Below are 113,244 nucleotides of genomic sequence, written 5' to 3' on the forward strand. Positions count from 1 at the left end.
TGTGTTCCTCGCGCGCCAGGATCTGGCGCAGGCGCAGGTCGACCAGCTTGCCCAGACCGCGACCGAGATCGTCGAGTCGCTGGGCGGCAAGATCGTCAAGACGGAGACCTGGGGTCTCCGCAGCCTCGCCTATCGCATCGCGAAGAACCGCAAGGCGCATTATGTGCTCCTCGAGATCGACGGCCCCGCTGCCGCCATCGCCGAGCTGGAGCGCCAGATCGCGATCAACGAGGACGTGATCCGCTACATGACCGTGCGCGTCGATGCGCATGAGCAGGGCCCGTCGGCGATGATGCGCCGCAACGAGCGCGACCGCCGCGGCCGCCGCGAGCGTGACGATGCGGAGCGCCCCGAGCGCGCCGACCGTCCCGAGCGCGCCGCCTGAGCCCTGAGGAGAGACAAGAATGGCCCGCCCCTTCTTCCGCCGCCGCAAGAGCTGCCCCTTCTCCGCGAAGGACGCGCCGCGGATCGATTACAAGGATGTCCGTCTGCTGCAGGGCTTCGTGTCCGAGCGCGGCAAGATCGTGCCCAGCCGCATCACCGCGGTGTCGGCCAAGAAGCAGCGTGAGCTTGCCCGCGAGATCAAGCGCGCGCGGCATCTCGGCCTGCTCCCCTATGTCGTGAAGTAAGGAGACGCCCCGATGGAAGTGATCCTGCTGGAGCGCGTCGAGAAGCTCGGCGGCATCGGCGATGTCGTCACGGTGAAGAACGGCTATGCCCGTAACTTCCTGCTGCCGAACAACAAGGCGCTGCGTGCCAACGAAGCCAACCGCAAGGTGTTCGAGGCCAATCGCGCCGTGATCGAGGCCGACAACGCCAAGAAGCGCGCCACCGCCGAGACCGAGGCGAAGGAGATCGACGGCAAGACCGTGACGCTCATCCGCCAGGCCTCCAACACCGGCCAGCTTTATGGTTCGGTGTCGGCCCGCGATCTCGCCGAGCTGCTGGCCGCCGACGGCGCCCATGTCAGCAAGTCGCAGATCGTGCTCGACCGCGCGATCAAGTCGATCGGCCTGCACGAGGTGCGCGTCGTGCTGCACCCCGAAGTGTCGACGATGATCAAGGTCAACGTCGCCCGCTCGCCCGAGGAAGCCGATCTCCAGGCCCAGGGCGTGGATGTCATGGCCGAGATGTTCGAGCGTGACGAAGCCGGCTTCACCGAGGACTATGATCCCAACGCCGAGCCGGGCGCCACCGCCGACGCCGAGCGCGAGGAGCCGGCGGAGGGCTAAGCCCGCCGCCGCCTGCTTCGGCGCACAGAAAAGGCCGCCCGCAGCGCTTGCGGGCGGCCTTTTTCATGGGCGCCTGCCCGGGCGGCCGCCGCGCGGCCCCGCCCGGGCGGGGGCGGCTCAGTCGGCGAAGGGATCGCGCACCAGGATCGTGTCCTCGCGCTCCGGGCTGGTGGAGACCAGCGCCACCGGGCAGCGGATCAGCTCCTCGACGCGGCGGATATATTTGATCGCGGCGGCGGGCAGATCCGCCCAGCTGCGCGCGCCCTGGGTCGATTCGCTCCAGCCCGGCACGCGCTCGTAGATCGGCTCGGCCGCCATCTGGTCGCTGGCATGGGGCGGCAGATAATCCACCACCGTGCCGCCGAGCCGATAGCCGGTGCAGATGAGGATCTCGTCCAGCCCGTCGAGCACGTCGAGCTTGGTCAGCGCGATGCCGGTGATGCCCGAGACCGCCGCCGCCTGCCGCACCAGCACCGCGTCGAACCAGCCGCAGCGCCGCTTGCGGCCGGTGACGGTGCCGAACTCGTGGCCGCGCGTGCCCAGCCGCTCGCCGATCGCATTGTCCTGCTCGGTCGGAAAGGGCCCGGAGCCGACCCGCGTGGTATAGGCCTTGACGATGCCGAGCACATAGCCCGCCGCCGCCGGCCCCAGCCCCGATCCGCCCGCCGCCGTGCCGGCGATGGTGTTGGACGAGGTGACGAACGGATAGGTGCCGTGGTCCACGTCCAGCAGCACGCCCTGCGCGCCCTCGAACAGGATGCGGCGGCCCTGGCGCTTGGCGTCGTCGAGCGTGCGCCAGACGGGCGCGGCGAAGGGCAGCACCAAGGGCGCGATCTCGCGCAGATCGGCCAGCAGCCGCGCGCGATCGATCGGCGGCTCGCCGAAACCGGCGCGCAGCGCGTCATGATGGGCGGTAAGCCGCGCGATCTGCGGCTCGAGGCTGTCGAGATGGGCGAGATCGCACACGCGGATCGCGCGCCGGCCCACCTTGTCCTCATAGGCCGGCCCGATGCCGCGCCGGGTCGTGCCGATCTTGCCGGCGCCGCTCGCATCCTCGCGCAGACCGTCGAGATCGCGGTGGAAGGGCAGGATTAGCGGACAGGTCTCGGCGATGCGCAGCGTATCGGGCGTGATGGTGACACCCTGCGCGGTGAGCTTGGCGATCTCGTCGCGCAGATGCCACGGATCGAGCACCACGCCATTGCCGATCACCGACAGGGTGCCGCGCACGATGCCCGAGGGCAGCAGGCTGAGCTTGTACACGCTCTCGCCCACCACCAGCGTGTGGCCGGCATTATGGCCGCCCTGGAAGCGCACCACCACCTCGGCGCGCTCGGCGAGCCAATCGACGATCTTGCCCTTGCCCTCGTCGCCCCACTGGGCGCCGACTACGGTGACATTGGCCATTATCTGCCTTCCGTTACGGGAGAAAGGGCGCCATTCGCCCAAATGAAGGCGCAGCCGAGCCGCGCCGCATCGTCCTGGGCGGAGAGCGCCGCCACCGTCGCATAGCCCTGGCCGTGCAGCCTGTCCGCCGCCGCCGCGTCATAGCCCTCGGCAAGGAACACCTTGGGCCGGGCGGACGGGGCGAGGCCGGCGGCCACCAGCGGATCGAGATAGAGGGAGAAGCCGGTCGCCGGCTCCTCATGCCCATCGGGATGCAGGATCGTGTAGCTGCCGCCGCGCCCGATCTCGCCGCGCGCGCCCTCCACGAACAGCGAGAAGCCGATCCAGCTCTGATATTCGAAGCCGTGCCGCTCGGTCGGATCCAGCGTGATGCGGGCGCGATCGCCGATGGCGGCGACGATCGCGCGCACGCCGGCCAGCCGCGAGGCGAGCACCGCGCCGCGATCGAGCCCTGCCAGCCGCGCCAGCGCCGCGTCCACCGGGCCGGCCGCCTCGATCAGCGGGAGATAGGCCTCGGCGCCCAGCGCGGCGAGCGCGCCGGCATCCTTGCCGTCCAGCTCGGCGATCACCGCGTCCAGCCGCTCGGCCGGGAGCGGCAAGGGCCCGGCCGCGAGCGTCGGCACCAGATCGGGCAGCGTGATATCGACCGTGAAGCCGCCCGCGCCCGCCAGAGTGAGCGCATCGAGCGCGACGCGGATCGCCTCGATCGCGGCCGCGACGCTGTCGCTGCCCACCAGCTCGCATCCGGCCTGGCACATTTCCCGCTCGGGCCGCAGCTGCGTGCCGCGCACCTTGAGCACCTGGCCGGCATAGCAGAGGCGCAGCGGACGCGGCGCATGCGCCAGCCGGGTGGCGGCGATGCGCCCGACCTGGGCGGTGATATCCGGCCGCAGCGCCAGCGTGCGCTGCGAGATCGGATCCATCATCCGCAGCAGATCGGTCGGCCGCGAGGATTTCAGGCCGCGCGCGATGGTCGTCTCGAACTCGGCGAGCGGCGGCTCGACCCGGGCATAGCCGTTCATCTCCGCCGCCCACAGCACGGCGCCGCGGACACGGCCAAGGGCCTCGGCCTCGGGCGGCAGGCGGTCGCGCAGGCCTTCCGGCAAAAGGGCGGGATTTGTCATGACCGTGGCGTCTTAGCGGCTAATCCTCGGGACGCCAGTGGCGCCGTGCGGCGACCGCCCCGAACCCGCTTGGGTGCGGGGCGGCCGACCCGCCCGCTCAGCCGAAGCGGAGCGCGTGCACGGTGCGCACGCCCGGAAGCGCGCGCAGATCGGCGAGCAGCGCCTCGTCCACCGCCGTATCCACCGAGAGCAGCAGCACCGCCTCGCCCCCGGCGGCGCGGCGGCCGAGATGGAAGGTGCCGATATTCACCCCGGCCTGGCCCAGCGTGGTGCCGAGCCGCCCGATAAAGCCGGGCGCGTCCTCGTTGACGATATAGAGCATCGGACCGGCGAGATCGGCTTCCACCTTGATGCCGAAAATCTCGACCAGCCGCGGCGCGCCGTTGCCGAACAGCGTGCCGGCGACGCTGCGCGGCCCCTCGGCCGTCTCGGCGCTCACGCGCACCAAAGTGTGGTAATCGCCTTCGCGGTCATGGCGCACCTCGCGCACGTCGAGCCCGCGCTCGCGCGCCAGCGTCGGCGCGTTCACCATGTTCACCGTATCGGAATAGACGCGCATCAGCCCGGCCAGCACCGCGCCGGTGATCGGCTTCTGGTTGAGCTCGGCGGCGGCGCCTTCCACCTCGATCGCCACGCCGCGGATCGCGTCGCCCGCCAGCTGGCCCAGCAGCGAGCCGAGCCGCTCCGCCAGCGCCATATAGGGCTTCAGCTTGGGCGCTTCCTCGGCCGAGAGGCTGGGCATGTTGAGCGCGTTGGTGACGCCCCCCGCGATCAGGAAATCGGCCATCTGCTCGGCGACCTGGATCGCGACATTGACCTGCGCCTCGGTGGTGGAGGCGCCCAGATGCGGGGTGGAGATGAAGTTGGGCGTGCCGAACAGCGGCGAGGCCTTGGCCGGCTCCTCGACGAACACGTCGAGCGCGGCGCCGCCGATATGGCCGGAGTCCAGCCCCTCCTTGAGCGCCACCTCGTCCACCAGCCCGCCGCGCGCGCAATTGATGATGCGCACGCCCTTCTTGGCCTTGGCCAGCGCCTCGCGGCTGAGGATGTTGCGCGTCTGGTCGGTCAGCGGCGTGTGCAGCGTGATGAAATCGGCGCGGGCGAGCAGCTGGTCCAGCTCCACCTTCTCCACGCCCAGCTCCAGCGCGCGCTCGGCGGTGAGGAAAGGATCATAGGCGATCACCTTCATCTTCAGGCCCAGCGCGCGATCGGCCACGATCGAGCCGATATTGCCCGCGCCGATCAGGCCCAGCGTCTTGGCGGTCAGCTCCACGCCCATGAAGCGGTTCTTCTCCCACTTGCCGGCCTGGGTGGAGGCATCGGCCTCGGGCAGCTGGCGGGCGAGCGCGAACATCAGCGCGATGGCATGCTCGGCGGTGGTGATGGAGTTGCCGAAGGGCGTGTTCATCACCACGACGCCGGCGGCCGAGGCGGCCGGGATATCGACATTGTCGACGCCGATGCCGGCGCGCCCCACCACCTTGAGATTGGTCGCGGCGGCGAGCACCTCCTTGGTCACCTTGGTGGCCGAGCGGATGGCGAGGCCATCATAGCCGCCGATGATGGCGATCAGCTCGTCCTTGGTCTTGCCGGTAATCTCATCGACCTCGATCCCGCGTTCGCGGAAGATCTGCGCGGCCTTGGGATCCATCTTATCGGAAATCAGCACCTTGGGCATGATCATTCTCTCATTCTGCGTCGCGCCCGCCGCCCGCCCCACAGGGCGCGGCGCGGCGGCGCGGTGATCGGCAAAGGGGGGGCGGCGCGCGACCGGGCTCAGCCGGCGCGCGCCTGCTCGAAGGCCCAGTCGAGCCAGGGGCCGAGCGCCTCGATATCGGCGGTCTCCACCGTCGCGCCGCACCAGATGCGCAGCCCGGCCGGGGCATCGCGGTAGGAGCCGAGATCATAGGCGGCCTCTTCCGCCTCCAGCGCCGCCACCATCTTCTTTTCGAGCGCGGCGAGCGCGGCATCATCGAGCCCGGCCACCGCCTCGCCCGCGAATTTGAGGCAGACGCTAGTGTTGGACCGCACCGCCGGATCGGCGACGAGATGATCGAGCCAGGGCCGCTCCGCGACGAGCGCGTCGAGCGCGGCGGCGTTGGCGTCGGCGCGCGCGATCAGCGCGGAGAGGCCGCCAAGCTGCAGCGCCCATTCGAGCGACCAGATATAATCCTCGACCGCGAGCATGGACGGCGTGTTGATCGTCTCGCCCTTGAAAATGCCCTCGGACAGCTTGCCCTTGGCGGTGAGGCGGAAGATCTTGGGCAGCGGCCAGGCCGGCGTATAGCTTTCGAGCCGCTCGACCGCGCGCGGGCCGAGGATGATGACGCCGTGCGCGCCCTCCGAGCCGAGCGCCTTCTGCCAGGAGAAGGTGACGACATCGAGCTTTTCGATCGGCACCGCCTGGGCGAAGCAGGCCGAGGTCGCGTCGCACAGCAGCAGGCCCTGGCGATCCTCGCGGATCCACGCATCATCGGGCACGCGCACGCCGGAAGTGGTGCCGTTCCAGGTGAAGACCACGTCCTGATCCTGATCGACCTGCGCCAGATCGGGCAGCGCGCCATAGGGCGCCCGGATCACCGTGGGATCGAGCTTGAGCTGCTTGACCGCGTCGGTCACCCAGCCCTCGCCGAAGCTTTCCCAGGCGAGCGTGGTGACCGGCCGCGCGCCAAGCAGCGACCACATCGCCATTTCGAAGGCGCCGGTGTCGGAGCCGGGCACGATCCCGATCCGGTGCGTGTCGGGCACCTGCAGGATCTTGCGGGTCAGCTCGATGGCATGGGCGAGCCGGCTCTTGCCGAGCTTGGAGCGATGCGAGCGGCCGAGCGAGGCATGGGGCAGCTGCCCCGCCTCCCAGCCCGGCGGCTTGGCACAGGGGCCGGAGGAAAAATGCGGGCGCGCCGGCTTGGGCGCGGCGGGACGGGTAGCGGACGCAGTGGTGGCGTCGGGACGCAACAGATCAGTCATGCAAACTCTCCTCGCAGAGAGCACGCGCCGCGTTGGGACGGCGTGGCCCGCCGACGGCTTTAAAGCGCGCCGGCGGCGAGTCAAGCGTCCCTCAGCCGAGCGCCTCGGCCTGTTCGGCAAGCTCGAGCCAGCGCAGCTCGGCCGCCTCCTTGCGCGTCCGCGCCGCTTCGATCGCCTGCATCAGCTGATCGAACTTCTTCGGATTGCGGGTGAAGAGATCGGGATCCGCGAGCGCCGCCTCATCCCGCGCGATCGCCGCCGCCAACGCCTCGATCTCGGCCGGGAGCAGATCCAGATCGCGCTGGTCCTTGTAGCTGAGCTTCGCCTTTTTGGGCGGCGGCGGCGCCTGCTCGCCCCGTGGCGCGGCGGCCTTGCGCGCCTCGGGCCGGGCGGCGCGGCGCTTGGCCCAATCGTCATAGCCGCCCGCGACGATATCCACCGCGCCCGACCCGTCGAGGCCGAGCGTCACCGTGACGGTGCGATCCAGGAAATCGCGATCATGGCTGACGAGCAGCACCGTGCCGTCATAAGCGGCGATCACCTCCTGCAGCAGGTCCAGCGTCTCCATGTCGAGATCGTTGGTCGGCTCGTCGAGCACCAGCAGGTTGGAGGCGCGGGCGAACTCGCGCGCCAGCAACAGGCGCGACCGCTCCCCGCCCGAGAGCGCGTCCACCCGCGCCTCGGCCACCGCCGGATCGAAGAGGAATTCCTTCAGATAGCCGGCGACATGCTTCTTGGTGCCGAGCACGTCGATCCAGTCGCCGCCATCGGCGAGGATCTCGCGGACGGTCCGCCCCGGCGCCAGCAATTTGCGCTGCTGATCGATGACGATGCCGTTCAGCGTTTTGGCGAGCCGCACCTTGCCCTCGTCGGGCGCGATCTCGCCCGTGAGCAGCCGCAGCAGCGTCGTCTTGCCCGCGCCATTGGCGCCGACGATGCCGATCCGGTCGCCGCGCTGGATGCGCAGCGTGAAATCGCGGATCACCGTGCGCGCGCCATAGCGTTTGGCGACATGCTCGGCCTCGATCACCGTCTTGGAGCGCACCTCGTCGGTGGCGATGGCGAGCTTGGCGCCGCCCTGCGGCCCGATCATCGCCGCGCGCTGCGCGCGCATCTCGACGAGCTTGGCGAGCCGGCCCTGGTTGCGGCGGCGGCGCGCGGTGACGCCGCGCTGCAGCCAATGCTCCTCGAGCTTGAGCTTGGCATCGAGCCGCTGCGCGTTGCGCTCCTCCTCGGCATAGACCTGCTCGGTCCAGGCCTCGAAGCCGCCATAGCCGATCTCGGCGCGGCGGATCCCACCCCGGTCCAGCCACAGCGTCTGGCGGGTAAGCCGCGTCAGGAAGGTGCGGTCGTGGCTGATCACCACAAAGGCGCCGGCGAAGCGGTTGAGCCAGCCTTCCAGCCAGTCGATTGCGGCGAGATCGAGATGGTTGGTGGGCTCGTCGAGCAGCAGCACCTGCGGCTCCTGCGCCAGCGCGCGGGCGATCGCGGCGCGACGCCGCTCGCCGCCGCTCGCCGTGGCCGATTCGCGCGAGAGATCGAGCCCGATCTGGTCGGCGATCGCCTCCACCGCATGGCGCGGCGGCGCCTCCGCGCCGGCCAGCGCCCACTCGATCAGCGTGGCGTGTCCGGTGAGATCGGGCTCCTGCTCGAGCAGCACCACCCGCGTGCCGGGCACGATGGTGCGGCGCCCCTCGTCCGCCTCGATATGCCCGGCCAGCGCCTTGAGCAGCGTCGTCTTGCCGGCGCCGTTGCGCCCGATCAGCGCGAGCCGGTCGCGTTCGCCGACGCGCACGTCGAGATGACGGAACAGCCAGCCCGATCCTTGGATCAGGCCGAGATCTTCGAAAGCAAGGATAGGCGCGGCCATAACGGCGCGGAGCTAGGCCATGTGCCGCGCTTTGGGTAGCCCCCGCGCGCGCGCCTTTCGGCACGGGCCGGCTAGTGCGGCGGCGCCACACCGCCCCCGCAAAGCGCCGCACAGCGCCATTCACGGCCTGTTCAAAGCCGGAACGCTATGCCACGCAGAGTGACGATGAAGCCAGCTATCGCTTTGATTATAGGGCTTATGATCGCGGCGCCGGTGGAGGCTGGCCCGCGCCGGCCCTTCGATCAGGACCGCGCGCGCGAGGATGTGCGCGCGGGCGGCCGGCCGCTGCGCGAAATCCAGAACGAGTGGCGGCAGAGCATGCCGGGCTATGATTTCCTCGGCTCGGACTATGATCCCGATGCCGGCCGCTACCGGCTGAAGTTCATGCGCGGCAACGCGGTCGATTGGGTCGATGTCGATGGCCGCACCGGCCGCGAGGTCGGGCGCGCGCCGCGCCGCTGATCGTTTCGCCGGCGCAGCGCCGCCCGCAACCCTGTCGTATCTTGCCCGTTCATCTCCGCCGCGCCACATGAGGGCGAACAGGAAGGAAGAACGCGATGCGCATTCTCGTCGTCGAGGACGAACCCACGCTCGGCCGCCAGCTGCGCGCCACGCTGGAGGGCGCGGGCTATGCGGTGGATCTCGCCACCGATGGCGAGGATGGCCATTATCTCGGCGCCAACGAAAGCTATGACGCGGTCATTCTCGACCTCGGCCTGCCCGAGATCGACGGGCTCACCGTGCTCGACCGCTGGCGCAAGGACGGGCGCGACATGCCCGTGCTGGTGCTGACCGCGCGCGACAGCTGGTCCGACAAGGTGGCGGGCCTGGATGCCGGGGCCGACGATTATCTCGCCAAGCCCTTCCAGACCGAGGAACTGATCGCGCGGCTGCGCGCGCTGATCCGGCGCGCCTCGGGCAATGCCTCGTCCGAGCTTATCGCCGGCGATGTGCGGCTCGATACCCGCTCGGGCAAGGTGACACGCGCGGGCGAGCCGGTGAAGCTGACTGCGCAGGAATATAAGCTGCTTTCCTATCTGATGCACCACAAGGGCAAGGTGGTAAGCCGGACCGAGCTGATCGAGCATATCTACGATCAGGATTTCGATCGCGACTCCAACACGATCGAGGTTTTCGTCACGCGCATCCGCAAGAAGCTCGGCGCCGATATCATCACCACCGTGCGCGGCCTGGGCTATAGCCTTGAAGAGCCCGACACCGTCGCCTGAGCGGCTCGTCGCCGCCGAGGCGCGGCGCGATCCCTGGTTCCGCGTGCCGCTCAACATTCTGCGCACGCTTTTCTTCCTGCGTCCGCGCGGGGTGGAATGGTCGGACGAGGCCCGCACCAAGACGACCGGCTCGCTCACCCGCCGCATGATCGGCATCGCCGGGCTGTGGATCGCGCTGCTGCTCGCCGGCGGCGGCTTCGCGCTCGATCGCGTGCTGACCAACGCGATCACCAACAATTTCGACGCCTCGCTGGATTATGTGCTGCGCGCCATGATCGTCCAGTCCGAGATCGGTCCGGATGGCGAGGTTCGGTTCAACCGGCCGCTCGCCGACCAGCGCTTCCTGGAGCCCTATTCCGGCGTCTATTGGCAGATCACGGGCAAGGGCCATGATCCCTTCCCGTCGCGCTCGCTCTGGGACCAGACGCTCGCCGTCGACCAGACGCACAGCTATCCCGATGTCCACGCCTATGACAGCCACCAGTTCAAGGGCGAGCCGCTGCGCGTGCTGGAGCGTGACATCACCCTGCCCGGCTCGCGCACCGTCTGGCGCTTCCAGGTGGCGGCGACGCGCAGCACGCTCGACGCGCAGATCGCGGTGCTGCGCAAGACGATGATCCGCAGCTTCGCGATCCTCGCCTTGGGGCTGATGCTGATGTCGGCCCTGCAGACCATCTATGGCCTGTGGCCGCTGCGGCGCGTGCGGCTGGCGATGGCGGCGGTGCGGTCGGGCCGCGCGGCGCGGGTGGATGTGAAGGTGCCGCTGGAGATCCGCCCGCTGGTGGAGGAGCTCAACGATCTGCTCGCGCACAATGAGCGCCAGGCCGAGGAGGCGCGCACCCATGCCGGCAACCTCGCCCATGCGCTCAAAACGCCTTTGACGGTGATGATGAACGAGGTGACGGCGGGCAGCCCCGACCTGCCCGCGACCGTGATCCGCGAGGCGCGTGCGATGCGGCGCCATGTCGATCACCATCTCGCGCGCGCCCGCGCCGTCGGCCGGCGCGGCTCGGCGCAGAGCCGCGCGCCGGTCTGGCCGTCGCTCGAGGCGGTGAGCCATGCGGTCGACCGGCTCTTCCCCGAAGCGGTGATCGATCTGGATGGCGAGCGCGCGGCGGTGGTCCGCGTGGAACGCCAGGATCTCGACGAGATGCTCGGCAATTTGCTGGAAAATGCCGCCAAATATGGCGGCGGCCGGATCTTCGTCACGGTCGCGCGGCGCGACGACTGGGTCGATGTGCTGATCGAGGATGACGGCCGCGGCATTCCGGAGGCGGCGCGGGAGAAAATCTTCGAGCGGGGCGCGCGGCTGGATACGGGCAAGCCCGGCACCGGGCTCGGCCTCGCCATCGTGCGCGACGTCGCCGAAATCTATGGCGGCACCGTCACGCTGGAGGAGAGCGAGGATCTGGGCGGCCTGCTGGTGCGGCTCAGCCTGCCCGCCGCCGCGTGAAAAAGGGGCCCGGCCTCGCGCCGGGCCCCGCCTCACTCAGCGGTGATGGCCGTAATAGCCGTGGTAGCGATTGTCGCGATGGTGCCGCCAGGCGCGCTGACGCTCCCAGCGGGCGCGCGCATAACCGCGATGATGGCCGCGATGATCGTCCCGCCAGCCATGATGATGGCCGCGATCCCACCGCTCCGCCGAGGCCGGCGCGGCAAGGCCGATCAGACTGGCGGCGGCGCCGGCGACGATGAGGCTCAATTTGGCAATACGCATGATCCACTCCTGACCCAAACCCCGGGATGACTGGGGTTATGGTCCCAACGCCCTGAACTTGATCTGAGTCGCTTGTTCACCTCGAGGAAAGCGCAGCGGCTTGGATAAAAAAAAACCGGGCGGTGTCGCCACCGCCCGGCTCCGATCCTGCTGGCTGTCGCGCTCAGCGCCAGCCATGGTGCCAGCCATGATAGCCCCAGCCCGGCCGGCCATAATAATAATGGGGCCGATAATAGGGCCGCCCATAATAGCCGCCGACCACCACCGGCGGCGGCGCGTAATAGCCGCCATAATAGGCCGGGTAATAGCCATAGGCGGGATAGGCCGGATAGGCATAGCCGGGCGTGCCGATCCCGACGGACACGAAGGTCCGGGCGGATGCGGGGCTCGCGACCAGCGCCGATCCGGCGAGGGCGGCGGCGCCGGCGAGGGCGACAAGGGCGAAACGACTCATGGCCACCTCCTGCGAAACTGTTGCTATGTGGCTGCTTCTAGGGCCTTTCTGCTGAACGGAGGCTGAGGGCGCCGTTCACCGGGCGGCAAGCGCTGGCGCGGCTTTTTCGGTCACGCGCCAGATCGCGCCGCCCGCATCGTCGGCCACCAGCAGGCCGCCCCCGCGATCCACCGCCACCCCCACCGGACGGCCCCGCGCCTCGCCATCGGGCGTCAGGAAGCCGGTGAGCAGGTCGACCGGCGTCTCGGCGGCGGGCCGGGCGCCGTCGAAGCGGACGAAGACGACGCGATAGCCGGATGGCGGGTTGCGGTTCCACGAGCCGTGCTGGCCGATGATCATGCCATGGGCGAAACGCGGCCCGAGCCGCGCCCCATCGGCGGCGACGAGGCCGAGCGAGGCGGTGTGCGCGCCAAGCGCATAATCGGGCGCGATCGCGCCGGCGGCCTCGGGCGGGGCCGGCGCCTTGACGCGCCGATCGACATGGCTGGCCCAGAAGCGCCAGGGCCAGCCATAAAAGCCGCCGTCGCGCACCGAAGTGAGATAATCGGGCACGATATCGCCGCCCAGCTCGTCCCGCTCGTTCACCACGGTCCAGAGCCGCCCATCGGGGCCGAACGCCATGCCACTGGGGTTGCGCAGCCCGCTGGCGAACAGGCGATGGCGGCCGGTGCGCCAGTCGATCGCCCAGATCGCCGCACGCCCGGCCTCCGCCGCCATGCCGCGCTCGGCGATGTTGGAATTGGAGCCGACGGTGGCGAACAGCGTGCGGCCGTCGGGCGCGAACAGGATGGTCTTGGTCCAGTGATGGTTGATCCGCCCCGCCGGCAACACGACGATGCGCTGCCCCGGCGCGGCGATGCGCGTGTCGCCGGCCCGATAGGGAAAGGCGCGGATCGCATCGGTATCGGCGACATAGAGCCGGCCGTCCGGCCCCAGCGCCATGCCGAAGGGGCTGTTGAGCCCGGTGAGCAGCACATGGCGTGTTTCCGCCACGCCATCGCCGTCCGCGTCGCGCAGGAGGGTGATGCGATTGGCGCTGGGCGAGGCGCCGCCCGCGCGCTTCATGAAGAGCTTCTGGAAAAAGCCGCGCAGGCCGGGCGAATCGTCCGGCTTGGGCGGCGCGTTGCTCTCGGCCGCGAGCACATCGCCATTGGGCAGCACCAGCAGCCAGCGCGGATGATCGAGGCCGCGCGCGAAGGCGGTGACGGCAAGCCCCGGCGCGGGCGTGGGCGCGCCATCGCGGCCCCAGCCGACGATCCTGGCCACCTTCACCGTGGGCAGGAGCCCCTCATGCTCGTCCGGCAGCGCCGGCGCGGGCCCCTGGCCGGCGGTGATATCCAGCCGCGCATTGCGCCCGCACCCGGCGAGCAGCAGCACCAGGCACAGGGCATAGGCTCGCGTGCGCATCATTCACCTCCGCCCCCGGAAAGCGGCCGAGGATCGGACCGGTTCCGCCCCTCGCGCGCTGGCGACTCGGGCCTCACCCATATTTGTGGTGAAACTGGTCGTCATCCATCAGCAGATAGAAAATGCCCTCGATCAGCGCCGCGCCAAGCGGCACCAAAGTCCAGCACAGCAGCAGATAGGCCAGCCCCCAGCCGACGCGGCGCAGATAGAATTTGTGCGCGCCAAGCCCGCCCAGGGTGAAGGCCAGCGCCACGGCCAGGGCGCGGCTACGGGGGAGCGGCGAGTCGGGCGCGGCCTGTGTCCAGGGCCCGGCCGCAGCAAAGAAGCGACAGAGGCCGGAGGGCCATGGCGTTTTGCGCGTTGTTCCACGCGGAAACGGACTATCGCTCATCGCTCGACCCCCGCAGATCGGGAGAGGGCATGCCGGCTCAGCCCGTCTTTACTGGTTCTTGTCGATCCAGGCGGGCGTGTTCATTACACCCGCGTGACATGAACCTGCCCCTCGTCCCGCAACAAGAGTGGCGGCCGACGGCGGAAGGATCAATTGCGCGGAGCGAAGCGGCGCGCGGTCAGCCGCGGCGTTCCAGTTCGTCCATCTCGTCCTGGGGCGGGTGGAGGCGCAGCCGCGTGACGCGCCGCTGATCGCCGTCGGTCACCTCGAGCCGCCACCCGCTCTCGTGCGCCAGCACATCGCCCACCTGGGGAATCCTCTCGGCGATCAGCGCGGCGAGGCCGCCCAGCGTGTCGACCGGCTCGTCGGTCTCGGCGAGGCGCGGGTCGATCTGCTCGGCCACGTCCTCCAGCTCGGCGCGGGCGTCGGCGTCCCACTGGCCGTCCTCGAGCGGCACCAGCAGCCGCGCGGGCGCCTCGTCATGCTCGTCCTCGATGTCGCCGACGATCTCCTCGACCAGATCCTCGATCGTCACCAGCCCGTCGGTGCCCGAATATTCGTCGACGACGATGGCGAGATGGGTGCGCGTCGCGCGCATCTCGGCGAGCAGATCGAGCACGCCCATCGCATCGGGCACGTAGCGCGGCTGGCGGATCAGCGCCGTGATCGAGTCCGGGCGCGGCGCGGTGCCGGCCAGAATGGCGAACACATCCTTGATGTGGATCATGCCCGTCACGGTGTCGAGCGTCTCGCGATAGACGGGCAACCGCGAATGGCCCGCCTCGGCGAACAGCGCGACCAGCGCCTCGAAGCTGGCGCCCTCCTCGATGGCGATGATGTCGCCGCGCGGCACCGCCACGTCCCGCACCCGGCGATCGCCGAAATCGAGGAGATTCTGGAGCATGATCCGCTCCACCGGCGAAAGGTCGCGGGCGTTGGCGGGATCGTCCTGATGCTCCTCGATCGCCTCGAAGATCTGGTCGCGCAGCGTCGGTTCGGCATCCTCGCCGAACAGAAGGTGGCGCAAGCCCGACCACAGGCCCCCGCTCTGCGCGGGGCTTCTACTGGAATCGTCAGGCATGACGGTGGTTAACAGGCCCTTGTGTTTGCATGATCCATGTAGCGGGGGAGGCCCCGCCGAGTCGAGCGCGATCAGCCCTCGTCGATCGGATAGGGATCGGCGATGCCCAGGGCCGCGAGCGCCTCGCGCTCCGCCTGCTCCATCTCCTCCGCATCGGCGTCGGTCATATGGTCGTAGCCGAGCAGATGGAAGGTGCCGTGCACGACGAGATGCGTCGCATGAGCGGCGATGCTGACGCCCTTTTCGGCGGCCTCGGCGGCGCACACGCCCTGAGCGAGCACGATATCGCCGAGCAGCAATTCGCCATCGTCGCTATTCTCGTCCACCACGTCGAGCAGGTCTTCCTGCACCATCGGGAAGGACAGGACGTTGGTAGGCTTGTCCTTGTCCCGATACGCCCGGTTGAGCGCGTGCACCTCGGCGTCGGACGTGAACTTCACCGACACCTCGACGCGCATCGGCCGGGTGAGCAGCGCCGCCTCGGGCGAATGGCCGATCGCCGCGCGCACCGCGCGATCCGCCAGCGCCGCCCAATCCTCCGCGTCGCCCCAGCCGTCCATGTCCGTTTCCACCACGATCATGCGCGCGACCCCCTATTCATCCTTGCCCTCATAGGCCTCGACGATGCGGCCCACCACCGGGTGGCGGACGACATCGGCGGCGCCGAAGCGCACCATCGATATGCCCTTCACCCCCTCCAGCCGCGTCACGGCATCGGCGAGGCCCGATTTGCCGATATCGGGCAGATCGATCTGGCGGGGATCGCCGCACACCACCATGCGGCTGTTCATGCCGAACCGGGTGAGGAACATCTTCATCTGCGCGGGCGTGGTATTCTGCGCCTCGTCGAGGATGATGAAGGCATCGGAGAGGGTGCGGCCGCGCATGAAGGCGATCGGCGCGATCTCGATCTCGCCGCTGGTGATGCGCCGCTCGACCTGCTCGGTGGGCAGCATGTCGTACAAGGCGTCGTAGAGCGGCCGGAGATAGGGATCGACCTTCTCCTTCATGTCGCCCGGCAGAAAGCCCAGCCGCTCGCCCGCCTCGACCGCCGGACGCGAGAGGATCAGGCGATCCACCGAGCCCTGGATCAGCTGCTGCACCGCCTGCGCCACCGCCAGATAGGTCTTGCCCGTGCCCGCCGGTCCGAGCGCGAAGACGATATCGTCGCGGCCCAGCGCCTCCATATAGCGGATCTGCGTGGCGGAGCGGGGAACGATCGTCTTCTTGCGGGTGCGGATCATCACCGCCGGCGGCTGGCTCATATCGGCGCGGACGATGCCGTCGAGCGTCGGCTGGTCCGACATGGCGATCACCGCGTCGACCGCGCCGCTGTCGATATCCTGGCCCTGCACGATGCGGTTGTAGAGGCCGGTCAGGACATCGCGGGCGCGCGCGGTCGCCTCGGCCTGGCCCTCGATGATCAGCCGGTTCCCCCGCGCCGATATATAGACGCCGAGCCGGCTCTCGATCGAGATCAGGTTGCGGTCATATTCGCCGAACAAACGGCCGAGCAGCTGGGGCTTGTCGAACAGCACCTCGAGGCGGGCGCGGTCGCCGGCCTGCGCGGGAACGGGCTTACGGCTCATTCGAACCTTTCTGGGCCAGAGTCTGGAACACCAAGGTGGGACGGGACGCGATCAAAAGCTAGTCGCCTCGTGGAGAAAGCGCGTTGCCGCAGGCCGGATCAGCGATGCGCCAGGAGAATTGTTGCGGCGCCCGCCAGACAGAGCGCGGCGCCGGCGCCGTCCCAGCGGTCCGGCCGCACGCCGTCCGCCAGCCACAGCCAGGCGAGCGCGACGATGATGTAGATCCCGCCATAGGCGGCGAAGGCGCGCCCCGCCGCCGCCGTGTCGATGCGCGTCAGCAGCCAGGCGAACAGCAGCAGCGCGGCCAGGCCGGGCACCAGCCACAGCGGCGAGCGGCCCTGCCGCGCCCAGGCCCACATCGCCGAACAGCCTGCGATCTCCGCGATCGCGGCCAGTGCGTAGATGAGCAGGCTCAGGCGTCGGCCCCGGCGGCGAAGGTGTCGCAGCGGGCGGGATCGCCGGTGTCGAGCCCCTTCTTCAGCCACGCCATGCGCTGCGCCGCGCTGCCATGGGTGAAGCTGTCCGGCACCACCCGGCCCTGCGCCTGTTGCTGCAGCACATCGTCGCCGATCGCATGCGCCGCGCGCAGCCCCTCCTCGACATCGCCCGGCTCGATCCGATCGCGGTTGTTCGCCGCCCACACGCCGGCATAGCAATCCGCCTGCAGCTCCACCCGCACCTGCAGCGCATTGGCGGCCTTGGCGTCGAGCTGCTGCTGCTGCGCCGTCACGCGCGGCAGCAGGCCGAGCAGATCCTGCACATGATGGCCCACTTCGTGCGCCACCACATAGGCCTGGGCGAAATCGCCCGGCGCGCCGAAGCGGGTCTTGAGCTCGTCATAGAAGCTGGTGTCGAGATACACGCTCTTGTCGGTGGGGCAGTAGAAGGGCCCCATCGCCGATTGCGCCGCGCCGCAGCCCGACGAATCGCTGTTGCGATAGAAGACGAGCGTCGTCGGCCGATAGCTTTGGCCCTGCGCCGCGAACAGCTTGCCCCATGTATCCTCGGTCGAGGCGAGCACCTGGCAGGAGAAACGCTGCGCCGGGCCCGCCGCGCAGGCCTGCGCCGCGCCTTGGCGCGTGGCGGGCCGATCCGGCAGCGCCTGCTGGCCGCCGCCCATCAGCGCGAGCGGATTGCCGCCGAACAGGATCGCGGCGCCCACCACGAGCAGCACGCCGACCAGGCCGAAGCGCGAGCCGACCAGGCTGAGCAGCAGGCCGAACATGCCGCCGCCACCACCGCCCAGCCCGACGCCGCCGCCGCTGCCCTCGCCATCGTCGCGCACATTGTCGCTGCTGCGGTAATCGTCGAGGCGCATCGCGATCGTCTCCCTTGGCCGAGACGAGAATGCGCCGATCGATGCGCGGTTGCAAAGCATGTCGTCCAGGCGCCATGGATCGCGGCGCGACTCGCACGATCCAAGGAGGGCTGCATGTTCCTGAAAGGCAAGACCGCGCTGGTGACGGGGTCGACCTCGGGCATCGGCCTTGCCGTGGCCGGCGCGCTCGCCGATGCCGGCGCGGCGGTGATGATCAACGGCTTCGGCGAGGACGGGGCAATCGCTCAAGCCTGCGCCGATCTTGCCCGCCGCTCGGGCGCCGGCGCGCTGCACGACGGCGCCGACATGGCCGATGCCGCGGCGATCGAGGCGATGGTGGCGCGCTGCGCCGATACGCTCGGCGCGCCCGATATCGTCGTCGCCAATGCCGGCATCCAGCATGTCGCCCCGGTCGATGCCTTTCCGCCCGACATGTGGGACAAGGTGATCGCGATCAATCTCAGCGCGCCCTTCCACCTGATGCGCGCCGCGCTGCCGGCGATGAAGGCGCGTGGCTGGGGGCGGATCATCTCCACCGCGTCCGCCCATTCGCTCGTCGCCTCGCCTTACAAATCGGCCTATGTCGCCGCCAAGCACGGCCTGGCCGGGCTCACCAAGACCGCCGCGCTGGAAACCGCGCGGCACGGCGTCACGGTCAACTGCATCTCGCCCGGCTATGTCTGGACGCCGCTCGTCGAAAAGCAGATCCCCGATACGATGGCGGCGCGCGGCCTCACCCGCGAGCAGGTGATGCAGGATGTGCTGCTCGCCAGCCAGCCCACCAAGGCCTTTGTCACGGTCGAGCAGGTCGCCGCGATCGCGCTCTTCCTGTGCCGCGACGAGGCGGCGCAGGTGACCGGCGCCAATTGGTCGGTGGATGGCGGCTGGACCGCCGCCTGAGGCGCCCTATGATGATCGCCCCCGCCCAGGAGACCCGATGCGCCGTGCACTTCTGACGAGCCTGGCGCTGATCGCGCTGACCGGCGGCTGCGCGCGCAGCAAGATCTGCGCGCCCGTGGTCGCCGCGCCGGATCGCGCCGCCACGCTCGCCCCCGGCGCCGCCGTGCCCGACTGGCGCGACGCCATCACCGATCCCGATCACATCAAGCTGCGCGGGCTGCGCAGCAGCTTCCTGGCGGGCCTGCAACAGGCGCGCGCCAGCGGCGCTTCGGCCGCGCTGGATGCGGATACCGCGCTGTTCGATCCGGATCAGAGCCAGGACAGCGACGGCATCCGGCCGGGCGCCTATCGCTGCACCACGATCAGCCTGGGCAGCCGCCTGTCCGGCCGCCCCGCCTATGTCGCCGATGCGCCCCGCGCCTGCACCATCACCGCCGAAGGCGCGCTGCTGCGGCTCAGCGAGGGCGAGGGCCGGCAGCGGCTGACCGGGCGCCTCTATCCCGATGCGCCCTCCCGCGATGTGTTTCTCGGCACGCTGGCGCTCGAGGATGAGGCGAGCGCGCCGCGTTATGGCCGCGATGCGGACCGGAACGCGATCGGCGCGCTGGAGCGGATCGGCCCCGATCGCTGGCGGCTGGCGCTGCCCCGGCCGGGCTGGGAAGCGGTGATCCTGCTGATCGAGATCCGCCCGGCCTGAACGAGGCGCGGGCGCGCCTTCAGGCGGCGCCGCTCAGATGCTGGTAGAGGATCGCCGCGCCGATCGCGATCAGCGCCACCCCGCCCAGCACCTCGGCCCAGCGGCCCAGCCACACGCCCATGGTTCGGCCCACCAGCACCCCCGCCGTGGCCACCACCGTCGTCACGCCGCCGATCACCAGGCAGGCGGTGAGGATATCGATGTGCAGCACCGCCAGGCTGACACCCACCGCCATGGCATCGATGCTGGTGGCGAGCGCGGTGAGCGCGAGCCGCACGGGGCTGTTCGCCCGCCCGGCCGGCTCGGCCTCCGCCTCGGCGGGCGCGTTGCGCAGCGCGGCGAGCAGCATGTGCGCGCCCACGGCGGCGAGCAGCCCGAACGCCACCCAATGATCCACCGCGGCGATCCAGCCGGCGAGCAGCAGCCCCAGCGCCCAGCCGATCGCCGGGGTGAGGGCCTCGAAAAAGCCGAACACCGCGCCGACGCGCACCGCCGTGGCGAAGCGCCGGCCCGCGCCGTCCGCGCCGCGACACACGGCGGCCGCGAACGCATCCACCGACAGGCCGAGGCCGAGCGCGCCCAGCGTCACCAATCCCACCATGTTCAAAAACCCCCGGGGCCGCACGAACGAACGACGCCACCGCTCTGGCCACGGGGAACGGCGCGTCGTCGGTCTTGCGCGGGCGGATCGATCCGCCGCCTTCGCCACGGCCGCGGGGGCCGAGCATGTTGACGAAGGCCCCGCACGATCGGTGCGCGGGTGGCTACTCCCCAAGGACGAGGGGCCTATAGCGCCGCCGCCGGCGCCGATCAACCGCCGCTATTTGGCGATCTTGTCGATCTTGTCCTGAAGGCTGGCGAGCTGGGCCTTGAGCTTCTCGAGTTCATCGTCCTTGGCGGGAACGGGCGCGGGCGCCGCCGCCTCGCCCGGCTTGCCGGCCTTGAACGCACCCGCCGCCGCCTCGAACATTTCCATGTTCCGGCGCGCCAGCTCGGCGAAGGGGCCGCCGGCGAAGGCGCCTTCCATGGCCGATCGGAATTGCTGCTGGTTGCGGCGGAAGGCCTCCATCGAGGCTTCCAGATATTGCGGCACCATCGACTGCATGGAATCGCCGTAGAGCGCGATCAGCTGGCGCAGGAAGCTTACCGGCAGCATCGTCTGCCCGCGCGTTTCCTCGTCCATGATGATCTGCGTCAGCACCGCATGCGTGATATCGTCGTCGCTCCGAGCGTCGAGCACCTTGAACTCGCGGCCCTCGCGCGTCATCGCGGCGAGGTGATCGAGCGTGATGTAGCTCGAAGTCTCGGTATTATAGAGCCGCCTGTTGGCGTACTTCTTGATGATGACGACGTCGGATGCGGAACCAGCCTTCGCCATGACAACCCCTCTCTCTCCGCCTTATCCGGCGTCCCTCCGCTCGAGCCTAGCACCAGAGCATGATGCACCGCAACACAAGCCAAGGCCGCTCCCGCTTTTTCTCGATTTGCTGCGCAGCGAGACCGAGGGCGATCCGGCGCGGCGCGCGGCGGCGCTGGCGGGGCTGGCCGCCTATCAGCGTGCCCCCCGCCCGGAGCGGCCCCCGCCGCCGCCGACCCTGGCGCGCCACGGACGCGCCCGGCTGCTCGATTATGGCGGCGACGGGCCGCCGCTGCTGATCGTGCCCTCGCTCATCAACGGGCCGGAGATCCTCGATCTCCTGCCCGATCTCTCGATGCTCCGCTGGCTGGCCGGCCAGGGCGTGCGGCCGCTGCTGCTGGATTGGGGAAGCCCGAGCGCCGACGAGCGGGGGCTCGGCATCGCCGGCCATGTCGAGACGCTGCTGCTGCCTTTGCTGCGCGGTCTCGGCGAGCCGGTGCTGCTTGCCGGCTATTGCTTGGGAGGCACCATGGCGCTCGCCGCCGCCTGCCGTCACCCGGTGCGCGCGCTCGCGCTGATCGCGGCGCCATGGCGTTTCGCGGGCTTTCCCGAGGTCGCGCGGACCGGGATCGCCGAGCTGTGGAGCCAGGCCGGGCCGCTGGTCGAGCGGCTCGGCCTGCTCCCGCTCGAGGTGCTGCAGAGCGGCTTCTGGCGGCTCGATTCGCGCCGCACCATCGCCAAGTTCGAAGCGTTCGGCGCGGCCCCGCCCGATGGCCTACGCACCGCGCGCTTCGTGGCGATGGAGGATTGGGCCAATGGCGGCCCGCCGCTGACCGAGGCCGCCGGTCGCGATCTCGCCGAAACCCTGTTCGCCGCCGATGCGCCCGGTCACGGCGCGTGGATGGTGGGCGGCGCGCCGGTGACGCCCGCCACGCTCGCCTGCCCCGTGCTCGACATCGTGTCCACGACCGATCGGATCGTGCCCGCCGCCAGCGCCGCCGGCCTCGGCACGCGCATTACGCTCGATCTCGGCCATGTCGGGATGATCGTGGGCGGCCAGGCGCGCGCGCGGCTGTGGCAGCCGCTCGCGCGCTGGCTGGTCGATCAGGCCCAGAGCAGCGCGCGGTAGCGATCGAAGCAGCGCGCCCCGCAGCGCAGGCGGATCAGCGCGCCTTCGGCCATGGCGACGGCGCGGCGCGGGTCCTCCGCCACCGCCGGGCGGATCGCCTCGCGGTTCCAATCCTCGCTATGCTTCACGTCGAGCACGGCGTGGAGATCGAAATAGCGACGCTCCTTCTCGCTCAGGCCGATCCGCTTGAGCCCCTTGGCCACCAGCGCCGAGCGGCCCGGCGCGGTCAGCTCGATCACGCCGAGCGCGCCGACCGAGTGCCACGCATAGCGCCGGCTGGTGGCCATGGCGGTCATGGCGTTGGCGAGCGCCAGGCTCTCCCATACCGTGGTGTCGATCGCCGGCGTCACCGCCAGCGTCTCGACCAGCGCATCCAGCATCGGGCCGTGCATGCCGCGCGGATTGCCGCGCCCCATCTCGTCCCAATAATTGCGCGCCAATTCGAGCTTGGGCCCGGTCGGCAGCTTGACCTGGGTCATCGCCACCAGATCGTCAAAGCCCGCCTCGCCGGCGGCCTCCTGCTCGAAGAACCAGCGCAGCTGGTCGCGATCGGCCTGCTCGGCCAGCCAGGGGAAGAGCGGATCGCCCTGGCCGGGGCCATTCTGCTTCAGCGCTTCGAACCAGGCGATGAAGCCCTCGGCATCGGTCGGCACGGCGGCGGCCTCCGCCGCCACCTCGGCGCGCAGCTCCTCCAGAAAGCCGCCCTCGAGCCGCAGCATGCGCTGGTCGCGGTCGAGCGTCTGCCGCCAATCGGCTTCGCCAAGGCCCGGCTCCAGCCGCTCCCGGTTCCAATGGGCGAGGCCGCGCTGGAAACTGTCCGTCAAGAATTGCGAGCGCGTGGACGTGGCCACGCCATGCTCGAGCCTGGTCGCCATGGGATCCTGTCCGTAGATTGTTCAGGCCCCGTCAACGGCAGGCGAAAGAGTCGGGTTCCTCGGCGACTGATATGGATCAATCCGGATGCTTAACGGATCGGCCCCTCGGCGCGCCCGTTAACAAACTGATCTACATAGGGATTACCGCTGTCGTAGAGGCGGTCCCGCGGGCCGTGCCAGACGATCCGGCCATTGTAGAGCATGGCCACGCGGTTCGCGATCTTGCGCGCGGACACCATGTCGTGCGTGATCGTCAGCGCGGTGATGCCCAGATCCTGGGTGAGGCTGACGATCAGATCGTTGATCACGTCGGAGCGGATGGGATCGAGCCCGGTGGTCGGCTCGTCGAAGAAGATGATCTCGGGGCGCGGCGCGATCGCGCGCGCCAGCGCCACGCGCTTCTGCATGCCGCCCGACAGTTCGTTCGGCCTGAGATCGAGGATATCGGCGCCGAGCCCCACCCGCTCCAGCGTCGCCGCCGCCAGCCGGCGCATGCGTTGCGGCTCGCGGCGCTTCCCCTGGGTCAGGCCGAAGGTGACGTTGCGCCACACCGGCAGCGAATCGAACAGCGCGCCGCCCTGGAAGAGCATGCCGAACTTGGCGCGCACCTTCTCGATCTCGCGCGGGCGCGCGCCCACAATCTCCTGGCCATCGACCTCGATCGAGCCGCTGTCGGGCCGCATCAGGCCGAGGATGCACTTGAGCGTCACCGATTTGCCCGTGCCCGATCCGCCGATGATGGCGACCGATTCCCCCGGCTCGATGGAGAGGTTGACGCCGTCGAGCACGCGCTTCTCGCCGAACGCCTTGCGGACCTCGCAGAGCTTGATCTTCGGCCCCGTCATCCGCCGAACGCCGCGAGCGTGATGAGGAGATCGGTGAACAGGATGAGGATGAAGGCCGATACCACCGCGTCGGTGGTGGCGCGGCCGACCCCGGCGGCGCCGCCGCCCGTGCGCAGGCCATTGTAGCAGCCCATCAGCGCGATGATGAAGCCGAACGTCGCCGCCTTCACCACGGACATGATGATGTCCTGCGCTTCCAGATATTTGCGCGTGGTATCCAGATAGGAGCCGGCGTTGAAATCGAGCTTGTAGATGGCGAGCAGATAGCCGCCCATGATGCCGATGGCATTGGCCACCAGCACCATCAGCGGCAGCGCCAGCGTGGCGGCGAACAGCCGCGGCGCGATCAGGTAGCGGAAGCGGTCGGTCCGCAGCGTCGCCATCGCGTCGAGCTGCTCGGTCACGCACATGGTGCCAAGCTCGGCCGCCATCGCCGAGGAGACGCGCCCCGCCACCATCAGCCCCACCAGCACCGGCCCCAATTCGCGGACGATGCCGAACACCACCACCGCCGGCACCGTGGATTCGGCATCGAAGCGCGAGCCGCCGGTATAGATTTGCTGCGCCAGCGCCGAGCCGGTGAAGATCGCGGTGAGCCCCACCACCGGCAGCGAATACCAGCCGATCGCCAGCAGCTGGGCGATGAACTGTGCCGGATAATAAGGCGGGGTCAGCGCGCGCAGCACGGTGGTGACGGCGAAGCGGGTGACCCGGCCGACCATGGCCAGCAGAGCCAATATCAGGCGGCCAATCGCGGCGAAGGCGACGAGGATCGAGGCGAGGAGGCCGGATTGCATGTCTGCCGGCCGCTTTAGCGGGGCGCGGGGCGAAACAGCAATCCCTATTGCGCATCAGATCCTAGGGGCGTCCTCGTCGAGATCGACGCCGCGCGTCTCGGGCAGGAACAGGATGGTGACGATCAGCGCCATCAGCACCACCGCCATGGTGTACCAGAGGCCGGCATAGGGCGTGCCGGCGCGCGCCACGATATATTGGCTGATGAACGGCAGAAAGCCGCCGAAATAGCCGGTTCCGACATGATAGGGGATGGAGGCCGAGGTGTAGCGCACGCGCGCCGGGAACAGCTCGGGCAGCAGCGCCGCGACGGGGCCATAGGTCATGCCCGAGAGCATGCCGAGCAGCACGATGCCGAGCAGCATCACCGCCGCCGATTTCAGGCTGGGCCGCACCTTGGCGATCGACCAGCCGCCCCGGGTGAGCGCCGCGTCAAGGCCGGCCGCGCTGCGGTCCGCCACCGGCACCCCGCCCACCGTCACCGCCACGCCCGGGGTGCGGGCCTTGGTGTACATCACGCCGCGCCCGGCGAGATGATCCAGGATGCGCGCGCATTCGGTCGGCTGGCCGCGCAGCGCGAAGGGATGATAGTGGCAGTTGGGGCCGGACACGATCACCGGCGCGCGCCGCGCCGCCTCCTTCATCGCCGGGTTCGCCGCCGAGGCCATCATGTGGAAGAGCGGGAAGAGCAGCAGCAGCGTCAGCCCATAGCCCGCTACCAGAAAGGGCTTGCGGCCGTAGCGATCGGACAGGCGGCCGAACAGCAGGAACCAGCCCAGGCTGATCACCGCGCCGATCCCCACCAGCCCGCGCGCCCAGCCATCGTCCAGCCGCTGCGCGCTCTGGAGGAAATAGAGCGCCCCGAACTGGCTGGTGTACCAGACGACGGTGAGCCCGGCGGCGACGCCGAACAGCACCACCAGCATCCGGCGCACATTGGCGCCATCGGCGAAGCTATCGCGCAGCGGATTGTGCGACACCCGGCCGCTCGCGCGCATCGCGCGGAAGATCGGCGTCTCCTGCATCCGCAGCCGCATCCACAGCGACACCGCGAGCAGCAGCAGCGAAAGCAGGAAGGGCAGGCGCCAGCCCCATTGCTCCCAGGCACCCGCCGGAACCGCCGCCTGCACCGCCAGCGTCACCACCAGGCTCAGCAGAAAGCCGCCGATCACGCTCGTCTGGATGAAGCTGGTGTAGAAGCCGCGCCGGTCGGCCGGGGCATGTTCCGCCACATACAGCGCCGCGCCGCCATATTCGCCGCCGATCGCCAGCCCCTGGATGACGCGCAGCAGCACCAGCAGCGCCGGCGCGGCATTGCCCAACTCGGCGAAGGTGGGCACCAGCCCGACCGCCGCCGTCGCCAGCCCCATCATCGTCACGGTGAAGAGGAAGGTATATTTGCGGCCCAGCCGATCGCCGAAATAGCCGAACAGCACCGCGCCCAGCGGCCGCATGCCGAAGCCGACTCCGAACGAGGCCAGCACCAGCAGGAACTGCGCCGTCTCGCTGCCGCCGGGGAAGAACAGCCGGCCGATCAGCGGCGCCATCGTGCCGAACAGGAAGAAATCATACCATTCGAATACGGTGCCGATGGAAGAGGCGGCGATCACCAGACGCGCCCGGGCCACGCCCACCGACCGTTCCGGCCGCACCACATTGCTCATCGGCCACTCCCCTGCTGCACTGCATTCCTAGTCGCAGGCCGGCGGCAGAGGAAGCGCGCCGTTTGCCAATAGCGCCGCCGCGCCCTATCGCGCCACCATGGCCGACGCTTCCCCCCTCCCCGCGCCGCCCGCGACGTTGCTCGACGGCGCCGCGCTGTTCCTCGATTTCGACGGCACGCTGGTGGCGCTGAGCGCGCGGCCGGAGTCGATCCGGGTCTCGCCCGAAACCCGCGCGCTGCTGCCCGCCCTGGCGCGCGCGCTGGATGGCCGCGTGGCGGTGGTGAGCGGGCGCCCGGCGCTGGATATCCTCGCCCATCTCGGCATCGATCCGGCCTCGCCCGGCTTCGCCGTGGCGGGAAGCCATGGACTCGAGACGATCTGGCCCGATGGCCGGCACGATCGGCCCGCGCGCAGCCCCGCGCTGGATCGCGCGCTCGCCCGCTTCGAGGCCGAGGCGGCGGCGATGCCGGGCGTGGTGGTGGAAGCCAAGCCGCTCGGCGTCAGCCTCCATTATCGCCAGGCGCCGGCCTATCAGGCGGCGTGCGAGGCGCTGGGCGCGGAGATGGCGGCGGGCACCGATCTCGAGATCCAGCACGGCAAGATGGTGTGCGAGCTGAAGATGCACGGCGCCGACAAGGGCGATGCCGTGCGCCGGCTGGCCGCGGTGGCGCCGCTGGCCGGCGCGCGGCCGGTGTTCGTCGGCGATGATCTCACCGACGAGGCCGGCTTCCGCGCGGCGACGGCGCTCGGCGGGGCGGGCGTGCTGGTCGGCGCGCGCGCCCCCACCGCCGCCGCCTATGCGCTGGCCGATGTCGACGCGGTGCACCGTTGGCTCGGCACGCTCGCCGGAACGGACTGAGTGCGACGCAACCGATCCTCGGGCCTATTGTTGTACGCCATATGAACAGAACGGAGCCGGGTCCGCCCTGTCGGCCGGAGCGCTTATGAGTCGCCTTATCGTTATCTCCAATCGCGTGTCCGCGCCCAAGGGCGAGGCGGGCGCGCAGGGCGGCCTTGCGGTCGCCTTCGCCGCCGCGCTGCGCGAGAATCGCGGCATCTGGTTCGGCTGGTCGGGCGATCGCACCGACCAGTTCACCGGCCAGATCAACTTCAACCGCACCAATGGCGTCACCACCGCCACGATCGACCTCGAAGATCAGGATATCGAGGAATATTACAACGGCTACGCCAACCGCACGCTGTGGCCGCTCTTCCACTACCGGATCGATCTCGCCGAGTTCGAGCGCGGCTTCGCCGACGGCTATCAGCGCGTCAACGAGCGCTTCGCCGAGACCATCCGGCCGCTGATCGAGCCGCATGATCTGATCTGGGTGCAGGATTATCACCTCATCCCGCTCGGCCAGGAGCTGCGCGCGCGCGGGCTCGAGAACCGGATGGGCTTCTTCCTGCACATCCCCTGGCCGCCGCGCCGGCTGCTCAGCTCGCTGCCGCATGCGGTGGAGCTGGTGCGCACGCTGTTCGCCTATGATGTCATCGGCTTCCACACCGAGGAATGGCTCGAGGCGTTCCGCGACTATGTCACCGGCGAGCTGGGCGGCCAGGTGGAGGGCGATCTCATCACGCTCGACGATCGCTGCGTGAAGGCGATCGCCTGCCCGATCGGCATCGACGCCAAGGAGTTCATCCAGGCCTCGGGCAGCCCGGCGGCGCGCCTCGCCTATCGCCGGATGAAGGATTCGGCCGATGGCCGCGACATGATCGTCGGCGTCGACCGGCTCGATTATTCCAAGGGCCTGGAGGAACGCTTCGCCGGCTATGAGCGCTTCCTCGCCAGCCACGAGGAAAGCCGCAAGGAAGTCTTCCTGCTGCAGATCGCGCCGCCGTCGCGGGGCGATGTCGAAACCTATCAGCGGATCCGGCTCGCGCTCGAGGGCATGGCCGGCCGCATCAACGGTGCCTATGCCGATCTCGACTGGGTGCCGATCCGCTACGTCAATCAGGGCTTTCCGCGCCCCGTTCTGGCCGGCGTGTACCGCGCCGCGCGGATCGCGCTGGTGACGCCGCTGCGCGACGGCATGAACCTCGTCGCCAAGGAATATGTCGCCGCGCAGGATCCCGAGGATCCGGGCGTGCTGATCCTGTCGCGCTTCGCCGGCGCCGCGCTGCAGATGCCCGAGGCGGTGCTGGTGAACCCCTATTCGGCCGAGGAAGTGTCCGACGCCATCGCCACCGCGCTCTCCATGCCGCTGCACGAGCGCAAGCAGCGGTGGCGCGCGCTGATGGACGGGGTGGAGCGCGAGGATGTGATCTGGTGGCGCAAGCGCTTCACCGATGCGCTGATGGCGCCCGGTCAGACGCTCGACGAGGCCGAGCCCGATGACGAGGAGGATGACGTGCCGGCCGGCTCCGACGCCGGCTGAAGCGTCACCAGCTCGCGCGTGCGCGGCAGCGCCTCGGGCATGTCGCGGGCGATGAAGGCGGTCATCGCCTCGCGCACATTGCAGCGCAGATCGAAGGCGCGGCCGGCATTGGCGGCGCTCACGAGGCAGCGCAGCTCCAGATAGGTGGGGAAGCTGTCCGTCACCTGCAGCCCGCACACCCGCCCGTCCCACAGGGGATCGGCCGAGACGATCTCGGTGAGCTTGGCGCGCAGCCGCGGCACGTCGGCGGTGCGGTCGACATGGAGGAAGGCGGTGCCGAGCAGCTCGCTCGAACTGCGCGTCCAGTTCTGGAAATTCTCCTCCAGGAACTTGGACACGGGCACCACCAGCCGGCGCTGGTCCCAGATGTTGATCACGACATAGGTCAGGCGGATCTCCTCGATCCGGCCCCATTCGCCGTCGACGATCACCACATCGTCGATGCGGATCGGTTCGGTGAAGGCCATCTGGATGCCGGCGATCACATTCTTGAGCGCGGGCTGCGCCGCCGCGCCGACCGCGAGCGCGCCGATGCCCGCCGAGGCGGCGAGCGTCACGCCCACCGCGCGCACCGCCGGGATCGACATCAGCATCAGGCACAGCGTGCCGATCAGCACCAGGAACAGGCCGATCCGGTACAGGATGCCCACGCGCGTGCGCCGCCGCCGTGCCAGCAGATTGTCGGCGACGCTGATGTCCGTGCGCAGCTGGACGATCTCGTTGGCGGCCGAGAGCGCGGTCGCCAGCATCCAGCCCGTCACCGCCGGCGCCGTCAGCCCGGCCAGGAAGCTCCACCAGCCATTGCCCTGCGGGCCGAGATCCATGAAGGGCTTGACGATCGACAGGCCGATCAGCGCAAACAGCCAGCGCGTGGGATTGCGGAAGCGCGCGATGACGATGTCGTCGCTCTGCGAGGCGGTGCGCGCGGCGGCGCGGCGCAGCAGGAACACCGCCGCGCGATGGATCAGCCCGGTGACGAGGATCGCCGCCAGCGCGATCAGGATATAGCGGAGCCAGATGCTCGCTTCGGCGCCGATGTGCGGCAGCCAGGTGCGGGGATCGGTGATGGCCAGTCTCCGTGCCGGGGGATCGCCTCAGCGAACGGAACGGAGGCCGATCCGTTCCGCAGTGCAGCACAATCCAGATCAGTCCGGCTGCCAGCCGCCGCCCAGCGACAGAAAGACCGCGATCTGCCGGTCCACCAGCGTCGCGTCCGATGCCGCCAGCGCGGATTCGGCGGTGGCGAGGTTGGATTGCGCGCTCAGCACGTTCAGGAAATCGGTCCGGCCGAAGCGGAACAGCCGGTTGGCCTGGGCGGCGGCGGTGGCGGCATCGTCGCGCGCCCGGCTGAGCGCGCGGTTGCGATCGATCTCGCGGGCATAGGCGTTGAGCGCGGTCTCGACATCCTGCAGCGCGGTCAGCACCGTGCCGTCGAACTGGGCGGCGGCGGCATCGGCAGCCGCGCCGGCCTCGGCGATCCGCGCGCGCACCCCGATCCGGTTGGGAAAGCTCCACGAGACGAGCGGCCCCAGGCTGCCCGTCAGGCTGGCGGCCGAGCCGATCGTCGACACCGGCCCCGCCACCGCCAGCGAGCCGCCCAGGCTGATCTGCGGATAGAGTTGCGCGCTCTCCACCCCGATCGCGGCGGTCGCCGCCGCGAGGCTGCGCTCGGCCTGGCGGATATCGGGGCGGCGGCGAAGCAGCGCCGCGCCATCGCCGATCGGCAGCGGCCGGTGCAGGATCGGCGGCGTGGCGCAGGCTTCCACCACGCGCGGATAGGCGGCGGCGGGGCGGCCCATCAGCGCCGCCAGCGCATAGAGCGAGGCCTGGCGGCTGGCGAGAATGGCGGGGATCTGCGCCGCGCTCTGATCCACCGCCGCCTGCGCGCGGGTGACATCGAAGGCGGTGTTGCGGCCGCCGCGGAACAGGCGCGTGATGGCGTTCAGCGTGTCGCGCTGCACGCCGAGCACGCGCTCCGCCGCCGCGAGCGTGCGGTTGGCCGAACAGGCGGCGGCATAGTTGCGCGCCACCGCCGCCGCCACCGCCACGCGCACCTGATCGCGCGCCGCCTGGCTCGCCTCCGCGTCCGCCCGCGCCGCCTCGATCCCGCGCCGGATCCCGCCGGCCAGATCGAGCGGATAGCTCAGCGCGCCGCCGAGCGAATAGGCGATGTCGTCGCCCAGCCGGCTGCCCGCCGCCGTGTGGGTGAAGGTGGCGCCGCCGGACAGGCTGGTACCCACGGTGCGCGCCGCCTCCGCCTCGCGGATCACCGCCCCGGCGCGGCGCAGATTGGCCTCGGCGGCGCGCAGATCGGTGTTGGCCGAGAGCGCCTCGCCGATAAAGCCGTCGAGCCGGGGATCGGCATAGAGGCGCCACCAATGGTCCGGCAGATCGGCCGGGACAAAGGCCGGCTCGGCGGCGTTGGCGAAGGCGCCCTGCGCCGCCGGCGCGTTGACCAGCGCGCGTTCGGGCAGATGATAGTCCGGGCCGGCGGTGCAGCCGGCGGCGGCGAGCAGCGCCAGCAGGACCAGCCGGCGCATCAGCGCGCCCCGCGCGGCAGGATCGTCACCGTCGCCGTCCGACCCGGGATCAGCCGCATATCGGCCGGCATGCGATCGACATGGATGCGCACCGGAATGCGCTGCGCCAGCCGCACCCAGCTGAAGGTGGGCTGCACCGCCGGCAGCTGGTTCTCGGTGGTGCTGCGCTGATCGTCGGCGATGCCGCCGGCGATGCTCTGGACATGGCCGTAAAGCAGGCGCGGATCGCCCATCAGCTTGATCCGCGCGGCATCGCCAACCGCGACATGGGCGAGCTTGGTCTCCTCCAGATAGGCCTCGACGCGCAGCGAATCGAAATCGATCAGCGCCAGCGCCTGCGCGCCGGCGGCGACATAATCCCCCGGATGGAGATCGAGATTGGTCACCATGCCGTTGACGCTGGCGCGCACCGCCGTGCGGCCGACGTTCAGCGCCGCCGTCGCCCGCGCCGCCTTGGCCTGGGCGAGCGTGGCGCGCGCCGTCTCCACCGCCGCGACATTCTGCTCGTGCGTTTCGGTCGCCACCAGATCGCCGAGCGCGAGATCGCGCCGCGCCACGCGCTGCGCCTGGGTCAGCGTGGCGGCGGCGCTGGCGATGTTCGCCTCGGACTGGGCGAGCGCATCATTGTAGCGCGGCAGGTCCACCGTGTAGAGGAGCTGGCCCTTGCGCACCGGCTGATTGTCGCGCACCGCCACCGAGGTCACCAGCCCGCCGACATCCGAGGCGACGCGCACCACATCGGCGCGGACATGGCCGTCGCGCGTCCAGGGTTCGGTCTCGTACCGCTTCCACAGCCACAGCGCCACGAGCACGGCGGCGAGGACGAGCAGCAGGGTGACGGCCCAACGGCCAAGCGCGGCGGCGACACGGGTCATAGCGGCAGTCCCAAGGGCGCGGACAGCGCCACCAGGGCGCCGAGCAGGAGGATGAAGAGCGTCAGGTCGACCAGCGGCCGATAGGCGACGAAGCGGTAGAGGCCGCTCACCGCCAGCAGCCGCGCGAGCAGGCCGGTGAGCACCAGCGCCGCCAGCGCCAGCAGCAGCAGCGTCGGCAGATAGACGCCGCCGATCGACACCTCGCCGATCATGCCGCGGCCTCGTAGCGCGGGGCTTCGGGGAAGAGGTTGCGGCGCAGGCTGGTGAGCAAGGTCAGGCCGGTGCGCCGGCGGGCGGGTTCGGGATCGGTCGCGAACAGCGCCAGCGCGGCATCCACCTCGCCCAGCAGCGCCGGCGGCGGCGCCTCGGGCGCCGCCGGGCGCAGCGTGCAGAAATGGCCCGCCACCCGGTCGAGCATGGCGCGGAGCTGGCGCCGCTCGGCATCGGGCGCGGTCGCGGCGAGCCGGTCCAGCTCGCCCGCCACGAAGCCGATGCGCATATCGGTGAGCACATCCATCAGCGGCAGCCGGATCTCCTCGCGCCGCTGCGCCAGGCGCGGCATCAAAAGCCCGATCCGGTCGAGCATCCGCGCCGACCAGAGCTGCGCATCGGGCGCCCGCCCCCGCGCCCGCCGCGCGACATCGCGCCAGCTGGCGCGCAGCAGCCGGCCGATGCTGGTGTCGGCGCCGATCGTCTGGAACAGCCCCACCGTCACCACCGCGAAGCCGGTGCCGATCAGCTGCGCCACGGCGCCATTGGCGAAGGTCGCGAAATCGCCGCTATAGCTGGCGTTGAGCCCGACGGTGTTGAGCAGCCCCAGCAGCGTGCCAAGCGTGAACAGGGTGAGCGGCGGCCGCGCCAGCATGGAGCCGAGGATCAGCAGCACCGGCGCCAGCGCCGCCGCCACGGTGACGAAGCTGGTGGCGCGCGGCAGCACCGCATAGGCATAGACCAGCGCCAGCCCGATCCCCGCCGCCGAGCCGAGCAGGAAGGTGAAGATCACCGGGCCGGGATCGTCGACATTGCCGAACAGCGCGCAGCACACGCCCGCGATCAGCACCGCGCCCGCGCCGTCGGTCCAGGCGGTGCCGATCCAGAAGGTGCAGGCGAGTAGCATCGTCGCCAGCGTGCCGAGCCCGGCGCGCACCGCGAGACCGCGGTCGCGATGCAGGCCGCGCGCGCCCGCCTGGTGCAGCAGCGCCGCCACGCGCGGCGTGATCGGGCGTGGGCCGGGCGCGCGGAGCTGATCGCGCAGCGCCCGCCCGTCGCGGTGGAGCGCCACCAGATCGCCGAGGCGGCTCAGCAGGTTGAGGAGCAGCATATCGCGCCAGGCGGTGGCGCCGTCGATGGTCGCGGGCTCCAGCGCGGCGGCATCGGCGATCAGCGTGGCGGCCACCGCCTCGCGGTCGGGCTGGCCCAGCCCGGTCTCGAGCCAGGCGGCGGTGCGCGTCACCAGCGCCGCCACCGGCGCGGGCAGGCCGCCCGGGCAGAGCGCGAGTTCGGCCAGCCGATCCTCCACCGTCGTCGCCAGCGGCAGGAGCAGCGTGAACTGGTCGAGCAGCGCGCGCACGGTGCGCGTGCGCGGCAGCAGCCGCGCCGTGTCGAACGGCAGATGGATGGAAAGCTGGTAGAGTTCGGACAATTCCAGCGCCAGCCGGCGCCGCTCCAGATCCAGCGTCTGCTCGCGCGCGCCGCGCAGCGCATCGCGCGACCAGCGCTCGGCATCGGCCAGCATCGCGTCGACCTTGTCGAGCAGCCGCGCCGAAACCGAGCGCGGCAGCACCACGCCATGGATCAGGCTGCCGCACAAAATGCCGATGGTGATCTCCTGCACGCGCAGCACCGCCACCGTGAAGATGCCGCCGGCCGCGTCGACCGCCGGAAAGCCGATGATGCTGGCGGTGTATCCGGCGAGCAGGAAGGTATAGGCGCGCGGCGTGCGATCCAGCAGCGAGACATAGAGGCACAGCGCCAGCCACAGGCCGAGCGCGAAGCTGAGCACCGCCGGCGCGTTGACGAAGCTCGGCACCAGCACCACCGCCGCCGCCGCGCCCAGCGCCGTGCCGACGAGACGGAACACCGCCTTGGAAAGCACCGCGCCGGCCAGCGGCTGGGCGACGATATAGGAAGTGGTCACCGCCCAATAGGGCCGCGTCAGCCCGATCCGCAGCGCGATGTAATAGGCCAGCATCGCCGCGATGAAGCATTTGACCGAAAAGAGCGCGGCCTCGCCGTCGGCGAAGCGGATCATCGCCCCGCCCGCCCTGTGGCGAGGAGGCGGCCGGGCGCTGTCGATGCGGGCGGATCGGCCATGCCAACCCCTTCCCGCATCACGGCAGCCCGGTCAATTCCAACGACAAAATTTAGTTGTCTTTGAAAACCTGTTTGCGCGCATAGAGGCCGAAGCCGGCGATCACGCAATAGCAGAGCGCGGGCAGCGTCAGCGCGATCTGGAGCCCGGCGAGGTCGGCGACATGGCCGGTCAGCGGCGGGATGATCGCGCCGCCGACGATGGCGGTCGCCAGCACGCCCGATCCCTCCGCCGCGCGGGCGCCGAGCCCGGCGCTCGCCAGGCTGAAGATGGCCGGGAACATGATCGAATTGCACAGGCCGATCGCGAGCAGCGACCAGGCCGAGACCGCGCCCGCCGTGTTGGCCGAGACGAGGATCAGCACGATCGCGCCCAGCGCGAAGCCCGCCAGCACCTTGCCCGGCGCGGCGAGGCGCAGCAGCAGCGATCCGACAAAGCGGCCGATCAGCGCCCCGCCCCAGTAGAAGGGCACATGCTTGCCCGCGCTCTCCGCATCCAGGCCGAGCGTGCTCGCCTGCTCCAGATAGCTGACGATCAGCGATCCGATCGCCACCTCGGCGCCGACATAGAGGAAGATGCAGAGCGCGCCGAAGGCGAAGCGCGGCTGGCGCAGCAGCGTGAAGGCGTGGAACATCGAGCCGGTCTGGTCCTGCGCCTCGCGCAGCCGGTTGCGCCGCATCCACACCACCGCCGCCACCAGCGCCAGCGCGACCGCGAGGCCGAGATAGGTGTGCACCACCGTGCGGCTCTCGGCGACGCGATAGGCCGCCAGCGCCGCGCCCTGCAGATCCGCCGCCTTCACCTTGGCGAGCGAGCCGAGGATCACGATCGATCCGATATAGGGGAAGAGCGTGGTGCCGAGCGAGTTGAAGGCCTGGGCGAAGGTCAGCCGGCTGGAGGCGGTGGCGGGCGGGCCGAGCAGCGAGATCAGCGGATTGGCCACCACCTGGACGATGGTGATGCCGGCCGCGAGCACGAACAGCGCGCCGAGGAACACGCCGAACGTGCCCATCGCCGAGGCCGGCACGAACAACAGGCAGCCGACCATCATCACCAGCAGGCCGATCGCCGCCGTGCGCATATAGCCGGCCTTGCGGACGATCGCCGCACCCGGGATGGAGAAGAGGAAATAGGCCGCGAAAAAGGCCGATTGCACCAGCAGCGCCTGGGCGTAGCTGAGCGTGAACAGCTCCTTCAGCTTGGGAATGATGACATCGTTGAGGCTGGTGATGCCCCCGAAGATGAAGAAGAGCGCGAACACGAACAGCCGCAGATCGGGTGCGTCGACGCCCTGATCGCCCGCTCCCACGCCCGCCCGCGCGCCATCGGCCGCGGTCGATCCCGACACCTGCATCCTCTTGATCCTTTCCCGCGCCGGCAGCGCCGTCGTCCGGCCACTCCCACCGGCCGTGGGGGCTAGCGGCTCGGCCCGGCATATGCAAACCCCCCCAAGGTCATCGATCAGCTCCGCAGGAGCAGCTGCGCCGCCGCCCGGGCGGCATCGGGGAGGCCGTAGAGATCGAAGGCCAGGATGATCGCGGCGCACAGCCAGCCCGCGCCCAGCAGCAGCCGCCCCGGCCGCCCCGCGCCCAGCCGGCGGCGCCCCACCAGATGCAGCAGCGGCAGCATGGCGAAAGGCAGCTGAAGCGCCAGCACCACCTGGCTGAGGATCAGCAGATCATTGACGCTGCCCTCGCCGCGCCAGGCGATCAGCGCCACCGCCGGCACGATCGCGCACAGGCGGGTGACGAGCCGGCGCTGCCAGGGCGAGACGCGGAAGCGCGTCAGCCCCTCCATCACCACCTGGCCCGCGAGCGTGCCGGTGATCGTGCTCGACTGGCCCGAGGCGAGCAGCGCGACCGCGAAGAGCGTGCTCGCCAGCGCGGTGCCGACCAGCGGCGCGAAGGTGAGATAGGCGACGCGGATCCAGTCGGTATCGGGTCCGAAGGCGTAGTAGCGGCCGTCCACCAGCGCCCCCGGCCGGCCGTGGAAGACGATCGCCGCCAGCACCAGGATCGCCGCGTTGACGAAGAAGGCGAGCAGCAGCGCCACCACCGTATCCAGCGCGGTGAAGCGGATCGCGGCGCGGCGCGCCTCGGCGTCCGCGCGGCCGCGCCGGCTCTGCACCAGCGCCGAATGGAGGTAGAGATTGTGCGGCATCACCGTCGCGCCGACGATGCCGACCGCGATCGTCGCCATGCCCGGCCGTGCCAGTCCGGGATGGAGCAGCGCGCCGCCAATCTCGCCGAAATCCGGGCGCGTGCCCGGCAGCACGAACAATTCCAGCACATAGCAGCCGGCGATGGTCAGCACGAGCACCGCCACCACCGCCTCGATCGTGCGCATGCCATAGCGTTGCAGGCCGAGCAGCAGCAGCACGTCGGCGCCGGTGATCGCCACCGCGCCCAGCATCGGCAGATGGAAGAGCAGGCTCAGCGCCACCGCGCTTCCCAGCACCTCGGCCAGATCGCACGCGATGATCGCCAGCTCCGCGAGCAGCCAATAGGGCAGCCGCACCCAGCCGGGATAGGTTTCCGCCACCGCCTGCGCGAGATCGCGGCCCGAGGCGAGGCCCAGCCGCGCCGCGAGCAGCTGCAGCACCACCGCCATCAGGCTCGCCAGCGCCACCACCCAGAGCAGATCGTAGCGGAACAGCGCGCCGGCGGCGAGATCGGTGCCCCAATTGCCGGGGTCCATATAGCCGACGCCGATCAGCAGGCCGGGGCCGAGATAGGCGCCCAGCCGCCCCCATCCCGCGCGCGGCACGCGCACCGATCCATGCAGACCGGCAAGCGACCGGTCCGGTTCGTCCAACGGGGGTGTGAGGGCCGTCATCTCGGGCCGAAAGCCTCGCCGCTTTGCTTGGTTCCGCGATCCATATCATGGCATGGGGAACCCCGGTGGCGCACCGCTCGTACTGCCGCGATGCGGCGGATCGCGCACATCTCCGATCTCCATTTCGGCGCCGACGATCCGGCGGTGGTGCAGGCGCTGGGCGACTGGCTGATCGCCGCCGCGCCCGATCTCGTCGTCGTCTCGGGCGATCTCAGCCAGCGCGCGCGCCGCGCCCAGTTCGCCGCCGCCGATGCCTTTGTCCGCCGGCTCGAGGCGGCCGGCCTCGCCTTGCTGGTGGTGCCCGGCAACCATGATGTGCCGCTCCACGCGCCGCTCGCGCGGCTGTTCTGGCCGCTGCGCCGCTATCGCCGCCTGTTCGGCGCGCGGCCGCGCTTCTACGCCGATGCGGAGGTGGCGGTGCTCGGACTCAGCTCCGCCCATGGCCTGACCGTGAAGGATGGCCGCCTCACCCGCCGCCAGATCGCGCGGATCGAGCGCTGCCTCGCCGACAGCCCGCGCGAGGCGACGCGCATCCTCGTCACCCATCATCCGCTGGTGCCGTTGCCGCGCCGGGCGGGCGAGCAGGATCCGGCGTTGCGCGGCGCCGAGCGCGCGCTCGCGGCGGTGCGGCGCGCCGATGTGCACATCATCCTCGCCGGCCACCACCATGCCCATACGGTGGTGCTGGCCGGCCCCGATCTGCCGATCGATCCGGCGCTGATGGTGGTGCAGGCGGGCACCGCCACCTCGGTACGCCGGCGCGGCACGCCCAACAGCGTCAACCTCCTCCACATCGATGGCCCGTCCACGCTGGTGGAGGAATGGACATCGACCGGCGCGGAATTTACCTGCGCGCGCCGGCTGCGCTTCGAGCGCCGCGGCGCGACGGGCTGGCACCCCGCCTGACCGGCGCCGGATCGGTCTCGACGATCGTCGTCACCGTCGTCACCGTGGTCGGGCTGACGGTGAGGGTGCGGGGCTGGCCGGGGCCGCCGCCGCTGCTCGCGATCACCTGGCCGGGCAGGATGCGCGTCTCCACCTCGCGATTGCCGCTGCGATAGCGGGTGACGCTGGGCGCCACCGGCGCGGGTAGCGGCTGGCTCGCCAGCACCAGGCCGGTGGCGTCGATCAGCACCGCATCGCCGCCATAGCGCATCCAGCGCCCGCCCGCCGCCGGCGCGGCGAGGCCGCGCGCGGACCAGTCGGTCAGGTCGTAGGATGGCGCGAGCCAGGGCCCCGCGAGCCGGCCGCCCACCTCCGGCCGCACGGCCGTCGCCGGCGCCGAGACCGCCGAGCCGATCGGCACGGGCGCCGAAGCCGGGGCGGCGACGCCGACGCCCGTGCCCGTGCCCGTGCCGGACCCGGCCTGCCAGCCCGATGCGGTCCAGCCGCCGGGCTGCGCCGCGAGGCCCTCCTGCGCGCCCGCTTGGGGCAGCTGGCTGGCGATCAGCCCCATCAGCAGCAGCATCGGCGCCATTGCCCTTGTCCTTCTTCCCCGCCGGCCCGATGCCGGCACGCCGCCTTTGCCGCGCCGCGCGCCGCGCCGCCAGCCGCCGCGCGCGCCGATCGTGCCATTCAGAGATGCCTGGGCCTTGTGCGTGCGCCGCCGATTGCCCAGCTAGGCGGTTTGCCAGGGAGATGACCGGTGAGCGTGGCCTTTCGGCGCGAGAATGACGATGAACATCTCGAACCCCGGTTCGAGCTGCCGCTGCCCGCCGGTCCCAATCTCGTCACCCCGCGCGGGCACGCGCTGATCGCCGCGCGCGTCGCCGAGCTGGAACAGGCGCCCGAGGCGGAGGACAGCGACGCCCGCGACACGCGCACCCGCGCGCTCCGCTATTGGCGCACCCGCCTCGCCACGGCGCAGCGCGCGCCCCGCCCCGAAGGCGATGCGGTGGCGATCGGCACGCAAGTGCGCTTCCGCCTGCAGGGCCGCGAGCGCACGCTCATCGTCACCGGCCATGACGAAGCGGATGGCGATGCCACGCGCATCGGCTTTTCCGCGCCGCTGGCGCGCGCGCTGCTCGGCGGCATGGCGGGCGACCGCGCGGGCTTTGGCGGTCGCGACGAGGCGATCGAGATCATGGACGTGGCCATCGCCGAGACGGAGTGGCGCGAGCCGCAAACGGGCTGAGCATGGACGGCCGCCGCCCGCCATGGCAGAGCGCGGCGCGGCCGGAGCGCGGCGCAAGGAAGCACGGGGAGTGGCGATGACGCAGGGTTTCGGCCTGTTCGGCGCGGGCGGACGCATGGGGCTCGCCATCGCCGCCGCCGCGCGCGAGGCGGGGCAGCCGCTGGCCGGCGGCCTCGGCCGCACCGGGGCTGTTTTCGGACCCTTTGAGGACGCCGCCGCGCTCGCCGGCGCCGCCGCCGCGCTGATCGACTTTTCCACGCCCGAGGCGCTCGAGGGCCATCTCGACGCCGCCATCGCCGCGGGCACGCCGATGCTGATCGGCACCACCGGGCTCGGCGCCGCGCACCAGCGCCTGATCGATCGGGCCGCCGAGCGCATCGCCCTGCTCCCCGCCGCCAACACCGCGCTGGGCGTCACCGTGCTCGCGGCGCTGGTGGAGCAGGCAGCGCGGCTGCTCGGACCCGAATGGGATTGCGAGATCCTCGACATGCACCACCGGCACAAGCGCGACGCGCCATCGGGCACGGCGCTGCTGCTCGGCGCGGCGGTGCATCGCGGGCGCGGCGCGGGCGAGGCGGCGGGGCGGGATCGGCTCGATCGCATGGCCGGCGGCCCGCGCGAGGCGGGCGACATCTATTATGCGGCGCTGCGCGGCGGCTCGGTCGCCGGTGACCATCTGCTGGTCTTCGCCGGCGAGGGCGAGCGGATCGAGCTTGGCCATCGCGCCGAAAGCCGCGCCATCTTCGCGCGCGGCGCGCTACGGGCGGCGCGCTGGCTGGCCGAGGGCCGCGCGCCGGGGCGCTACACCATGAACCATGTGCTGGGGCTGGCGTGACGCGCGCGCAGATCTTCGAATTCTACCGCCGCCTCGCCGAAGCCGATCCCGCGCCCGAAACCGAGCTGGCCTGGACCAATCCCTATACGCTTCTGGTGGCGGTGGCGCTGTCCGCCCAGGCCACCGACGCCGGCGTCAACAAGGCGACGCGCGCGCTGTTCGAGCGCGTGGACAGCCCCGCCGCCATGCTCGCGCTCGGCGAGGAGGGGCTGAAGGCGCATATCAAGACCATCGGCCTCTTCAACACCAAGGCCAAGAATGTCATCGCCGCCGCGCGCATCCTGGTGGAGCAGCATGGCGGCGTGGTGCCCCGCGATCGCGCGGCGCTGGAAGCGCTGCCGGGCGTCGGCCGCAAGACCGCCAATGTCGTGCTCAACATCGCCTTTGGCGAGGAGACGATCGCGGTGGACACGCATATCTTCCGCGTCGCCAACCGCACCGGGCTGGCGCCGGGCAAGGATGTCCGCGCGGTGGAGGACAGGCTGGTGCGCGTGACGCCGGCGCCGTTCCGGGCGCATGCGCACCATTGGCTCATCCTGCATGGCCGCTATGTCTGCAAGGCGCGGCGGCCCGAATGCTGGCGCTGCCCCGTGGCCGATCTCTGCCGCTTCAAGCCCAAGACCCCGGCGCCCCCCGCCGCCGGCTGATCCCTCCCCTATCGGCGTGCCCGGCGGCGACGGCGGGGCGGCGGCCGCAGCGCGGGGCCGGCGCCGCTGCCCGGCGGGGTGGCCCGCGCGCGCCGCGCGGCGGCGAGGCCGATCACAAGATTGCCGATGCTCGTCACCAGCGCCGCCGCGCCCGTCAGCAGCGGCCCATCCACGGTAAGCATGATGCGACTCCTTACGCTACGGCTCGTATTGTTCTCTTTCTGTTCCGTGTAGGACAGCGTTTTTTCGTACCCGAGCACACGCGGCGCGGATCCGCGCGTTGGGCCGGGAGGCGGTTGCTCCGTGATCGGATTTATCTTAGCAATGCCGCGACCAAGGGAGGAGTGCCATGGGCCGGATCAGGCTCGCCATGATCGGGCTCGGCAAGATCGCGCGCGACCAGCATGTGCCGGCCCTTGCCGGAGACGAACGCTTCGCGCTCGTCGCCACCGTCGATCCCCGCGAGGGGCTGGGCGACGTGCCGCACTTCAAGGATTTCGACGCGCTCGTCGCGTCCGGCGTGGCGGTGGATGCCGTCACGCTCTGCACCCCGCCCCAGGCGCGCGCGACGCTGGCCGCCGCCGCCATCGCGCAGGGCTGGCACGTCTTTCTCGAAAAGCCGCCGGCCGCCACCTTGGCCGGCCTCGCGGTGCTGGATGCCGCCGCCGAAGCCGCCGGCGTCACGCTCTTCGCGGCCTGGCATTCGCGCGAGGCGCCGATGGTCGCGGCGGCGCGGGAGTGGCTCGCCACCCGCCCGCTGGCTTCGGCGGAGATCGTCTGGCGCGAGGATGTGCGGCGCTGGCACCCGGGCCAGGCCTGGCTCTGGGCGCCCGGCGGCCTCGGGGTCTTCGATCCCGGCATCAACGCCTTTTCGATCCTGACCGACATTCTGCCCGCGCCGATCCTGGTGACGCAGGCGCGGCTCGCTTTGCCCGAAAATGCGCATGCGCCGATCGCGGCGCAGTTGACCCTGCAAAGCGGCGGCGCGCGCCTGTCCGTCGATCTCGATTTTCTGCAACAGGGGCCGCAAAGCTGGGACATGCGCTTCACCACCACCGGCGGCGAGACGCTGACGCTCGGCGCCGGCGGCGGCACGCTGCGCCGGGGCGACGGCCCCGAGGAGCGCGCGCCGGAGCGCGAATATGCGCGGCTCTACGATCGCTTCGCCACTCTCATCGCGGCCGGCGCGCGCGATGCCGATGGCGCCCCGCTGCGGATCGTGGCGGATGCGCTGCTGATCGCCGAGCAGGTGCGGGTGGAGCCTTTCCTGCCATGATCGCCGCGCCGAGGAGAGGCTGATGCGCTACACCATCGTCGGCGATTGGGGCACCAGCCGCCTTCGCCTGTTCCGGCTCGAGGCCGGCGCGGTGACCGACCGGCGCGACGGCCCCGGCATCGCCGCTCTGCCCGATACGCCCGAGGCCGTGCTGCGCGCGGCGATCGCGCCGTGGCGCGACGATGGGCCGCCCGCCAGCATCAGCCTGTGCGGCATGATCGGATCGCGCAATGGCTGGCGCGACGTGCCCTATGTCGCGTGCCCCGCCGATGCCGCCGCCTGGGCGGCCGGCGCGGCGCGGCTGGATTTCGATGGCAGCGAGGTGGCGATCATGCCCGGCCTCGCCTGCGCCGACGCGCGCGGCGTGCCCGATGTGATGCGCGGCGAGGAAACGCAGATCTTCGGCGCCATGGCGCTCGATCCCGCGCTTGGCCGCGGTCGGCATCGCATCGCTCTGCCCGGCACCCATGGCAAATGGGCCGAGGTGGAGGATGGCGCGGTGCGCGGCTTCCGCACCTATCTCACGGGCGAATTGTTCGCGCTGCTGCGCGATCATTCCACCCTCGCCCGCGCCGGCGCCGGGCCGGCCGAAGCGCCCGACGAGGCCGTCGCGGCGGAACGCGCGGGCTTCGCCGCCGGGCTTGCCGAGGCCGAGGCGACGCCGCTCGCGGGCGCGCTGTTCCAGACGCGCAGCCGCCAGTTGCGCGAGGCGCGCAGCCAGGCCTGGGCGCTGGGCTTTCTGTCGGGGCTGGTGATCGGCGCCGAGGTGGCCGCCGCCACCGCCGAGCCGCAGGCGGGCGCGGTGATGCTGATCGGCGATCCGGCGCTTGCCGGCCGCTATGCGGAGGCGCTGGCGCGGCGCGGCCTCGCCACCCATCTAGGCGATGGCGATGCCTGTGCCCGCGCCGGGCTCGCGCTTTGGGAGAGTTTGACATGACGATGGACGATCTGCTGGCCAATGGCGCTCCGCCCATCGTCGCCATTCTGCGCGGCATCACCCCCGACGACGTGGAGGCGGTGGGCGAGGCGCTGGTGCGCGCGGGCATCACGCTGATCGAGGTGCCGTTCAACTCGCCCGATCCGGCCGAGAGCATCCGCCGCCTGCAGCTCCGCTTCGGCGGCAAGGCGCTGATCGGCGGCGGCACGGTGCTGACCACCGCCGCCGTCGCCGAGCTCGCCGCCACCGGCGGCAAGCTGATGGTCACGCCCAACACCAATCCGGACGTCATCGCGGCGGGCGTCGCGGCCGGGCTCGAGCCCATGCCGGGCTTCGTCACCCCGAGCGAGGCCTTTCAGGCGATCGCGGCGGGCGCGCGGCGGCTCAAGCTCTTCCCGGCGGTGGCGCTGGGCCCGGCCTATCTGAAGGCGGTGGCCGATGTCCTGCCGAAGACGGTGCGGCTCTGGGCGGTGGGCGGCACCGGCGCGGACAATATCGGCCAATGGCTGAAGGCGGGCGCGGAAGGGATCGGCGTCGGCGGCGCGCTTTACAAGCCGGGCGACACGCCCGCTTTGGTCGCGGAACGGGCGGCGGCCTTGGTCGCGGCGTGGCGCGCGCGCTGATCGCCGGTCAGCGCAGCAGGCCGATCGTCAGCCACACCAGCGCCGCGATCGCCAGCGGCGCCGCGATGAGGCCGAGCACCACCGACAGCATGACCCCGGCGATCGCGCGCTGATCCGGCCGCAGCATCAGCCCGCGCCGGCGCCGTTTCGGCTCTTCGGGGGGCGTCCATCCGATCGGGTCAAAAGCCATCGACCAATCCTCTCTCCCGACCTGCCTTAAAGGCCGGGGGCAATCGGGGTTCCACGGCGGCGACAGGAAACGCGATGCCGTGCCTCGCGTTGGTGGGGGATGATCGAAACCGATCCCGGCCGGCGCCTTGTCGCCGATGTGCGCGAAACGGCGCGCCGCCACCGCCTCGCCTGGGGCGAGCTGGTGCCCGACGCCACCACCATCAACGCCGCCGCCGAGGGCCGCGAGGAAGAGGCCTATCAGGAAATGGCCGCCGCCAAGCGCCGCCTGCGCGATCATATCTGCGACACCTACGGCATCAGCGCGGCGGAGCTATGCGCCTTGGCGAGCCTGTGACGATTTGCACCATTTTGGTGCAACCATTTGAGAATTCGCTCGTTTTAGCAGATGGTCGGTACCCGGGCGGGGCTCCGACCGGAGGGCGAATCATGAATTCCGAGCGGCCAATCTTCTTCTCCGCCGCCGAACCGGCGGCCACTGCCGCCGTGCAGGCGGACGGCACGTGCCTGGAACAGCTGCGTCAGCGCCATCAAGAGCGCGTCGCCAAGCGCCGACAGATCGCGGATCTGTGCGAAAAGGCGATCATTCGGCACTGAAAGCGACCCTATTTGGTCAAAACGGAAGCGGTTCGGGCCCGTCCCGGGCCGCTTTTGCATATTGACTGCGGAAAAAGCCGGCGCACGGCGGACGCGTCCCGCGCCATTGGCCGGATCACGCCGCGGATGGCGGTAGAACCATCCGTACAAAGCAGCATCTTAGCGACAGATGCTGGTGCCCAGGAAAGGACTCGAACCTTCACGGCCTTGCGGCCACTGGCACCTGAAGCCAGCGCGTCTACCAATTCCGCCACCTGGGCAGGTGCTCGGGAAGCGCGCCGATAGCCGCCATGCGCGCGACCTGTCAACGCAAAACGAAGCCGGGGCGCAAATGGGCGGCGCCGCTTGTCTTCGGCGGCGCGGGAAGGCAAGGCTGCGGCGAGCTTTGTCCGATCGAGAACGAGGAAATGGTGCCATGGCGCAACTGGTCACGCTGATCGGCGGCAGCGGCTTTATCGGCCGCTATGTCGCCCAGGCGCTGCTGCGGGCGGATGCGCGGGTGCGCATTGTCTCGCGCAATCCGCATCGTGCTTTCTATCTCCGGCCGCAGGGCAATCTCGGCCAGCTGCAATTCATCGCGGGCGATCTCACCAAGCCCGATACGATCGCCCGCGCCGTGCGCGAGAGCGATGCGGTGGTGAACCTGGTCGGCGTGCTGTCGGGGCCGTTCGAGCGGGTCCATGTCGATGGCGCGCGCACCGTCGCCGAGGCGGCGCATGCCGCGGGCGCGCGCGCGCTCGTCCATGTCTCGGCGATCGGCGCCGATTCCGCCTCGCCTTCGGCCTATGGCCGCACCAAGGCGGCGGGCGAGGCGGCGGTGGCCCACGCCTTTCCCGGCGCCACCATCATCCGGCCTTCGCTGGTGTTCGGTCCCGAGGATGCGCTCACCAACCGCTTCGCGCGCATGATGCAGCTGAGCCCGGTGGTGCCGGTGCTCGCCGGGGCGACGCGCTTCCAGCCGGTCTTCGCGGGCGATCTCGGCCGGGCGATCGCCGCCGCCGCCTCGGATCCGGGCCGCCACGCCGGCAGGACCTATGAGATTGGCGGCCCCGCCACGCTCAGCATGGCCGAACTCAACCGCCTGATCGCGCGCATCATTGGCCGCAAGACCCATTTCGTGGAGCTGCCCGACGGCATGGGCGCGGGCCTCGCCAAGCTCGGCTTCCTGCCGGGGGCGCCGCTCACCCAGGATCAGTGGCAGATGCTTTCGCAGGATAATGTGCCCGCGCCTGGCGCCGAGGGGCTCGCCGCCTTCGGCCTCGACGCGACCCCGCTCGAAGCCGTGGCGGAAGGCTGGCTGGTGAAATATCGCCGGCTCGGCCGCTTCGGCGCGCAGCGCAAGACCGCCTGATCCTCCTCTTCCGCGCAAAGGTGCCGCCGGCATGATGATCCTTCAACCCATCCTGCTCGGCATCGTCGAGGGGGTGACCGAATTCCTTCCTGTTTCGTCCACCGGCCATCTCATCCTGGCGGGGGCGCTGCTCGGCTATGACGACAGCCGCTGGGCCACGTTCGACATCGTGATCCAGCTGGGCGCGATCCTGGCGATCGTGGTGCTCTACTGGCGCACCTTCTGGGCGGTGCTGATGGGGCTGGCCAAGCGCAGCCCCGGCGCCTGGCGCTTCGTGCGCAACATCCTCCTCGCCTTCCTGCCGGCGGCGGTGATCGGGCTCGCGCTGCACAAGAAGATCGAGGCGCTGCTGACCAAGCCGATCCTCGTCTGCTGGGCGCTGATCCTGGGCGGCATCGCGATCCTGCTGATCGAGCGGCTGGTCAAGCCCGGGCGGATGCATGGCGTGGCGGACGTGCCCGCGGGCACCACGCTCGGCATCGGCTTTATCCAATGCCTCGCGATGATCCCGGGCGTGAGCCGCTCGGGCGCCACCATCCTCGGCGCGCTCTCGCTGGGCGTGGAGCGACGCACGGCGGCGGAGTTCAGCTTCTTCCTCGCCATCCCCACCATGCTCGGCGCGACCGTGCTCGAACTGGCCAAGGGCGGCGTGTCGGTGGGCGGCGAGGGCGGCGTCGGCTGGCCCGAGATCGCGATCGGCTTCTTCGTCTCCTTCATCGTGGCGCTGGTCGTGGTGCGCGCCTTTGTCGGCTTTGTCTCGCGGCACGGCTTCGCGCCTTTTGCCTGGTACCGGATCATCGCCGGCGCCGCCGCTTTGGCCTGGCTGATGCGATAGGTCCGGAATTGGACTAATAATCGTTCTCAGACCGTGTCGGACGATGAAAATGGTATCACGTGCGGCGTAATGAGGAAGCGCTGCTGACCTAAGCCGCTTTCATTGCGTGACTCGCGGGCGAAGACATGCTTTTCCATCGTCGACGGAGGATCGACGATGGCCGACAGCCCCATGCTCAAATTCGTGAATACCGGTCAGGCCTATCCCGAGAAGCGGGCGGCACCGGCGCGGATCGAGGATTTCGCGGAGATCGCGCGTGGCTTCGCCGCCGCCAAGGCGGAGGAGCAGGCGGGCCGATGCTCGCAATGCGGCGTGCCCTATTGCGCCACCCATTGCCCGCTGCACAACCATATCCCCGATTGGCTGCGCCTCACCGCCGAGGGGCGGCTGCGCGAAGCCTATGAGCTGTCGACCGCCACCTCGACCATGCCCGAGATTTGCGGCCGCATCTGCCCGCAGGACCGGCTGTGCGAGGGCAATTGCGTCATCGAGTTTTCTGGCCATGGCGCGGTCACCATCGGCTCGATCGAGAAGTTCATCACCGATACCGCCTGGGAACAGGGCTGGGTGGAGCCGGTGCGGCCGGTGCGGGATCGCTCGGGCCAGTCGGTCGGCATCATCGGCGCAGGCCCCGCCGGCCTCACCGCCGCCGAATATCTGCGCGGCCATGGCTATGACGTGCACGTCTATGACCGGCACGATCGCGCCGGCGGCCTGCTCGTCTATGGCATTCCCGGCTTCAAGCTGGAGAAGGAGATCGTCACGCGGCGCTACCAGCGCCTGGCGGACAGCGGCATCCACTTCCATCTCGGCGCCGATATCGGCGGCGCCCTGCCGTTCGAGACGCTGCGTGCGCGCCACGATGCGCTGCTCGTCGCCACCGGCGTCTATAAGGCCCGCGCCATCCGCGCCCCGGGCGTGGGCCAGCCGGGCATCGTCAAGGCGCTGGACTATCTGATCGCCTCCAACCGCAAGGGGCTGGGCGACGCGGTGCCGGCATGGGACGATGGCACGCTCAACGCGGCGGGCAAGAAGGTGGTGGTGATCGGCGGCGGCGATACCGCGATGGATTGCGTGCGCACCGCCGTCCGCCAGGGCGCCACCTCGGTCCAGTGCCTCTACCGCCGCGATCGCGCCAACATGCCCGGGTCGCAGCGCGAGGTGGCCAATGCCGAGGAAGAAGGCGTGGAGTTCGTCTGGCTGTCCGCGCCCGACGCCTTTGATGGCGAGGCGGGCGTGCGCGCGGTCCGCGCGTCGCGCATGCGGCTCGGCGCCGCCGATGCCTCGGGCCGACGCGCGCCCGAGATCGATCCGGGCAGCGACTTCCGGCTCGACGCCGATCTGGTGATCCAGGCGCTGGGCTTCGATCCGGAGGATCTGCCCCAGCTGTTCGCCACGCCCGAGCTTTCGGTGACGCGCTGGGGAACGCTGCGCGTCGATCACCGCACCATGCAGACCTCGCTGCCGGGCGTCTTCGCCGCCGGCGATATCGTGCGCGGCGCCTCGCTGGTGGTGTGGGCGGTGCGCGATGGGCGCGACGTGGCCGAGCGGATGCACACCTGGCTCAAGGACAAGGCCAAGGCCAAGGCGGCGCCCGCCGCGGCGGTGGCGGCGTGATCGGCGGCGCGCGCGCCCTTCCCGCCGGTCTGGCGGCGCTGCTGCTGGCGGTGGCGCCGGCAGGTGCCCAGCCCGTGCCCACTCAGCCCGCCTCCGCCCAGCCTGACGCCGAGACGCTCGCCGCCGCGCGTGCGCTGATCGCGGCCACGGACGTGCGGGGCCAGATGCGGCAGATCATGCCGCGCCTCGCCGGGCCGATGCTGGACATGATCCACCAGCGCTACGGCGCCACCATGCCGGCGGCGCTCCGCAGCCAGCTGGATGCCGCCACCACGCGCTTCATCGGCAGCATCGACACCGCCTTCACCCCGGCGATGCTGGACGCGATCGCCGCCGTCTATGCCCGCCACATGAGCGCCGCCGATCTGCGTCGCGTCGCCGCGCTGATGGCCGATCCCGCCATGGCGCGGTTTCGCGCGGCGACGCCGGCGATCGCCGCCGAGACGGTGCCGATCACGATCGCCGCGATGCGCCCGCAACAGACCGCCTTCCAGGCCGAAGTCGCGCAGATCCTGCGCGATTGGGCCGCCAGCCATCCCGAGGAGGCCCGCACGCCCGCGCCCGGCGTCGCGCGCCCAGGAGAGAAGAAGTGACCGACTTTCCCACCCCCGAGCATCGCCGGCTTGCCGAACAGGGCATGTACCGGCCGGACTATGAAGGCGATGCCTGCGGCGTCGGCCTCGTCGCCGCGGTCGATGGCCAGCCGTCGCGCCGCGTCGTCGCCGCCGCGATCGACGCGCTGAAGGCGGTGTGGCATCGCGGCGCCGTGGATGCCGATGGCAAGACCGGCGACGGCGCCGGCATCCATGTCGAGCTGCCGGTCAGCTTCTTCGACGACGCGATCGAGAATGGCGGCCACAAGCCCGGTCCGGGCCGGCTCGCCGTGGGCATGATGTTCCTGCCGCGCACCGATCTCAGCGCGCAGGAGACCTGCCGCTCGATCGTGGAGAGCGAGATCATCGATTTCGGCTACACCATCTATGGCTGGCGCCAGGTGCCGGTGGATGTGGCGGTGATCGGCGACAAGGCGATGCTGACGCGCCCCGAGATCGAGCAGATCATGATCCAGGGCCCCCGCCCCGAGGCGCAGGACGCGGCCGAGTTCGAGAAGAATCTCTATCTCATCCGCCGCCGCATCGAGCGGCGTGTGATCGAGGCACAGATCCAGGGCTTCTACGTCTGCTCGCTCTCGTGCCGCTCGATCATCTACAAGGGGCTGTTCCTCGCCGAGGAATTGTCGGTCTTCTATCCCGATCTGCAGGACGATCGCTTCGTCAGCCGCTTCGCCATCTTCCACCAGCGCTATTCCACCAACACCTTCCCGCAATGGTGGCTGGCCCAGCCGTTCCGCACGCTCGCGCACAATGGCGAGATCAACACCATCCGCGGCAACCGGAACTGGATGAAGAGCCACGAGATCAAGATGGCGGCGATCGCCTTTGGCGAGCATTCGGAAGATATCAAGCCGCTGATCCCGGCGGGCGCGTCCGATACGGCGGCGCTGGACGCGGTGTTCGAGGCGATCTGCCGCGCGGGGCGCGACGCGCCCACCGCCAAGCTGATGCTGGTGCCCGAGGCCTGGCAGAACGCCACCGATCTGCCCCAGCCGCATCGCGACATGTACGCCTATTACGCCTCGGTGATGGAGCCGTGGGACGGGCCGGCCGCGCTGGCGATGACCGACGGCCGCTGGGTGGTCGCCGGGGTCGATCGCAACGCGCTGCGGCCGCTGCGCACCACGCTCACCGCCGACAATCTGCTCATCGTCGGCTCGGAGACGGGCATGGTGGTGGTGCCGGAATCGACGGTGATCGCCAAGGGCCGGATCGGCCCGGGCCAGATGATCGCGGTCGATATGGACGAAGGCCGGCTGTTCGACGATGGCGAGCTGAAGGACCGCCTCGCCGCGGCCCATCCCTTCGGCGAGTACATCAAAGACTTCAAGGCATTGTCCGATCTCCCCGTGCCCGAGGGCGCGGGCTTTCCCGATTATGGCCGCGCCGAGCTGATCCGCCGCCAGGTCGCCGCCGGGCAGACGCTGGAGGATATGGAGCTGATCCTCGCGCCCTGCGTGGAGGATGCCAAGGAGGCGATCGGCTCGATGGGCGACGATACGCCGCTCGCCGTCATCTCCGACAAGCCGCGCGTCATCAGCCAGTTCTTCCGGCAGAATTTCAGCCAGGTGACGAACCCGCCGATCGATTCGCTGCGCGAGACGCGGGTGATGAGCCTCGCCACGCGCTTCGGCAATCTCGGGAACATCCTCGATGCCGAGGCGCCCCAGCCCAATATCCTGGTGCTGCCCTCGCCGGTGCTGACCGCGCCCGAATGGGCGACGCTGAAGGCGCATTTCGGCGCCACCTCGGCCGAGATCGACTGCACCTTCCCCGCCGAGGGCGGCGCCGACGCGCTCAAGACCGCGATCGCCGAGATCCGCCGCAAGGCCGAGCAGGCGGTGCGCGAGGGCCGGTCCGAGCTGTTCCTCACCGACGAGGCGGTGGATGGCGAGCGCGTCGCCATCCAGATGGTGATCGCCGCCGCCGCGGTGCACACCCATCTCGTGCGCAAGGGGCTGCGCTCCTACGCCTCGATCAACGTGCGCTCGTCGGAATGCCTCGACACGCATTATTTCGCGGTGCTGATCGGCGTGGGCGCGACCACGGTGAACGCCTATCTCGCCGAGGCCGCGATCGCCGATCGCCAGGCGCGCGGCCTGTTCGGCACGCGCAGCCTCGACGAGTGCATCGCCCGCTACCGCAAGGCGATCGACGACGGGCTGCTGAAGATCATGGCCAAGATGGGGATCGCGGTGATCTCCTCCTATCGCGGCGGCTATAATTTCGAGGCGGTCGGCCTCAGCCGCGCGCTGGTCAATGATCTCTTCCCCGGCATGCCCGCCAAGATCTCGGGCGAAGGCTATGCGTCGCTCCAGCTCAATGCGCTGATCCGGCACGAAAAGGCCTGGGACAGCCAGGTCGCCACGCTGCCCGTGGGCGGATTCTACCGGCAGCGCAGCGGCGGCGAGGGCCATGCCTATTCGGCGCAGCTCATGCATCTGCTGCAAAGCGCGGTCGCGACCGACAGCTATTCCACCTATCTGCAATTCTCGCGAGGCGTCCGCGATCTGCCGCCCATCTATCTGCGCGATCTGCTGGAGTTCAACTGGGCGCGCGAGGCGATCCCGATTGACGAGGTGGAGGCGATCACCGAGATCCGCAAGCGCTTCGTCACGCCCGGCATGTCGCTGGGCGCGCTGAGCCCCGAGGCGCACGAAACGCTGGCGATCGCGATGAACCGGATCGGCGCCAAGGCGGTGTCGGGCGAAGGCGGCGAGGATGTCTCGCGCTACCAGCCCTATGAGAATGGCGACAACGCCAATTCGGTGATCAAGCAGGTCGCCTCGGGCCGGTTCGGCGTCACCGCCGAATATCTCGGCTCGGCCGAGGAGCTGGAGATCAAGGTGGCGCAGGGCGCCAAGCCCGGCGAGGGCGGGCAGCTGCCCGGCTTCAAGGTGACCGAATTCATCGCCCGGCTGCGCCACTCCACCCCGGGCGTGACGCTGATCTCGCCGCCGCCGCACCACGACATCTACTCGATCGAGGATCTCGCGCAGCTCATCTACGATCTGAAGCAGATCAATCCGCGCGCGCGGGTGTGCGTGAAGCTCGTCTCCTCGGCCGGGATCGGCACGGTGGCGGCGGGCGTGGCCAAGGCGCATGCCGATGCCATCCTCGTGGCGGGCCATGTCGGCGGCACCGGCGCCTCGCCGCAGACGAGCATCAAATATGCCGGCACGCCGTGGGAGATGGGGCTTACCGAGGTCAACCAGGTGCTCACCCTCAACGGGCTGCGCCACCGGGTGAAGCTGCGCACCGATGGCGGCCTCAAGACCGGCCGCGACATCGTGATCGCGGCGATCCTCGGCGCGGAGGAGTTCGGCATCGGCACGCTCAGCCTGGTGGCGATGGGCTGCATCATGGTGCGCCAATGCCATTCCAACACCTGTCCGGTGGGCGTCTGCACCCAGGATGCGGCGCTGCGCGAGAAGTTCGTCGGCACGCCAGAAAAGGTGATCAACCTGATGACCTTCATCGCCGAGGAGGTGCGCGAGATCCTCGCCCGGCTGGGCGTGCGCTCGCTCGACGAGATCATCGGCCGCACCGAATTGCTGCGCCAGGTGAGCCGGGGCGCCGAGCATCTCGACGATCTCGATCTCAACCCCATCCTCGCCAAGGTGGATGCGCCCGATCATCACCGCCGCTTCGCGATCAACAGCTTCCGCAACGAGGTGCCGGACAGCCTCGATGCCCAGATGCTGCGGGACGCGCGCGCCGTGTTCGAGCGCGGCGAGAAGATGCAGCTCACCTATTCGGTCCGCAACACGCACCGGGCGGTGGGCACGCGCTTCTCCTCGGCCATCACCGCCAAGTTCGGGATGCGGCACCTCGCCGACGGCCATGTCCATGTCCGCCTGCGCGGCTCGGCCGGCCAGTCGCTCGGCGCCTTTCTCTGCAAGGGCGTGACGCTGGAAGTGTTCGGCGACGCCAACGACTATGTCGGCAAGGGCCTGTCCGGCGGCATCGTGGTGGTGCGGCCCACCGTCTCCTCGCCGCTCGATTCGCGCCGCAACGCCATCATCGGCAACACGGTGCTGTACGGCGCCACCGCCGGCGCGCTGTTCGCCGCCGGCCAGGCGGGCGAGCGGTTCGCGGTGCGCAACTCGGGCGCGTCGGTGGTGGTGGAAGGCTGCGGCGCCAATGGCTGCGAATATATGACGGGGGGCACCGCCGTCATCCTCGGCAAGGTCGGCGAGAATTTCGGCGCCGGCATGACGGGCGGCATGGCCTTTGTGCTCGACGAGGACGGCAGCTTCGAGCGCCACGCCAATGGCGATTCGATCCTGTGGCAGCGCTTCGCGTCCCGCCATTGGGAAGGCGTCGCCAAGGCGATGGTGGAGGAGCATGCGCGCCGCACCGACAGCAAATGGGCGCACACGCTGCTCGCCGACTGGGCGCATATGCGCGATCGCTTCTGGCAGGTCTGCCCCAAGGAGATGGTCACGCGCCTGCCGCATCCGCTGAACGATGCCGAGGCGGCGGTGGCGGCCGAATAAACGGGCCGGCCGGCCGGGCATCGCCCCGGCCGGCCGATCGCCTCTTTTCCCGCGCCCCCGCGCCGCCTAGGACGCAGGGACGATGTGGCAACTCTACCAATTCCCGCTCTGCCCCTTTTCCCGCAAAGTCCGGCTGATGCTCGGCGAAAAGGGAGTCGGCTACGAGCTGGTCCGCGAATCGCCCTGGCAGCGGCGCGACGAATTTCTCCACCTCAATCCGGCCGGGCAGACGCCCGTCATGGTGCAGGGCGCGCTCGCCCTGAGCGATTCCTCGGCGATCTGCGAATATTTCGAGGAGGTGATCGAGAAGGCGCCGATGCTGGGGGGCGATGCCGCCGCCCGCGCCGAGATCCGCCGCCTCGTCGCCTGGTTCGACGAGAAATTCTATGGCGAGGTGGTGGCGCCGCTGATGCACGAGCGGATGCTCAAGCGCATCGTCCACCGCGCCTCGCCCGACGCCAAGGCGCTGCGCGACGCGATGCGCCAGGCCAATGCGCATATGGATTATGTCGACTGGCTGCTCGATCACCGGCGCTGGCTGGGCGGCCCCGTGCTGAGCCTCGCCGATCTCGCCGCCGCCGCGCATATCTCGGTGGCGGATTATCTCGGCGGCATCGACTGGCGCGGCCACGATCAGACCAAGCAATGGTATTCAGGGCTCAAGAGCCGCCCCAGCTTCCGCCCGCTGCTGGCCGAGCGGATGGAGGTGATCGGCCCGCCGGCCCATTATGACAAGGTGGATTTCGGGGAATGAGCGAAGAGGCGCGCCGGGCGGATACCGGCTTTCTCGGGCACCCGCGCGGCCTCGCCATTCTCTCCTTTTCCGAAGCCTGGGAGCGTTTCTCCTATTACGGCATGCAGGCGCTGCTGGTCCTCTACATGACCCAGCATCTGCTGCTCGCCGGCCATGTCGAGCAGGTTTGGGGCTTCGCGCCCTTCCGGCGGCTGCTCGAGGCGGCGCATGGCCCGCTCTCGCCGGCCGCGCTCGCCTCCAACATCTTCGGCCTCTATGCCGGGCTCGTCTATCTCACCCCGATCGCGGGCGGGCTGCTGGCGGATCGCGTGATCGGCAAGACCCGCGCGGTGACCCTGGGCGGCCTGCTGATGGCGGCGGGCCATTTCCTGATGGCCTTCGAGGCGAGCTTCCTGCCCGCGCTGCTGTGCCTGCTGATCGGCGTGGGCTGCTTCAAGGGCAATATCGCGAGCCAGGTCGGCGATCTCTACGCGCCGGACGATCTTCGCCGCGCCGATGCCTTTCAGGTCTATATGCTGGGCATCCAGATCGCGGTGATCGTCTCGCCGCTGGTCTGCGGCACGCTGGGCGAAACCGTGGGCTGGCACTGGGGCTTCGGTGCCGCCGGCGTGGGCATGCTGATCGGGCTGCTCATCTATCTGGGCGGCCGCCGCTGGCTGCCCGCCGATCCCGCGCCCCGTGCCGGCCGGGTCGCGGCGCGGGCCCCGCTCGCCCGCGAGGAACGGCGGACGATCGCGCTGCTGGTGGCGCTGCTCCCCGCGCTGGCGCTGGCGGCGCTGGGCAATCAGCAGATCTTCAACGCCTATCTCATCTGGGGCGAGAGCCATTACCAGCTCGTCCTGGGCGGCCGGACGATGCCGATCACCTGGCTCATCTCGCTCGACGCCTTCATCTCCACCGGCTGCATGGCGGCGTCGGTGGGCTTCTGGCGGCTCTGGGCGCGGCGCTTCCCCGAGCCGCAGGAGATCACCAAGCTGGCGATCGGCACGCTGATCTCGGCCGCCGGGCCGGCGCTGCTCGCGGCGCTTTCGGTGAGCGGACACCGCGCCAGCCTGGGCTGGGCGATCGCCTTCCACCTGCTCAACGATATCGGCTTCGCCAATGTCTTTCCCGTCGGCCTGGCGCTCTATTCCCGCGCCGCGCCGCGCGCGATCGGGGGCACGATCATCGCCGTCCATTATCTCTATCTGTTCGCCGCCAATCTGATCGTGGGCTGGCTCGGCGGCCTGTACGAGACGATGGGGGCGGCGCGCTTCTGGCTTATCCATTGCGGGCTGATGCTGATCGCGGCGGCGGTGCTGTTCGGCGCGCGGATCGCCTTTGGCCGGCTGCTGGCGCCGGGCGCGCGCGCCGGCCTGACGCGGCGGGCCTGACGCACACGCAAACGGGGCGGAGGCGCCGCGCGCGCCCCCGCCCCGTTCCGTGTCCGCCCGCTGCGCCTCAGCGCTGGGTGGGGATAGCCATGCTCTTGATGTCGGTCGTCATCATCATGCCGCCCGGCGTCATATTCTGGTTGAGATGGGCCATGATCCAGATCGAGCCCACGATCACCAGCAGCACGATCAGCACGCCGAAGGCCAGCGCCATGACGTTGTTGGTGTTGTCAGGGCCGGTGGTGATGTGGAGGAAGAAGGCGAGATGGACGCCCATCTGCGCCACCGCCAGCACCAGCAGCGCCACCGGAATGCTCGGCCCCCAGACATCGCGGCTCTGGGCGAAATAGAAGGAGGCGATGGTCAGCACCGTCGCCAGCACCAGACCGATCACATAGCCGCGAATGCCTTCGCCGACGCCGGAATGGCCGTGATGCTCGTCACCCGGGGCAAGATCGCCCGGCGCGGAATCATGGATGTCAGCGGACATCAGGCGGCTCCCATGAGATAGACGATCGTGAACACGGCGACCCAGATGATGTCGAGCGCGTGCCAGAACAGGTTGAAGCAGAGCAGCCGGCGCATGATGTTGACGCGGAAGCCCTTGGCCCAGATCTGCGCCATCATCGTCGCCAGCCAGAGCAGGCCGGTGGCGACATGGAGGCCGTGGCAGCCGACCAGCGTGAAGAAGGCCGAGAGGAAGGCCGAGCGCGACGGGCCATTGCCCTCCGCCACCAGCTTGCCGAACTCATGCACCTCCATGCCGAGGAAGCCGAGCCCGAACAGCCCGGTGACGAGCAGCCCGATCTGCGTCCACATCATGTTGCGCTGGTCCGCCGCGATCGCCGCGAGGCCGCAGGCGAAGCTGGAGGCGAGCAGCAGCGCGGTTTCCACGCCGACATAGGGAATGTCGAAGATCTGCGCGCCCGACGGGCCACCCGCCGTCGCCCCCGACAGCACCGCATAGGCGGCGAAGAAGGAGGAGAACATGATGATGTCGGACAGCAGGAAGATCCAGAAGCCGTAGCCGACGATGATCCGCTTGGACGCGGGGCCACCCTCGCCATGGCCGGTGGCCTCGCCGCCGCCATGGCCATGGCCATGGCCGTGCCCATGGCCGCGATGGCGATGGCCAAGCTTGTTGGGATCCTCCTCGCGCCGGCGATGGCTGTTATATTCGCGCGACGCGGGCGCGTTGGCGGACGGTCCGATCATGCCGGCTGCTCCTGGTCGGCAAAGAGCCATTTCTCGCGGGCGGCGCGGCGGGCGCGGTCGATACGGGCGACCTCCTCCACCGGCACCTCATATTCGTCGTGATCGCGCCAGGCGAAGACGATGAAGGTGATGAAGGCGCCGACCAGCCCGACGATCACCAGCCACCAAATGTGCCAGATCAGGGCGAAGCCGCAGATCGTAGCGAAAAAGGCGCAGATGAAGCCGGTGGGCGAGTTGAGCGGCATCTCGATCGGCTCATATTCGGGCTCGGCGTGCAGGCGCTGCTGGTCGAGCGCGGTCTGCTTGATGCCCCAATAGGCCTCCTCGTCCTCCACATTGTACATGACGGCGAAGTTGAAGGCGGGCGGGGGCGAGGGCGTCGCCCATTCCAGGCTGCGGCCGTCCCAGGGATCGCCGGTCAGGTCGCGACGCTGGTCGCGGGTGCGGATCGAGACCACCAGCTGGATGATCTGGCAGGCGATGCCGCAGGCGATGATGAGCGCGCCGACGCCCGCCAGCAGCGTCCAGGGATGCCATTCGGCCACGTCGAAGCGCTGCATGCGCCGGGTCATGCCGAGCAGGCCCAGCACATAGAGCGGCATGAAGGCGACATAGAAGCCCACCAGCCAGAGCCAGAAGGCCCGCTTGCCCCAGGTCTCGTCGAGCGTGAAGCCGAAGGCCTTGGGGAACCAGTAGGTATAGCCCGCGAACACGCCAAACAGCACGCCGCCGATGATGACATTGTGGAAGTGGGCGACGAGGAAGAGCGAGTTGTGCAGCACGAAATCGGCGGGCGGCACGGCGAGCAGCACGCCGGTCATGCCGCCGATGATGAAGGTGCAGATGAACCCGACCGACCACAGCATCGGCGTGGTGAAGCGGATCCGGCCGCCATACATGGTGAAGAGCCAGTTGAACACCTTCACGCCCGTGGGCACGGCGATGATCATGGTGGCGATGCCGAACACCGCGTTCACGTCCGCGCCGGCGCCCATGGTGAAGAAATGGTGCAGCCAGACGAGGAAGGAGAGGATGCAGATCGCCATGGTGGCGAGCACCATCGAGCGATAGCCGAACAGCGGCTTGCCCGAGAAGGTGGAGACCACCTCGGAGAAGACGCCGAAGGCGGGCAGCACCAGGATATACACCTCGGGATGGCCCCAGGCCCAGATGAGGTTCATGAACATCATCATGTTGCCGCCGGCTTCGTTGGTGAAGAAGTGGAAGCCGAGGTAACGGTCGAGGCTGAGCATCGCGAGCGTCGCGGTGAGGATCGGGAAGGCCGCGACGATCAGCAGGTTCGACGCCAGCGTCGTCCAGCAGAACACGGGCATGCGCAGATAGCTCATGCCGGGCGCGCGCATCTTGAGCACGGTCGTCACGAGATTTATCCCGGACATCAATGTGCCTATGCCGGATATCTGCAAGGCCCAGTTGTAATAGTCCACGCCGACGCCGGGCGAATAGGCCAGCTCCGACAGCGGCGGATAGGGCAGCCAGCCGGTCCGCGCGAATTCGCCGACCACCAGCGCGATGTTGATGAGCAGCGCGCCCGTCGCCGTCAGCCAGAAGCTGACCGAGTTGAGCGTCGGGAAGGCCACATCGCGCACGCCGAGCTGGAGCGGCATGACGAAGTTCATCAGGCCGATCACGAAGGGCATGGCGACGAAGAAGATCATGATCGTCCCGTGGGCCGAAAAGATCTGGTCGTAATGCTCGGGCTCAAGGAAGCCGGGGGCGCGATAGGCCAGCGCCTGCTGCGAGCGCATCAGCAGCGCGTCGACAAAGCCGCGCAGCAGCATCACTGCCGCGAGCAGGCAGTACATCACGCCGATCCGCTTGTGATCGACGGAGGTGATCCATTCGCGCCACAGATAGGGCCAGAAGCCCGCCTTGGTCACCCAGAGCAGGATGGCGACCACGGCGAGGATCATCCCCGCCGAGGCGACCATGTCGATCGGATTGTGGATCGGGATCGCCGCCCAAGTCAGTTTACCGAACATCGCCTTCGCTCCCCACCGGGCTGACGCTCATCGGACGGACGGACGGATCGGGCTCGCCGAGCTTGGGTCCGGGCGCCGGAGGTATTTTCTGCATGAGCACCGCATTGAAAAGTTGTGGCTGGACGGCCCCGAAGGACATGGGCGGATTGTCGGCGCTCTGCTGCGCCAGCTGCCAGTAGCGCTGCGCGCTGAGCGCCTCGCCCTTGCCCTTGGTGCCGGACACCCAGGCGCCGAACTGCGCCGCCGGCACCGCGTCGACAAAGAATTGCATGCCGGGGAAGCCATCGCCGCTGAAATGCGCCGAGCGGCCATAATAGCGCCCGGGCTTGTCAGCCTGGAGGTGGAGCTGGGTGTCCATCCCGTTCATGGAATAGATCATCGAGCCCAGCCGCGGCACGAAAAAGGCGTTCATCACGCTCGCCGAGGTGATGTGGAAATTGATCGGCGTGCCCGCCGGCACCACCAGATGGTTGACCGTGGCGATCCCCTGATCCGGGTAGATGAACAGCCATTTCCAGTCGAGCGACACGACCTGCACCGTCAGCGGCTGGACGCCGGGCTTGGCGGGCAGCGGCTTGCCGGGATCGAGATCGTGGCTGCTGATCCAGGTCATGCCGCCGAGGAAGAGGATCACCAGAATGGGGATGGACCAGACCACCGCCTCGACCCGGCCCGAATAGGCGAAATCGGGCAGGTAGCGCGCCTTGGTGTTGGATGCGCGGAACCACCAGGCGAAACCCAGCGTCGCGATGATCGTCGGGACGACGATCAGCAGCATGACCGCCAGGCTGTTCACCAGGATCTTCTTCTCGTCGGCGCCGATCGGCCCGGCCGGATCGAGGATCTGGCCGCACCCGGCCAGCACCACCAGAGGTGCAAGCGCCAGCGACGCGCGAAGCGACCGCCGCCAAAGCCCGTTCATGCGATACCCTCCCTTCGGCCCAGAGCGCTCAAATGACGAACACCGTCTAGCGTTCCACGGCGGCGCCGAAACTATCTTCGTTAAGTACGATTCAGCCACCGGCCGCCCCTAGCAGCATCCGCGCCACCCGGGCCAGCCCCGCGATCGGCACGCCGATCCAGTCGGGCCGGTTGGCGGCTTCGTAGCGCACTTCATAGGCCGCCTTGTCGATGAGATACAGCTGGAGCAGCGCGCCGATCTCGGGCTCGCTCTCGCCGGTATAGCCGGTCAGGAAGGTGCGCTGCGCGCGCACCCGGAAATCGGCGTAGCGCTCGTCGGTCCGCACCGCCTCGGCATCGGCCTCCGCCGGGCGCTGCCGCTGGGCGACGGCGGTGGCATAGGCGAAGGAGCGCAGCACGCCCGCCACGTCGCGCAGCGGATGGTCCTTGGCGCGGCGCTCGGCCAGGCTGCGTGCGGGCTCGCCCTCGAAATCGATCAGCATGATGTCGCTGCCCGTCACCAGCATCTGGCCGAGATGAAGGTCGCCATGGATGCGGGTGCGATATTCGCCCTTGGCCAGCCGCGCCGCCGCGCGCAGATGCGCGACGATGGCCTGGTGCTGGTCGCGCAGGAAGGCGGCATCGTCCAGCGTGTCCGCCAGCGCGGCGATCGGTTCCAGCGCCGCCTCGAAGCCGGCCACCACGCGATCCGCCAGCGCCCCCGCCTCGGCCGCGCCGAAGGGTTCGGGGGCGAAGGCGGCATCGTCGGTCGGCCGCGCCAGAACGCGATGCATCTCCGCCAGCCGCCGCCCCAGCGTGCAGGCGAAATTCTCGTAATTGGCGAGGCTGTCCTCGTCGTCGCTCGCCAGCCGGTCGAGCACGCCGAGCGTCCATTCCCAGCCATCGCCCTGGTTGTGGACATAGGCCTGGGCAAGCATCACCACGCTCTCCTCGCCGCCTTCCACCAGCCGCGCATCGCCCAGCACCGCCGGCACATGGGCGAAGCCGCCGGCGGTGAGATAGCGCACCATCTCGATCTCGGGATGGATGCCGGGCGTGATCTTGCGCAGCAGCTTGAGCACCGCCGCCTCGCCGATCAGCAGCGTGCTGTTCGACTGTTCGGCCGAAAGCCAGTGCGGCGGGGTTTCGGGATCGATCGCGAAGCCCTCATAATGGGTGAAGCGCAGCCGGCCCTCGCCGCCGGTCGGCAGGTCGGCGCCGTCGCGCATCGCCTCGACCATCCGGCCGGCGAAGGCGTTGACCGCGAAGCCGTCGGTCAGCAGCCCCACGGTGCGTCCGCGCCGCACCCGCGCCAGCGCGAGATTGGAGGCGTAGCGGCCCGGCTGCTCGCCTTCCCAGACAATGCCGAAGGGCAGCATGTAGCGGCCCGTGCCCGATCCGGTCTCCACCTCGATCGCGGCGAGCAGCAGGTCGGGCTCGTTCGGCACCGCCGCCGACCAGGCCAGCCGGGTCGCGACGATCGCCTCGTCCTTGGCGCCGAACCAGCGCCGCTGCGGCACATAGGCGGGGAGTATGTCCTTCTCGAGCACGCCGCGATTGGCGCCGAGCGCGATATCCGCCAGCGCCGGACGCAGTACGAAGGTATAGCGCTCAATCTCCAGCCCCGGCGCGGTGGAGGCCCATTCCGGCCCCTCCCCGGCATCGGCGAGGCGGAACCAGTAGAAGCCGTAAGGCGGCAGCGTCAGCATGTAAGGAAGCTGTCCGATCGGCGGGAAGGCGGCGCCGCCCGTCATCTCCACCGGCACCCGCCCCTCGAACTCGGGCATCATCAGCTCGACCGCCTGGGCGGTGCGGCTGAGATTGGCGACGCACAGGATCGCCTCCTCCTCATATTCGCGGAAATAGGCGAGCACCTTGCGGTTGGCGGGACGGAGGAAGCGCTGCGCGCCGCGTCCGAAGGCGCGATGCTGGCCGCGCACCGCCAGCATGCGCTTGGTCCAGTTGAGCGGCGAGTGGCGGTCCACCTGCTGGGCTTCGACGTTGATCGTCTGATAGCCGTAGAGCGGATCCATGATCGGCGGCAGGGTGAGCGCCGCCGGATCGGCGCGGCTGAAGCCGCCATTGCGATCCATCGACCATTGCATCGGCGTGCGGACGCCATCGCGATCGCCCAGATAGATATTGTCGCCCATGCCGATCTCGTCGCCATAATAGAGCACGGGCGTGCCGGGCATGGAGAGCAGCAGCGCGTTCATCAGCTCGATGCGGCGGCGGTCGCGCTCCATCAGCGGCGCCAGCCGGCGACGAATGCCGAGATTGATCCGCGCCCGCCGGTCCGAGGCATAGGTGTTCCACAGATAGTCGCGCTCGGCGTCGGTCACCATCTCGAGCGTCAGCTCGTCATGGTTGCGCAGGAAGATCGCCCATTGGCAGGTTTCCGGAATGTCCGGCGTCTGGCGCATGATGTCGGTGATCGGGAAGCGATCCTCCTGCGCCACCGCCATGTACATGCGCGGCATCAGCGGGAAGTGGAACGCCATATGGCATTCGTCCGCGCGTTCGCCGAAATATTGCTGCGTATCCTCGGGCCACATATTGGCCTCGGCCAGCAGCATCTTGCCCGGCCACTTGGCATCCAGATGCGTGCGGATCTTGCGCAGCACCTCGTGCGTCTCGGGCAGATTCTCGTTGGAGGTGCCGTCGCGCTCGATCAGATACGGGATGGCGTCGAGCCGCAGCCCATCCACGCCCGCCTCGCACCAGAAATCCATCACCGAAAGCACCTCCCGCAGCACGGCGGGATTGTCGAAATTGAGGTCCGGCTGATGCGAATAGAAGCGGTGCCAATAATAGGCACCGGCTTCCTCGTCCCAGGTCCAGTTGGATTTCTCGGTATCGAGGAAGATGATGCGCGTGCCGGAATAGAGCTTGTCGTTATCGGACCAGACATAGAAATCGCGTTCGGGGCTGCCCGGGGGCGCCCGGCGCGCGGCCTGGAACCAGGGATGCTGATCCGATGTGTGGTTGATCACCAGCTCGGTGATGACCCGGATATTGCGCGCATGCGCCGCGGCAATGAACGCGCGCGCGCTCTCCATCGTACCGTAATCCGCCGAAACGTCGCGATATTCGGCGATGTCATAGCCATCGTCCCGGCGCGGGCTGGGATAGAAGGGCAGGAGCCAGATCGCCGTCACGCCGAGATCGGCGATATAGTCCAGCTTCTCGAGCAGGCCCTCGAAATCGCCGATGCCGTCATTATTGGCATCGAAGAAGCTCTTCACATGGAGCTGGTAGATCACCGCATCCTTGTACCAGAGCGGATCGTCGGCGCGGGGCAGATCGGTCATGCCTGGCCTCCCTGCGGCGCGATGCGCCAGATCCTGTAGGGCTCGTCCGGCTCGAGGCGGATCGTCTGCGTCTTGCCGTGCCAGTCGAAGCGGTAGCCGCGCGCCAGATCCTCGACCGCGACGCTGCCATGATCGGGCAGATCGAATTCCCAGAGCGGCACCTCGAAGCTGCCCTCCTGCGGCGCGTGCGGATCGAGATTGACGAGCACGAGGATCATGCCGCCGCCTTGCGGCTCGGGCTTGGCGTAATAGAGCATGGCGTCGTTATCGACCTTGAGGAAGCGGGTGTTGAGGTGGGTCTGGAGCGCCGGATGGGCGCGGCGCAGCCCGTTGAGCAGCGTGATGTCGGCGACGATGTTGCCGGGCGCGGCCCAGTCGCGCGGGCGCAGCTCATATTTCTCGCTGTCGAGATATTCCTCCTTGCCGGGCAGCGGCGCCGCCTCGCACAGTTCGAAGCCCGAATAGACGCCGAACAGGCCCGACAGCGTCGCCGCCAGCACCGCGCGGATGCGGAAACCGGGCCGACCTGAGGTCTGAAGGAAATAGGGGTTGATGTCCGGCGTGTTGACGAAGAAGTGCGGCCGGTAGAATTCCTTGGGCGCCTCGGTCGTCAGCTCCTCCAGATAGTCGGTCAGTTCCTGCTTGGTGTTGCGCCAGGTGAAATAGGTATAGCTCTGCGAGAAGCCGATCTTGGCGAGGCGGTACATCATCGCGGGGCGGGTGAAGGCCTCGGCGAGGAAGATCACCTCCGGGTGCCGCGCCCGCACATCGCCGATCATCCATTCCCAGAAGGGCAGCGGCTTGGTGTGCGGATTATCGACCCGGAAGGTCTTCACCCCCTGCTCCACCCAGAGCAGCACCACGTCGCGCAGCGCCTGCCACAGGCCCGGCACCGCGTCCGGCCCGTAGAAATCGACATTGACGATGTCCTGATATTTCTTCGGCGGGTTCTCGGCATATTTCATCGATCCGTCCGGCCGCCAGGCGAACCAGCCGGGATGCGCCTTGAGCCAGGGATGGTCGGGCGAGCATTGGATCGCGAAATCGAGCGCGATCTCCAGCCCATGGTCGCGCGCCGCGGCGATCAGCCGGGCGAAATCCTCGAAGCTGCCCAGCTCCGGATGGATGGCATCATGGCCGCCCGCCTCCGAACCGATCGCATAGGGGCTGCCCGGATCGCCCGGCGCCGGGGTGAGGCTGTTGTTCGGGCCCTTGCGATTGGCGCGCCCGATCGGGTGGATGGGCGGAAAATAGAGCGTGTCGAACCCCATGTCGCGGATCCGCGGCAGATGCGCGATGACATCCTCGAACCGCCCGTGGCGGCTGCGATCGCCGCTCATCGAGCGCGGGAAGATCTCATACCAGCTCGAGAAGCGCGCCTCGAGCCGCTCGGCATCCACCAGCTGCTCCGAGGAGACGAGCCGGTGCGGGCGGTCGTCGGCGGCGGCCATGCGCGCGGCGAGCGCGGGATCGAGCAGCAGCGCGGCGCCGTCCGCGCCCGGCGCGTCGAGCCGCGCCACCCAATCGCCGAGATCGGCGCGGGCGGCGGCCTCGCGCACCAGCCTCTTGCCTTCCTCGTGATCGACGAGCTGGGCGACGCCGGCGTCGAGCTTCTTGGCGAAATCGCGCCGGAAGCCGCCGAACCGATCGAGCCAGGCCTCGATCCGGAACAGGTGCCGACCCAGCCGCTCCAGCGGGAAGGCGCCGGTCCAGAGATCATTGGGCTGCGCGGTGAGCGGGGCGGACCGCCATTCGCTCTCATCCAGCGGCCGCCACTGCACCTCGGCGGCGAGCTGCTCATGGCCGTCGGCATAGATGGTAGCCGACACCGCCAGCGTCTCGCCGACCACGCGCTTGACCGCGAAGGCGCCGCCGCTCACCGCCGGGGCCACGGCCTCGATCACCAGGCGCGGCCAGTCCGCCGCCGCCTCGGCGTCCTCGGCGGGAGCGAAGCCGATGGGCGCGGTGCGCGCGAGCGGCACCACCCGCACCTCGCCCGCGCCGAGCGGATCGAGCGACGGCAGCGCGAAGCCGCTTCCCAAGGCCGGCAGCACCAGATCGGCGGCGGGCACGGGCTCGGGCGTGTCGCGCCGGTTGAACAGCAGCAGCGCCGCGTTCTCGGCGGTCCGCACATCCTCGGCGCTGCGCAGCAAGGCGGTGACGGGCGCCTCGCTGTCGGTCAGGCGGCGCAGCCGCGTGCCCGCGGGAAGAGGCTGCGCGCGCATCGCCGCCAGCTGATCGGCCAGCGCCGCATCCGCGAAGACCGAGGCCGGCAGGATCGCGTCGCCCAGCGCCACCGCGCCCAGCACCCGCCGCCGCGCGCCGATCGGATCGTCCGCGCCGCGCAGCTGGTGCGGCCGCACCTCCACCAGCACGGGCTTGAGCGCCGCCAGCGCCGCCATCTCCTCGGCGAACCAGGGGGCGCTATAATCCCACCAGCCATAGGAGGCGATCAGCGCATCCACCGCCGCCAGCCCATGGGCGGTGGCGCGGGCATAGCCGAACGGGCCGGCCCAGAGGCGGAGTTCGGGCAGGCGCTCGCGCAACAGGCGTGCGATATCGTGCACCCGCTCGGCGGCGATCCTCTCCAATCCGGCGAGACGCACGCCGGTGGCGCCGCGATCGACCAGCGCGCGCACCCGCTCCACCAGCAGATCGGCCGAGACATGATCGATCAGCCCGCGCTCCAGATCGATCTCGACCACCGCCTCGCGCCCCGCCTCGCGGATGCGGGCGAGCGTGCCGGCCACCGCGTCGACCCCGCCGGGCAGCGCGCCGCCGGGAACCAGCAGCCCGTCGAGCCCGGCCTGGAGCGCGGCCTCGAGGGCCGGATCGGCGGCATCGGTAAGCGTGGCGTAGAGGCGGGGGGGAAGGGGCACAATCTCTCTCGCTGGCTGCGTCACGGGACCGCGGGTCAACACCTTGTCGCGGCTCCGCGTTCCTTGGTCGTCGCCCGGCCTTGCATCGGACGCGCCGGAGCGCGATCATGCGGCGATGCAGCACGATCCCGCTCTCGACCGCTTCATCCTCGCCTTGCCCAAGGCCGAGCTGCACCTCCATATTGAAGGCAGCCTCGAACCCGAGCTGATGATGGCGCTGGCGCGGCGCAACCGCGTCGATCTGCCCTTCCGCACCGTGGAAGAGGTGCGCGCCGCCTATCAATTCTCGCGGCTCCAGGATTTTCTGGACATTTATTATCAGGGCGCGGCGGTGCTGCGTACGGCGGAGGATTTTCGCGATCTCGGCCGCGCCTATTTCGATCGCGCCGCCGCCGACTCCGTGCGCCACGCCGAAATCTTCTTCGATCCGCAGACGCACACGGCGCGCGGCATCCCGATCGGCATCGTCATGGAAGGGCTGCTCGCGGCGGTCGAGGAGGCGCGCGTCCGCCACGGCATCACCGGCGGGCTGATCCTCTGCTTCCTGCGCCATCTCGACGAGGAAGAGGCGTTCGCCACCTTCCGCGCCGCCGAACCTTGGCTGGATCGGCTGCTGGGCGTGGGCCTCGATTCGTCGGAGCTGGGCCACCCGCCGGCCAAGTTCGCGCGCGTCTTCGCCGCCGCCGGCGCGGCCGGGCTCAAGCGCGTGGCCCATGCCGGCGAGGAAGGGCCGCCCGCCTATGTCACCGAAGCGCTGGACCTGCTGCAGGTCGATCGGCTCGATCACGGCAATCGCGCGCTCGAATCGCCCGAACTGGTCGCCCGGCTGGCGCGCGACGCGATGACGCTCACCGTCTGCCCGCTCTCCAACCTCAAGCTCTGCGTGGTCGACGCGATGGACGCGCATCCGATCGACCGGATGCTCGCGCTCGGCCTGCGCGCGACGATCAATTCCGACGATCCCGCCTATTTCGGCGGCTATGTGGCGGACAATTACCGCGCGGCGGCCGCCGGACGGGGGCTGGACCGGGCGGCGCTGGGGCAGCTGGCGCGCAATTCCTTTCTCGGCGCCTTCCTGCCCGAAGCCGATCTCGTACAGCATCTTTGCGCTCTCGACGCCTTTTTGACCGCCCATTAGGGTTGCCGCATGACTCCCATTCTCGCCCCGATCAGCGCCGATGCCTTCCTCGCCGACGTGATGGCGCTCGCGCAGCAGGTCTCCGCCAAAAGCTGGCGGCCGCGCTTCATCATCGGCGTCGGCCGGGGCGGACTGGTGCCGGCGGTCTATCTCAGCCATGCGCTGGGGCTGCCGATGCTGTCGGTGGATATCTCCAGCCAGGTGCCCGACTTTGCCGACGGGCTGCTGGTGCGGCTCGCCGAACGGACGCGCGCGGGCGAGACGCTGCTGGTGGTGGACGACATCAATGATACCGGGCGCACCATCGCGCATCTGCGCGGCGCGCTGGCCGGAGCGGGCGCGGATGCCAATGCGGTGCGGTTCGCGACGCTGATCGACAATATCCGGTCGGTCGAGCGCGTCGATTATGCGGCGCGCAGCATCGATCGCGCGGTGATGAAGGACTGGTTCGTCTTCCCGTGGGAAGCGGTCGCCTCGCGCGATGCGATCACGGCCGACGCGGCTTCGGTGCCCGAGCGTACCGCGTGATCCGGCGGCTCGCGGCGCTGCTCCTCGCCGCCCTCCCGCTCGCCGCCGCGCCCGCCGCCGCCGCTGCGCCGGCGCCGCTCCCGGTCATCATCGACAATGACTGGTCGGTGGCCGGCGGCGCCATGGCGATCATGCCCGTGCTCGCCTCGCCCCGGCACCGGCTGCTCGGCCTCACCGCCGTGATCGGGGACAGCTATGTGCCGGAATCGACCGCGCACACGCTTGATTTCCTGGCGCTGATCGGGCGCACCGATATCCCCGTTCTGGCCGGCGCCAACCAGCCTTTGCTGCGCAGCAAAAGCGAGCTGGCCGGCTGGGAGGCGCGCTTCGGCGCCCTGCCCTATCGCGGCGCCTGGGCCGATCCCAAGCCAGGCGATCCGGCGCCCCCGCCGGTGCGCCATCCCGCGCTGCGCGTCGCACCCGGCACCGCCGCCGAATGGCTGGTGGCGCAGGCGCGCGCCCATCCCGGCCTGTCCATCCTCGCCGCCGGCCCCTTGACCAACATCGCGCTCGCCACCGCGCTCGATCCGCAGTTCGCCAGCCATGTGGGGCGGCTCGTCATCATGGGCGGGATGGTCGATACCGACATGGCGCGGCTCACGCGCAGCGCCAATTTCTTCACGGACTTCAACTTCCTGTTCGATCCCGAAGCGGCGGACGCGGTGCTGCGGGCCGGCTTTGGCGATGTCGTGATCGTCGGCACCGTCAGCAACGAGACGCTGCTGACCAAGGACCATGTCGCGCGGATCGCGGCGCTCGGCACCCCGCTCGCGCGCTATTACGCGCAGACCGCCTGGGTCGGCCTGCCCCTGTGGGACGAGCTGGCCGCCGCCATTCTCGTCCGCCCCGATCTCGTGACCCGCAGCACGACCGGCTGGATGCGCGTGAACACCGATGGCGGCATGGATTATGGCCGCGCCCATGTCTGGCCCGAGGCAGGCCGCCCGCACCGCGGCGAGGGCCGCGTGACGATCGTCGAGCAGGTCGATCTGCCCGGCTTCTACGCCCTGTTCGATCGGGCGCTGGGGCTCGCCGGCCGCTAGCTAGCGGTTCGTGCGGTCAGCCGGGCCAGATCGCGGCGCAGCAGCGGATTGTCGGGATCGATCGCTGCCGCGCGGCGCAGCAGCGCGAGCGCGCGCGGCGTATCGCCGCGCTTGAGCGCGACCAGCGCGGCGGCGCGGAGCGGCACCGCGCCCGCCGGATCGACCCGCCGCGCGATCGCGGCGCCGCGCGCCGGACGGCTGCGGCGCGCCCGGGGGCGCGGCGGCGGCGCCGGCGCCTCGCCGGGGATGCGGACGATCGTGCCCGGCGCGAGCGCCGCCGGCACCCGCGCGCCATTGTAGCGGGCAAGCGCATAGGCTTTGAGCGGCGTACCCAGGAAGCGCGTGGACAGCGTGACATAGGTGTCGCCGGGCTTGGCGGCATAGGCGAAGCTGCGCGGCCCGAGCAGATCCAGCGGCGCACGCTCCAGCCCGTCGAGCAGGACATGCGCCTCGGGATCGGCGGGATCATGCGCCAGCAGCGCCGCGAGCCGCGCGCGCGCGGTAACGACATCGCCCCGGATCAGGGCGTCCTGCGCCGCCGCGAGCGTCGTCGGGCGATCGAAGGCGGCGGGCGCGATGGCCGGCACCACCGCCACGGGCGCGCGCTGCGCGCACCCGGCCGGCAGCAGCGCGGCGAGCGCCAGCAGCGCGACGGAGGCGAGAGCATTCCGCATCCCCCGCGCTTAACCGATGATCGAAAACGGGAGGTTAACGTGCCCTAGGGAACGTCATCCCGGCCGCCGCGCTTGATGGGCAGGCCCGGCCCCCGGCGGCGAGGGCCGATCCCGAACGAGAGAGCCGCCATGGAAGCCTTCACCGTCGCCCTGATCCTGCTCGTCGCGGTCGCGGCCAGCGCGGCGATCGGCCGCATGGTGCCGGCGGCGATCCCGACGCCGCTGGTGCAGATCGCGGTGGGCGGCGCGATCGGGCTGCTCGCCAATATCCGGGTGGAGCTGGACCCCGAGCTTTTCTTCCTCGTGCTGCTGCCGCCGCTGCTGTTCCTCGATGGCTGGCGGCTGCCCAAGGATTCGCTGCGCGAGGACGGGCCGATCATCATCGAGCTGGCGCTGGGGCTGGTGGTGTTCACCGTAATCGGCGCGGGCTTCTTCATCCATTGGATGGTGCCGGCGCTGCCCATGGCGATCTGCTTCGCGCTCGCCGCCGTGCTCTCGCCCACCGATCCGATCGCCGTCTCCTCGATCGCGCAGCGCGTGCCGGTGCCGCCACGGCTGATGCATATCCTGGAAGGCGAATCGCTGTTCAACGATGCGTCTGGGCTGGTCTGCCTGCGCTTCGCCATCGCCGCCGCGGTCACGGGGCATTTCTCGCTGCGCGAGGCGGGGCTGGATTTTCTCTGGTCGGCGCTGGCCGGGCTGGCACTCGGCGCGGGGCTGACGATCGTGGTGATCCGCGCCAAGGGCTGGCTCACGCGCCATTTCGGCGAGGAGCCGGGCGCGCAGATCCTGGTCAGCCTGTTACTCCCCTTCGGCGCCTATCTGCTGGCCGAGCGGGCCGGCGCCTCGGGTATTCTCGCGGCGGTGGCGGCGGGGGTCGCCATGTCCTTCGCCGAACGCAATGGCCGGGCGGGCGCGGAAACGCGCCTGCGGCGCACCTCGGTATGGGATGCCATCCAATTCTCCGCCAACGGCATCGTCTTCGTCCTGCTGGGCGAGCAGATGCCGGGGATCGCCGCCGGCGCGATCCGCGCGGTGCAATCCTATGGCGGCCGCACCGGCTGGTGGCTCGCCTGCTATGTGGTGGCGATCACGCTGGTGCTGGCGGCGCTGCGCTTCTGCTGGGTGTGGGCGTCGCTGCGCCTCACTTTGTTGCGGCGGCGCGATCAGCGTCCGTTCCGCAGCTCGGACCTGCGGCTGGTGGCGGCGACGAGCTGCGCCGGGGTGCGCGGGGCGATCACGCTCGCCGGCATCCTCACTTTGCCGCTCACCCTCGCCGATGGCAGCCCGCTGCCCGGCCGCGACTTCGTCATCTTCCTCGCCGCCGGCGTGATCCTGCTGTCGCTGCTGATCGCCACCGTGGCGCTGCCGCTTTTGCTCAAAGGGCTGGTGCTGCCGCCCGATCGCGACGCCGAGCTGGCCGAGCAGCATGTCCGCGCCCAGGTATACCAGGCCGCGCTCCGCGCCATCCAGAAGGCCGAGCGCGCCCATGCCGATGCGCGCGACGCGCCGCTCTACCAGGAGGCGGGCGCGCGGCTGGCGGAGTTTTACGCGCGGCGCGTCGCGGTGCGTGGCGAGGACAGGGACCCGGCCGAAACGCGCCAGCTCGATCGGATCGAAAGCGAGCTGCGGCTCGCCGGCCTACGCGCGGCGCGGCGCGAGGCGCTCCGGCTGGCGCGCGGCCGCGAGGCGGGCAGCCTGCTCGTCCGCCGCATCGTCCGCGAACTCGATCTGCTCGAACTCCGCTATGGCGGCGGCGCCTAGCGCGCGCCCGCCGGCCAGAGCAGCACCCGCAGCGTCTGGAGGAGGATCAGCAGATCGAGGAAGGGCGTGTAGTTCTTGGCGTAATAGAGATCATATTCGAGCTTGTTGCGGGCATCGTCCAGGCTCGCGCCATAGGGATAGTTGATCTGCGCCCAGCCGGTGATGCCCGGCTTCACCATGTGCCGCTCGGCATAATAAGGCAGCTGCTGCTCCAGCGCCTCGACGAACTGGCGGCGCTCGGGCCGCGGGCCGACAAAGCTCATCTTGCCCGCCAGCACCACCCAGATCTGGGGCAGCTCGTCGATGCGGACCTTGCGGATGAAGCGGCCGACGCGGGTGATGCGCGGATCATTTTCGGCCGCCCACACCGCCTGGCCGGGGATCTCGGCATCCTGCCGCATCGAGCGCAGCTTGATCACCTCGAACTCGTCGCCGAACAGGCCGACCCGGCGTTGGCGGTAGAAGGCGGGGCCGGGGCTTTCCAGCCGCACCACCACCGCCATGATCAGGATCACCGGCGCCGCCACCACCAGCAGGATCAGGCTGGCGGCGATATCGAACAGCCGCTTCGCCACCGAGGAGAGCAGCCGGCCCGAGGAGAAGCCGTCGGAGAAGATCAGCGAGCTGGGATTGGCGGTGGCGAGATCGATCCGGCCCGTCTCGCGCTCAAGAAAGCTCGCAATGTCGTAGACCTGCACGCCGGTCGTGCGGATGCGCAGCAGATCCTGGAGCGGCAGCGCGTTGCGCCGCTCCTGCAGCGCCAGCACCACCTCGCTCGCCTTGAGGTTGACGACATGATCGGACAGGCTGGCGATGGCGGCGCGGTCAATCGCGCCCGGCACCGCGTCCGGCCCATCGCTCATGCCGACAAAGCCGCAGAGCAGAAAGCCCGCGCCCGGCTTGGCCGCGAGGCTCCGCAGCCGCGCCGCGCGCGCGCCCGCGCCCAGCACCAGCACGCGCCGCTTGAACGCATCCGAGCCGATCATCGAGCCAAGCAGCAACCGCGCGAAGGTGAGCAGCGTCGGCGCCAGCAGGGCGGCGTAGAGCGCGTTCGAGCGCCACAGCGTCAGCCCCGGAACGAGGAAGGACAGCACCGCCAGCCCGACGACGCCGAGCGCGACCGCCACGATCAGCCGCACCGCCGCGAACCGCACCGAGCGCAGCGCATCGACGCCATAGACGCCGACCGACACCATCGCCACCTGCACCGCCAACACGAAGGACAGCAAGGGCCCCAGGCGCGTGGCGAGCGGCGTCACCGTCATGCCGATCTGATGCGCGCGTACCACCCAGGCGGTTTCCGCCGCGGCGGCGAGCAAGGCGGCGTCGATCGCTCCGAGCAGCAGCACCGCATGCGGAATATAATGCCTGAACAACCGGATCACGCCCACGCCCCTTCACGCGACCACGTCTTGGCCCGGGCGCGTGGTGCCAGAGAGTGGCAAAGAAATGCTGAAGGCGCACGCGCCCGGGATCGGCTTTATGGCTTGGTCAGGATTGCGGCACGGTCAGCGGCACGCGGTCGGGCAGGCGTTCCGACACTTCGGGCGTGGCGCTGGCCGGCGCGCCCGGCGCCATGGCGGTGATGCGCACCGGCACCGATTTTGCCGCCGGCGTGTTGCTGCGCCGGTCGCGGTGCGCGAGCGGCAGCAGGGCGTTGGTCTCGGGATAATAGGCCGCGCAGCAGCCGGGCGGCACATCATAGGCGACCACCTTGAAGCCGCCCACCTTGCGCTCGATGCCATCGTCGAACACGGTGGTGAACTCGATCAGATCGCCCTCGGTCAGGCGGTGCGCGGCCATGTCCGCCTCGTTCATGAACACCACCATCCGCTCGCCGGATACGCCGCGATAGCGATCATTGTAGGAATAGACGGTGGTGTTGAACTGATCGTGGCTGCGCGTCGTCATCAGCTGGAAATGCGGCCGGCTGGGCTCGTCATCATCGGCGTCGCGCATCGTGGGATCGAACAGGAAATTGGCCTTGCCCGTCTTGGTCTCCCAGCGGCGCTCGCGCGCCGCGATCGGCAGATGGAAGCCGCCGGGCTCGCGGATGCGCGTGTTGTAGTTCTCGAAGCCCGGGATCACGGCCTCGATCTTGTCGCGGATCAGCCCATAGTCGCCGACCAGCGCGTCCCAGTCGATCGGTGCGCGATCGGCGACGCTCGCCTTGGCGAGCGCGGCGATGATCCAGGGTTCGGAGCGGCATTCGGGGCTGGCGGGCTGCAGCTGCCCGGTCGAGGCATGGACCATCGCGAAACTGTCTTCCACCGTCACCGATTGCAGGCCGCCCGCCTGCACGTCGCGCTCGGTCCGGCCGAGCACGGGCAGGATGTAGGAGCGCTGGCCATGGGTGAGATGGCTGCGGTTGAGCTTGGTCGCCATGTAGACGGTCAGCCCGATCTTGGGCACGGCGGCGGCGACGCGATCGGTATCGGCGATCGCGCGGAAGAAATTGCCGCCCAGCGCGAGAAAGGCATCCACCTCGCCGCGCAGCACGGCCTCGCAGCATTCGGCGGTATCATGCCCCCAGGGGCGCGGGCTGGTGAAGCCGAAGGCGGCGTCCATCCGCTGGAGGAAAGGCTCGGTCGGCGTCTTGTTGATGCCGACGGTGCGATCGCCCTGCACGTTGGAATGGCCCCGCACCGGGCAGGCGCCCGCGCCCGGCCGGCCGACATTGCCCCGCAGCAGCAGCAGGTTCATGATCTGCTGCATGGCATCGCCGCCATTGCGATGCTGGGTGATGCCCATCCCCCAGCAGCAGATCACCCGCTCGGCCTTGCAATAGACGGCGGCGGCCTGTTCCAGCTGCTGGCGGGTGAGCGCGGTATAATGCTCGATCGTCTCCCAATCGAGCGCGCGGCAGAAATCGGCGAACGCCTCGAAGCCATGGGTATGCTCGGCGAGGAAATCCACGTCGAGGATGCGCGCCGCCCCCGCCGCGCGCGCGGCGTCGTCGGCCTCGATCACCAGCTTGCAGAGCGCCTGCATGGCGACGAGATCGCCCCCGGTGCGCAGCTGGTAATAGTGCGAGCTGATCGTCTGGCCGCGGCCGGTCAGCATCTCAAGCGGGCTTTGCGGATCGGTGAAGCGTACCAGCCCGCGCTCCTTGAGCGGGTTGAAGGAGAGGATCGGCACGCCGCGCTTGGCCATGTCGTGCAGCAGACCGAGCATCCTCGGGCTGTTGGTGCCCGGATTCTGGCCGATGATGAACAGCGCATCGCACTGCGCCCAATCGTCCAGCGTCACCGTGCCCTTGCCGACGCCGATGCTCTCGGGCAGCGCCATGGTGGTGGTGGCGTGGCACATGTCCGAGCAATCGGGAAAATTGTTGGTGCCGAGCAGCCGACCGTAGAGCTGCCAGAGAAAGGCCGCCTCGTTGGAGGCGCGGCCCGAGGTGTATAGCTCGACACGCTGCGGATCGAGGCCGCGCACCGTCTCGCCGATCTCGCGGATCGCCGTCTCCCACGTCACCGGCTGGTAGGTGTCCGTCTCCGGATCGTAGCGGAGCGGCGTGGTCAGCCGGCCCTGATCCTCCAGCGCGTGATCCGACCAGCCGCGCAGCCGCGTCACCGTATGTTCGGCGAAGAATTCGGGCGTGGTGCGCTTGGCGGTCGCCTCCCAGGCAACGGCCTTGGCGCCATTCTCGCAATATTCGGCGGTATGGGGCTCGCGCGGATCGGGCCAGGCGCAGCTCGGGCAGTCGAAGCCGCCGGGCTTGTTCATCGACAGCAGCAGACGATTGCCCTTGACGAGGATCCGCTGCCGCCCGAGCTGCCGCTCGGTGGCGTTGAGCGCGCCCCAGCCACCGGCCGAAGCCTTGTCCGGTCCCATCTTGCGTCCTTCGGCCATCGCGCATCTCCACCAAGCTACCGCCGATCTAACAAACCCGGCGGCCGCCCGTGTCAATCTTGGTTAACGCCTCGGGGGCATCGTCACCAAAGCCTCACGCTTCGCCGCTATGTTCGTGCGGCGCGCGGGAACCGAGCTTCGCCGCCGGCGCTTTCAGCCCGCCACTTGGGAGACACGGCCATGGCGAAATCGCTCACGGGATTCGAAATTACACGCGACGGCGAAACCTACCGCCTGCGCTTCGAGCTGGACGGCGGCGAGACGGTGGAGCTCACCGCCAGCTACGAGCAGCTCGATCTCATCGCGGAGGAGATTGATCGGCAGCTCGACGCCGATGAGGAGGATGTCCTCTCGGCCGACGAGACCGACTAAGCGCGCGCCCGGGCCGGCGGCCGCCGGTCCGGACCCGCTCAGCGCGGCATCAGCCCGAGCCGGTCGCGCCGCGCCCAGCGGCCGATCATCAGCAACGCCACCGTCGCCAGCCCGGCGGCGAGTCCGATCCATACGCCGATCCCGCCCCAGCCCAGGCCGAAGGCCAGAAACACCGCGATGCCCAGCGCCACCACCCAATAGCCGATCAGCGCGAACAGCATCGGCACCGTGGTGTCGTGCAGCCCGCGCAACATGCCCGCGCCCACCGCCTGCGCGCCGTCGACCAGCTGGAACAGCGCCGCCACTCCCAGAAAGGCGGTGGCCAGCGCCACCACCCGCGCCTCCGCCGGATCGGCGAGATCGAGGAACAGCCCCACCAGCGGCCGCCGCGCCACGAACAGCAGCAGCGCGGTGCTGCTCATCACCGCCATGGTGATGGCGAAGGCGGACCAGCCGGCGCGCGCCACCGCCGCCCGATCGCGCCGGCCATAGGCCAGGCCGACGCGTACCGTCGCCGCCTGGGCAAGGCCGAGCGGCACCATGAAGCAGAAGGCCGCCAGCTGGATCGCCACCGCATGCGCGGCCAGTTCGGCGGTGCCGATTAGGCCCATCAGGAAGACGGCGGCGTTGAAGATCGTCACCTCGAGCGTCAGCGTGACCGCGATCGGCAGGCCGAGCCGCGCGATCGCCCGGAAGCGCGCCCAATCCGCCCGCCACCAGCGGCCGAACAGATGATAGCGGCGGAACCGGCGATGCCGCACGACCACCAGCGCCAGCATCAGGAACATCAGCGTGTTGGAAAGGGCGCTCCCCAGGCCGGCGCCGAACAGGCCGAGCGCGGGCAGGCCGAAATGGCCGAAGATCAGCGCGTAATTGCCGAGCGCATTGGTGATGACGGCGGTGCCGCCGGCGAGAAAGGCCCAGCCCGGCCGCTCCAGCGCCGACACGAAGGCGCGCAGCACCGTGTAAAGAAAGGCGGGGAGCATGCCGAACATCATCGGCCGTACCAAGTGCGCCGCGCCGGCGGCGAGCGCGCGATCCTGGTGCATCAGCACGAGCAGCGCCTCGGCATGCCAGAGCAGCAGCCACATCGGCACCACCGCCACCGCCGCCACCCAGAAGCATTGGCGCACGGTGCGGCGCACGTCGCGCACATCGTGCGCGCGGCGGCCGAGCGCGCGCGCGATCATCGGCGCCGCCGCCGTGACCAGCCCGATGCCGAAGATCAGGCAGGCGGTGACGAGGTTCACCCCCAGCGCGCCGGCCGCCAGCGTGCGCGGTCCCGCCCAGCCGAGCAGCACCACGTCGGTCGCCTGGATCAGCGATTGCGCGAGATTGGTGAGGATCAGCGGATAGGCGAGCGCCAGCGTGGCGCGCGCTTCGCCTTGCCAGAGCGTGCGGTTCATCGGCCGGCCCTGCCGGCTGGCGGCGAGGCTGGCAAGCCCCGTCGCCCGCCCGCGCCCGCCGGCGCCGGCAGGGCGGCGCCTCAGCGCGGGCCGATGTGCCGCGCCGGCCCGTCGTGCGGCAGCTCCAGTTCCAGATAGGCGGCGACGAGCGCGGCGCGCAGCGCATCCTGCGCCGGCTCCACCCCGGCGGCATGGCCGCCCTCGATCGCTTCGTAATAGAAGAAGGGATCGCCATAATCCTGCAGCCGCGCGGCGAATTTGCGGGCATGGCCGGGATGGACGCGGTCGTCGCGCGTCGAGGTATAGAGGAAGGGCACGGGATAGCGCCGGCCCTTCACGAGATTCTGGTAGGGCGCGTAGCGGCGGATAAAGGCCCAATCCGCCGGCACGTCAGGATCGCCATATTCGCCGATCCACGAGGCCCCGGCGAGCAGATGGCTGTACCGCTTCATGTCGAGCAGCGGCGAGCCGATCACCGCCGCGCCGAACAGATCGGGCCGCTGCGTCATCGCCACGCCCGCCATCAGCCCGCCATTGGAGCGACCCGAGACCGCGATGCGGCCGCGCGCGGTGATGCCGGTGCGGACCAGATCCTCGGCCACCGCGTACAGATCGTCATAGGCGTTCTGGCGCTTCTCGCGCAGCGCGGCATCGTGCCAGGCGGGCCCATATTCGCCGCCGCCCCGCAGATCGGCGAGCACATAGGCATTGCCGCGTTCCACCCAGAACAGCCCCGCCGGCCCCGATCGATAGGGTTCGTTGATGAGATAGGCCGGCGTCTGCGGCAGTTCGAAGCCGCCATAGGCGTGGATCAGCGCCGGCACCGGGCCCGGCGCCGCGCCCGGCTTGCGCACCAGGAAATAGGGCACGCGCGTGCCGTCGCGCGACGTGGCGAAGCGCTGCTCCACCGTCATGCCGGCGGCGTCGAAGCGCGCGGGCAGCGCCTGCACCACCGCCGGCGCGGCATCGGGCCGGACGGCGTAGAGCGTGGGCGGCTGGAGCATCGCCTCTACCTCGGCGAAGGCGATGGCGCTGCGGCCGGCGGCGGCGAGCAGATGCACCGTCGCCTTGTCGGGCAGCGCCACCGGCGCGCCCGCCCAGTGCCCCGCCGGATCGCGGGCGAGGCCGACCAGCCGGCCGGACACATCGTCGAGATACTGGATCCACAAGCGCCCCATGCCCGCGGCGACCGAAACCGTCGCCTGGCGCGGCGTGGGGGTGAAGACGCGCTCCACCGCGGGGGTGCGGCCGGCGAGCAGATCCGCGATGCGATAGGCGACGATCGCGCCCGCCGGATGGCCCTGCCAGGCGCTCTTCAGCGAGGCGATCACGCGCCCGTCCAGCACATCCTCGATCTGCGCGTCGCGCGGCAGCGGCGAGGCCACCAGCCGCCCGTCGGGCGCGATATGGCTCGCCGCGCGATGATAGAAATCGATGCCGCGCACCACCATCGGCCATTGGCGATCGCCATCGGCATAGCTCGCCACCGCCTCGGAGACATCGCCCACCTCGCCCTCGGCCACCAGCGTGGCGGCGGCGAGCGGCGTGCCCCGCCGCCACAGCTTGGCGATGCGCGCATAGCCGGAGCGCGTCATGCTGCCCGGCCCGTATTCGGTCGCGACATAGAGCGCGTCGGGGCCGGCCCAGGCGAGGCTGGTCTTGGCCTCGGGCAGGGTGAAGCCGCCCGGCACGAAGCGGCCGGCGGCGAGATCGAATTCGCGCTCCACCACCGCGTCGCCGCCGCCATCGGACAGCGCCACCATGCAGCGGACATAGGCGGGCGCCAGGCATTCCGCCCCCTTGAACACCCATTTGCGATGCTCGGCGGCGCCCAGCGCGCCAATATCGATCAGCGTGCGCCAGTGCGGCCGGCCGGCGGCGAAGCCCGCAAGATCCGCGATGCGCCAAAGGCCGCGCGGATGCGCCGCATCCTGCCAGAGGTTGAGCACCTGATCGCCCAGGATCGCATCGGGCGTGGCGATCTTGGCGGGATCGGCGAGCAGCCTGGCGGCGCGGGCGCGATCTTCGGCGAAATGCGGCTGCGCCTCGAGCGTGGCGAGGCTGCGCGCGTTCCAGGCCTTCACCGTGGCGAGCGCGGCGGCGCCATCCACCGCCTCGAGATCGCGATGGGAATCGCCCTCCGGCGGCGGCGCCGCGCCCAGGAGGAGCCCCGCCACCACGCCCGCTATCGCTCGCCGCATCTTCGCCCCTTTGATCGCCCCCCGCCCGCCTGCTTCGCAGCTTGGCGGCGGGCGATCAAGCGAGCGGATGCTAGAGCAGGCGGTCGATGGTGATCGGCAGGCTGCGCTCGCGGCGGCCGGTCGCGTGGAAAATGGCATTGGCCACCGCCGCCGCCGTGCCGACGATGCCAATCTCGCCCAGGCCCTTGATCCCCATCGGGTTCACCTCCGGATCGGGCTCGTCCACGAAGACCACGTCGATATCGGCGATATCGGCATGGGCGGGCACATGATACTCCGCCAGATTATGGTTCATGAACCGGCCCAGCCGGTGATCGGCCATGGTTTCCTCGTGCAGCGCCATGCCGATGCCCATCACCACGCCGCCCAGAATCTGGCTGCGCGCCGTCTTGGGGTTGATGATGCGGCCCGCCGCCACCGCCGCGGTGACGCGGGTGACGCGGATCTGTCCCAAAGCCTCGTCCACCTTCACCTCGACAAACACCGCCTGGTGCGTGTTGCGCGCCTTTTTGGGGGCGGCGAGCTGATCGGGGCTGTTGCTTTCCTCCGCCTCGATCGGGCCGCCCTCGCCATGGACGAGATCGGTCAGATCGATCGCGCGGGACGGATCGCTTTTGAGCCGGATCGTACCGCCGACAAATTCCACCTGCTCGATGCCGGCATTGGCGAGCGGGCTCTGCTCACGCCGGCGCGCGGCGGAGAGCAGCTTCTCCCGCAGGCTGCCACAGGCCAGCAGCAGCGCGTTGCCGATCGAGGCCGCGCCCCAGCTGCCGCCTTCCACCGGCGCCTTGGGCAGCGACGAATCGCCCAGCCGCGCGTCGATCCGGTCGACCGGCAACCCCAATTCCTCCGACGCGATCTGCGTCATGATCGTATAGGTGCCGGTGCCGATGTCGGCGGAGGCGTTGGCCACCTCGAGCCGCCCGTCCAGGCCCAGCCGCGCGCGCACCGTATGTGCCTGGAACAGGCTTTCCCAGACGCCCGTCGCCATGCCCCAGCCGACCAGCTCGCGGCCGTCCTTCATCGATCGCGGCGCCATGCTGCGCTTGCCCCAGCCGAAGCGCTCGGCGCCGATGCGGTACGCCTCCTTCAGCGCCTTGGAGGTGTAGGGCTGGTCGGTGATCTGGTCCTTGTCCGAATAATTGGCGAGGCGCAGCGCCAGCGGATCCATGTTCGCGGCATAAGCCAGCTCGTCCATCGCGATCTCGAAGAGATTGAGCGAGGTGGCCGCGCCGGGCGCGCGCATCGATCCCGGCGTATAGGTGTCGATCGGCGCGACGCGGTAATCCAGGCGAACATTGTCGCACGCATAGATGCGCGCCGGCCAGTCGACGATATTCTCGGCGAAGGTCTCGAAGCGGGAGGTGACGCCGGTGCAATCGGCGTTGATCGCCTGGAGCCGGCCATCCTCGTCCGCGCCGAGCGCGATGTCGAACGCGACATGGGGGCGGTATTGATGCGAGAACATCTGCTGCCGCGTCATCACCACTTTGACCGGGCGATCGACCTTGCGCGCCGCCAGCGCCGCCAGCGCGAGCTGATATTGCGGCCGCAGCCCCGAGCCGAAGCCGCCGCCCATGAAGGGCGCGACCACCTCCACCTGGTCGGGCTCGAGCCCGAACACGCCCGCCAGATAATCGCGGCTGTTCTGCGAGCCCTGGGTCTTGTCATGCACCAGCAGGCTGCCGTCCGGCCGCCACAGCGCGGTGGCGGCGTGCGGCTCCATCGGATTGTGATGCTCGAAGGCGAGGCGATATTCGCCCTCCACGCGCACCGGCGCGGCGGCAAAGGCCTCGGCGAAATCGCCGCGCGACTTCTCGGGCGAATAGGTGCCGTCGCCCTTGGGGTTGAAGGCCTCCGCCCGGGCATGGTCGATATCCGTCTGGTGCGGGGCGGATTCGTAGCGGATGCGCACCAGCCGCGCGCCGTGGCGCGCCGCCTCGAAGCTTTCCGCCACCACCAGCGCCACCGGCTGCTGCGCCCAGCGCACCTCATCGGTATCGAGCACGCGATAGGGCGAGCCCTTGGGCGCCACCATATCGTGCCACGCCTTGTCGGCCTCCACATAGGCCGGGCGGTTGGCGTGGCTCAGCACGGTGAGCACGCCGGGCAGCGCCTCGGCCGCGCTGCCGTCGATCTCGACGATCCGGCCGCGCGTGATCGCGCTCGACACGATCACGCCATAGACCAGCCCTTCATGCGGGAAATCGGCGGTGTAGCGCGCGGTCCCAGTGGTCTTCAGCCGGCCGTCGACGCGGCTGAGGGGATCGCCGATGCGGCTCATCTGGGGGGCGTGGGTGGCCATATCGTCTCTCCTCAGGCGATGCGCTTGTCGGCGATCGGCTGGGGCGTGCCCGCCGCCGCCTGGCCGAGGGCGCGCACGATCGCGCGCCGCACCATCTCGATCTTGAAGTCGTTGCCGCCCTGGCCCACCGCGCCCTTCACCAGCCGCGCGGCGGCGGCCTCGAACGCCGCCTCGTCCTCGGCCGCCCGGCCGACGAGCAGCGCCTCCGCCTCGGGCCGGCGCCACGGCTTGTGCGCCACGCCGCCCAGCGCGATCCGCGCCTCGCGCACCTCGCCCGCCTCGATCCGCAGCGCCACCGCCACCGAGACCAGCGCGAAGGCATAGGACAGACGATCGCGCAGCTTCAGATAGGTCCAGTGCGGCCCGCAGTCGAACGGATCGATATCGATCGCGGTGACGATCTCGCCTGGCGCCAAATTGGTGTCGCGGCTGGGATCATCGCCCGGCAGCCGGTGATAATCGGCAAATTCGACGATCCGCTCGCCGTCCGGCCCGTGCAGCTTGACGCGCGCCGCCAGCGCCGCCAGCGCCACGCACATGTCGCTGGGATGGGTGGCGATGCACTGGTCCGACGCGCCGAGGATCGCGTGGATGCGGTTGACGCCGCCCAGCGCGCCGCAGCCGCTGCCGGGCTCGCGCTTGTTGCAGGGCGTCGCCACGTCGTAGAAATAATAGCAGCGCGTCCGCTGGTTGAGATTGCCGCCATTGGTGGCGGCGTTGCGCAGCTGGGCGCTGGCGCCGGCGAGAATGGCGCTGGCCAGCAGGGGAAAGCGCTCCGCCACGCGCGGATCATAGGCCGTGTCGGCATTGGTGACGAGCGCGCCCAGGCTCAGCGCCCCGCCCTCGCCCTCGCGAATCTCGGACAGCGGCAGGCGGCGCAGATCGACCAGCAGATCGGGCGACTCGACGCCTTCCTTCATCAGATCGACGATATTGGTGCCGCCCGCGATCGCACGGGTGCCGGGGCGCGCCAGCAGCGCGGCGGCATCGGCGATGGTCGCCGGGCGGGCATAGGCGAAGCGGTTCATCGCGCGGACTCCGCCAGCACCTGCTCGATCGCGTCGGCGATGTTCGTATAGGCGCCGCAGCGGCAGATATTGCCGCTCATCAGCTCGCGAATCTCCTCGCGGCTCGTGGCCCGGCCCTCGGCGATCAGCCCCGCCGCCGAACAGATCTGGCCGGGCGTGCAGAAGCCGCACTGAAAGGCATCGTGATCGATAAAGGCCTGTTGCAGCGGATGGAGCGCATCCGGCGTGCCCAGCCCCTCGATGGTGGTGATGTCGGCGCCGTCGCGGGTGACGGCGAGGCTGAGGCAGGAGTTGATCCGCTTGCCATCCACCAACATGGTGCAGGCGCCGCATTGACCGTGATCGCAGCCCTTTTTCGAGCCGGTCAGGCCCAGCCGCTCGCGCACCAGATCCAGCAGCGTCACCCAGGGTTCGATGGTGAGGCTGTGCGCCGTGCCGTTGACGGTGAGCGTGACGTCCACACCGTCCCGCGACGACGCTTCGTCCACGCGTCGTTCGTCCGCCAGCAAGGTCATGCCGATCTCCACTTGTCCTGGGTTAGGGCTCAAGCGGAAAGCGCCGCAGCGCGCCAAGGGTTCCGAAGCTTTCCGACGAGATCCGCGCGGCAGCGGCGAGGCGACGGGCGGCCGCGATCCGGCCGATTATGCGGCTCTCGGACGTATCGCCCGATCGCTGGCCGCCCGTCGCGAAAAGCACCCACCTCCTGCGAGCGTTGCCGGCCTAGCCCAGTCGCGGCTATCCCGCAAGCGTCTTAAGCGGCTCGGCCCTTTCGCGAAAACCGGTCGGACAGACTGCGGATGCCGACATAGAAGAAGGGCACGAAAAAGATCGCCAGCACGGTCGCGGTGATCATCCCGCCGACCACCGCCGTGCCGAGCGCGATCCGGCTCTGCGCGCCCGCGCCGCTCGACAGGGCCAGCGGCAGCGTGCCCGCGATAAAGGCGAGCGAGGTCATCAGGATCGGCCGCAGCCGCAAGCGCGCCGCCTCCACCGCCGCCTCGTGCGCCGATTTGCCGTGCTGGGTCTCGGCGACGAGCGCGAACTCGACGATGAGGATGGCGTTCTTGGCCGCCAGCCCGATCGTGGTGAGCAGCCCGACCTGGAAATAGACATTGTTGTCAAGGCTGCGCAGCATCACCGCCAGCACCGCGCCGATCACGCCCAGCGGGATCACCATCAGCACCGAGAAGGGGATGGACCAGCTCTCGTACAGCGCGGCGAGGCAGAGGAAGATCACCAGGATCGAGACGCCGTACAGCAGCGGCGCCTGCCCGGTGGAGATATTCTCCTGATATGACAGTCCGGACCAGCTGGTCGAGGCGCCGGGCACCGTCTTCTGCACCAGCTCGAGGATGCGCTTCATGGCATCGCCCGAGCTGCGATTGCCCGCCGCCTGGCCCTGGATCTCAAAGGAGGAGATGCCGTTGAAGCGCTGCAGCGTGCTCGGCGCGCGCGTGAAGCTGGTGCTGGCGATCGCCGAGAAGGGCGCCATGCTGCCATCGTCGGCGCGGACATGCCAGGCGTTGAGGCTCTCGGGCGTGTCGCGGAACGGCGCGTCGCCCTGCATATAGACGCGCTTGACCCGCCCGCGATCCACGAAATCGTTGATATAGGTGCCGCCCCAGGCCGCCGACAGCGTGCTGTTCACATTGGCCTGGGTGAGGCCCAGCGCGCCCACCTTGCTGTTGTCCACCGTCACCTGAAGATGCGGCGTATCCTCCAGCGATCCCAGCCGCACCGCCGTCAGCAGCGGATCGGCATTGGCGGCGGCCAGCAGCCGGTCCTTGGCGGCGGTGAAGGCCTCGGGGCTCAGCCCGCCCTGGTTCATCAGCTCCAGCGTGAAGCCGTTGGTCTGCCCGAAGCCGCTGATCGGCGGCGGCAGCACGGTGATGATCTGGGCATCGCGCATGCCCTTGAGCGCCACCTGCGCGCGCGCGACCACCGCGGTCGAGCTGTTCTCGCGCCCGGGCCGATCGTCCCAGGGCTTGAGCATCAGGAAGGCCTGGCCGACATTCTGGCCGGTGCCGTTGAAGTTGCGGCCGGAATTGGCGAACATGCCGTCGACATTATGCTCGCTGCCGAGGAAATATTTTTCCACGGCGGCGGCCGCCGCCTCGGTGCGGTCGCGCGTGGTGCCGGGCGGCAGCTGATATTGCACGATCGCCTGGCCGATATCCTCGGTGGGCAGAAAGCCGGTCGGCAGCCGCACGAAAAAGAGCGCGAGCAGCGCCACGATCAGCACGAAGCCCGCCAGCATCCAGCGGCCATGGGCGAGGCCCTTCTCCACGCCCGACACATAGCGCTCGGTCATGGCGTCGAAGCGGCGATCGAAGCCGGCGAAGAAGCGCCGCAGCGCGCGCGTCGGCGCCGAGCCCGGGTGCGCCTCGCGCGCTTCCCGCAATTCCCATTTCGGCTTGAGCAGCTTGGCGCACAGCGCCGGGGTCAGGATCAGCGCCACCGCCACCGACAGCGCCATCGAGGAGACGATCGTCACCGAGAATTGCCGATAGATGGTGCCGATCGAGCCGCCGAAAAACGCCATGGGCAGGAACACCGCCGCCAGCACCATGGCGATGCCGATCAGCGCGCCCGAAATCTCGTCCATCGATTCGACCGTGGCGTCGAGCGCGGACAGGTGCTTTTCCTCCATCACCCGCTCGACATTCTCGACCACGACGATCGCATCGTCGACGAGCAGGCCGATCGCCAGCACCATGCCGAACAGGGTGAGCGTGTTGATCGAGAAGCCGGTGGCGGCGAGCACCGCGAAGGTGCCGAGCAGCACCACCGGGATCGCGATCGCCGGCACCAGCGTGGCGCGCCAATCCTGGAGGAACAGGAACATGATCAGCACGACGAGCAGGATAGCCTCGAACAGCGTCTTCTCGACCTCGTGGATCGACAGTTCGATGAAGGCGGTGGAGTCGCGCACATAGGCGACCTGGAAGCCGGGCGGGAAGGTGCTCCGCATCGACTCGACCTTGGCCTTCACCGTCTCCGCCGTCTCCAGCGCGTCGGCGCCGGGCGCGAGCGAGATGGCGAGGCCCGAGCCGGGGTGGCGATTGTAGCGGACAAAGGAGCTGTAATCCTGGTCGCCCAGCTCCACCCGCGCCACGTCGCCGATCCGCACGACCGCGCCATTGGGCTGGGTCTTGAGGATGATGTCGCGGAATTCCTGCGGCTTGGTCAGCCGCGACTGGGCGGTGACGGTGGCGTTGAGCGCCGCGCCCGGGGCGAGCGGCAGCCCCCCGATCTGGCCGGCGGACACCTGGACATTCTGCGCCTGCACGGCCGTCTGCACGTCGCTGGGCATCAGCTGGTTGGCGGCGAGCTTGTACGGATCGAGCCAGATCCGCATCGCATATTGCGATCCGAACGCGGTGATCTCGCCCACGCCGGGCAGGCGCGACAGCGGATCCTGGAGCGTCGAGCCGTTGAAATCGGACACGTCGGAGGAGGTGCTCCGATCGGTCGCGTCATAGACCGCGACGATCATCAGAAAGTCGGGCGAGCGCTTGGTGACGGTGAGGCCCTGCTGCTGGACCTGGGTGGGCAGGCGCGGCAGCGCCTGCTGCACCTTGTTCTGCACCTGCACCTGGGCGATGTCCGGGTTGGTGCCGTTGGCGAAGGTGACGGAAATCGTCACCGATCCCGCGTCGCTCGACGTGCTCTGGAAATAGAGCAGCCCGTCCAGTCCCGACAGCTGCTGCTCGATCACCTGCGTCACGCTATCCTGCAGCACCTGCGCCGAGGCGCCCGGATAGGTGGCGTTGATGCCGACGGTGGGCGGCGACACATCGGGATATTGCGCGATCGGCAACAGGTTGAAGCTGCCGATGCCGGCCAGCATCAGCACGAGCGCGATCACCCATGCGAAAATGGGCCGCGCGATGAAATAGCGGGCGATCACTTGCCGGCCGCAGGCGTGGGCTTGCCGGCCTTGGCCTTGTCGGCCTGCTCCATCGCCCCCTTGGGCGGCGCGGTGACAAGCGCGCCTTCCGCCGCCGAGCCCGTCGCCGCCACCGGCCGCACGACGCTGCCGGGCTTGGCCTTGCCGGCGCCTTCGATGATGACGCGATCACCGGAGCGCAGGCCCTTGGTGACGATCCAGCGATTGTTGCGCAGCCCCTCGGTCTCGATGTCGCGCGTCACCACCTTGTTGTCCGGCCCCACCACCAGCACCGAGGCGTCGCCGCGCGGGCTCTGCTGCACCGCCTGGGGCGGCAGCGCGATCACGTTGCGCGCGCGCACCGGCGTCACCACCGCGCGCACGAACATGCCGGGCAGCAGCAGGCCCTGGGGATTGGCGAAGCGCGCGCGCAGCGCGACGGCGCCGGTCGAGGGATCGACCGTCACCTCGTTGAACAGCAGCTGGCCGCGCACGCCATAATCGCTGCCATCCTCCAGCCGCAGCCGCACCGGCGCGGTGGCCGGCAGCGCGCCGCCGTCCATCAGCGCCCGGCGCAGCGCCAGCAGCTGGGTCGAGGATTGCTGGATATCGACGAAGATCGGGTCGAGCGTCTGGATGGTGGCGAGCGCGGTCGTCTGGCTCGCGCTGACGAGCTGCCCCGCCGTCACCAGCGAGCGACCGATCCGGCCGCTGATCGGCGCGCGAATGAGCGTGAAGCCGAGATTGACCTGCGCGCTCTGGAGCGCGGCGTCGGTCTGCTCGATCGCGGCGCGCGCCTGGCCGGCGGCGGCGCGGGCATCATCCGCATCCTGCCGCGCGACCGCGTTGATCTTCTCGAGATCGGTATAGCGCCCGGCCTTGAGCTCGGCCGAAACCGCCGCCGCCCGCGCACTGGCGAGATTGCCGCGCGCCTGACCCACCGCGGCGCGATAGAGCCGCGGATCGATCTGGTAGAGCGGCTGGCCGGCGTGGACGATGCCGCCTTCGGTGAACAGCCGCTTGAGCAGAATGCCGCTCACCTGCGGCCGCACGTCGGAGCTGAGCGTCGGGCTGGTACGGCCCGGCAGCTCCATCTCGAGCGGCACGGTGGTCAACTGCGCGGTGATGACACCCACCTCGGGCGGCTGCGGCTTGGCCGGCGGCGCCTGCTTGGCGCAGGCCGCCAGCGCTCCGCCCAACGCGAGGATCGACAGAAGGGGCGCGCGGCGGTGGCGGGTAACGGGCATGGCGGGCCTCTGTCTAGGTCGTGTTTCCCGCCTATGTCAGGGGAGAAATGCGGCACAATCAAAGAAAAGGGCGGCCGGCGCCTGGCACCGGCCGCCCCTCAAACGGGCGAGGATCGGATCCGGCTCAGAAGCCGAAGCTGATCGATCCCGAAATGGTACGCGGCGTCCCGATCTGGGCGAAGGGGATGCTGGTGCGCGGGGTGGTGCCGCCGCTCACGCCGCCGACGTAGAATTTGTTGAAGAGATTGTAGATGTTCAGCTGCAGGAAGGTGCGATCGTTGAACGCCGACAGGCCGAGCTTGCTGAGCGAGAAGCGCGCATCAAGGTTGACCAGCGTATAGGCCGGCGCCTTGGCCCCATAGACCTGATAGTAGAGCGTCCGGCCACCGCTGCTGTAGGTCTGCAGGATCGGCAGGTTCTGGTCGTTCACATAGCGCGGACCGGTCCGCTTCACATCGACGCCGACCGAGACCGGGCCGAGATCGCCCTGGACGCGGCCGCCGAAGGTGTAGGTCGGCGCGCCCGATTCCCGCTTGCCCTTGGTGAGCGCGCAGTTGGTGAAGGCGGCGCTCGGCGCGGTCAGCGTGTTGTCGGCCGTGGGCACCGCGAAATCGGCGGAGGTGACGGCGCTGCAATCGGCGTTGCGGCCGAGCGAGACATTGTTGAGGATCTTCGACTTCAGATAGGAGCCGAAGACATAGGCGGTGAGCATCTGCGGCACGACGGCGTAGGAGATGTTGCCGTCCACGCCATATTTGTGGACGGTGCCGAGGTTGCGGTAGATCGTCACGTCCAGGATGGGATCATAGGACGACGCCAGACGATTGTGGAAGATGGTGTACCAGCCATCGACCTGCGCCTGGATGCGGCCCGACTTGTAGCGCACGCCCGCGTCGAAATTGTCGGTCGTCTCGGGCTTGGGGAAGGCGCCGGCGGTACCCGGGGCGTAGAAGAAGGTCTGGTACAGATTGTCCGTACCCGGAACCTGCATGCCCTTGGAGTAATTGCCGAACAGCTGCACCTGCGGGGTCAGGTCGAAGGTCAGGCCGGCCTCGGGCAGCACCTTGTTATAGTGCAGCACGCGATGCTGGGGCGTGGCGATGCCGGGATTGGCGGCCGCATAGGCAGCCTGGCTGGCGGTGTCGGAGCTGAAGCAGTCGACCGTGCCGGTGGCGCTGGTGGTGAAGCAGTTCTGGTTGAGATCGCGCGAGAAGAAGGGCGCGCGCAGGCCGGCGGTGACGGTCAGCCGGTTATTGTCCAGGAACTGCCCGCGATACTCGCCATAGGCCTGGTGGAGAATGGCGTAGGAGAGGCGATCGCGCTTCTGGAGCACATTGCCGTTGACGTCGGTCAGCGCATGCTGGCTCGGGAAGGGATAGGTGGCGAACCCGTCCGGACGCAGCGTGGTGATCTCGCCGGTCTGGCGATGGCGGCCCCAATCGAGGCTGTAGCCGACGCGCACCACCTGCTCCGGCGTGAAGCTGTAGCGCAGGCCGACATTGGCGAGCACGCGGTTGGTGTTGGTGGTGCTGGGCGCGGACACGGTGACGGAGTCGAGCGTGTCGCCGTCGCCGTTCAGATCGACGCCGCCGAGATAGGCGCCCGAAAGACCGCCCGTGGGGCTGTTCAGATAGCCCAGCAGACCGCCCGGGCCCGACAGCGGGCTGCCCGCCCTGGTGTTGACGTAGCGCTTGCCCTCATAGGCCGTCGCCGTGCCGCCGCCATTGGCGAGCGTATAGGCATAGGCGGCGTCGAAGGTGAGCACGAGCTTGTCGGTGAGGGTGAAGCGCGAATTGAGGCGCGCATTGCCCGTGTCCGAGGGGTTGTAGCGATAGTCGAAGGCGGTGCCGCAGCTGCTCGCGGCATCGGCGACGCCCGGCGTGCCGGCAGGCGTGCGGCACGGCGTGACGGTATATTCCCGCTCGTCGGAATTCATCGGGAAGCGGTTGCCCGAGCCGGTGCCGACCGTGCGCAGCGTGGGGTTGACCGGCGAGACGGTCAGATCGTTGCGCAGCGGCGCCGAGCCGAAGAAGGTGTTGCGGTTCTCGTTATAATGGCCGGCCAGCGAGATGAAATCGCCGTTGCTGCCGATCGGCTGGTAGATCTTGGCGTTGGTCTGGAACTTGTTGAGCCGGCCGATGCCGTTGAAGGGGTTGTTGTAGGTCTCCTTCGAGGCGGTGATGAAGGCGCGCGTGCCGGCGGCGGTGAAGGTGCCGGTATCGACCACGCCGAAGATGCGCATCATGTTGAACTGGCCGGCCGAGCCGATCATCTGGACGTGGAAATCCTCGGTCGGATTGCGCGTCGCATAATTGACGGTGGAGCCCGAGGCCGCCGCGGTCGGCGAGTCGACGTCGCTCGAGCCGAGCGAGACGGTGACCTGGTCGATGATCTCGGGATCGGCCTGCTGGTTGGAATAGAGCGCGTAATTGCCCGTGTCGTTGAGCGGGAAGCCGTCCCAGGTGGCGGCGATGCGGCTCGCGTCGAAGCCGCGGATGTTGAGCGTGCCGCCCGCCGCGCCATAGGCGTCATTGTTCTGGAAGCTGACGCCCGGCAGCAGGTTGATCGTGTCGAAAATGGTCTGGCCGGGGGTGTGGCGCTCGATCAGCTCCTTGGTGAGCGTCTCCTTGGCGCGCGACGTCGGCGGCAGAGTGATGCCACCCACCTGGCGATTCTTAGTGCCGGTGACGATGATCGACTGCTGGTCGAAATCCTGCTGGCCGGTGGACTGCGCCAAGGCCGCCGTCGCCGTCAGAAGCGCTCCGGCAGACACGGAGGCACACGCTATCGTCTTCAGAATCTTCACGAACTTTCCCCTTATCCCCGAGCGCCCCACGCCTGGCCGTGAGGTGCATCGCCCGTATGCGGGCCGGGTAGGCGGAGGAAATGTCAGTTTTGCGACAGATACGGATTCTTGACAGAATTGACTGAAAACGCGCGCTGGGTGTTGCCTTCACGGCACAGGCCGGCGCGCCTTGGGGCGGTTCAGCTGGGATAGGCGTCCATCAGCGCGCGGGTGACGCCGTTGGTCCAGCCAAAGCCCTGCTGCACGGCATATTCCCCGCCATGGCCGGCGACGCCGCGCCGCTCGACATCATATTTCTCGACCAGCGTGCCCGATGCCGCATAGCCGGCTTGCACCGTCGCCAGCCAGCGTGTCGCGATGCGCCGCGCCGTCGCCGCCTCGCCATAGCGGCGCAGCCCCTGCACCGCGATCCATTGCAGCGGCGCCCAGCCATTGGGCGCATCCCATTGCTGGCCCGTGGCGGCGCGCGTGGTGCGCAGCCCGCCCATGCCGATCAGCCGCGCCCGCACCGTGCGGGCCACGGCCCGCGCCTGCGCCGGATCCGCGACGCCGGTAAAGAGCGGGTAGAGCGTCGCGGCCGACAGCGTCGGCGTCTGCCGCCCGCTGCGCCAGAGCAGATCGGCGAAGCGGCCGCCGCGCGCGTCCCACATCAGCGTGCGTATTGCGGCGCCCCGCCGCAGCGCCTGGGCGCGATAGTCGGCCGCGCACGCCGCATCGCCCAGCCGCGCGCAGCCGGCCGCGATCGCCGCCTCCATGCCGTAGAGCAGGCTGTTGAGATCCACCGGCGCGATACTGGTGGTGCGGATGCTGGCGAGGCTGCGGCCATCGGCGAGCCAGCGCGAGGAATAGTCCCAGCCCGATTCGGCGCCGGCGCGCAGTTCGCGCCACAAGCCGGCCCGCGCGCGCGCGGGCAGCGCGGCGGCGGTGGCGACATCCTCGGCATAGCTTTCGTCGCGCGGCGTATCGCGCGCATCCCAATAGCGGTTGAGCAGCCGGCCATCGGCCAGCCGCACGACATGGCGCGCGGCCTGGCCCGGCTTCAGCGCGTCGGCCCCCAGCATCCAATAGTCATGCTCGCGCCGCAGCGCGGCCAGCCGGCGCCGCGCCAGCGCGGCATCGCCGCTCCGCGCCAGCCCGACCATGAGGTAGAAGACAGGCGGCTGCGACCGGCTGAGATAATAGCTGCGCGTCCCGTTCGGAATGTGGCCATAGCGTTCGATCAGCGTGGTGAAATTCTCGACCATCGCGTCCACCAGGTCGGCGCGGCCGTCGCGCGCCAGGCCGAGCATGGTGAAATAGCTGTCCCAGTAATAGATTTCGCGGAAGCGGCCGCCGGGCACGACATAGCTGCGCGGCAGCGGCAGCGCCGAGCTGCCCGGCGGGCTGGCAAGCGGCTGGCGCGTCAGCACCGGCCACAAGGCGGCGATATGCGCGGCGAGCGGGGTGGCGCGCGCGCCGGCCACCGGGGGCGGCGGCGCCGGCGTGGCGGGCAGGCTGAAATTGGCCAGCACGAAGCGGCGCAGCGCCGGCCCGCGCGGCTGCTCCTCGCGATAGGCGGCGAGGATCGCGCCGGCATCGCGCCGCGGCACGGCATCGGCGAAGGTCTTGCTGTCGGGAAAGAGCCTCGCCAATTCCACCGCGCGATAGAGCGGACCGTAGATATCGGCCGGCGTGGCCGTGATCACCGGCATCGTCGGCGGCGCCGGTGCGGGCGCCGGTGCCGCCTCCGCCGCGACGCCAAGGAACAGGGCGGCGGCTGCGAATCGCACTATCATGGCGCAACTCTGCGGCAGCGCGCGCCGCTTGGCCAGCCGGCTTACCGGCGCGCCAGCCGGTAAAGCAGCGCCGACACGAGGATTTCTCCGGCCAGCGCACCAATCTCCACCCACCGCGCCAGCGCGATGACGCAGACCATGCTGATCACCCCCAGCCCCACCCACAGGCCCAGCAGCGGCAGCCGCAGCGGCGGCCCCGCCTCCGCCACGTCGGCACGGCGCAGCCGCCACGCCGCCGCGCAGCCGCCCGCATAGAGCGCGCAGGCGGAGAGCACCGACAGCACCACCAGCGTCTCGAACGTCCCCGTCACCGCGAGAAAGGCGGCGATCGCGACATGGGTGAGGATGGCGGCGGCCGGCACCTGGCCGCGCGGGCTCAGCACCGCGAGGCGACGCGGCAGGAAGCCGTCACGCGCGAAGGCGAACAGCACGCGCGGCGCGCCGAGCACGTCGCCGGCCAGATAGCCCGCCATCGACAGCGCGGTGCCGACCACCAGCACCGTGCCCAGCCGGGGATCGATCGTCGCCATCGCATCGGCGAGCGGCGCGGTCGAGCCTTGCAGCGCCGCGCCCAGAAGCCCCTGCGCGACCAGCTGGATGGCAATATAGACGAGTGCGGTGAAGGCCATCGCCGCGACCAGCCCGCGCGGCAGCGCCCGCGCCGGATTGGCCACCTCGCCGCTCGCGCTCAGCGTCGTCTCCATGCCTTGGAAGGCGAAGAGCGACAGCAGGATGGCGCGGCCGATCCCGGCGGCGTCGGGTTGCGCGCCCGCGCTCAGCTTGGCGGGATCAAGGAACAGGCTGCCCACCGCCACGAACAGGATCAGCGGCACCAGCTTGATCACCGTGGTCGCCGCCACCAGCCGCGCCGCCGGGGTGACGCCACGCAGATTGACGGCGGCCAGCGCGCCGAGCAGCGCCAGGATCGTCAGCGCATGCCCGAGCGGGCTCGCCAGCGCCGGCACCAGCCGCGCCAGCGCATCGGCGCAGGCGACCGCGATCCCGCCCGCGGCGAGCACGCACGAGAGCCAGAGCAGAACGCCGGCGACAAAGCCCGCCAGCGGTCCGAAGGCGGCCTCGATATAGCCATAGGTGCCGCCGCTGGTGGGCACGCGGCTGCCGGCTTCGGCGAAGCACAGCACCACCGCCGCCATCACCAGCGCGCACAGCAGATAGGCGAGCAGCGCATAGGGGCCGGCGGCGCGCGCCATGCCGGCGGGCAGGCTGAAGATGCCCGCGCCGATGACGACATTCACCACGCCGGCGGCGAGCGCGAAGGCGCCGATGCCCCGCTGGAGCCCGGCGTCGCGCCCGCCCCGGGCGATCATCGGCGGCTGGCCGCGCTGGCGTCGCGCGCGGCGCGGAATTCGCTGTCCTGGCTCCAGTTCGGCCAGTCGCGGCTGTTGGCGAGCTGCTCGCCGGTGGTGAACAACAGGCCGAGCGCCTGCGGCACCGCGCTCAGATCCATATCGGGCGACCATTCGTCCGCCGGCTGGTGGTAGCGATCGCGCGTATAGGCGTCGCGCAGCATGCGGCCGCGCGCTTCGCCGCCCTGCACCAGATCGATGCCGTTCTGGTAGGAGATCGCCGGCACCCCCCTCTTGGCGAAGGAGAAATGGTCGGAGCGGTAGAAGCTGCCCGCCTCGGGCCGCGAATCCGGCGCATAATGCCGGCCCTGGGCGGCGGCGTTGGCGGTGAGCTGGTCGAGCAGGCCCAGCTTGGCGCTGCCCGAGATGGTGAAATCATGCGCCGCGCCGAGCCCGAACGGCCCGTCCATATTGAACACGCCCGCGGTGGTGGCGAGCGGATAGACGGGGTTGTTGGCATAATATTCCGAGCCGAGCAGCCCCTTCTCCTCGGCGGTGACGGCGAGGAAGACCACCGAGCGATCGGGACGTGGCGCCTTGGCGAAGGCGCGGCCAAGCTCGAGCAGCGCCGCCGTGCCCGAGGCATTGTCGGCGGCGCCGTTATAGATGCGATCGCCGCGCGCATCGGGCAGGCCGACGCCGAGATGATCCCAATGCGCGGAATAGAGCACCGTCTCGTCGGGATGGCCCGCGCCTTCGACACGGCCGAGCACATTCTTGGAGTGGATCACCCCCACATCGGCGGCGTAGTCGGCCGAGAAGCGGGGCTTGAGCATCTTGGGCGAGAAGCCGCGGCTCTGCGCCGCCTTCTTCTCCGCGTCGAAGTCCAGCCCCGAGGCCTTGAACAGCGCCACCGCCTCGTCGCGCGTGATCCACGCCTCGAGCGGCGCATGGCTCGCCCGGGGCTGATCGCGCACGATATCGAACTGGGTGTTGGCATTGCTGTTCTTGACCGTGTTCCAGCCATAGGAGGCGGGCGCGGTCTCGTGGACGATCAGCGTGCCGAGCGCGCCGCGCCGCGCCGCCTCCTCATATTTATAGGTCCAGCGGCCGTAATAGGTCATCGCCTTGCCGCCGAAATCGCCCGCCCCGGTCTCGAAATCGGGATCGTTGATCAGCACGACCAGGATCTTGCCCTTCACATCCATGGTCTTGAAATCGTCCCAGCGGCGCTCGGGCGCGGTGACGCCATAGCCGACGAAGACCATCGGCGCGTCGGTGATGCGCACCTGCTTGTCGCCGTTCAGTGGCGCCCGCACGGCAATCTCCTGCCCCTGGGCGAGCGGCGTGCCGTCGATCGAAAGGCGCGGCGTGCCGGCGATGTCGGAGCGGAGCAAGGGCACGTCCTGCACCCAGCCGCGCCTGCCGTTGACCAGCGGGCCGCCCGGCTGCAGCCCCGCCGCCTGCATCTGCCGGATGAGATAGGCGACCGTCTTCTCCTCGCCCGCCGTCGCCGGCCCCCGCCCCTCGAACGCATCCGAGGCGAGCGTGCGGATATCGTTGGAGATGCGCGCGGTATCGAACTGCGGCGCGGGCGCGGTGGCGGCGACCAGCGCAGGCATGGCCAGGCCGAGAAGCAAAGCAAGACGCATGAAGGGACCCCTTGAGCACGAACGTAACGAACTTTCCCCCACCCCGGCCATGCAAGCCCAAGGCTTCGTCCCGCACAAGCCAAATCGCTGCGAGCGAAGCCTTTTCATGGATCGGCGCGGGCCGGCGACGGTCGGATCGCGCGGCTGAAGCGAGGCGGCACCGGGAGCCTGGCCGAACGGGGCAAGCCGCTCCGGCGCGCGCGCACCGGCGGCGTCGAGCGTCGCCGGCCGATCGGGATGACTTGGCCATAGGGCCCGGGGCTAGTCAGCCCGCCGCCGGCCCGCCTTGACCCTCGTCAATCGCCGCCATGGCGCGCGCGAACAGCCAGACGCGGATCGCGCTCGCCAGATTGGCGGGCGGACCGGCCGCCGCGCCGCGCGCGGCATCGATGCGCGCGGCATCGATCCGCGCGACCAGCGCGGAGAGCGGTACGCCCTCGGCCCGCGCCGCGGCGCCGAGCGCATCCCAGAAAATCGGCTCGAGGCTGATCGAGGTGGCGTGGCCGGCGATGGCGACCGAGCGTTTGACCGGGCCGCCCATCGCGCGCTCAATACATGTGCTGCCCGCCATTGATCGACAGCGTCGAGCCGGTGACGAAGCCGGCATCCTCGGCGGTGAGGAAGACGACGCCGCGCGCGATCTCGTGCGCCTGGCCGAGCCGGCCGACCGGGATCTTGGCGACGATTTTGTCGAGCACCTCCTCGGGCACCGCCGCCACCATGTCGGTATCGATATAGCCCGGCGCGATCGCGTTGACGGTGATGCCGGCGCGCGCGCCTTCCTGCGCCAGCGCCTTGGTGAAGCCGTGAATGCCCGATTTGGCGGCGGCGTAGTTCACCTGGCCATATTGCCCGGCCTGGCCGTTGATCGAGCCGATATTGACGATCCGCCCCCATTGGCGCGCGCGCATGCCGGGGAAGACCGCCTTGGCCATGTTGAAGCAGCCGCCGAGATTGGTGTCGATCACCGCCTTCCACTGCGCATAGCTCTGCTTGAGGAAGGTGGCGTCGCGGGTGATGCCGGCATTGTTGACGAGAATGTCGACCGCGCCGAGATCGGCCTCCACCCGCGCCACGCCCTCGGCGCACGCCTCGGGATCGGCGACGTCCCACTTATAGGCCGGGATGCCGGTGCGATCGGTAAAGGCCTGGGCGCGTCCGTCATCGCCGGCATAGGTGGCGGCCACTTTCGCGCCGGCGTCCTGCAGCGCCAGGCTGATCGCCTCGCCAATTCCCCGGGTGCCGCCAGTGACGATTGCGACGCGCGCCATGCCCTTCTCCTCTCGCCCGTTAACCGGGATGGCCTACAGGGGCGACACCCAGCCTTCAAGCTCCCGGCCGATCACCCGCGCCAACATTTCGATCCCTTCCGGAGACGCATTCAGGCAGGGCAGCACCGCATAGGCCTCGCCGCCGGCGTGCAGGAAAGTCTCGCGGCCGCGAATCGCCAGTTCTTCCAGCGTCTCGACACAATCGGCCGAAAAGCCGGGCGCGATCACCGCCACGCGCCGCACGCCCTGGCCCGGCAGCGCCGCGAGCGTGGTGTCGGTGGCGGGCTCGAGCCATTTGGCCTTGCCGAATCGCGACTGGAAGGCGGTGACGAGCGGCCGGCCAAGCGCCTCGGACAGCAGCCGCGCCGTCTTGCGGCAGTGGCAATGATAGGGATCGCCCAGCCGCAGCGTGCGCTCGGGCATGCCGTGAAAGCTCGCCACCAGCGTATCGGGGGTGAAATCGAGCGCCGCCAGCGCGGCCTCGATCGAGCGCGCGAGCGCGTCGATATAGGCGGGATCGTCGTAATAGGGGGGCAAGGTGCGCAGCGCCGGCTGCCAGCGCATGCGCGCCAGCGCGGCGAAGGCCGCGTCATTGGCGGTGGCGGTGGTCGCCGCGCAATATTGCGGATAGAGCGGCGCCACCAGGATGCGCGCGCACCCCGCCTCCTTGAGCGCTTCGAGCCGGTCCGCGATCGCCGGCCGGCCATAGCGCATCGCATAGTCCACCAGCACGTCGGGCCCGAAGGCGGTCTTGAGCGCGGTCGCCTGGGCGCGGGTGATCGCCGCCAGCGGCGAGCCGTCCTCGGTCCAGACCTGGCGATAGGCCTCGGCCGAGCGGGCGGGGCGCGTCCGCAGGATGATGCCGTGCAGGATCGGCTTCCACGCCAGGCGCGGCAGCTCCACCACGCGCGGGTCCGACAGGAATTCGGCCAGGTAGCGGCGCACCGCCGTCGCCTCGGCGGCATCGGGCGTGCCGAGATTGACGAGCAGCACGCCGATGCGGGGCTGCGGCAGGGCGGGGTGCTGGGGCGGCAGATCGGTCATCGGGCAAAGCCTCGCGATAGGTGGGACGGCGGGACAAGGCGGCGGCCCGGCGAAACGCCCCGCCGCCGGGTAGCGCAGCCGCGGGCGCGGGCGCAATCGCCGCCTCCCCGCTTTCCCGCCGCCACGGCCTCGCCTATGGAGCCGCCATGATCGTCGATCCGTCCGCCTTCACCCATTTCACCGATCTCGGCCTGTCGCCGGTGGCGCTGCAGCTCGGGCCGCTGGCGATCCGCTGGTATTCGCTCGGCTATATCGGCGGCATCCTGCTCGGCTGGTATTATCTCGGGCGGCTGCTGGATCGGCCGGGCGCGCCGATGGCGCGGCGCCACGCCGATGATTTCGTCTTCTACGCCACGCTCGGCATCCTGCTCGGCGGGCGGCTCGGCTATGTCCTCTTCTACCGGCCGGATTATTACGTCCAGCACCCGCTCGACATTTTCAAGCTCTGGGAAGGCGGCATGTCCTTCCATGGCGGGGTGATCGGCACCACCATCGCGCTGTTGCTCTTCTGCCGTCGCGAGCATCTCCGCTTCCTGCGCGTGTGTGATTATGTGGCGGTCGTGGTGCCGATCGGCATCTTCCTTGTTCGCCTCGCCAATTTCGTGAATGGCGAGCTGTGGGGCAAGGTCGCGACGGTGCCGTGGGCGATCGTCTTCCCCGGCGGCGGCAATGTGCCGCGCCACCCCAGCCAGCTCTACGAGGCCGCGCTCGAGGGGATCGCGCTGGGCGTGCTGCTCAGCCTCGTCTTCTGGCGCAGCGCCATCGCGCGCTACAAGCCCGGCTTCCTCACCGGCCTGTTCCTGGCGGGCTATGGCGCGTTCCGTTTCATCGTCGAATTCTTCCGCGAGCCGGACGAGCAGCTGGAGGAATTCGCCCGCGTCACCCATCTCCATATGGGCCAGTGGCTGTGCCTGCCGATGATCCTGCTCGGCCTCTATCTGATCGCCACCGCCCCCGGCCGGCGCCAGCGCGTGGAGCCCGTGGCCGGGAATGCCAGCGTCGCCTGATCTCGAGGCGCGCCTGCGCCGCCGCATCGAGCGCGGCGGCGCCATGCCGCTGGCCGAATATATGGCGCTCGCCAACCAGCACTATTACGCCACGCGCGATCCGCTGGGCGCGGCCGGCGATTTCACCACCGCGCCCGAGATCAGCCAGATGTTCGGCGAGCTGATCGGCCTCTGCCTCGCCGATCTGTGGCTGCGCGCGGGGCGCCCGACGCTCGCCTATGTCGAGCTCGGGCCGGGGCGCGGCACGCTCGCCGAAGATGCGCTGCGCGCCATGGCGCGCGCCGGCCTCGCGCCCGACATCCATCTGGTCGAGACCAGCCCGGTGCTACGCGAGGCGCAAAGCCGGCGGCTGCCCCTGGCCCGCCACCACGATACGCTCGCCACCCTGCCCGCGGATCGGCCGCTGCTCGTCGTGGCCAACGAATTTTTCGACGCGCTGCCGATCCGCCAGATTGTGCGCGGCGATCGGGATTGGCGGGAACGCATGGTCGGGCTGGTCGATGGACGCTTCGCGCCCGGCCTCGGCGCGCAGCGCTTCGATGCCGCCCTCCCGTCCTTCGCCGCCGGCGCCGCCCCCGGCGCGACGATCGAGACCTCGCCCGCCAGCGTCGCCGTGATGGGCGAGCTCGCCGGCCGTCTCGCCCGCCAGGGCGGCGCGGCGCTGGTGATCGATTATGGCTATGCGGCGCCGGGCCTGGGCGACACGCTGCAGGCGGTGCGCGCGCATCGCTTCGCCGATCCCTTCGAGGCGCCGGGCACCTGCGATCTTACCGCCCATGTCGATTTTCAGGCGCTGGCCGAAGCGGCGACGCGCGCCGGCGCCGTCGCCTACCCGCTGCGCGACCAGGGCGCCTGGCTTGAGGCGCTGGGCATCGCCGCGCGGGCCGCCGCGCTCGCCCGCGCCGCGCCGGCGCGCGCGGACGAGATCGCCGCCGCGCGCCGCCGGCTGGTCGATGCGGCGGAGATGGGCACGCTGTTCAAGCTGCTTCGCCTGTCCGCGCCCGATTGGCCGGTGCCGGCGGGCTGACGCTTTCCCCCTATCTTCCGGAGGTCCGCATGATCGATCCCATTCGCAGCGCCGCGCTGGCGGACGTGCCGCACGCCTTTCTCGGCCGCGCCGGCGGCGTCTCGACCGGGCTCTATGCCGGCCTCAATGTCGGCCTCGGATCGGACGACGATCCCGCCGCCGTGGCGGAAAATCGCCGGCGCGCGGCGGAGGCGGTGCGGCCCGGCGCCGCGCTGGTGACGGTTCACCAGATCCATAGCGCCGATGCGGTGATCGCGCGCGCCGCCTGGCCCGATGCCGAGCGCCCGCGCGCCGATGCGCTGGCCACCGATCGGCCGGGGCTGGTGCTGGGCGTGCTCAGCGCCGATTGCGTGCCGGTGCTGCTTGCCGATACGCGCGCCGGCGTGGTCGGTGCGGCCCATGCCGGCTGGCGCGGCGCGCTCGACGGCGTCACCGACGCGGTGATCGGGGCGATGGAGCAGCTCGGCGCGCACCGCCAGAACATCGCCGCCGCGATCGGCCCGTGCATCGCGCGCGCCAGCTACGAGGTGGACGCCGCCTTCCAGCAGCGTTTCACCGCCGCCGATCCCGACAATGAGCGCTTCTTCCTCGATGGCCGGCCCGGCCATTACCAGTTCGATATCGAAGCCTATGTGACGCACCGCCTCGCCGCCGCGGGCCTGGCGCGGATCGACGCGCTGGGGCTCGACACCTATGCCGACGAGGCGCGCTTCTTCAGCTATCGCCGCGCCACGCATCGCGGCGAGCCCGGCTATGGCCGGGGCATCGCGCTGATCGGGCTCGGCTGAGCGACCGGCGGCCTTCCGCCGATCCCGATCCCGCTCTAGAGCAGGCCATCCGCTCGCCGAGCGACAAAATTGAGGATGCCATGACCGACACGCCCGAGACCGAGGCCGAGCTCACCGCCGTCAGCCCGCGCCGCCGCCCCAAGGCCGATGTCCTCGCGCTGGGCGAGCACCGGCTCAGCCCGTCGACGCTGATGATGGGCCATGCCTTCGATCCCGCGCTTTCGGAGGGATCGCTCAAGCCGCCCATCTTCCTCACCTCCACCTTCGTTTTCGAGAATGCCGCCGCCGGCAAGCGCCATTTCGAGGGCGTGACGGGCAAGCGTCCGGGCGGCGCCGAGGGGCTGGTCTATTCGCGCTTCAACGGCCCCAACCAGGAGATTCTCGAGGATCGCCTGAGCATCTGGGACGATGCCGAGGATGCGCTGACCTTCTCCTCCGGCATGTCCGCCATCGCCACCATGATGCTCGCGCTGGTCAAGCCGGGCGACGTCATCGTCCATTCGGCGCCGCTCTATGCGGCCACCGAGACGCTGATCGGGCGCATTCTCGGCCGCTTCGGCGTCACCTGGCTCGATTTCCCCGCCGGCGCGACCGAGCCGGAGATCGAAGCGGTGGTGGCGCGCGCGCAGTCGCAGGGCCGCGTCGCCCTGATCTATCTCGAGAGCCCGGCCAACCCCACCAACGCGCTGGTCGATGTCGAGGCGGTGGCGCGGGTGCGGGATCGTCTGTTCGGCGAGGAGAAGCCGCCGATCGCGATCGACAACACGTTTCTCGGGCCGCTCTGGCAGCAGCCGCTGCGCCACGGCGCGGATCTCGTCGTCTACAGCCTCACCAAATATGCCGGAGGCCATTCCGATCTCGTCGCGGGCGGGGTCACGGGCGCCAAGGCGGCGATCAACCCCATCCGCATGATGCGCAACACGATCGGCACGATCACCGATCCGCACTCGGCGTGGATGCTGCTGCGCAGCCTGGAGACGCTGGAACTGCGCATGACCCGCGCGGGCGAAAATGCCGAGAAGGTGTGCGCCTTCTTCCGCGATCATCCCAAGATCGAAAGCGTCGGCTATCTCGGCTTCCTCGATCCCGCCTCGCGCCAGGCGGATATCTATCGCCGCCATTGTTCGGGCGCGGGCTCGACCTTCTCGCTCTACCTCAAGGGCGGCGAGCGCGAGAGCTTCGCCTTTCTCGACAGCCTGAAGATCGCCAAGCTGGCGGTGAGCCTGGGCGGCACCGAGACGCTGGCGTCGGCGCCGGCGGCGATGACCCACCTGTCCGTGCCCGACGCGCGCAAGGCCGAGCTTGGCATCACCGACAATCTCGTGCGCATCTCGGTGGGCGTGGAGAAGGCGGAGGATCTGATCGCCGATTTCGACCAGGCGCTCGCCGCCGTCTGATCCCGAGGCGGCGCGCCGCTACCAGCAGCGGCGCGTCGCCAGATAGCGGCCGGCCCAGCCGTCCCAATGATTCACCACCCGGCAGTGCTCGACATATTCATAGGCGTAGCTGGGCGGCGGCGGCGGCGCATAATAGACGGGCGCCGGCGCGTAATAGACGGGCGGCGGCGCGTCGTCGTCCGCATCGGCATAGGTATCGTGCGCATGGCTGGCGATCGCGACGCCGACGCCAAGGCCGAGCAGCCCCGCCGCCACCGCCACGCCGTCGCTCACCCGCGCCTCGGCGGGGCTGGCCGCCGCCAGCAGCGTGGCCGCGCCCGCGATCCCGAGCATCGCCGCCTTGATCCTGCCCATCACCTGCCCCTCTTCTTCCCCAAAGATCGGACCCAGGCGCCCTCTCTGGCACGACAGGTCTGAACGGAGGCGGAACGATCGTGACAGCGGGCGTTCATCTGCGCCAGTCGAGCACCGGCCAGCCCCGCTTGATCGCCAGCGCGCGCATCGCCGGGCTGGGCGTGGTGGCGAAGGCCTGATCGGCCCAGGCCATTACCGGCGCATCGGAAACATGGTCCGAATAGAAGCGCACCGTCACCGCCTCGCGCGCGATCCCCTGCGCGGCGAACCAGGCCTGGATCATCCGCAATTTGGCGGGGCCGTAGCAATTTTCGCCGTCGATCTTGGCGGTGATGCGCGAATCGATGCCGATGATCGAGTTGGTGGCGATCACGGCGTCGAAGCCGAGCGCCTCGGCGATCGCCTCCACATAGAGCCGGTAGGAGGCGGTCGCCATCACGAGCGTCCGGCCGGCGGCGCGGTCCTCCGCGATCTGGCGCAGCGCGCCCGGCAGCGTGTTCAGCCGCAGCGTGCGCTCGGCGAAGCGGCGGGTCAGCGGCGCGAGCGCGGCCGGCGCGATGTGGCGGCCGAGCAGAAGATGCTGGTTGATCTCCTTCAGCCGCGCGCGCGTGATGCGTTTCAGCGCGTAGGCGGCCATCGCCCCGATCACGCCGGGCAGCAGCGCCAGCCGCCACGGCGCGCGCGCCAGCGCGGCATGGATGAGGAAGGGCGTGTAGGTGCCGGTGCGGGTGATGGTGCGATCCATGTCGTAGATCGCGATTTCGGGCTTGCCGCTCATGCGCGTCCCTCCAGCACCGCCTCGGCGAGGGTGAGATCGTCGGGCTTGTCGACATCCACCGCCGCCAGCGGATCGGCGAGCGGCACCAGCGCCACCGCCGCGCCCATCCGCCGCCCCGCCTGGCGGATCGCGGCGGCGAGCCCGATGGTGCGCGTCAGCGCGCGGAGCAGCAGCACCGGGCCGAAGCGGGCGATGAGCTTCCAGCCCTTCTTGCGGTCCTGCTCCACCGCCGCCCAGGCGCGGATCACCGGCAGCGCCGCCGGACCGGCGAAATGGAAGAGGTTGGCGCCCGTCCAGTCGCCGCCGCGAAAGCGCAGCCAGGTGCGCCGCGTGGCGGGGAAGCGCGCCTCCACCACGCGCCGCTCCACCGCGCCTACCGCCACGTCCGCGCCCGCCGCGCCGGCGAGGAAGGCGGCGATGGTGGCGGGGCGCAGCAGCACATGATCGGCGGTGGTGACGAAGAGCGGGAAGCCGAGGCCGCCCGCCTCCAGCGCCCCCGCGATCGAGCGCGCGATGCCATCCCCCGACGGCGCGAAGCGGAGGCGCGGATCGGCCGGCAGCGCGGCGCGGATCGGCGCCACGTCCTGCGTCATCACCACCAGCTCGCCGATTTCGGGCGTGGCCAGCAGCGTGGCGGCGACGCGCGCCACCATCGGCGTGCCGGCCACCGGCAGCAGCGCCTTGAGCGCGACGCCGCGGCTAGCGGCGAGCGGATCGACGCCGGGACGCCGGCCGGCGAGCAGCAGCGCCGTCACCGGCATGACGGAACCCGTGTGGCTGATGCAGGTTTAGCCGACAATGTCCCGCCCTTGCGCCCGTCGCCGCCTCCGTCGGCCGCTCCGCTGATGATCCGCTTGTCCATAGGCGCCGCTTTGGCAGGTTTCCGGCGCGCATGCGAGCGCTTGCCGCGCGCCGCGATCTGCCCCATCACCCCCGCTGCATGAGCGCGACACCGGCCAATTTCACCGAAGAGGGCGATACGCTCCGCTTCACCGGCGATCTCACCCTGCCCACGCTGGGCGAGGTGCCGCGCCGGCTTGAGCATCTGCCGCGCGCGCCGCGCACCGTGGACCTGTCCGGCATCGGGCGGATCGACACGGTGGGCGCCTGGGTGGTGCGCCGGCTGGAGCGCGATCACCAGGTCGCGATCGAGGGCGCGGACGATACCGCGCGACGGCTGATCGAGAAGGTCAGCGAGGTCGATCAGCCAGCCCCCGTCCGCCCCGCCGGCGCGCACGGCCTTGCGGCGGTGCTCGACCATGTTGGCGCCGCCACCGCGGTCTCGCTGCACACGCTGGTCGGGCTGCTCGGCTTTTTCGGCGGCATCGTGCTGGCGGTGTGGCAGGTGGTGCTCAACCCCCGCCGCTTCCGCACCAATGCCGTGGTCCGCCAGATCGAGGTCGTCGGTATCGACGCGCTCGGCATCATCGGGCTGATGAGCTTCCTGATCGGCATCGTCATCGCCCAGCAGGGCGCGGTGCAGCTGCGCCAGTTCGGCGCCGAGGTGTTCACCGTCAATCTGATCGGCCGCCTCACCATGCGCGAGCTGGGCGTGCTGATGACCGCGATCATGGTCGCCGGCCGGTCAGGCTCGGCCTTCGCCGCGCAGATCGGATCGATGCGTCTTGCCGAAGAGGTGGATGCGATGCGCACCATGGGCCTCTCGCCCATGCAGGTGCTGGTGCTGCCGCGCGTGATCGCGACGCTGGTGGCGATGCCGCTTCTGTCCTTCTACGCGATGCTGGTGGCGCTGGTGGGCGGCGGGCTGCTGTGCTGGCTGCAGCTGGGCATTCCGCCGGTCACCTTTGTCGCGCGCATCCGCGAGGTGGTGCCGATGACCGACCTGTGGGGCGGCCTCATCAAGGCGCCCGTCTTCGGCATGATCATCGCCATGGCCGGCTGCTTCCAGGGCATGCAGGTGGAAGGCAATGCCGAGGAAGTGGGGCTGCGCACCACCTCGGCGGTGGTCCAGTCGATCTTCCTCGTGATCGTGCTCGACGCCTTCTTCGCCGTCTTCTTCACCATGATCGGGTGGATCTGATGGGCACCGAACCGATCCTGGACGAGGGCGAGGATGTCATCATCCGCGTGCGCGGCCTCACCAACCGCTTCGGCGACCAGGTGGTGCACGACAAGCTCGATCTGGACATGCGCCGCGGCGAGATTCTGGGCGTGGTCGGTGGCTCGGGCACGGGCAAATCGGTGCTGATGCGCTCGATCATCGGCCTGCAGACCCCGGCCGAGGGCGAGGTGCGCGTGTTCAACGAGGAGACGGTGGGACGCTCCGAGGAGGAGCAGACCCGGCTGCGCAGCCGCTGGGGCGTGCTGTTCCAGGACGGGGCGCTCTTCTCCACCCTCACCGTCGCCGAGAATATCCAGGTGCCGATCCGCGAATTCTATCCGCGCATCGATCGCCAGCTGCTCGACGAGATCGCCACCTACAAGCTGGTGGCCACCGGCCTGCCCGCCGAGGCGGGGGCGAAATTCCCCTCCGAGCTTTCGGGCGGCATGCGCAAGCGCGCCGGCCTGTCGCGCGCGCTCGCGCTCGATCCCGAGCTGCTCTTCCTCGACGAGCCCACCGCCGGGCTCGATCCGATCGGCGCCGCCGGCTTCGACGCGCTCACCAAGGATCTGAGCGCCACGCTGGGGCACAGCGTGTTCCTCATCACCCATGATCTCGATACGCTCTACGCGATCTGCGACAGGGTGGCGGTGCTGGCCGATCACAAGGTGGTCGCGGTCGGCACCATTCCCGAACTCCTGGCCTTGGATCATCCCTGGATCCAGAGCTATTTCAACGGCCCGCGCGGCCGCGCGGCCGAGGACGCCGCCGATCGCGCCGGCCACACCAACAGCGATGCGCCCCGGCACCCGGCCGGCGCCGGCACGGGGGCTTGAGCGAGGCTATGGAAACGCGGTCCAATCATGTTCTGGTCGGGGGCGTGGTGCTGGCCATCATCGCCGTCGCCGTGGTGTTCATCGTGTGGATGGCGCAGATCGGCAATGGCCATCAGCAGAAATACGACATCTTCTTCCCCAATTCGGTGGAAGGGCTCGCCAAGGGATCGGCCGTCACCTTCTCGGGCGTGCCGGTCGGCAAGATCGACGATATCAAGCTGATGCCGGACAGCCCGCAGCTGGTGCGGGTGCGCATCTCGGTGGATGATTCGACGCCGATCCTGCAGGGCACCACCGCCACCATTTCGGGCGTCGGCTTCACCGGGGTCAGCCAGATCAATCTGGCGGGCGCGATCAAGGGCGCCGCGCCGATCACCGCGATCGGCCCGTTCGGCGCGCCCGTCATTCCCACCAAGCCGGGGCTGGTGGGCCAGCTGCTCAACTCCGCGCCGCAGCTGCTCGACAAGCTGTCCACGCTCACCCAGCGCCTCGGCGATCTGCTGGACGACCGCAACCAGAACTCGATCCACCATATTCTCGAGAATATCGATAAGGTGACGAGCGATCTGGCGGCGGGCTCGCCGCAGCTGCGCCAGACGATCGCCTCCGCCAATCTGGCGATCCAGCAGGCCGGCCATGCCGCCGACGAGATCGCCAAGGTCGCCACCACCACCAATTCGGTGATGGACGGCGATGTCCGCCAGTCGATGGCCGAGCTGCGCCAGACGATCGCGTCCGCCCACCATACCGCCGGCGAGATCGACAAGCTGGTGGCCGACGCCAAGCCGGGCGTGACCCAGCTGACCACCGAGACGGCGCCGAACATCAACCGGCTGGTGCGCGATCTCTCGGAAATGGCCGATGCGCTGACCGCCACCGCCAACCGGCTGAACAACAGCGGCGCGGGCGGCGTGCTGGGTGGCAATCGTCTTCCCGTCTATAAGGGCAAATGAGCATGAGACAGGCGAAAGGCATGAGCGCTGCGGGATCGGCGCTGGCATTGGCGGCGCTGGCCCTGCTGCCCGGCTGCGTCAGCTTCGGTCCCAAGCCGCCGCCCAGCCTGATCCGCTTCGCCCCCGCCGCCATGGCCCCCGCCGATGCCGGCGCGCCGCTCACGCCGGCCCGCGCGGTGACGGTGATGGTGCCGACCACGCCGAACGAGCTGGCCGCGCCGCGCGTGCCGGTGCGCAGCGGCGCCGCCGATCTCGCCTATCTCAAGGACGCGCAATATGCCGATTCGCCGGCGCGTCTGTTCCGCGATCTGCTGATGGAGACGATCCGCGCGCGCACCGGCCGGCCGGCGCTGGAAGGGCGCGACTATCATCTGGCGGGCGGCAGCGTGCTCAATTCGCGGATCGACACGCTTTCGGTCGATGCCGGGCAGCGCCGCGTCGATCTCGTCGTCGATGCGGTGCTGAAGACGCCCAACCAGGACGCGATGACGCGCCGCTTCGAGGCGCATGTGCCGGTCACCGCGGTCACGGCGCCGGCGGTGACGCCCGCGCTCTCGCAGGCCGCGAACGACGTGGCGGTGCAGATCGCCGATTGGGTGGGCCGCTAGCCGCCCCCCCGGCCTTCGCCCGACGCCGTGCCGCGAGCGGCGCGGCGTGGGGCGTGCGGCTCAGCCCAGGCTCTTGGAGGCCTGCTCGAACACGTCGCGGCTGAGCCCCGGCGTGGCGACGATCCGCTCCAGCTCGGCGCGCATCAGCGCGGCGCGCATCGGCTCGAACCGGCGCCAGCGGCCGAGCGGCGGCACCAGCCGCGCCGCCGTCTGCGCATTGATCGGATCCGCCGCCAGGATCATGTCGGCGACAAAGCGGTAGCCCGATCCGTCGGCGGCGTGGAAGGCATGCTGGTTGGCCGCGAAGGCGCCCACCAGCGCACGCAGCCGGTTGGGATTGGCGAGCGTGAAATCCGGGTGGCGCGCGAGCCGGGCGACCTGCTCGGCCGTGTCCTCGCGCGTCGACAGCGCCTGGACGGTGAACCATTTGTCGAGCACCAGCGCATCGGCCCGGTAGCGCTCGTAAAAGCCCTCAAGTGCCCGCTCCCGCTCCGGCGCCACCATCGAGCCGAGCACGCCCAGCGCGCCGTAGCGGTCGGTCATATTGTCGGCGGCCTCGAACTGGGCGAGCGCCAGCGCCGCCGCATCCGCCGCGCCCGACGCCGCGATATAGCCGAGCGCCACGGTGCGCAGCCGGCGGCGCCCCTTGGCGACCGGCGTGAGCGCGAAGCCGTTGGCGGCGGTGGCGGCATAGGCGGCGCGCCACTGCGCCTCGAGCGTGCGGCCGAGACGCTGGCGCAGCCCTTCGCGCGCGCGCCGGATCGCGACCGGATCGACCTGGGCGAGCTGATCGCCGAGAAAGGCCTCGGTCGGCAGCAGCACGGCTTCGCCGACAAAGGCGGCGTCGAGCGCCTCGTCGGCGAGCGTGGTGCGCACCGCCTCGATCACCGCCGCCTCGTCGGCGGGCCGGCCCTCGATCAGCGCCACCAGCGTATCCACCATCAGCTGCTGCATCGCCTCGAACCGCGCGAAGGGATCGTCGTCATGCGCGGAGAGGAAGGCGAGATCCTCGGCGCTGCGATCGCTCTCGATCACCACCGGCGCGGAGAAGCCGCGGTTGATCGACAGCACCGGCCGCTCGCCGATCGCGGGGAAGAGGATGCTGTCCTCCGCCTCCGAGAGGATATGCACCCGCTCGGGCACGAGCGTGCGCCCGCTCTCGGCGCCGAACAGCGCCAGCCGCAGCGGGATCGGCATGGGCAGCTTGTCGGGCTGGCCGGGCGTGGGCGGCACGATCTGCGCGAGGCTGAGCCGGGCGGTGCCGCTGGCCGCATCATGGCTGAGCAGCGCGCGCACCCGCGGCGTGCCGGCCTGGCCATACCAGCGCCGGAAGCCGCCGAGATCGACGCCATTGGCGGTTTCCATCGCCCGCAGGAAATCCTCGCAGGTCGCGGCGGTGCCGTCATTCTCGTCGAAATAGCGGTCGCTGCCGCGACGAAAGCCCTCGGCGCCCAGCATGGTATGCAGCATGCGGATCACCTCGGCCCCCTTGTTGTAGATGGTGGCCGTGTAGAAATTGGAGATTTCGAGGTAGGAATCGGGCCGGATCGGATGAGCGAGCGGGCCGGCATCCTCGGGGAATTGCGCCGCGCGCAGCACCCGCACATCCTCGATCCGCTTGACCGCGCGGCTGCCCTGATCGGCCGAGAATTCCTGATCGCGGAAGACGGTGAAGCCTTCCTTCAGGCTCAGCTGGAACCAGTCGCGGCAGGTGACGCGGTTGCCCGACCAATTGTGGAAATATTCGTGCGCCACCACCCCCGCCACGGCATCGTAGTCGGCATCGGTCGCCGTCTCGGGATCGGCGAGGATGTAGCGCGAGTTGAAAATGTTGAGGCCCTTGTTCTCCATCGCGCCGAAGTTGAAGTCGGCCACCGCGACGATGTTGAAGATGGAGAGATCATATTCGCGGCCATAGACGCGCTCGTCCCACGCCATCGAGGCCTTGAGCGCGGCCATGGCATGGGCGGTGCGGGGCAGGTCCGCCTCGCGCACCCAGATGCCCAGCTCCACGCTCCGCCCCGAGGCGGTGACGAAGCGATCGCGATTGGCCTTCAGATCGCCCGCCACCATGGCGAAGAGATAGCAGGGCTTGGGGAAGGGATCGTGCCATTCGGCCCAGTGCCGGCCATCGGTCATGTCGCCCGTGCCGGTCTGGTCGCCATTGGCGAGCAGCACCGGATAGCGCGCGCGATCCGCCACCATGCGCACCGTGTAGCGGCTGAGCACGTCGGGACGATCGGGGAAGAAGGTGATGCGGCGAAAGCCCTCGGCCTCGCACTGGGTGCAGAGCAGCCCGCCGCTGGCGTAGAGCCCCATCAGCTGCGTATTGCCCTCGGGCGCGATCACCACCTCGGTGTCGACGATATGCGCGCCCTGATCGAGCGGGATCACCAGCTGCTCGCCCTCGATCCGCCATTCCTCGGCGCCGAGCGGACGGCCATCCACCGCGATCCGCTCGGGCACCATGCCCGGCGCGCCATCCAGCCGCAGCGGCGCGCCCGGCGTGCCGCCCTGCGGCTCCACCGAGAGCCGCGCGCGCACCCGTGTCGCCGCCGGATCCAGCTCGACCTCGAGATGCACCGCCGGCACCAGCCAGGCGGGCGGACGATAATCGCTGCGCAAAATGGGGTGCGGGGTGGCGATGGCGTTGGGGCTATCCATGTCCGGCTTCTACGCGCGGCCAAGTGCCTCTACAACCGGCAGCCATTCGCGGATGTGCGGGAGCGTGCGAGGTGCCGGGGCTCTTCATTTTCGGCCTTGGCTTCAGCGCCGGCCATCTTCGCCGAAGGCTCGAGGCGCAGGGCTGGCGGGTGGCCGGCACGCGCCGCGCGGCGGCGGCCGGCGCGCTGGCCTTTGCCGACGAGGCGGCGGTGCGCGTCGCGCTCGCCGGCGCCGATGCGGTGCTCAGCTCGGTGCCCCCCGACGAGACCGGCGCGGACCCGGTGCTCGCCCGCTATGGCGATGCGCTGGACGGGCGGTGGATCGGCTATTTCTCCTCGACCGGCGTCTATGGCGACAGCGGCGGCGCCTGGGTGGACGAAAGCGCCGCCATCGGGCGCGGGCGGCGCCAGGCGCGCGCCGCCGCCGATGCCGCCTGGCTCGCACGCGGCGCGCGCGTCTTCCGCCTGCCCGGCATCTACGGCCCCGGCCGCTCCGCGCTGGAGCGGGTGGAGCAGGGCCGCGCGCACCGCGTCGATCTGCCGGGCCAGCTGTTCAGCCGCATCCATGTCGAGGATATCGCGCGGGGCGTGATCGCCGCGCTGGACGCGCCCGCCGGCGCCTACAATCTGGCGGACGACGAGCCCGCGAGCCAGAATGCGGTGGTGGAGCAGGCCTGCCGCCTGCTCGGCCGGGCGCCGCCGCCGCTGCTGCCGCCGGACGATCCCGCGCTGTCCCCGCTGACGCGCGGCTTCTTCGCCGAAACTCGCCGCATCGCCACCGGCAAGGCGCGCCGCCTGCTCGGCTGGCGCCCCGTCTACCCCGATTACCGCGCCGGGCTGGCCGCCTGTCTCGCCGCACGGCCCGGCGCCGCGCCGCTCAATCGAGCGGCAGGATCGTCGCCGACAGGCCCTGATCCTCGTCCAGACAGCGATAATTGATGCTCATCATCCCCGCCGGCGCGGCGGGGCGGAAGAAACTCTCCACCCCGCACTGGCTGCAAAAGACATGGCGCGCCTTGCCGCTGGCGAAGCGGTAGCTGCTCGTCTCGCGCTGCCCCTCGACCAGGCGGAAGCGCGTTTCGGGCACCAGCAGATGGAGATGGCCCGTCATCCGGCAGCGCGAACAGGCGCAGGCGCGCACCTCCAGCGCCGGCCCCGGCACCGAGGCCTCGAACCGCACCAGCCCGCAATGGCATCCGCCGGCGACGATCATGCCCGGCTCACTCGACCGTCACGCTCTTCGCCAGGTTGCGCGGCTGATCGACATCGGTGCCCTTGGCGACGGCGACATGATAGGCGAGCAGCTGCACCGGGATGGCGTAGACGATCGGCGCGATCAGCGGATGGACCTTGGGCATGGTCAGCGTCGCGACGCAGCCCTCGCCCGCCGCCTCGATGCCGTCATAGTCCGAGATCAGGATCACCTGGCCGCCGCGCGCCTGCACTTCCTGCATGTTGGACACCGTCTTGTCGAACAGCGGGCCGGACGGCGCGATCACCACCACCGGCACGGCATCGTCGATCAAAGCGATGGGGCCGTGCTTCATCTCGCCGGCGGCATAGCCTTCGGCGTGGATATAGCTGATTTCCTTCAGCTTCAGCGCGCCTTCCAGGGCCAGCGGATAATCGGGGCCGCGGCCCAGATACAGCACGTCGCGGGCCGGCGCGATGGTCGCGGCGAGCGCCTCGATCGCCTCGTCATAGGCGAGCGCGCCGTTGATCGCGGCGGGCGCCTCGGAGAGATGCCGGACGATGCGGCGCTCCTCCTCCTGGCTCAGCCGCCCCTTGGCGCGGGCGAGGCTGGCCGCCAGCGCGGCGAGCACCGCGAGCTGGCAGGTAAAGGCCTTGGTCGAGGCGACGCCGATCTCGGGGCCGGCATGGGTGGGCAGCAGCAGATCCGCCTCGCGCGCCATGGTCGAGGTCGGCACGTTGACGACGACGGCGATCTTCTGCCCCGAGGCGCGGGCGTGGCGGAGCGCCGCGAGCGTGTCCGCCGTCTCGCCGGATTGCGAGATGAATAGCGCCAGGCCGCCCTCCTCCATGATCGGCTCGCGATAGCGGAACTCGCTCGCCACATCGATATCGACCGGCACGCGCGCGAACTGCTCGAACCAATATTTCGCCACCATGCCCGCATAGAAGCTGGTGCCGCACGCGACGATGGTGACGCGGCGCACGCTGGCGAGATCGATATCCTCGGGCGGCGGCGCCAGCTCGCCCTCCAGCCGGCGCAGATAGGTGCGCAGCGTCTGGGCGACGACGATCGGCTGCTCATGGATCTCCTTGAGCATGAAGTGCCGGTAATTGCCCTTGGAGATCATCGCTCCCGTCGCGCCGGACAGCGTCACCGGCCGCTCGACGGGGTGATCGTCGCGATCGTAGATCTGTGCGCCGGCGCGGGTGATGACCACCCAGTCGCCCTCGTCCAGATAGGCGATGCGCTGGGTGAGCGGCGCGAGCGCGATCGCGTCGGAGCCGAGATAGATCTCGCCATCCTCGCCATAGCCGACGACCAGCGGCGATCCGAGCCGCGCGCCGATCAGCAGATCGGGATGATCGGCGAAGACCAGCGCCAGCGCGAAGGCGCCGTGCAGCCGCTTGAGGCTGGTGCGCACCGCCTCGACCGGATCGATCCCCGCCTCGATCTGCTCCGAGACGAGGTGCGCCACCACTTCCGTGTCGGTCTGCGAGGCGAAGCGATGGCCCTTGGCGATCAGCTCGTCGCGCAGCGGCTTGAAATTCTCGATGATGCCATTGTGCACCACCGCGACATGCTCGGTGGCATGGGGATGGGCATTGTCTTCGGTCGGCGCGCCGTGCGTGGCCCAGCGCGTATGGGCGATGCCGATCAGCCCCGGCAGCGGCTCGGCCGCGAGCACCGCGGCGAGATTGTCGAGCTTGCCGGCGGCGCGGCGGCGCTCGATCGATCCGTCGGTGACCGTGGCGATGCCGGCCGAATCATAGCCGCGATATTCCAGCCGCCGCAGCCCTTCCAGCAACCGCCCCGCCACCGGAGCCGCACCCAAAATGCCGATGATGCCGCACATAACTCTGGTCCACTCCCGAAAGGCGGGCTGCCGCCGGGCCGGCCGGGCGGCGCGCGGCATCCCGCAGGCCGGCGCATAGCGGCTTGGCCGCGTTCCGGCGATGGCCGTGATGTGAAAGGAAGTTCAGCCGGGAAGCAAGGGCTTGAGAAGCGCGGCCAGGGCCTCGCCATGCGCCATGGCGAGGCTGCGCCCGATCGCGACGAGCCCGAGCGCCAGCGCATAATCCACCGGCGCGGCGCCGCGCGTATCGCGCCAGAAACGGTAAAGGGCGGCCGTGCGAACCATAGGCCCAGCATAGGCCACGTGGCTTGCCATAGGGTTAATGCCCGCCGCGCCTTACGCCTCGTCGCCCATGCGCAGCGCGGCGATGAAGGCCTCCTGCGGGATCTGCACCGATCCATATTCGCGCATCCGCTTCTTGCCCTCCTTCTGCTTCTCGAGGAGCTTGCGCTTGCGGGTGATGTCGCCGCCATAGCATTTGGCGGTCACGTCCTTGCGCAGCGCCGCGATCGTCTCGCGCGCGATCACCTTGCCGCCGATCGCCGCCTGGATCGGGATCTTGAAGAGGTGGCGGGGAATCAGATCCTTGAGCCGCTCGCACATATGCCGCCCGCGCGCCTCGGCGGCGGCGCGGTGGACGATCATCGACAGCGCGTCGACGGGCTCATTGTTGACGAGAATGCTCATCTTCACGAGATCGCCCTCGCGATAGCCGATCTGGTGATAGTCGAAGCTGGCATAGCCCCGGCTGATCGATTTGAGCCGATCGTAGAAATCGAACACCACTTCGTTGAGCGGCAGCTCGTACCGCAGCTGCGCGCGGCCGCCGACATAGGTGAGATC

At 69.9% G+C, this 113,244-nt stretch carries 103 protein-coding genes, 1 tRNA gene and 1 riboswitch (2 of these 105 only partly in view); of the genes, 41 read left to right on the forward strand and 63 right to left on the reverse strand.

From position 1 onward, the window contains the following. The 3 genes in view from rpsF to rplI are tightly spaced (at most 19 nt apart) and all read left to right on the forward strand, a layout consistent with a single transcriptional unit that may run on beyond the window. Nucleotides 1-385, forward strand: the 3' portion of a protein-coding gene (gene rpsF, locus LHA26_RS05930; RefSeq protein ID WP_252167809.1) for a 30S ribosomal protein S6. The gene continues 17 nt to the left of window position 1, outside the view; only the last 385 of its 402 coding nucleotides appear in the window; its start codon lies beyond the left edge, outside the window; it ends in the stop codon at nt 383-385. Nucleotides 386-404: 19 nt separating this feature from the next. Beyond that, entirely contained in the window at nt 405-629 is a 225-nt protein-coding gene (gene rpsR, locus LHA26_RS05935) for a 30S ribosomal protein S18 (protein ID WP_019833151.1), read from the forward strand. A gap of 12 nt (nt 630-641) precedes the next feature. Continuing rightward, on the forward strand, nt 642-1,232 hold the full coding sequence (rplI, locus tag LHA26_RS05940) for a 50S ribosomal protein L9 (RefSeq protein ID WP_252167810.1): 591 nt from the start codon (nt 642-644) through the stop codon (nt 1,230-1,232). Between the two features lie 117 nt (nt 1,233-1,349). On the opposite strand, the gene LHA26_RS05945 is transcribed toward rplI, so the two are convergent. The 5 genes from LHA26_RS05945 to LHA26_RS05965 form a co-directional block, all read right to left on the reverse strand. Continuing rightward, nucleotides 1,350-2,639 carry an adenylosuccinate synthase gene (locus LHA26_RS05945; RefSeq protein ID WP_252167811.1) on the reverse strand — a complete coding sequence of 430 codons (1,290 nt, stop codon included), beginning with the start codon at nt 2,637-2,639 and terminating at the stop codon, nt 1,350-1,352. Further along, a complete protein-coding gene (locus LHA26_RS05950; protein ID WP_252167812.1) occupies nt 2,639-3,763 on the reverse strand; it encodes an ATP phosphoribosyltransferase regulatory subunit in 1,125 nt (374 codons plus the stop codon). Before LHA26_RS05950 ends, LHA26_RS05945 begins: the two co-directional genes overlap by 1 nt. Before the next feature lie 97 nt (nt 3,764-3,860). Further along, on the reverse strand, nt 3,861-5,441 hold the full coding sequence (gene serA, locus LHA26_RS05955) for a phosphoglycerate dehydrogenase (RefSeq protein ID WP_252168301.1): 1,581 nt from the start codon (nt 5,439-5,441) through the stop codon (nt 3,861-3,863). 98 nt (nt 5,442-5,539) lie between these two features. Next, complete coding sequence (locus LHA26_RS05960) at nt 5,540-6,730, reverse strand: phosphoserine transaminase (RefSeq protein ID WP_252167813.1); 1,191 nt, start codon at nt 6,728-6,730, stop codon at nt 5,540-5,542. Nucleotides 6,731-6,821: 91 nt separating this feature from the next. Continuing rightward, nucleotides 6,822-8,600: an ABC-F family ATP-binding cassette domain-containing protein gene (locus LHA26_RS05965; RefSeq protein ID WP_252167814.1), complete on the reverse strand. Its 1,779-nt coding sequence runs from the start codon at nt 8,598-8,600 to the stop codon at nt 6,822-6,824. 198 nt (nt 8,601-8,798) lie between these two features. Here LHA26_RS05965 and LHA26_RS05970 point away from each other — a divergent pair, with 198 nt between their 5' ends. The 3 genes from LHA26_RS05970 (at nt 8,799) to LHA26_RS05980 (ending at nt 11,282) form a co-directional block, all read left to right on the forward strand. Beyond that, nucleotides 8,799-9,062 carry a hypothetical protein gene (locus tag LHA26_RS05970; protein WP_252167815.1) on the forward strand — a complete coding sequence of 88 codons (264 nt, stop codon included), beginning with the start codon at nt 8,799-8,801 and terminating at the stop codon, nt 9,060-9,062. A gap of 95 nt (nt 9,063-9,157) precedes the next feature. After that, nucleotides 9,158-9,829: a response regulator transcription factor gene (locus LHA26_RS05975; protein ID WP_252167816.1), complete on the forward strand. Its 672-nt coding sequence runs from the start codon at nt 9,158-9,160 to the stop codon at nt 9,827-9,829. Nucleotides 9,830-9,974: 145 nt separating this feature from the next. Then, the gene (locus tag LHA26_RS05980; RefSeq protein ID WP_252168302.1) at nt 9,975-11,282 is read left to right on the forward strand and encodes a sensor histidine kinase; all 1,308 of its coding nucleotides are present in this window, start codon (nt 9,975-9,977) and stop codon (nt 11,280-11,282) included. A gap of 36 nt (nt 11,283-11,318) precedes the next feature. On the opposite strand, the gene LHA26_RS05985 is transcribed toward LHA26_RS05980, so the two are convergent. The 9 genes from LHA26_RS05985 to ypfJ all read right to left on the reverse strand — a co-directional run bounded on the left by LHA26_RS05985 (nt 11,319) and on the right by ypfJ (nt 17,786). Next, complete coding sequence (locus LHA26_RS05985; protein ID WP_252167817.1) at nt 11,319-11,546, reverse strand: hypothetical protein; 228 nt, start codon at nt 11,544-11,546, stop codon at nt 11,319-11,321. 163 nt (nt 11,547-11,709) lie between these two features. Then, entirely contained in the window at nt 11,710-12,000 is a 291-nt protein-coding gene (locus tag LHA26_RS05990) for a hypothetical protein (RefSeq protein ID WP_252167818.1), read from the reverse strand. Between the two features lie 75 nt (nt 12,001-12,075). Then, nucleotides 12,076-13,407, reverse strand: a complete 1,332-nt coding sequence (locus LHA26_RS05995; RefSeq protein WP_252168303.1) for a PQQ-dependent sugar dehydrogenase — start codon at nt 13,405-13,407, stop codon at nt 12,076-12,078. Nucleotides 13,408-13,480: 73 nt separating this feature from the next. Next, complete coding sequence (locus LHA26_RS20035) at nt 13,481-13,798, reverse strand: TM2 domain-containing protein (RefSeq protein ID WP_302898044.1); 318 nt, start codon at nt 13,796-13,798, stop codon at nt 13,481-13,483. Between the two features lie 178 nt (nt 13,799-13,976). Beyond that, entirely contained in the window at nt 13,977-14,879 is a 903-nt protein-coding gene (locus LHA26_RS06005) for a hemolysin family protein (protein WP_252167820.1), read from the reverse strand. 71 nt (nt 14,880-14,950) lie between these two features. Beyond that, nucleotides 14,951-15,460: an rRNA maturation RNase YbeY gene (gene ybeY, locus LHA26_RS06010; protein ID WP_252167821.1), complete on the reverse strand. Its 510-nt coding sequence runs from the start codon at nt 15,458-15,460 to the stop codon at nt 14,951-14,953. Between the two features lie 12 nt (nt 15,461-15,472). Beyond that, nucleotides 15,473-16,468 carry a PhoH family protein gene (locus LHA26_RS06015; RefSeq protein ID WP_252167822.1) on the reverse strand — a complete coding sequence of 332 codons (996 nt, stop codon included), beginning with the start codon at nt 16,466-16,468 and terminating at the stop codon, nt 15,473-15,475. Nucleotides 16,469-16,566: 98 nt separating this feature from the next. Further along, nucleotides 16,567-16,884 (reverse strand): YnfA family protein, encoded by a 318-nt coding sequence (locus LHA26_RS06020; protein WP_302898069.1) that lies wholly within the window; start codon nt 16,882-16,884, stop codon nt 16,567-16,569. Beyond that, a complete protein-coding gene (gene ypfJ / locus LHA26_RS06025; RefSeq protein ID WP_252167824.1) occupies nt 16,881-17,786 on the reverse strand; it encodes a KPN_02809 family neutral zinc metallopeptidase in 906 nt (301 codons plus the stop codon). Before ypfJ ends, LHA26_RS06020 begins: the two co-directional genes overlap by 4 nt. Nucleotides 17,787-17,900: 114 nt before the next feature. Between ypfJ and LHA26_RS06030 the strand changes: the two genes are divergently transcribed. Together LHA26_RS06030 and LHA26_RS06035 are read left to right on the forward strand one after the other, a co-directional pair. After that, the gene (locus LHA26_RS06030; RefSeq protein WP_252167825.1) at nt 17,901-18,686 is read left to right on the forward strand and encodes a 3-hydroxybutyrate dehydrogenase; all 786 of its coding nucleotides are present in this window, start codon (nt 17,901-17,903) and stop codon (nt 18,684-18,686) included. Nucleotides 18,687-18,723: 37 nt separating this feature from the next. Next, complete coding sequence (locus LHA26_RS06035; protein WP_252167826.1) at nt 18,724-19,383, forward strand: DUF4893 domain-containing protein; 660 nt, start codon at nt 18,724-18,726, stop codon at nt 19,381-19,383. Between the two features lie 19 nt (nt 19,384-19,402). On the opposite strand, the gene LHA26_RS06040 is transcribed toward LHA26_RS06035, so the two are convergent. Both LHA26_RS06040 and phaR read right to left on the reverse strand, forming a co-directional pair. After that, nucleotides 19,403-19,984, reverse strand: coding sequence for a manganese efflux pump MntP (locus tag LHA26_RS06040; protein ID WP_252167827.1), 582 nt, complete (start codon nt 19,982-19,984; stop codon nt 19,403-19,405). An 80-nt stretch (nt 19,985-20,064) separates the two neighbouring features. Further along, nucleotides 20,065-20,168: riboswitch (yybP-ykoY riboswitch) on the reverse strand. A 35-nt stretch (nt 20,169-20,203) separates the two neighbouring features. Then, a complete protein-coding gene (gene phaR / locus LHA26_RS06045) occupies nt 20,204-20,761 on the reverse strand; it encodes a polyhydroxyalkanoate synthesis repressor PhaR (RefSeq protein WP_252167828.1) in 558 nt (185 codons plus the stop codon). Nucleotides 20,762-20,867: 106 nt separating this feature from the next. Here phaR and LHA26_RS06050 point away from each other — a divergent pair, with 106 nt between their 5' ends. Next, nucleotides 20,868-21,869: an alpha/beta fold hydrolase gene (locus tag LHA26_RS06050; protein WP_252167829.1), complete on the forward strand. Its 1,002-nt coding sequence runs from the start codon at nt 20,868-20,870 to the stop codon at nt 21,867-21,869. Here the strand turns inward: LHA26_RS06050 and LHA26_RS06055 are convergent. The 4 genes from LHA26_RS06055 to LHA26_RS06070 all read right to left on the reverse strand — a co-directional run bounded on the left by LHA26_RS06055 (nt 21,845) and on the right by LHA26_RS06070 (nt 26,048). Beyond that, the gene (locus LHA26_RS06055) at nt 21,845-22,744 is read right to left on the reverse strand and encodes an iron-containing redox enzyme family protein (RefSeq protein ID WP_252167830.1); all 900 of its coding nucleotides are present in this window, start codon (nt 22,742-22,744) and stop codon (nt 21,845-21,847) included. The genes LHA26_RS06050 and LHA26_RS06055 overlap by 25 nt on opposite strands. Before the next feature lie 89 nt (nt 22,745-22,833). Beyond that, nucleotides 22,834-23,589 carry an ABC transporter ATP-binding protein gene (locus tag LHA26_RS06060; protein ID WP_252167831.1) on the reverse strand — a complete coding sequence of 252 codons (756 nt, stop codon included), beginning with the start codon at nt 23,587-23,589 and terminating at the stop codon, nt 22,834-22,836. After that, on the reverse strand, nt 23,586-24,386 hold the full coding sequence (locus LHA26_RS06065; RefSeq protein ID WP_252167832.1) for an MlaE family ABC transporter permease: 801 nt from the start codon (nt 24,384-24,386) through the stop codon (nt 23,586-23,588). The genes LHA26_RS06060 and LHA26_RS06065 overlap by 4 nt, the downstream gene beginning before the upstream one ends. A 54-nt stretch (nt 24,387-24,440) precedes the next feature. Further along, the gene (locus LHA26_RS06070; protein ID WP_252167833.1) at nt 24,441-26,048 is read right to left on the reverse strand and encodes an MFS transporter; all 1,608 of its coding nucleotides are present in this window, start codon (nt 26,046-26,048) and stop codon (nt 24,441-24,443) included. Between the two features lie 97 nt (nt 26,049-26,145). Here LHA26_RS06070 and otsB point away from each other — a divergent pair, with 97 nt between their 5' ends. Together otsB and LHA26_RS06080 are read left to right on the forward strand one after the other, a co-directional pair. Continuing rightward, nucleotides 26,146-26,907 (forward strand): trehalose-phosphatase, encoded by a 762-nt coding sequence (otsB, locus tag LHA26_RS06075; protein ID WP_252167834.1) that lies wholly within the window; start codon nt 26,146-26,148, stop codon nt 26,905-26,907. Between the two features lie 85 nt (nt 26,908-26,992). Further along, entirely contained in the window at nt 26,993-28,429 is a 1,437-nt protein-coding gene (locus LHA26_RS06080; protein ID WP_252167835.1) for an alpha,alpha-trehalose-phosphate synthase (UDP-forming), read from the forward strand. Here the strand turns inward: LHA26_RS06080 and LHA26_RS06085 are convergent. The 7 genes from LHA26_RS06085 to LHA26_RS06115 form a co-directional block, all read right to left on the reverse strand. Next, nucleotides 28,360-29,475, reverse strand: coding sequence for a mechanosensitive ion channel family protein (locus LHA26_RS06085; RefSeq protein ID WP_437441247.1), 1,116 nt, complete (start codon nt 29,473-29,475; stop codon nt 28,360-28,362). The genes LHA26_RS06080 and LHA26_RS06085 overlap by 70 nt on opposite strands. A 99-nt stretch (nt 29,476-29,574) precedes the next feature. Further along, on the reverse strand, nt 29,575-30,969 hold the full coding sequence (locus tag LHA26_RS06090; RefSeq protein WP_252167837.1) for an efflux transporter outer membrane subunit: 1,395 nt from the start codon (nt 30,967-30,969) through the stop codon (nt 29,575-29,577). Continuing rightward, nucleotides 30,969-31,844: an efflux RND transporter periplasmic adaptor subunit gene (locus LHA26_RS06095; protein ID WP_252167838.1), complete on the reverse strand. Its 876-nt coding sequence runs from the start codon at nt 31,842-31,844 to the stop codon at nt 30,969-30,971. The genes LHA26_RS06090 and LHA26_RS06095 overlap by 1 nt, the downstream gene beginning before the upstream one ends. Next, nucleotides 31,841-32,056, reverse strand: a complete 216-nt coding sequence (locus LHA26_RS06100; RefSeq protein WP_252167839.1) for a DUF1656 domain-containing protein — start codon at nt 32,054-32,056, stop codon at nt 31,841-31,843. Before LHA26_RS06100 ends, LHA26_RS06095 begins: the two co-directional genes overlap by 4 nt. Next, nucleotides 32,053-34,095 (reverse strand): FUSC family protein, encoded by a 2,043-nt coding sequence (locus tag LHA26_RS06105; protein WP_252167840.1) that lies wholly within the window; start codon nt 34,093-34,095, stop codon nt 32,053-32,055. Before LHA26_RS06105 ends, LHA26_RS06100 begins: the two co-directional genes overlap by 4 nt. Nucleotides 34,096-34,207: 112 nt before the next feature. After that, entirely contained in the window at nt 34,208-35,509 is a 1,302-nt protein-coding gene (locus tag LHA26_RS06110) for a sugar MFS transporter (protein WP_252167841.1), read from the reverse strand. A 107-nt stretch (nt 35,510-35,616) separates the two neighbouring features. Beyond that, the gene (locus tag LHA26_RS06115) at nt 35,617-36,990 is read right to left on the reverse strand and encodes an Nramp family divalent metal transporter (RefSeq protein WP_252167842.1); all 1,374 of its coding nucleotides are present in this window, start codon (nt 36,988-36,990) and stop codon (nt 35,617-35,619) included. Between the two features lie 90 nt (nt 36,991-37,080). Between LHA26_RS06115 and LHA26_RS06120 the strand changes: the two genes are divergently transcribed. Further along, nucleotides 37,081-37,896, forward strand: coding sequence for a metallophosphoesterase family protein (locus LHA26_RS06120; RefSeq protein WP_252167843.1), 816 nt, complete (start codon nt 37,081-37,083; stop codon nt 37,894-37,896). On the opposite strand, the gene LHA26_RS06125 is transcribed toward LHA26_RS06120, so the two are convergent. Continuing rightward, the gene (locus LHA26_RS06125) at nt 37,835-38,467 is read right to left on the reverse strand and encodes an RcnB family protein (RefSeq protein ID WP_252167844.1); all 633 of its coding nucleotides are present in this window, start codon (nt 38,465-38,467) and stop codon (nt 37,835-37,837) included. The two genes, LHA26_RS06120 and LHA26_RS06125, sit on opposite strands and share 62 nt — an antisense overlap. 168 nt (nt 38,468-38,635) lie before the next feature. Here LHA26_RS06125 and LHA26_RS06130 point away from each other — a divergent pair, with 168 nt between their 5' ends. The 3 genes from LHA26_RS06130 (at nt 38,636) to nth (ending at nt 40,606) form a co-directional block, all read left to right on the forward strand. Beyond that, complete coding sequence (locus LHA26_RS06130) at nt 38,636-39,124, forward strand: GreA/GreB family elongation factor (RefSeq protein ID WP_252167845.1); 489 nt, start codon at nt 38,636-38,638, stop codon at nt 39,122-39,124. A gap of 76 nt (nt 39,125-39,200) precedes the next feature. Continuing rightward, nucleotides 39,201-39,959, forward strand: a complete 759-nt coding sequence (dapB, locus tag LHA26_RS06135; RefSeq protein ID WP_252167846.1) for a 4-hydroxy-tetrahydrodipicolinate reductase — start codon at nt 39,201-39,203, stop codon at nt 39,957-39,959. Continuing rightward, a complete protein-coding gene (gene nth, locus LHA26_RS06140; RefSeq protein WP_252167847.1) occupies nt 39,956-40,606 on the forward strand; it encodes an endonuclease III in 651 nt (216 codons plus the stop codon). The genes dapB and nth overlap by 4 nt, the downstream gene beginning before the upstream one ends. Before the next feature lie 8 nt (nt 40,607-40,614). On the opposite strand, the gene LHA26_RS06145 is transcribed toward nth, so the two are convergent. Further along, a complete protein-coding gene (locus tag LHA26_RS06145) occupies nt 40,615-40,788 on the reverse strand; it encodes a hypothetical protein (protein WP_252167848.1) in 174 nt (57 codons plus the stop codon). 167 nt (nt 40,789-40,955) lie between these two features. Here LHA26_RS06145 and LHA26_RS06150 point away from each other — a divergent pair, with 167 nt between their 5' ends. Genes LHA26_RS06150 through LHA26_RS06160 form a run of 3 tightly spaced genes read left to right on the forward strand, consistent with a single transcriptional unit; the run spans nt 40,956 to nt 43,442 of the window. Next, complete coding sequence (locus tag LHA26_RS06150; protein WP_252167849.1) at nt 40,956-41,882, forward strand: Gfo/Idh/MocA family protein; 927 nt, start codon at nt 40,956-40,958, stop codon at nt 41,880-41,882. 19 nt (nt 41,883-41,901) lie between these two features. After that, nucleotides 41,902-42,819 (forward strand): 2-dehydro-3-deoxygalactonokinase, encoded by a 918-nt coding sequence (locus tag LHA26_RS06155; RefSeq protein ID WP_252168304.1) that lies wholly within the window; start codon nt 41,902-41,904, stop codon nt 42,817-42,819. After that, on the forward strand, nt 42,816-43,442 hold the full coding sequence (locus LHA26_RS06160) for a 2-dehydro-3-deoxy-6-phosphogalactonate aldolase (protein ID WP_252167850.1): 627 nt from the start codon (nt 42,816-42,818) through the stop codon (nt 43,440-43,442). Before LHA26_RS06155 ends, LHA26_RS06160 begins: the two co-directional genes overlap by 4 nt. Before the next feature lie 7 nt (nt 43,443-43,449). Here the strand turns inward: LHA26_RS06160 and LHA26_RS06165 are convergent, their stop codons facing one another. Next, nucleotides 43,450-43,632 (reverse strand): hypothetical protein, encoded by a 183-nt coding sequence (locus tag LHA26_RS06165; protein WP_252167851.1) that lies wholly within the window; start codon nt 43,630-43,632, stop codon nt 43,450-43,452. Nucleotides 43,633-43,731: 99 nt separating this feature from the next. Between LHA26_RS06165 and LHA26_RS06170 the strand changes: the two genes are divergently transcribed. Both LHA26_RS06170 and LHA26_RS06175 read left to right on the forward strand, forming a co-directional pair. Then, on the forward strand, nt 43,732-43,968 hold the full coding sequence (locus LHA26_RS06170) for a hypothetical protein (protein WP_252167852.1): 237 nt from the start codon (nt 43,732-43,734) through the stop codon (nt 43,966-43,968). Nucleotides 43,969-44,060: 92 nt separating this feature from the next. Continuing rightward, nucleotides 44,061-44,228, forward strand: a complete 168-nt coding sequence (locus LHA26_RS06175) for a hypothetical protein (RefSeq protein ID WP_252167853.1) — start codon at nt 44,061-44,063, stop codon at nt 44,226-44,228. 173 nt (nt 44,229-44,401) lie between these two features. Here LHA26_RS06175 and LHA26_RS06180 read toward each other — a convergent pair. Continuing rightward, nucleotides 44,402-44,488: transfer RNA gene (locus tag LHA26_RS06180), tRNA-Leu, on the reverse strand. Nucleotides 44,489-44,643: 155 nt separating this feature from the next. Here LHA26_RS06180 and LHA26_RS06185 point away from each other — a divergent pair. Both LHA26_RS06185 and LHA26_RS06190 read left to right on the forward strand, forming a co-directional pair. After that, nucleotides 44,644-45,579: a complex I NDUFA9 subunit family protein gene (locus LHA26_RS06185; protein WP_252167854.1), complete on the forward strand. Its 936-nt coding sequence runs from the start codon at nt 44,644-44,646 to the stop codon at nt 45,577-45,579. A 31-nt stretch (nt 45,580-45,610) separates the two neighbouring features. Next, a complete protein-coding gene (locus tag LHA26_RS06190) occupies nt 45,611-46,414 on the forward strand; it encodes an undecaprenyl-diphosphate phosphatase (protein ID WP_252167855.1) in 804 nt (267 codons plus the stop codon). A gap of 26 nt (nt 46,415-46,440) precedes the next feature. On the opposite strand, the gene LHA26_RS06195 is transcribed toward LHA26_RS06190, so the two are convergent. Next, complete coding sequence (locus LHA26_RS06195) at nt 46,441-46,587, reverse strand: hypothetical protein (RefSeq protein ID WP_252167856.1); 147 nt, start codon at nt 46,585-46,587, stop codon at nt 46,441-46,443. On the opposite strand from LHA26_RS06195, the gene LHA26_RS06200 reads away from it, so the two are divergent. The 5 genes from LHA26_RS06200 to LHA26_RS06220 all read left to right on the forward strand — a co-directional run bounded on the left by LHA26_RS06200 (nt 46,571) and on the right by LHA26_RS06220 (nt 55,271). After that, nucleotides 46,571-48,031 carry an NAD(P)-dependent oxidoreductase gene (locus tag LHA26_RS06200; protein WP_252167857.1) on the forward strand — a complete coding sequence of 487 codons (1,461 nt, stop codon included), beginning with the start codon at nt 46,571-46,573 and terminating at the stop codon, nt 48,029-48,031. The genes LHA26_RS06195 and LHA26_RS06200 overlap by 17 nt on opposite strands. Continuing rightward, nucleotides 48,028-48,624 carry a DUF2059 domain-containing protein gene (locus LHA26_RS06205; RefSeq protein ID WP_252167858.1) on the forward strand — a complete coding sequence of 199 codons (597 nt, stop codon included), beginning with the start codon at nt 48,028-48,030 and terminating at the stop codon, nt 48,622-48,624. The genes LHA26_RS06200 and LHA26_RS06205 overlap by 4 nt, the downstream gene beginning before the upstream one ends. Nucleotides 48,625-48,668: 44 nt before the next feature. Beyond that, entirely contained in the window at nt 48,669-53,144 is a 4,476-nt protein-coding gene (gene gltB, locus LHA26_RS06210) for a glutamate synthase large subunit (protein ID WP_252168305.1), read from the forward strand. An 82-nt stretch (nt 53,145-53,226) separates the two neighbouring features. Continuing rightward, nucleotides 53,227-53,898, forward strand: a complete 672-nt coding sequence (locus LHA26_RS06215) for a glutathione S-transferase family protein (protein ID WP_252167859.1) — start codon at nt 53,227-53,229, stop codon at nt 53,896-53,898. Then, nucleotides 53,895-55,271, forward strand: coding sequence for a peptide MFS transporter (locus LHA26_RS06220; RefSeq protein ID WP_252167860.1), 1,377 nt, complete (start codon nt 53,895-53,897; stop codon nt 55,269-55,271). The genes LHA26_RS06215 and LHA26_RS06220 overlap by 4 nt, the downstream gene beginning before the upstream one ends. 67 nt (nt 55,272-55,338) lie before the next feature. On the opposite strand, the gene cyoD is transcribed toward LHA26_RS06220, so the two are convergent. The 6 genes from cyoD to LHA26_RS06250 form a co-directional block, all read right to left on the reverse strand. Continuing rightward, the gene (gene cyoD / locus LHA26_RS06225; protein ID WP_252167861.1) at nt 55,339-55,761 is read right to left on the reverse strand and encodes a cytochrome o ubiquinol oxidase subunit IV; all 423 of its coding nucleotides are present in this window, start codon (nt 55,759-55,761) and stop codon (nt 55,339-55,341) included. Then, entirely contained in the window at nt 55,761-56,486 is a 726-nt protein-coding gene (gene cyoC / locus LHA26_RS06230) for a cytochrome o ubiquinol oxidase subunit III (RefSeq protein WP_252167862.1), read from the reverse strand. The genes cyoD and cyoC overlap by 1 nt, the downstream gene beginning before the upstream one ends. Continuing rightward, entirely contained in the window at nt 56,483-58,489 is a 2,007-nt protein-coding gene (cyoB, locus tag LHA26_RS06235) for a cytochrome o ubiquinol oxidase subunit I (RefSeq protein ID WP_252167863.1), read from the reverse strand. Before cyoB ends, cyoC begins: the two co-directional genes overlap by 4 nt. Then, nucleotides 58,479-59,411, reverse strand: a complete 933-nt coding sequence (gene cyoA, locus LHA26_RS06240) for a ubiquinol oxidase subunit II (protein WP_252167864.1) — start codon at nt 59,409-59,411, stop codon at nt 58,479-58,481. Before cyoA ends, cyoB begins: the two co-directional genes overlap by 11 nt. Nucleotides 59,412-59,502: 91 nt before the next feature. Next, nucleotides 59,503-62,700 carry a maltose alpha-D-glucosyltransferase gene (gene treS, locus LHA26_RS06245; protein ID WP_252167865.1) on the reverse strand — a complete coding sequence of 1,066 codons (3,198 nt, stop codon included), beginning with the start codon at nt 62,698-62,700 and terminating at the stop codon, nt 59,503-59,505. After that, complete coding sequence (locus tag LHA26_RS06250) at nt 62,697-65,579, reverse strand: maltotransferase domain-containing protein (RefSeq protein ID WP_252167866.1); 2,883 nt, start codon at nt 65,577-65,579, stop codon at nt 62,697-62,699. Before LHA26_RS06250 ends, treS begins: the two co-directional genes overlap by 4 nt. Before the next feature lie 115 nt (nt 65,580-65,694). Here LHA26_RS06250 and LHA26_RS06255 point away from each other — a divergent pair, with 115 nt between their 5' ends. From LHA26_RS06255 to LHA26_RS06265, 3 genes are read left to right on the forward strand one after another with little or no spacing between them, the layout of a single operon-like run. Then, nucleotides 65,695-66,717, forward strand: coding sequence for an adenosine deaminase (locus LHA26_RS06255; RefSeq protein ID WP_252167867.1), 1,023 nt, complete (start codon nt 65,695-65,697; stop codon nt 66,715-66,717). A 9-nt stretch (nt 66,718-66,726) separates the two neighbouring features. Then, nucleotides 66,727-67,245 (forward strand): phosphoribosyltransferase, encoded by a 519-nt coding sequence (locus LHA26_RS06260; RefSeq protein WP_252167868.1) that lies wholly within the window; start codon nt 66,727-66,729, stop codon nt 67,243-67,245. Further along, nucleotides 67,242-68,288, forward strand: a complete 1,047-nt coding sequence (locus LHA26_RS06265; RefSeq protein ID WP_252167869.1) for a nucleoside hydrolase — start codon at nt 67,242-67,244, stop codon at nt 68,286-68,288. The genes LHA26_RS06260 and LHA26_RS06265 overlap by 4 nt, the downstream gene beginning before the upstream one ends. Here LHA26_RS06265 and LHA26_RS06270 read toward each other — a convergent pair. Beyond that, nucleotides 68,285-68,962, reverse strand: coding sequence for a tetratricopeptide repeat protein (locus LHA26_RS06270; RefSeq protein WP_252167870.1), 678 nt, complete (start codon nt 68,960-68,962; stop codon nt 68,285-68,287). The genes LHA26_RS06265 and LHA26_RS06270 overlap by 4 nt on opposite strands. Nucleotides 68,963-69,091: 129 nt before the next feature. Here LHA26_RS06270 and LHA26_RS06275 point away from each other — a divergent pair, with 129 nt between their 5' ends. Then, nucleotides 69,092-70,726 (forward strand): Na+/H+ antiporter, encoded by a 1,635-nt coding sequence (locus tag LHA26_RS06275; protein ID WP_252167871.1) that lies wholly within the window; start codon nt 69,092-69,094, stop codon nt 70,724-70,726. Here the strand turns inward: LHA26_RS06275 and LHA26_RS06280 are convergent. Together LHA26_RS06280 and LHA26_RS06285 are read right to left on the reverse strand one after the other, a co-directional pair. After that, nucleotides 70,723-72,111, reverse strand: a complete 1,389-nt coding sequence (locus tag LHA26_RS06280; protein WP_252167872.1) for a TIGR03013 family XrtA/PEP-CTERM system glycosyltransferase — start codon at nt 72,109-72,111, stop codon at nt 70,723-70,725. The two genes, LHA26_RS06275 and LHA26_RS06280, sit on opposite strands and share 4 nt — an antisense overlap. 106 nt (nt 72,112-72,217) lie before the next feature. Then, nucleotides 72,218-74,578, reverse strand: a complete 2,361-nt coding sequence (locus tag LHA26_RS06285; RefSeq protein WP_252167873.1) for an FdhF/YdeP family oxidoreductase — start codon at nt 74,576-74,578, stop codon at nt 72,218-72,220. A 180-nt stretch (nt 74,579-74,758) separates the two neighbouring features. Here LHA26_RS06285 and LHA26_RS06290 point away from each other — a divergent pair, with 180 nt between their 5' ends. After that, nucleotides 74,759-74,950 (forward strand): hypothetical protein, encoded by a 192-nt coding sequence (locus LHA26_RS06290; protein WP_252167874.1) that lies wholly within the window; start codon nt 74,759-74,761, stop codon nt 74,948-74,950. A gap of 38 nt (nt 74,951-74,988) precedes the next feature. On the opposite strand, the gene LHA26_RS06295 is transcribed toward LHA26_RS06290, so the two are convergent. From LHA26_RS06295 to hemH, 14 genes are all read right to left on the reverse strand, one after another. Then, nucleotides 74,989-76,356 (reverse strand): MATE family efflux transporter, encoded by a 1,368-nt coding sequence (locus tag LHA26_RS06295; RefSeq protein ID WP_252167875.1) that lies wholly within the window; start codon nt 76,354-76,356, stop codon nt 74,989-74,991. Between the two features lie 80 nt (nt 76,357-76,436). After that, a complete protein-coding gene (locus LHA26_RS06300) occupies nt 76,437-78,557 on the reverse strand; it encodes a prolyl oligopeptidase family serine peptidase (RefSeq protein WP_252167876.1) in 2,121 nt (706 codons plus the stop codon). 70 nt (nt 78,558-78,627) lie between these two features. Beyond that, complete coding sequence (locus LHA26_RS06305; RefSeq protein ID WP_252167877.1) at nt 78,628-80,862, reverse strand: xanthine dehydrogenase family protein molybdopterin-binding subunit; 2,235 nt, start codon at nt 80,860-80,862, stop codon at nt 78,628-78,630. 11 nt (nt 80,863-80,873) lie between these two features. Next, entirely contained in the window at nt 80,874-81,890 is a 1,017-nt protein-coding gene (locus tag LHA26_RS06310) for an FAD binding domain-containing protein (RefSeq protein ID WP_252167878.1), read from the reverse strand. Further along, nucleotides 81,887-82,405 carry a (2Fe-2S)-binding protein gene (locus tag LHA26_RS06315; protein WP_252167879.1) on the reverse strand — a complete coding sequence of 173 codons (519 nt, stop codon included), beginning with the start codon at nt 82,403-82,405 and terminating at the stop codon, nt 81,887-81,889. Before LHA26_RS06315 ends, LHA26_RS06310 begins: the two co-directional genes overlap by 4 nt. A 236-nt stretch (nt 82,406-82,641) precedes the next feature. Continuing rightward, the gene (locus LHA26_RS06320; RefSeq protein WP_302898048.1) at nt 82,642-85,800 is read right to left on the reverse strand and encodes an efflux RND transporter permease subunit; all 3,159 of its coding nucleotides are present in this window, start codon (nt 85,798-85,800) and stop codon (nt 82,642-82,644) included. Then, nucleotides 85,797-87,026, reverse strand: a complete 1,230-nt coding sequence (locus tag LHA26_RS06325) for an efflux RND transporter periplasmic adaptor subunit (RefSeq protein ID WP_252167880.1) — start codon at nt 87,024-87,026, stop codon at nt 85,797-85,799. Before LHA26_RS06325 ends, LHA26_RS06320 begins: the two co-directional genes overlap by 4 nt. A 124-nt stretch (nt 87,027-87,150) precedes the next feature. Further along, nucleotides 87,151-89,763 carry a TonB-dependent receptor gene (locus LHA26_RS06330; RefSeq protein WP_252167881.1) on the reverse strand — a complete coding sequence of 871 codons (2,613 nt, stop codon included), beginning with the start codon at nt 89,761-89,763 and terminating at the stop codon, nt 87,151-87,153. 248 nt (nt 89,764-90,011) lie between these two features. Next, nucleotides 90,012-91,607, reverse strand: coding sequence for an alpha,alpha-trehalase TreF (gene treF / locus LHA26_RS06335; RefSeq protein WP_252167882.1), 1,596 nt, complete (start codon nt 91,605-91,607; stop codon nt 90,012-90,014). A gap of 41 nt (nt 91,608-91,648) precedes the next feature. Beyond that, entirely contained in the window at nt 91,649-92,935 is a 1,287-nt protein-coding gene (locus tag LHA26_RS06340) for an APC family permease (protein ID WP_252167883.1), read from the reverse strand. Next, nucleotides 92,932-94,566 carry a M28 family metallopeptidase gene (locus LHA26_RS06345; RefSeq protein WP_252167884.1) on the reverse strand — a complete coding sequence of 545 codons (1,635 nt, stop codon included), beginning with the start codon at nt 94,564-94,566 and terminating at the stop codon, nt 92,932-92,934. The genes LHA26_RS06340 and LHA26_RS06345 overlap by 4 nt, the downstream gene beginning before the upstream one ends. A gap of 265 nt (nt 94,567-94,831) precedes the next feature. Further along, nucleotides 94,832-95,107 (reverse strand): ribbon-helix-helix domain-containing protein, encoded by a 276-nt coding sequence (locus tag LHA26_RS06350; RefSeq protein ID WP_252167885.1) that lies wholly within the window; start codon nt 95,105-95,107, stop codon nt 94,832-94,834. 7 nt (nt 95,108-95,114) lie between these two features. After that, on the reverse strand, nt 95,115-95,837 hold the full coding sequence (gene phbB / locus LHA26_RS06355; RefSeq protein ID WP_252167886.1) for an acetoacetyl-CoA reductase: 723 nt from the start codon (nt 95,835-95,837) through the stop codon (nt 95,115-95,117). Nucleotides 95,838-95,870: 33 nt separating this feature from the next. Then, entirely contained in the window at nt 95,871-96,881 is a 1,011-nt protein-coding gene (hemH, locus tag LHA26_RS06360; RefSeq protein ID WP_252167887.1) for a ferrochelatase, read from the reverse strand. Between the two features lie 146 nt (nt 96,882-97,027). Here hemH and lgt point away from each other — a divergent pair, with 146 nt between their 5' ends. From lgt to LHA26_RS06380, 4 genes are all read left to right on the forward strand, one after another. Next, nucleotides 97,028-97,888, forward strand: a complete 861-nt coding sequence (gene lgt, locus LHA26_RS06365) for a prolipoprotein diacylglyceryl transferase (RefSeq protein WP_252167888.1) — start codon at nt 97,028-97,030, stop codon at nt 97,886-97,888. Continuing rightward, the gene (locus tag LHA26_RS06370; RefSeq protein ID WP_252167889.1) at nt 97,872-98,915 is read left to right on the forward strand and encodes a class I SAM-dependent methyltransferase; all 1,044 of its coding nucleotides are present in this window, start codon (nt 97,872-97,874) and stop codon (nt 98,913-98,915) included. The genes lgt and LHA26_RS06370 overlap by 17 nt, the downstream gene beginning before the upstream one ends. A gap of 29 nt (nt 98,916-98,944) precedes the next feature. After that, nucleotides 98,945-99,703, forward strand: a complete 759-nt coding sequence (pgeF, locus tag LHA26_RS06375; RefSeq protein WP_252167890.1) for a peptidoglycan editing factor PgeF — start codon at nt 98,945-98,947, stop codon at nt 99,701-99,703. Between the two features lie 80 nt (nt 99,704-99,783). Further along, the gene (locus LHA26_RS06380; RefSeq protein WP_252167891.1) at nt 99,784-101,100 is read left to right on the forward strand and encodes a cystathionine gamma-synthase family protein; all 1,317 of its coding nucleotides are present in this window, start codon (nt 99,784-99,786) and stop codon (nt 101,098-101,100) included. A gap of 18 nt (nt 101,101-101,118) precedes the next feature. On the opposite strand, the gene LHA26_RS06385 is transcribed toward LHA26_RS06380, so the two are convergent. From LHA26_RS06385 to LHA26_RS06395, 3 genes are all read right to left on the reverse strand, one after another. Beyond that, nucleotides 101,119-101,457, reverse strand: a complete 339-nt coding sequence (locus LHA26_RS06385) for a hypothetical protein (RefSeq protein ID WP_252167892.1) — start codon at nt 101,455-101,457, stop codon at nt 101,119-101,121. 91 nt (nt 101,458-101,548) lie between these two features. After that, nucleotides 101,549-102,232, reverse strand: a complete 684-nt coding sequence (locus tag LHA26_RS06390; protein ID WP_252167893.1) for an HAD family hydrolase — start codon at nt 102,230-102,232, stop codon at nt 101,549-101,551. Continuing rightward, complete coding sequence (locus tag LHA26_RS06395) at nt 102,229-102,993, reverse strand: NTP transferase domain-containing protein (protein WP_252167894.1); 765 nt, start codon at nt 102,991-102,993, stop codon at nt 102,229-102,231. The genes LHA26_RS06390 and LHA26_RS06395 overlap by 4 nt, the downstream gene beginning before the upstream one ends. A gap of 179 nt (nt 102,994-103,172) precedes the next feature. Here LHA26_RS06395 and LHA26_RS06400 point away from each other — a divergent pair, with 179 nt between their 5' ends. Genes LHA26_RS06400 through LHA26_RS06415 form a run of 4 tightly spaced genes read left to right on the forward strand, consistent with a single transcriptional unit; the run spans nt 103,173 to nt 106,691 of the window. Next, nucleotides 103,173-104,273, forward strand: a complete 1,101-nt coding sequence (locus LHA26_RS06400) for an ABC transporter permease (protein WP_252167895.1) — start codon at nt 103,173-103,175, stop codon at nt 104,271-104,273. After that, complete coding sequence (locus tag LHA26_RS06405) at nt 104,273-105,130, forward strand: ABC transporter ATP-binding protein (protein ID WP_252167896.1); 858 nt, start codon at nt 104,273-104,275, stop codon at nt 105,128-105,130. The genes LHA26_RS06400 and LHA26_RS06405 overlap by 1 nt, the downstream gene beginning before the upstream one ends. An 8-nt stretch (nt 105,131-105,138) precedes the next feature. Beyond that, complete coding sequence (locus LHA26_RS06410) at nt 105,139-106,083, forward strand: MlaD family protein (RefSeq protein WP_252167897.1); 945 nt, start codon at nt 105,139-105,141, stop codon at nt 106,081-106,083. 20 nt (nt 106,084-106,103) lie between these two features. Further along, a complete protein-coding gene (locus tag LHA26_RS06415; RefSeq protein WP_252167898.1) occupies nt 106,104-106,691 on the forward strand; it encodes an ABC-type transport auxiliary lipoprotein family protein in 588 nt (195 codons plus the stop codon). Nucleotides 106,692-106,751: 60 nt separating this feature from the next. Here LHA26_RS06415 and pepN read toward each other — a convergent pair whose 3' ends face one another. Continuing rightward, a complete protein-coding gene (pepN, locus tag LHA26_RS06420) occupies nt 106,752-109,355 on the reverse strand; it encodes an aminopeptidase N (protein WP_252167899.1) in 2,604 nt (867 codons plus the stop codon). 71 nt (nt 109,356-109,426) lie between these two features. Here pepN and LHA26_RS06425 point away from each other — a divergent pair, with 71 nt between their 5' ends. Further along, nucleotides 109,427-110,293: a Rossmann-fold NAD(P)-binding domain-containing protein gene (locus tag LHA26_RS06425; protein WP_252167900.1), complete on the forward strand. Its 867-nt coding sequence runs from the start codon at nt 109,427-109,429 to the stop codon at nt 110,291-110,293. Here the strand turns inward: LHA26_RS06425 and LHA26_RS06430 are convergent. The 4 genes from LHA26_RS06430 to lepA form a co-directional block, all read right to left on the reverse strand. Further along, complete coding sequence (locus LHA26_RS06430; protein ID WP_252167901.1) at nt 110,232-110,567, reverse strand: GFA family protein; 336 nt, start codon at nt 110,565-110,567, stop codon at nt 110,232-110,234. The genes LHA26_RS06425 and LHA26_RS06430 overlap by 62 nt on opposite strands. Before the next feature lie 7 nt (nt 110,568-110,574). After that, nucleotides 110,575-112,401: a glutamine--fructose-6-phosphate transaminase (isomerizing) gene (glmS, locus tag LHA26_RS06435; RefSeq protein ID WP_252167902.1), complete on the reverse strand. Its 1,827-nt coding sequence runs from the start codon at nt 112,399-112,401 to the stop codon at nt 110,575-110,577. Nucleotides 112,402-112,524: 123 nt separating this feature from the next. After that, nucleotides 112,525-112,686 (reverse strand): hypothetical protein, encoded by a 162-nt coding sequence (locus tag LHA26_RS06440; protein WP_252167903.1) that lies wholly within the window; start codon nt 112,684-112,686, stop codon nt 112,525-112,527. A 51-nt stretch (nt 112,687-112,737) separates the two neighbouring features. Next, nucleotides 112,738-113,244: the 3' portion of a translation elongation factor 4 gene (lepA, locus tag LHA26_RS06445; protein WP_252167904.1), read on the reverse strand. 1,302 nt of this gene lie beyond the right edge of the window; only the last 507 of its 1,809 coding nucleotides appear in the window; its start codon lies beyond the right edge, outside the window; it ends in the stop codon at nt 112,738-112,740.

The sequence above is a fragment of the Sphingomonas morindae genome, from assembly GCF_023822065.1.
GTDB classification, from domain to species: domain Bacteria; phylum Pseudomonadota; class Alphaproteobacteria; order Sphingomonadales; family Sphingomonadaceae; genus Solisphingomonas; species Solisphingomonas morindae.

Coding starts and splice junctions, on each gene's coding strand:
- LHA26_RS06090 (WP_252167837.1), bottom strand. CDS start 30,969: ATGCGCCGGCTGGTCCTGCTGGCGCTGCTCGCCGCCGCCGGCTGCACC.
- LHA26_RS06220 (WP_252167860.1), top strand. CDS start 53,895: ATGAGCGAAGAGGCGCGCCGGGCGGATACCGGCTTTCTCGGGCACCCG.
- LHA26_RS05960 (WP_252167813.1), bottom strand. CDS start 6,730: ATGACTGATCTGTTGCGTCCCGACGCCACCACTGCGTCCGCTACCCGT.
- LHA26_RS06060 (WP_252167831.1), bottom strand. CDS start 23,589: ATGACGGGGCCGAAGATCAAGCTCTGCGAGGTCCGCAAGGCGTTCGGC.
- LHA26_RS06300 (WP_252167876.1), bottom strand. CDS start 78,557: ATGCGGCGAGCGATAGCGGGCGTGGTGGCGGGGCTCCTCCTGGGCGCG.
- LHA26_RS06400 (WP_252167895.1), top strand. CDS start 103,173: ATGAGCGCGACACCGGCCAATTTCACCGAAGAGGGCGATACGCTCCGC.
- LHA26_RS06290 (WP_252167874.1), top strand. CDS start 74,759: ATGGCGAAATCGCTCACGGGATTCGAAATTACACGCGACGGCGAAACC.
- LHA26_RS05975 (WP_252167816.1), top strand. CDS start 9,158: ATGCGCATTCTCGTCGTCGAGGACGAACCCACGCTCGGCCGCCAGCTG.
- cyoD (WP_252167861.1), bottom strand. CDS start 55,761: ATGTCCGCTGACATCCATGATTCCGCGCCGGGCGATCTTGCCCCGGGT.
- LHA26_RS06120 (WP_252167843.1), top strand. CDS start 37,081: ATGCGGCGGATCGCGCACATCTCCGATCTCCATTTCGGCGCCGACGAT.
- LHA26_RS06030 (WP_252167825.1), top strand. CDS start 17,901: ATGTTCCTGAAAGGCAAGACCGCGCTGGTGACGGGGTCGACCTCGGGC.
- LHA26_RS20035 (WP_302898044.1), bottom strand. CDS start 13,798: ATGAGCGATAGTCCGTTTCCGCGTGGAACAACGCGCAAAACGCCATGG.
- LHA26_RS05980 (WP_252168302.1), top strand. CDS start 9,975: ATGATCGGCATCGCCGGGCTGTGGATCGCGCTGCTGCTCGCCGGCGGC.
- LHA26_RS06325 (WP_252167880.1), bottom strand. CDS start 87,026: ATGCCCGTTACCCGCCACCGCCGCGCGCCCCTTCTGTCGATCCTCGCG.
- LHA26_RS06185 (WP_252167854.1), top strand. CDS start 44,644: ATGGCGCAACTGGTCACGCTGATCGGCGGCAGCGGCTTTATCGGCCGC.
- LHA26_RS06040 (WP_252167827.1), bottom strand. CDS start 19,984: ATGGTGGGATTGGTGACGCTGGGCGCGCTCGGCCTCGGCCTGTCGGTG.
- rplI (WP_252167810.1), top strand. CDS start 642: ATGGAAGTGATCCTGCTGGAGCGCGTCGAGAAGCTCGGCGGCATCGGC.
- LHA26_RS06215 (WP_252167859.1), top strand. CDS start 53,227: ATGTGGCAACTCTACCAATTCCCGCTCTGCCCCTTTTCCCGCAAAGTC.
- LHA26_RS05995 (WP_252168303.1), bottom strand. CDS start 13,407: ATGCGCACGCGAGCCTATGCCCTGTGCCTGGTGCTGCTGCTCGCCGGG.
- cyoA (WP_252167864.1), bottom strand. CDS start 59,411: ATGAACGGGCTTTGGCGGCGGTCGCTTCGCGCGTCGCTGGCGCTTGCA.
- LHA26_RS06190 (WP_252167855.1), top strand. CDS start 45,611: ATGATGATCCTTCAACCCATCCTGCTCGGCATCGTCGAGGGGGTGACC.
- LHA26_RS06410 (WP_252167897.1), top strand. CDS start 105,139: ATGGAAACGCGGTCCAATCATGTTCTGGTCGGGGGCGTGGTGCTGGCC.
- pepN (WP_252167899.1), bottom strand. CDS start 109,355: ATGGATAGCCCCAACGCCATCGCCACCCCGCACCCCATTTTGCGCAGC.
- LHA26_RS06125 (WP_252167844.1), bottom strand. CDS start 38,467: ATGGCGCCGATGCTGCTGCTGATGGGGCTGATCGCCAGCCAGCTGCCC.
- LHA26_RS06405 (WP_252167896.1), top strand. CDS start 104,273: ATGGGCACCGAACCGATCCTGGACGAGGGCGAGGATGTCATCATCCGC.
- LHA26_RS06080 (WP_252167835.1), top strand. CDS start 26,993: ATGAGTCGCCTTATCGTTATCTCCAATCGCGTGTCCGCGCCCAAGGGC.
- LHA26_RS06295 (WP_252167875.1), bottom strand. CDS start 76,356: ATGAACCGCACGCTCTGGCAAGGCGAAGCGCGCGCCACGCTGGCGCTC.
- LHA26_RS05950 (WP_252167812.1), bottom strand. CDS start 3,763: ATGACAAATCCCGCCCTTTTGCCGGAAGGCCTGCGCGACCGCCTGCCG.
- dapB (WP_252167846.1), top strand. CDS start 39,201: ATGACGCAGGGTTTCGGCCTGTTCGGCGCGGGCGGACGCATGGGGCTC.
- treF (WP_252167882.1), bottom strand. CDS start 91,607: ATGATAGTGCGATTCGCAGCCGCCGCCCTGTTCCTTGGCGTCGCGGCG.
- LHA26_RS06145 (WP_252167848.1), bottom strand. CDS start 40,788: ATGCTTACCGTGGATGGGCCGCTGCTGACGGGCGCGGCGGCGCTGGTG.
- LHA26_RS06395 (WP_252167894.1), bottom strand. CDS start 102,993: ATGCCGGTGACGGCGCTGCTGCTCGCCGGCCGGCGTCCCGGCGTCGAT.
- otsB (WP_252167834.1), top strand. CDS start 26,146: ATGGCCGACGCTTCCCCCCTCCCCGCGCCGCCCGCGACGTTGCTCGAC.
- LHA26_RS06260 (WP_252167868.1), top strand. CDS start 66,727: ATGACTCCCATTCTCGCCCCGATCAGCGCCGATGCCTTCCTCGCCGAC.
- treS (WP_252167865.1), bottom strand. CDS start 62,700: ATGACCGATCTGCCCCGCGCCGACGATCCGCTCTGGTACAAGGATGCG.
- ypfJ (WP_252167824.1), bottom strand. CDS start 17,786: ATGCGCCTCGACGATTACCGCAGCAGCGACAATGTGCGCGACGATGGC.
- LHA26_RS06110 (WP_252167841.1), bottom strand. CDS start 35,509: ATGCAGGTGTCGGGATCGACCGCGGCCGATGGCGCGCGGGCGGGCGTG.
- LHA26_RS06150 (WP_252167849.1), top strand. CDS start 40,956: ATGGGCCGGATCAGGCTCGCCATGATCGGGCTCGGCAAGATCGCGCGC.
- glmS (WP_252167902.1), bottom strand. CDS start 112,401: ATGTGCGGCATCATCGGCATTTTGGGTGCGGCTCCGGTGGCGGGGCGG.
- LHA26_RS06270 (WP_252167870.1), bottom strand. CDS start 68,962: ATGCGGAATGCTCTCGCCTCCGTCGCGCTGCTGGCGCTCGCCGCGCTG.
- LHA26_RS06390 (WP_252167893.1), bottom strand. CDS start 102,232: ATGAGCGGCAAGCCCGAAATCGCGATCTACGACATGGATCGCACCATC.
- LHA26_RS06310 (WP_252167878.1), bottom strand. CDS start 81,890: ATGAACCGCTTCGCCTATGCCCGCCCGGCGACCATCGCCGATGCCGCC.
- serA (WP_252168301.1), bottom strand. CDS start 5,441: ATGCCCAAGGTGCTGATTTCCGATAAGATGGATCCCAAGGCCGCGCAG.
- rpsR (WP_019833151.1), top strand. CDS start 405: ATGGCCCGCCCCTTCTTCCGCCGCCGCAAGAGCTGCCCCTTCTCCGCG.
- cyoC (WP_252167862.1), bottom strand. CDS start 56,486: ATGATCGGACCGTCCGCCAACGCGCCCGCGTCGCGCGAATATAACAGC.
- LHA26_RS05990 (WP_252167818.1), bottom strand. CDS start 12,000: ATGAGTCGTTTCGCCCTTGTCGCCCTCGCCGGCGCCGCCGCCCTCGCC.
- LHA26_RS05970 (WP_252167815.1), top strand. CDS start 8,799: ATGATCGCGGCGCCGGTGGAGGCTGGCCCGCGCCGGCCCTTCGATCAG.
- LHA26_RS06285 (WP_252167873.1), bottom strand. CDS start 74,578: ATGGCCGAAGGACGCAAGATGGGACCGGACAAGGCTTCGGCCGGTGGC.
- LHA26_RS06305 (WP_252167877.1), bottom strand. CDS start 80,862: ATGGCCACCCACGCCCCCCAGATGAGCCGCATCGGCGATCCCCTCAGC.
- cyoB (WP_252167863.1), bottom strand. CDS start 58,489: ATGTTCGGTAAACTGACTTGGGCGGCGATCCCGATCCACAATCCGATC.
- LHA26_RS06100 (WP_252167839.1), bottom strand. CDS start 32,056: ATGATCGGCGAGGTGTCGATCGGCGGCGTCTATCTGCCGACGCTGCTG.
- LHA26_RS06340 (WP_252167883.1), bottom strand. CDS start 92,935: ATGATCGCCCGGGGCGGGCGCGACGCCGGGCTCCAGCGGGGCATCGGC.
- LHA26_RS06200 (WP_252167857.1), top strand. CDS start 46,571: ATGGCCGACAGCCCCATGCTCAAATTCGTGAATACCGGTCAGGCCTAT.
- LHA26_RS06035 (WP_252167826.1), top strand. CDS start 18,724: ATGCGCCGTGCACTTCTGACGAGCCTGGCGCTGATCGCGCTGACCGGC.
- LHA26_RS06415 (WP_252167898.1), top strand. CDS start 106,104: ATGAGCGCTGCGGGATCGGCGCTGGCATTGGCGGCGCTGGCCCTGCTG.
- LHA26_RS06095 (WP_252167838.1), bottom strand. CDS start 31,844: ATGACCCGTGTCGCCGCCGCGCTTGGCCGTTGGGCCGTCACCCTGCTG.
- LHA26_RS05945 (WP_252167811.1), bottom strand. CDS start 2,639: ATGGCCAATGTCACCGTAGTCGGCGCCCAGTGGGGCGACGAGGGCAAG.
- LHA26_RS06170 (WP_252167852.1), top strand. CDS start 43,732: ATGATCGAAACCGATCCCGGCCGGCGCCTTGTCGCCGATGTGCGCGAA.
- LHA26_RS06370 (WP_252167889.1), top strand. CDS start 97,872: ATGCCAGCGTCGCCTGATCTCGAGGCGCGCCTGCGCCGCCGCATCGAG.
- LHA26_RS06350 (WP_252167885.1), bottom strand. CDS start 95,107: ATGGGCGGCCCGGTCAAACGCTCGGTCGCCATCGCCGGCCACGCCACC.
- LHA26_RS06345 (WP_252167884.1), bottom strand. CDS start 94,566: ATGCGTCTTGCTTTGCTTCTCGGCCTGGCCATGCCTGCGCTGGTCGCC.
- LHA26_RS06275 (WP_252167871.1), top strand. CDS start 69,092: ATGGAAGCCTTCACCGTCGCCCTGATCCTGCTCGTCGCGGTCGCGGCC.
- LHA26_RS06175 (WP_252167853.1), top strand. CDS start 44,061: ATGAATTCCGAGCGGCCAATCTTCTTCTCCGCCGCCGAACCGGCGGCC.
- LHA26_RS06255 (WP_252167867.1), top strand. CDS start 65,695: ATGCAGCACGATCCCGCTCTCGACCGCTTCATCCTCGCCTTGCCCAAG.
- LHA26_RS05965 (WP_252167814.1), bottom strand. CDS start 8,600: ATGGCCGCGCCTATCCTTGCTTTCGAAGATCTCGGCCTGATCCAAGGA.
- LHA26_RS06115 (WP_252167842.1), bottom strand. CDS start 36,990: ATGACGGCCCTCACACCCCCGTTGGACGAACCGGACCGGTCGCTTGCC.
- hemH (WP_252167887.1), bottom strand. CDS start 96,881: ATGACCGATCTGCCGCCCCAGCACCCCGCCCTGCCGCAGCCCCGCATC.
- LHA26_RS06315 (WP_252167879.1), bottom strand. CDS start 82,405: ATGACCTTGCTGGCGGACGAACGACGCGTGGACGAAGCGTCGTCGCGG.
- phbB (WP_252167886.1), bottom strand. CDS start 95,837: ATGGCGCGCGTCGCAATCGTCACTGGCGGCACCCGGGGAATTGGCGAG.
- LHA26_RS06105 (WP_252167840.1), bottom strand. CDS start 34,095: ATGATCCGCTTCGCCGACGGCGAGGCCGCGCTCTTTTCGGTCAAATGC.
- pgeF (WP_252167890.1), top strand. CDS start 98,945: ATGATCGATCCCATTCGCAGCGCCGCGCTGGCGGACGTGCCGCACGCC.
- LHA26_RS06380 (WP_252167891.1), top strand. CDS start 99,784: ATGACCGACACGCCCGAGACCGAGGCCGAGCTCACCGCCGTCAGCCCG.
- LHA26_RS06015 (WP_252167822.1), bottom strand. CDS start 16,468: ATGAGCCGTAAGCCCGTTCCCGCGCAGGCCGGCGACCGCGCCCGCCTC.
- LHA26_RS06005 (WP_252167820.1), bottom strand. CDS start 14,879: ATGCCTGACGATTCCAGTAGAAGCCCCGCGCAGAGCGGGGGCCTGTGG.
- ybeY (WP_252167821.1), bottom strand. CDS start 15,460: ATGATCGTGGTGGAAACGGACATGGACGGCTGGGGCGACGCGGAGGAT.
- LHA26_RS06065 (WP_252167832.1), bottom strand. CDS start 24,386: ATGCAATCCGGCCTCCTCGCCTCGATCCTCGTCGCCTTCGCCGCGATT.
- LHA26_RS05985 (WP_252167817.1), bottom strand. CDS start 11,546: ATGCGTATTGCCAAATTGAGCCTCATCGTCGCCGGCGCCGCCGCCAGT.
- gltB (WP_252168305.1), top strand. CDS start 48,669: ATGTACCGGCCGGACTATGAAGGCGATGCCTGCGGCGTCGGCCTCGTC.
- LHA26_RS06055 (WP_252167830.1), bottom strand. CDS start 22,744: ATGGCGACCAGGCTCGAGCATGGCGTGGCCACGTCCACGCGCTCGCAA.
- LHA26_RS06165 (WP_252167851.1), bottom strand. CDS start 43,632: ATGGCTTTTGACCCGATCGGATGGACGCCCCCCGAAGAGCCGAAACGG.
- LHA26_RS06070 (WP_252167833.1), bottom strand. CDS start 26,048: ATGAGCAATGTGGTGCGGCCGGAACGGTCGGTGGGCGTGGCCCGGGCG.
- phaR (WP_252167828.1), bottom strand. CDS start 20,761: ATGGCGAAGGCTGGTTCCGCATCCGACGTCGTCATCATCAAGAAGTAC.
- LHA26_RS06430 (WP_252167901.1), bottom strand. CDS start 110,567: ATGATCGTCGCCGGCGGATGCCATTGCGGGCTGGTGCGGTTCGAGGCC.
- lgt (WP_252167888.1), top strand. CDS start 97,028: ATGATCGTCGATCCGTCCGCCTTCACCCATTTCACCGATCTCGGCCTG.
- LHA26_RS06195 (WP_252167856.1), bottom strand. CDS start 46,587: ATGGGGCTGTCGGCCATCGTCGATCCTCCGTCGACGATGGAAAAGCAT.
- LHA26_RS06160 (WP_252167850.1), top strand. CDS start 42,816: ATGACGATGGACGATCTGCTGGCCAATGGCGCTCCGCCCATCGTCGCC.
- LHA26_RS06440 (WP_252167903.1), bottom strand. CDS start 112,686: ATGGTTCGCACGGCCGCCCTTTACCGTTTCTGGCGCGATACGCGCGGC.